Annotated in this window: 106 protein-coding genes and 1 tRNA gene; 43 read left to right on the forward strand and 64 right to left on the reverse strand. The window is 61.9% G+C overall.

Annotated features, from left to right (window positions below; genetic code table 11):
• Positions 1-1560, reverse strand: a 1560-nt coding sequence (locus AC0L2L_RS29280) for a caspase family protein (RefSeq protein WP_473583350.1), incomplete at its 3' end; no start/stop codon positions are given.
• A gap of 350 nt (positions 1561-1910) precedes the next feature.
• On the opposite strand from AC0L2L_RS29280, the gene AC0L2L_RS29285 reads away from it, so the two are divergent.
• Entirely contained in the window at positions 1911-2714 is an 804-nt protein-coding gene (locus AC0L2L_RS29285; protein WP_473583351.1) for a methyltransferase domain-containing protein, read from the forward strand.
• Positions 2715-3021: 307 nt separating this feature from the next.
• Here the strand turns inward: AC0L2L_RS29285 and AC0L2L_RS29290 are convergent, their stop codons facing one another.
• Complete coding sequence (locus AC0L2L_RS29290) at positions 3022-4581, reverse strand: winged helix-turn-helix domain-containing tetratricopeptide repeat protein (protein ID WP_473583352.1); 1560 nt, start codon at positions 4579-4581, stop codon at positions 3022-3024.
• A 365-nt stretch (positions 4582-4946) separates the two neighbouring features.
• Here AC0L2L_RS29290 and AC0L2L_RS29295 point away from each other — a divergent pair, with 365 nt between their 5' ends.
• From AC0L2L_RS29295 to AC0L2L_RS29360, 14 genes are all read left to right on the forward strand, one after another.
• A complete protein-coding gene (locus AC0L2L_RS29295; protein WP_473583353.1) occupies positions 4947-5858 on the forward strand; it encodes a DMT family transporter in 912 nt (303 codons plus the stop codon).
• Entirely contained in the window at positions 5855-6484 is a 630-nt protein-coding gene (locus tag AC0L2L_RS29300; protein ID WP_473583354.1) for a LysE family transporter, read from the forward strand. Before AC0L2L_RS29295 ends, AC0L2L_RS29300 begins: the two co-directional genes overlap by 4 nt.
• Positions 6485-6569: 85 nt before the next feature.
• Complete coding sequence (locus AC0L2L_RS29305) at positions 6570-6842, forward strand: hypothetical protein (protein ID WP_473583355.1); 273 nt, start codon at positions 6570-6572, stop codon at positions 6840-6842.
• 48 nt (positions 6843-6890) lie between these two features.
• Positions 6891-7700: a hypothetical protein gene (locus tag AC0L2L_RS29310; protein ID WP_473583356.1), complete on the forward strand. Its 810-nt coding sequence runs from the start codon at positions 6891-6893 to the stop codon at positions 7698-7700.
• 15 nt (positions 7701-7715) lie between these two features.
• On the forward strand, positions 7716-8444 hold the full coding sequence (locus tag AC0L2L_RS29315) for an LOG family protein (RefSeq protein WP_473583357.1): 729 nt from the start codon (positions 7716-7718) through the stop codon (positions 8442-8444).
• A 60-nt stretch (positions 8445-8504) separates the two neighbouring features.
• Entirely contained in the window at positions 8505-9350 is an 846-nt protein-coding gene (locus tag AC0L2L_RS29320) for a class I SAM-dependent methyltransferase (RefSeq protein WP_473583358.1), read from the forward strand.
• 262 nt (positions 9351-9612) lie between these two features.
• Positions 9613-10347 (forward strand): gamma-glutamylcyclotransferase, encoded by a 735-nt coding sequence (locus tag AC0L2L_RS29325; protein ID WP_473583359.1) that lies wholly within the window; start codon positions 9613-9615, stop codon positions 10345-10347.
• Entirely contained in the window at positions 10331-10576 is a 246-nt protein-coding gene (locus AC0L2L_RS29330; protein WP_473583360.1) for a hypothetical protein, read from the forward strand. Before AC0L2L_RS29325 ends, AC0L2L_RS29330 begins: the two co-directional genes overlap by 17 nt.
• 61 nt (positions 10577-10637) lie before the next feature.
• Positions 10638-12176, forward strand: a complete 1539-nt coding sequence (locus AC0L2L_RS29335) for a winged helix-turn-helix domain-containing tetratricopeptide repeat protein (RefSeq protein WP_473583361.1) — start codon at positions 10638-10640, stop codon at positions 12174-12176.
• 126 nt (positions 12177-12302) lie between these two features.
• A complete protein-coding gene (locus AC0L2L_RS29340; protein WP_473583362.1) occupies positions 12303-13484 on the forward strand; it encodes a hypothetical protein in 1182 nt (393 codons plus the stop codon).
• Between the two features lie 816 nt (positions 13485-14300).
• A complete protein-coding gene (locus AC0L2L_RS29345; protein ID WP_473583363.1) occupies positions 14301-14543 on the forward strand; it encodes a hypothetical protein in 243 nt (80 codons plus the stop codon).
• 75 nt (positions 14544-14618) lie between these two features.
• Positions 14619-15095: a hypothetical protein gene (locus AC0L2L_RS29350; RefSeq protein ID WP_473583364.1), complete on the forward strand. Its 477-nt coding sequence runs from the start codon at positions 14619-14621 to the stop codon at positions 15093-15095.
• Positions 15092-15628, forward strand: a complete 537-nt coding sequence (locus tag AC0L2L_RS29355) for a hypothetical protein (protein ID WP_473583365.1) — start codon at positions 15092-15094, stop codon at positions 15626-15628. The genes AC0L2L_RS29350 and AC0L2L_RS29355 overlap by 4 nt, the downstream gene beginning before the upstream one ends.
• A gap of 394 nt (positions 15629-16022) precedes the next feature.
• The gene (locus AC0L2L_RS29360) at positions 16023-16304 is read left to right on the forward strand and encodes a hypothetical protein (protein WP_473583366.1); all 282 of its coding nucleotides are present in this window, start codon (positions 16023-16025) and stop codon (positions 16302-16304) included.
• A gap of 464 nt (positions 16305-16768) precedes the next feature.
• Here AC0L2L_RS29360 and AC0L2L_RS29365 read toward each other — a convergent pair whose 3' ends face one another.
• From AC0L2L_RS29365 to AC0L2L_RS29375, 3 genes are all read right to left on the reverse strand, one after another.
• Entirely contained in the window at positions 16769-17029 is a 261-nt protein-coding gene (locus tag AC0L2L_RS29365; RefSeq protein ID WP_473583367.1) for a hypothetical protein, read from the reverse strand.
• Positions 17029-17544, reverse strand: a complete 516-nt coding sequence (locus tag AC0L2L_RS29370) for a hypothetical protein (protein ID WP_473583368.1) — start codon at positions 17542-17544, stop codon at positions 17029-17031. Before AC0L2L_RS29370 ends, AC0L2L_RS29365 begins: the two co-directional genes overlap by 1 nt.
• A 132-nt stretch (positions 17545-17676) precedes the next feature.
• Complete coding sequence (locus tag AC0L2L_RS29375; protein WP_473583369.1) at positions 17677-18102, reverse strand: hypothetical protein; 426 nt, start codon at positions 18100-18102, stop codon at positions 17677-17679.
• 405 nt (positions 18103-18507) lie between these two features.
• On the opposite strand from AC0L2L_RS29375, the gene AC0L2L_RS29380 reads away from it, so the two are divergent.
• Positions 18508-19749: a hypothetical protein gene (locus AC0L2L_RS29380; RefSeq protein ID WP_473583370.1), complete on the forward strand. Its 1242-nt coding sequence runs from the start codon at positions 18508-18510 to the stop codon at positions 19747-19749.
• Between the two features lie 197 nt (positions 19750-19946).
• Here the strand turns inward: AC0L2L_RS29380 and AC0L2L_RS29385 are convergent, their stop codons facing one another.
• The 8 genes from AC0L2L_RS29385 to AC0L2L_RS29420 all read right to left on the reverse strand — a co-directional run bounded on the left by AC0L2L_RS29385 (position 19947) and on the right by AC0L2L_RS29420 (position 30136).
• Positions 19947-20744 (reverse strand): CBS domain-containing protein, encoded by a 798-nt coding sequence (locus AC0L2L_RS29385; RefSeq protein WP_473583371.1) that lies wholly within the window; start codon positions 20742-20744, stop codon positions 19947-19949.
• A gap of 341 nt (positions 20745-21085) precedes the next feature.
• Positions 21086-22003, reverse strand: coding sequence for a hypothetical protein (locus AC0L2L_RS29390; protein ID WP_473583372.1), 918 nt, complete (start codon positions 22001-22003; stop codon positions 21086-21088).
• A 45-nt stretch (positions 22004-22048) separates the two neighbouring features.
• Entirely contained in the window at positions 22049-22735 is a 687-nt protein-coding gene (locus AC0L2L_RS29395; protein WP_473583373.1) for a hypothetical protein, read from the reverse strand.
• Positions 22732-24393: a restriction endonuclease subunit S gene (locus AC0L2L_RS29400; RefSeq protein ID WP_473583374.1), complete on the reverse strand. Its 1662-nt coding sequence runs from the start codon at positions 24391-24393 to the stop codon at positions 22732-22734. Before AC0L2L_RS29400 ends, AC0L2L_RS29395 begins: the two co-directional genes overlap by 4 nt.
• Complete coding sequence (locus tag AC0L2L_RS29405; protein WP_473583375.1) at positions 24390-25844, reverse strand: type I restriction-modification system subunit M; 1455 nt, start codon at positions 25842-25844, stop codon at positions 24390-24392. The genes AC0L2L_RS29400 and AC0L2L_RS29405 overlap by 4 nt, the downstream gene beginning before the upstream one ends.
• Positions 25841-26707, reverse strand: coding sequence for an FRG domain-containing protein (locus tag AC0L2L_RS29410; RefSeq protein ID WP_473583376.1), 867 nt, complete (start codon positions 26705-26707; stop codon positions 25841-25843). The genes AC0L2L_RS29405 and AC0L2L_RS29410 overlap by 4 nt, the downstream gene beginning before the upstream one ends.
• A gap of 3 nt (positions 26708-26710) precedes the next feature.
• Entirely contained in the window at positions 26711-29146 is a 2436-nt protein-coding gene (gene hsdR / locus AC0L2L_RS29415; RefSeq protein ID WP_473583377.1) for an EcoAI/FtnUII family type I restriction enzme subunit R, read from the reverse strand.
• Positions 29147-29200: 54 nt separating this feature from the next.
• On the reverse strand, positions 29201-30136 hold the full coding sequence (locus AC0L2L_RS29420; protein ID WP_473583378.1) for an abortive infection family protein: 936 nt from the start codon (positions 30134-30136) through the stop codon (positions 29201-29203).
• A gap of 227 nt (positions 30137-30363) precedes the next feature.
• On the opposite strand from AC0L2L_RS29420, the gene AC0L2L_RS29425 reads away from it, so the two are divergent.
• From AC0L2L_RS29425 to AC0L2L_RS29435, 3 genes are read left to right on the forward strand one after another with little or no spacing between them, the layout of a single operon-like run.
• Positions 30364-31581, forward strand: a complete 1218-nt coding sequence (locus tag AC0L2L_RS29425; RefSeq protein ID WP_473583379.1) for an ABC-three component system protein — start codon at positions 30364-30366, stop codon at positions 31579-31581.
• Positions 31578-32084: a three component ABC system middle component gene (locus AC0L2L_RS29430; RefSeq protein WP_473583380.1), complete on the forward strand. Its 507-nt coding sequence runs from the start codon at positions 31578-31580 to the stop codon at positions 32082-32084. Before AC0L2L_RS29425 ends, AC0L2L_RS29430 begins: the two co-directional genes overlap by 4 nt.
• A 20-nt stretch (positions 32085-32104) precedes the next feature.
• Positions 32105-34015, forward strand: a complete 1911-nt coding sequence (locus AC0L2L_RS29435) for a DUF3732 domain-containing protein (protein ID WP_473583381.1) — start codon at positions 32105-32107, stop codon at positions 34013-34015.
• A gap of 33 nt (positions 34016-34048) precedes the next feature.
• Here the strand turns inward: AC0L2L_RS29435 and AC0L2L_RS29440 are convergent, their stop codons facing one another.
• The 3 genes from AC0L2L_RS29440 to AC0L2L_RS29450 form a co-directional block, all read right to left on the reverse strand.
• Positions 34049-34396, reverse strand: coding sequence for a DUF2293 domain-containing protein (locus AC0L2L_RS29440; RefSeq protein ID WP_473583382.1), 348 nt, complete (start codon positions 34394-34396; stop codon positions 34049-34051).
• A 91-nt stretch (positions 34397-34487) separates the two neighbouring features.
• Positions 34488-34667: a hypothetical protein gene (locus tag AC0L2L_RS29445; protein ID WP_473583383.1), complete on the reverse strand. Its 180-nt coding sequence runs from the start codon at positions 34665-34667 to the stop codon at positions 34488-34490.
• Complete coding sequence (locus AC0L2L_RS29450) at positions 34664-35074, reverse strand: helix-turn-helix domain-containing protein (RefSeq protein WP_473583384.1); 411 nt, start codon at positions 35072-35074, stop codon at positions 34664-34666. The genes AC0L2L_RS29445 and AC0L2L_RS29450 overlap by 4 nt, the downstream gene beginning before the upstream one ends.
• Positions 35075-35400: 326 nt before the next feature.
• Here AC0L2L_RS29450 and AC0L2L_RS29455 point away from each other — a divergent pair.
• Positions 35401-35477: transfer RNA gene (locus AC0L2L_RS29455), tRNA-Pro, on the forward strand.
• Positions 35478-35540: 63 nt separating this feature from the next.
• Here the strand turns inward: AC0L2L_RS29455 and AC0L2L_RS29460 are convergent.
• Positions 35541-36548, reverse strand: coding sequence for a sugar-binding transcriptional regulator (locus AC0L2L_RS29460; protein WP_473583385.1), 1008 nt, complete (start codon positions 36546-36548; stop codon positions 35541-35543).
• 154 nt (positions 36549-36702) lie between these two features.
• On the opposite strand from AC0L2L_RS29460, the gene AC0L2L_RS29465 reads away from it, so the two are divergent.
• Positions 36703-37485, forward strand: coding sequence for a hypothetical protein (locus AC0L2L_RS29465; RefSeq protein WP_473583386.1), 783 nt, complete (start codon positions 36703-36705; stop codon positions 37483-37485).
• Between the two features lie 17 nt (positions 37486-37502).
• Here AC0L2L_RS29465 and ptsP read toward each other — a convergent pair whose 3' ends face one another.
• The 5 genes from ptsP to AC0L2L_RS29490 form a co-directional block, all read right to left on the reverse strand.
• Positions 37503-39488, reverse strand: coding sequence for a phosphoenolpyruvate--protein phosphotransferase (gene ptsP / locus AC0L2L_RS29470; RefSeq protein ID WP_473583387.1), 1986 nt, complete (start codon positions 39486-39488; stop codon positions 37503-37505).
• A gap of 146 nt (positions 39489-39634) precedes the next feature.
• Positions 39635-40015, reverse strand: a complete 381-nt coding sequence (locus AC0L2L_RS29475) for a PTS glucitol/sorbitol transporter subunit IIA (RefSeq protein ID WP_473583388.1) — start codon at positions 40013-40015, stop codon at positions 39635-39637.
• A 27-nt stretch (positions 40016-40042) separates the two neighbouring features.
• A complete protein-coding gene (srlE, locus tag AC0L2L_RS29480) occupies positions 40043-41047 on the reverse strand; it encodes a PTS glucitol/sorbitol transporter subunit IIB (protein WP_473583389.1) in 1005 nt (334 codons plus the stop codon).
• A gap of 16 nt (positions 41048-41063) precedes the next feature.
• Positions 41064-41831 carry a PTS glucitol/sorbitol transporter subunit IIC gene (srlA, locus tag AC0L2L_RS29485; protein ID WP_473583390.1) on the reverse strand — a complete coding sequence of 256 codons (768 nt, stop codon included), beginning with the start codon at positions 41829-41831 and terminating at the stop codon, positions 41064-41066.
• Positions 41832-41885: 54 nt separating this feature from the next.
• The gene (locus tag AC0L2L_RS29490) at positions 41886-42323 is read right to left on the reverse strand and encodes a transcriptional regulator GutM (RefSeq protein WP_473583391.1); all 438 of its coding nucleotides are present in this window, start codon (positions 42321-42323) and stop codon (positions 41886-41888) included.
• Between the two features lie 189 nt (positions 42324-42512).
• Here AC0L2L_RS29490 and AC0L2L_RS29495 point away from each other — a divergent pair, with 189 nt between their 5' ends.
• Together AC0L2L_RS29495 and AC0L2L_RS29500 are read left to right on the forward strand one after the other, a co-directional pair.
• On the forward strand, positions 42513-43154 hold the full coding sequence (locus AC0L2L_RS29495) for a hypothetical protein (RefSeq protein WP_127873787.1): 642 nt from the start codon (positions 42513-42515) through the stop codon (positions 43152-43154).
• Between the two features lie 81 nt (positions 43155-43235).
• Positions 43236-43910 (forward strand): HAD family hydrolase, encoded by a 675-nt coding sequence (locus AC0L2L_RS29500; RefSeq protein ID WP_473583392.1) that lies wholly within the window; start codon positions 43236-43238, stop codon positions 43908-43910.
• A gap of 84 nt (positions 43911-43994) precedes the next feature.
• Here the strand turns inward: AC0L2L_RS29500 and AC0L2L_RS29505 are convergent, their stop codons facing one another.
• The 7 genes from AC0L2L_RS29505 to AC0L2L_RS29535 form a co-directional block, all read right to left on the reverse strand.
• Complete coding sequence (locus AC0L2L_RS29505; RefSeq protein WP_473583442.1) at positions 43995-45149, reverse strand: DUF930 domain-containing protein; 1155 nt, start codon at positions 45147-45149, stop codon at positions 43995-43997.
• Between the two features lie 114 nt (positions 45150-45263).
• Entirely contained in the window at positions 45264-46622 is a 1359-nt protein-coding gene (locus AC0L2L_RS29510; RefSeq protein WP_473583393.1) for a pyruvate dehydrogenase complex dihydrolipoamide acetyltransferase, read from the reverse strand.
• Positions 46623-46625: 3 nt separating this feature from the next.
• Positions 46626-47624 carry an alpha-ketoacid dehydrogenase subunit beta gene (locus AC0L2L_RS29515; protein WP_473583394.1) on the reverse strand — a complete coding sequence of 333 codons (999 nt, stop codon included), beginning with the start codon at positions 47622-47624 and terminating at the stop codon, positions 46626-46628.
• Positions 47624-48652 carry a thiamine pyrophosphate-dependent dehydrogenase E1 component subunit alpha gene (locus AC0L2L_RS29520; protein ID WP_473583395.1) on the reverse strand — a complete coding sequence of 343 codons (1029 nt, stop codon included), beginning with the start codon at positions 48650-48652 and terminating at the stop codon, positions 47624-47626. The genes AC0L2L_RS29515 and AC0L2L_RS29520 overlap by 1 nt, the downstream gene beginning before the upstream one ends.
• Before the next feature lie 2 nt (positions 48653-48654).
• On the reverse strand, positions 48655-49983 hold the full coding sequence (locus tag AC0L2L_RS29525; protein WP_473583396.1) for an NAD(P)H-dependent oxidoreductase: 1329 nt from the start codon (positions 49981-49983) through the stop codon (positions 48655-48657).
• 256 nt (positions 49984-50239) lie between these two features.
• Positions 50240-50698 carry a YbaK/EbsC family protein gene (locus AC0L2L_RS29530; protein ID WP_473583397.1) on the reverse strand — a complete coding sequence of 153 codons (459 nt, stop codon included), beginning with the start codon at positions 50696-50698 and terminating at the stop codon, positions 50240-50242.
• A gap of 152 nt (positions 50699-50850) precedes the next feature.
• Positions 50851-51117, reverse strand: coding sequence for a helix-turn-helix domain-containing protein (locus AC0L2L_RS29535; protein ID WP_473583443.1), 267 nt, complete (start codon positions 51115-51117; stop codon positions 50851-50853).
• Positions 51118-51400: 283 nt separating this feature from the next.
• Between AC0L2L_RS29535 and AC0L2L_RS29540 the strand changes: the two genes are divergently transcribed.
• Both AC0L2L_RS29540 and AC0L2L_RS29545 read left to right on the forward strand, forming a co-directional pair.
• Positions 51401-52009: a hypothetical protein gene (locus tag AC0L2L_RS29540; RefSeq protein ID WP_473583398.1), complete on the forward strand. Its 609-nt coding sequence runs from the start codon at positions 51401-51403 to the stop codon at positions 52007-52009.
• 226 nt (positions 52010-52235) lie between these two features.
• Complete coding sequence (locus AC0L2L_RS29545; protein WP_084508165.1) at positions 52236-52424, forward strand: hypothetical protein; 189 nt, start codon at positions 52236-52238, stop codon at positions 52422-52424.
• Positions 52425-52756: 332 nt separating this feature from the next.
• On the opposite strand, the gene AC0L2L_RS29550 is transcribed toward AC0L2L_RS29545, so the two are convergent.
• The 7 genes from AC0L2L_RS29550 to AC0L2L_RS29580 form a co-directional block, all read right to left on the reverse strand.
• The gene (locus AC0L2L_RS29550) at positions 52757-53059 is read right to left on the reverse strand and encodes an ElaB/YgaM/YqjD family protein (protein WP_473583399.1); all 303 of its coding nucleotides are present in this window, start codon (positions 53057-53059) and stop codon (positions 52757-52759) included.
• 90 nt (positions 53060-53149) lie between these two features.
• Positions 53150-53689, reverse strand: coding sequence for a MerR family transcriptional regulator (locus tag AC0L2L_RS29555; RefSeq protein ID WP_027167944.1), 540 nt, complete (start codon positions 53687-53689; stop codon positions 53150-53152).
• 132 nt (positions 53690-53821) lie between these two features.
• Complete coding sequence (locus AC0L2L_RS29560) at positions 53822-54145, reverse strand: integration host factor subunit alpha (protein ID WP_473583400.1); 324 nt, start codon at positions 54143-54145, stop codon at positions 53822-53824.
• A gap of 107 nt (positions 54146-54252) precedes the next feature.
• A complete protein-coding gene (locus AC0L2L_RS29565; RefSeq protein WP_027167945.1) occupies positions 54253-55224 on the reverse strand; it encodes a beta-ketoacyl-ACP synthase III in 972 nt (323 codons plus the stop codon).
• Between the two features lie 9 nt (positions 55225-55233).
• A complete protein-coding gene (gene plsX / locus AC0L2L_RS29570; protein ID WP_027167946.1) occupies positions 55234-56304 on the reverse strand; it encodes a phosphate acyltransferase PlsX in 1071 nt (356 codons plus the stop codon).
• Positions 56305-56434: 130 nt separating this feature from the next.
• The gene (locus AC0L2L_RS29575) at positions 56435-56983 is read right to left on the reverse strand and encodes a YceD family protein (protein WP_473583401.1); all 549 of its coding nucleotides are present in this window, start codon (positions 56981-56983) and stop codon (positions 56435-56437) included.
• Positions 56984-56994: 11 nt separating this feature from the next.
• Entirely contained in the window at positions 56995-57537 is a 543-nt protein-coding gene (locus AC0L2L_RS29580; protein WP_473583402.1) for a ubiquinol-cytochrome C chaperone family protein, read from the reverse strand.
• A gap of 117 nt (positions 57538-57654) precedes the next feature.
• Here AC0L2L_RS29580 and AC0L2L_RS29585 point away from each other — a divergent pair, with 117 nt between their 5' ends.
• From AC0L2L_RS29585 to AC0L2L_RS29595, 3 genes are all read left to right on the forward strand, one after another.
• On the forward strand, positions 57655-58176 hold the full coding sequence (locus tag AC0L2L_RS29585; RefSeq protein WP_473583403.1) for an outer membrane protein assembly factor BamE: 522 nt from the start codon (positions 57655-57657) through the stop codon (positions 58174-58176).
• Between the two features lie 136 nt (positions 58177-58312).
• The gene (locus tag AC0L2L_RS29590; RefSeq protein ID WP_473583404.1) at positions 58313-58858 is read left to right on the forward strand and encodes a dTDP-4-dehydrorhamnose 3,5-epimerase family protein; all 546 of its coding nucleotides are present in this window, start codon (positions 58313-58315) and stop codon (positions 58856-58858) included.
• Between the two features lies 1 nt (position 58859).
• Positions 58860-59849: a glycosyltransferase family 2 protein gene (locus AC0L2L_RS29595; protein WP_473583405.1), complete on the forward strand. Its 990-nt coding sequence runs from the start codon at positions 58860-58862 to the stop codon at positions 59847-59849.
• Between the two features lie 99 nt (positions 59850-59948).
• On the opposite strand, the gene AC0L2L_RS29600 is transcribed toward AC0L2L_RS29595, so the two are convergent.
• A complete protein-coding gene (locus tag AC0L2L_RS29600) occupies positions 59949-62090 on the reverse strand; it encodes a sodium-translocating pyrophosphatase (protein ID WP_473583406.1) in 2142 nt (713 codons plus the stop codon).
• Positions 62091-62420: 330 nt separating this feature from the next.
• On the opposite strand from AC0L2L_RS29600, the gene AC0L2L_RS29605 reads away from it, so the two are divergent.
• On the forward strand, positions 62421-62624 hold the full coding sequence (locus tag AC0L2L_RS29605; RefSeq protein WP_473583407.1) for a type II toxin-antitoxin system HicB family antitoxin: 204 nt from the start codon (positions 62421-62423) through the stop codon (positions 62622-62624).
• Positions 62621-62794, forward strand: coding sequence for a type II toxin-antitoxin system HicA family toxin (locus AC0L2L_RS29610; RefSeq protein WP_473583408.1), 174 nt, complete (start codon positions 62621-62623; stop codon positions 62792-62794). Before AC0L2L_RS29605 ends, AC0L2L_RS29610 begins: the two co-directional genes overlap by 4 nt.
• A gap of 40 nt (positions 62795-62834) precedes the next feature.
• Here AC0L2L_RS29610 and AC0L2L_RS29615 read toward each other — a convergent pair whose 3' ends face one another.
• The 18 genes from AC0L2L_RS29615 to AC0L2L_RS29700 form a co-directional block, all read right to left on the reverse strand.
• The gene (locus AC0L2L_RS29615) at positions 62835-63584 is read right to left on the reverse strand and encodes an ABC transporter permease (protein WP_473583409.1); all 750 of its coding nucleotides are present in this window, start codon (positions 63582-63584) and stop codon (positions 62835-62837) included.
• A complete protein-coding gene (locus AC0L2L_RS29620; RefSeq protein WP_473583410.1) occupies positions 63581-64519 on the reverse strand; it encodes an ABC transporter ATP-binding protein in 939 nt (312 codons plus the stop codon). The genes AC0L2L_RS29615 and AC0L2L_RS29620 overlap by 4 nt, the downstream gene beginning before the upstream one ends.
• The gene (locus tag AC0L2L_RS29625; protein WP_473583411.1) at positions 64516-65679 is read right to left on the reverse strand and encodes an ABC transporter permease; all 1164 of its coding nucleotides are present in this window, start codon (positions 65677-65679) and stop codon (positions 64516-64518) included. Before AC0L2L_RS29625 ends, AC0L2L_RS29620 begins: the two co-directional genes overlap by 4 nt.
• A gap of 213 nt (positions 65680-65892) precedes the next feature.
• The gene (gene osmF, locus AC0L2L_RS29630; RefSeq protein ID WP_473583412.1) at positions 65893-66804 is read right to left on the reverse strand and encodes a glycine betaine ABC transporter substrate-binding protein OsmF; all 912 of its coding nucleotides are present in this window, start codon (positions 66802-66804) and stop codon (positions 65893-65895) included.
• A gap of 159 nt (positions 66805-66963) precedes the next feature.
• Positions 66964-68187, reverse strand: coding sequence for an MFS transporter (locus AC0L2L_RS29635; RefSeq protein WP_473583413.1), 1224 nt, complete (start codon positions 68185-68187; stop codon positions 66964-66966).
• On the reverse strand, positions 68184-68678 hold the full coding sequence (gene nusB, locus AC0L2L_RS29640) for a transcription antitermination factor NusB (RefSeq protein WP_473583414.1): 495 nt from the start codon (positions 68676-68678) through the stop codon (positions 68184-68186). The genes AC0L2L_RS29635 and nusB overlap by 4 nt, the downstream gene beginning before the upstream one ends.
• Positions 68675-69169 (reverse strand): 6,7-dimethyl-8-ribityllumazine synthase, encoded by a 495-nt coding sequence (gene ribH / locus AC0L2L_RS29645; protein ID WP_473583415.1) that lies wholly within the window; start codon positions 69167-69169, stop codon positions 68675-68677. Before ribH ends, nusB begins: the two co-directional genes overlap by 4 nt.
• 79 nt (positions 69170-69248) lie before the next feature.
• Positions 69249-69524 carry a type II toxin-antitoxin system RelE/ParE family toxin gene (locus tag AC0L2L_RS29650; protein WP_473583416.1) on the reverse strand — a complete coding sequence of 92 codons (276 nt, stop codon included), beginning with the start codon at positions 69522-69524 and terminating at the stop codon, positions 69249-69251.
• Positions 69524-69784, reverse strand: a complete 261-nt coding sequence (locus AC0L2L_RS29655; protein ID WP_084508167.1) for a CopG family ribbon-helix-helix protein — start codon at positions 69782-69784, stop codon at positions 69524-69526. Before AC0L2L_RS29655 ends, AC0L2L_RS29650 begins: the two co-directional genes overlap by 1 nt.
• A gap of 70 nt (positions 69785-69854) precedes the next feature.
• Positions 69855-70472: a riboflavin synthase gene (locus tag AC0L2L_RS29660; protein WP_473583417.1), complete on the reverse strand. Its 618-nt coding sequence runs from the start codon at positions 70470-70472 to the stop codon at positions 69855-69857.
• A 60-nt stretch (positions 70473-70532) separates the two neighbouring features.
• Positions 70533-71663: a bifunctional diaminohydroxyphosphoribosylaminopyrimidine deaminase/5-amino-6-(5-phosphoribosylamino)uracil reductase RibD gene (ribD, locus tag AC0L2L_RS29665; RefSeq protein ID WP_473583418.1), complete on the reverse strand. Its 1131-nt coding sequence runs from the start codon at positions 71661-71663 to the stop codon at positions 70533-70535.
• Between the two features lie 2 nt (positions 71664-71665).
• Complete coding sequence (gene nrdR / locus AC0L2L_RS29670) at positions 71666-72145, reverse strand: transcriptional regulator NrdR (protein ID WP_027167964.1); 480 nt, start codon at positions 72143-72145, stop codon at positions 71666-71668.
• Positions 72146-72281: 136 nt separating this feature from the next.
• Positions 72282-72872, reverse strand: coding sequence for a hypothetical protein (locus AC0L2L_RS29675; protein ID WP_473583444.1), 591 nt, complete (start codon positions 72870-72872; stop codon positions 72282-72284).
• A 109-nt stretch (positions 72873-72981) separates the two neighbouring features.
• A complete protein-coding gene (glyA, locus tag AC0L2L_RS29680) occupies positions 72982-74295 on the reverse strand; it encodes a serine hydroxymethyltransferase (RefSeq protein ID WP_473583419.1) in 1314 nt (437 codons plus the stop codon).
• Between the two features lie 351 nt (positions 74296-74646).
• Entirely contained in the window at positions 74647-75900 is a 1254-nt protein-coding gene (locus AC0L2L_RS29685) for a L,D-transpeptidase family protein (protein WP_473583420.1), read from the reverse strand.
• 453 nt (positions 75901-76353) lie between these two features.
• Positions 76354-76869, reverse strand: coding sequence for a transcriptional regulator LdtR (gene ldtR / locus AC0L2L_RS29690; RefSeq protein WP_013896002.1), 516 nt, complete (start codon positions 76867-76869; stop codon positions 76354-76356).
• Positions 76870-77106: 237 nt separating this feature from the next.
• Entirely contained in the window at positions 77107-77529 is a 423-nt protein-coding gene (locus tag AC0L2L_RS29695) for a DUF6163 family protein (protein WP_473583421.1), read from the reverse strand.
• A complete protein-coding gene (locus AC0L2L_RS29700; protein WP_473583422.1) occupies positions 77526-78569 on the reverse strand; it encodes an enoyl-CoA hydratase/isomerase family protein in 1044 nt (347 codons plus the stop codon). The genes AC0L2L_RS29695 and AC0L2L_RS29700 overlap by 4 nt, the downstream gene beginning before the upstream one ends.
• A 248-nt stretch (positions 78570-78817) precedes the next feature.
• Between AC0L2L_RS29700 and AC0L2L_RS29705 the strand changes: the two genes are divergently transcribed.
• A complete protein-coding gene (locus AC0L2L_RS29705; protein WP_473583423.1) occupies positions 78818-79552 on the forward strand; it encodes a DUF2066 domain-containing protein in 735 nt (244 codons plus the stop codon).
• 133 nt (positions 79553-79685) lie between these two features.
• Complete coding sequence (gene hemB, locus AC0L2L_RS29710; RefSeq protein ID WP_473583424.1) at positions 79686-80717, forward strand: porphobilinogen synthase; 1032 nt, start codon at positions 79686-79688, stop codon at positions 80715-80717.
• 9 nt (positions 80718-80726) lie between these two features.
• Here the strand turns inward: hemB and AC0L2L_RS29715 are convergent, their stop codons facing one another.
• The gene (locus AC0L2L_RS29715) at positions 80727-81383 is read right to left on the reverse strand and encodes a glutathione S-transferase family protein (RefSeq protein ID WP_473583425.1); all 657 of its coding nucleotides are present in this window, start codon (positions 81381-81383) and stop codon (positions 80727-80729) included.
• A gap of 112 nt (positions 81384-81495) precedes the next feature.
• Between AC0L2L_RS29715 and AC0L2L_RS29720 the strand changes: the two genes are divergently transcribed.
• From AC0L2L_RS29720 to AC0L2L_RS29730, 3 genes are all read left to right on the forward strand, one after another.
• On the forward strand, positions 81496-82704 hold the full coding sequence (locus tag AC0L2L_RS29720) for a polyhydroxyalkanoate depolymerase (protein ID WP_473583426.1): 1209 nt from the start codon (positions 81496-81498) through the stop codon (positions 82702-82704).
• A gap of 132 nt (positions 82705-82836) precedes the next feature.
• Positions 82837-83484: a dihydrofolate reductase family protein gene (locus AC0L2L_RS29725; protein WP_473583427.1), complete on the forward strand. Its 648-nt coding sequence runs from the start codon at positions 82837-82839 to the stop codon at positions 83482-83484.
• Between the two features lie 245 nt (positions 83485-83729).
• A complete protein-coding gene (locus AC0L2L_RS29730; protein WP_473583428.1) occupies positions 83730-84962 on the forward strand; it encodes an IS4 family transposase in 1233 nt (410 codons plus the stop codon).
• 193 nt (positions 84963-85155) lie between these two features.
• Here AC0L2L_RS29730 and ppk2 read toward each other — a convergent pair whose 3' ends face one another.
• On the reverse strand, positions 85156-86076 hold the full coding sequence (gene ppk2, locus AC0L2L_RS29735) for a polyphosphate kinase 2 (RefSeq protein ID WP_473583429.1): 921 nt from the start codon (positions 86074-86076) through the stop codon (positions 85156-85158).
• A gap of 262 nt (positions 86077-86338) precedes the next feature.
• On the opposite strand from ppk2, the gene AC0L2L_RS29740 reads away from it, so the two are divergent.
• Entirely contained in the window at positions 86339-87382 is a 1044-nt protein-coding gene (locus AC0L2L_RS29740) for an aldo/keto reductase (RefSeq protein ID WP_473583430.1), read from the forward strand.
• An 87-nt stretch (positions 87383-87469) separates the two neighbouring features.
• On the opposite strand, the gene AC0L2L_RS29745 is transcribed toward AC0L2L_RS29740, so the two are convergent.
• Together AC0L2L_RS29745 and AC0L2L_RS29750 are read right to left on the reverse strand one after the other, a co-directional pair.
• On the reverse strand, positions 87470-88441 hold the full coding sequence (locus AC0L2L_RS29745; RefSeq protein ID WP_473583431.1) for a glycosyl transferase family 90: 972 nt from the start codon (positions 88439-88441) through the stop codon (positions 87470-87472).
• Positions 88442-88555: 114 nt separating this feature from the next.
• Positions 88556-89221 carry a GntR family transcriptional regulator gene (locus tag AC0L2L_RS29750; RefSeq protein WP_027167976.1) on the reverse strand — a complete coding sequence of 222 codons (666 nt, stop codon included), beginning with the start codon at positions 89219-89221 and terminating at the stop codon, positions 88556-88558.
• Positions 89222-89337: 116 nt separating this feature from the next.
• Between AC0L2L_RS29750 and AC0L2L_RS29755 the strand changes: the two genes are divergently transcribed.
• Positions 89338-90585 (forward strand): MFS transporter, encoded by a 1248-nt coding sequence (locus AC0L2L_RS29755; protein WP_473583432.1) that lies wholly within the window; start codon positions 89338-89340, stop codon positions 90583-90585.
• A gap of 37 nt (positions 90586-90622) precedes the next feature.
• Complete coding sequence (locus AC0L2L_RS29760) at positions 90623-90997, forward strand: DUF423 domain-containing protein (protein ID WP_473583433.1); 375 nt, start codon at positions 90623-90625, stop codon at positions 90995-90997.
• A gap of 1 nt (position 90998) precedes the next feature.
• On the opposite strand, the gene AC0L2L_RS29765 is transcribed toward AC0L2L_RS29760, so the two are convergent.
• Both AC0L2L_RS29765 and AC0L2L_RS29770 read right to left on the reverse strand, forming a co-directional pair.
• Positions 90999-91136: a hypothetical protein gene (locus tag AC0L2L_RS29765; RefSeq protein WP_473583434.1), complete on the reverse strand. Its 138-nt coding sequence runs from the start codon at positions 91134-91136 to the stop codon at positions 90999-91001.
• A 59-nt stretch (positions 91137-91195) separates the two neighbouring features.
• Positions 91196-91339 (reverse strand): hypothetical protein, encoded by a 144-nt coding sequence (locus AC0L2L_RS29770; protein WP_473583435.1) that lies wholly within the window; start codon positions 91337-91339, stop codon positions 91196-91198.
• Positions 91340-91520: 181 nt separating this feature from the next.
• On the opposite strand from AC0L2L_RS29770, the gene AC0L2L_RS29775 reads away from it, so the two are divergent.
• Positions 91521-92600: a LacI family DNA-binding transcriptional regulator gene (locus AC0L2L_RS29775; protein ID WP_473583436.1), complete on the forward strand. Its 1080-nt coding sequence runs from the start codon at positions 91521-91523 to the stop codon at positions 92598-92600.
• 58 nt (positions 92601-92658) lie between these two features.
• Here AC0L2L_RS29775 and AC0L2L_RS29780 read toward each other — a convergent pair whose 3' ends face one another.
• Complete coding sequence (locus tag AC0L2L_RS29780; RefSeq protein WP_473583437.1) at positions 92659-93834, reverse strand: OpgC family protein; 1176 nt, start codon at positions 93832-93834, stop codon at positions 92659-92661.
• Between the two features lie 205 nt (positions 93835-94039).
• On the opposite strand from AC0L2L_RS29780, the gene AC0L2L_RS29785 reads away from it, so the two are divergent.
• Positions 94040-94699, forward strand: coding sequence for an alpha/beta hydrolase (locus tag AC0L2L_RS29785; RefSeq protein WP_473583445.1), 660 nt, complete (start codon positions 94040-94042; stop codon positions 94697-94699).
• Between the two features lie 114 nt (positions 94700-94813).
• On the opposite strand, the gene sthA is transcribed toward AC0L2L_RS29785, so the two are convergent.
• A complete protein-coding gene (gene sthA / locus AC0L2L_RS29790; RefSeq protein ID WP_473583438.1) occupies positions 94814-96202 on the reverse strand; it encodes a Si-specific NAD(P)(+) transhydrogenase in 1389 nt (462 codons plus the stop codon).
• Positions 96203-96505: 303 nt separating this feature from the next.
• Here sthA and AC0L2L_RS29795 point away from each other — a divergent pair, with 303 nt between their 5' ends.
• The 3 genes from AC0L2L_RS29795 (at position 96506) to AC0L2L_RS29805 (ending at position 98912) form a co-directional block, all read left to right on the forward strand.
• Positions 96506-96976 carry an RDD family protein gene (locus AC0L2L_RS29795; protein WP_473583439.1) on the forward strand — a complete coding sequence of 157 codons (471 nt, stop codon included), beginning with the start codon at positions 96506-96508 and terminating at the stop codon, positions 96974-96976.
• 148 nt (positions 96977-97124) lie between these two features.
• Entirely contained in the window at positions 97125-97889 is a 765-nt protein-coding gene (locus AC0L2L_RS29800) for an arginyltransferase (RefSeq protein ID WP_027167987.1), read from the forward strand.
• Positions 97890-98015: 126 nt separating this feature from the next.
• On the forward strand, positions 98016-98912 hold the full coding sequence (locus AC0L2L_RS29805) for a DMT family transporter (RefSeq protein WP_473583440.1): 897 nt from the start codon (positions 98016-98018) through the stop codon (positions 98910-98912).
• Here the strand turns inward: AC0L2L_RS29805 and AC0L2L_RS29810 are convergent.
• Positions 98900-100099, reverse strand: coding sequence for an AI-2E family transporter (locus tag AC0L2L_RS29810; RefSeq protein WP_473583441.1), 1200 nt, complete (start codon positions 100097-100099; stop codon positions 98900-98902). The two genes, AC0L2L_RS29805 and AC0L2L_RS29810, sit on opposite strands and share 13 nt — an antisense overlap.
• Positions 100100-100402 lie beyond the last annotated feature (303 nt).

Genomic DNA, 100402 nt, shown 5'->3' on the forward strand with positions numbered 1-100402 from the left:
GCCGCCGCCTCCGCCGCCTCCGCCACCACTACCATTTCCTCCGCCCGCGGTGGGAAAGAGCGGCGTCGCTTTGCGACCAGTTTTCGCAGGGTCGCTCTCGTTCGTCGCGGTAGTTTTCCTTTCAGTAAGCATCCTTAGCGGAGCCGCAGCGCGGACAATCTTTCGTGGTAACTTGGCACTTGGTCGCGCTGCCCGTGCTTTATCGGCAATGTGCTTGGCGCGCACCGCATCCATCAGCGGATCAGTCTGAATCACGAGGAATGCGAGTTGCTCGCGTGTCAGATAGCCAGTTTGCGGCAGTCCGTTCTTCTCCTGCCAAACGCTAAGCGCCTGTCGTGTCTTGGGACCGATGTTGCCGTCAACCTGGCCGAGTTCGTTGCCTAATGCTTCAATGCGAAGTTGAAGGTCAATACGAGCGTCACGATCGAGCCCGATAGCGTTTTCCGTTGTTCCATTGCCTGAGGTCTTCCTCATGTCGTCTGTGATACCGACAGAAGAGCGAACACCCGGACCGACAGTTGCGCCATTCGTGTCGAGTGCGGCAATCCTCTGGTCTTGCGAATTGGGCTCCTTCAGTCGCGCTATGTTGAGCCGCGCCACTGTGGCAAAGCGACCTTTAGGAAACTGTTCGAGATAGGCCTCGTAGAAAGAAATGGAGTTTCTCCTCGACGCCTCATCCCACAGTCGCGGTTCAATTTCCCGGGACATCGGGTCAGCTGTCGCGGCCATAGTTGCACTAGGTGCTTCGCCCACCGGTTGGATCGGTGGCTCCGCCGATTTGCCTAGGAAAACTTCGCGTCCGAGAGACGCGTTGTGCCAAGGCCTCTGCCGGCCTTGCGTGGCTTCCGTCACCTCGCCACGCACGCGCGTGAGCGCACTCTGGATTTCGACTCCAGGTTCGGTCAGGTGTTTAGCGAGAGCCAGCGAGTATGGGCTGTCGACGCCGTCACCGTCAAAGGCGATGGCACCGGGATCCGTTGCATAGGCGATGAGCACGCCGCCCGTGCCGATGCCGTCCGCTTTCGCCTCGACCGGCGCTAGGCCTGCTCCAAGCGAGCGGCTCTTCGGCAGTGAGGCGGCTAGCGTCCTTGCCAGCGGATTGTCGCGGCAGGCATCGAGAATGATAACGCCGACGGCAGGATCAGGCGGCAGCGACGCCATGAATTCGTCAATCTGGACGGTGCGGGTCTTGAGATAGATTGGCGAGGTCAGTTCGGCATCAACCGGGATCAGGTAGTTCTTGCCGTCAACCTGCATGCCGTGGCCGGCATAAAAGATCACGGCGAGCTCGGCATTGTAAGATTTCTCGGTGAACTGGGTGATCAGAGTATGCATACCGGCATTGTCCTGATCGACCCCCTCGATCACATCGAACCCGGCGTTGCGCAGGGTGGATGCGATTAGATGCGCGTCATTGGCTGGATTGGAAAGAGCGACCGCGTTGACGTATTTGCTGTTCCCGATGACCAGCGCAACGCGGTTGGCCGCAAGGGCACCCGCCTGCAGCAAATCTGCTGCAGCGAGAAAGAACAATCCAATGGCGCTTGCCCAGATTCTCATTGCCCTGACTTAGTGAAGTCTCGGCTTAGCTACATTTACCGCAAGGGGCAGGCTTCGTATATGAAATTTCCCGCATTCGCGCGTCGCTTGCCAGTCCATACGCAGACGCTACTCGGCCAAGCAAAAGAGAATTCGGCAAAAGATCGACAAGGGTTGCGGCAACCAGCTTGATGTCGTCATCTAGCGAAGCTCGGGCTGCTGCGGTGATCTGGCGACGCGCAATGTTCTCGAATATCGTGGTCCTTCGAACGATAGTCGCGCATCAGGACGCTGCGCTTGTCGGCAATAATGCGGTTGATTGAAATCCGCTGGCAGCAAGCACTTCAAGGGGGGGCATAGGCATGTCAGAAATGGAATATGCACTCGGTCACACCGAGGACGAGTTGAGTCGGCTCGCAACTCAGGCACGACTGATCGACCCTATTACGCGACGCTTTTTTCAGGCTGCGGGTGTCACCGAGGGTATGAGCGTTCTTGACGTCGGCAGCGGGGCTGGCGATGTGGCAATACTCTGCGCCGACCTTGTTGGACCAAAGGGAAGGGTGATTGGCACTGACCTTGCGCAGAGCGCGATCAAGACGGCCAGAAAGCGTGCCGCGGGACTCTCGCACGTTTCGTTCAGGCACGGTGACCCGGCCGCGATGAGCTTTGACGTTCCGTTTGATGCAGTGGTGGGACGCTATGTCCTGCAGTTCATTTCCAGTCCGACCGAAGCGCTACAGCGAATTGTGCGCCATGTGCGAGTTGGAGGCATCGTTGCCTTCCATGAACTCGACTGGGATGGCGCCAGATCTTGGCCAATCTCAGCCACCTACGATCGACTCTGTAGCTGGCTCAGCCGAACGATCGAGGCATCCGGCGCACAGGTGCATCTGGGAGCCGAACTGGCGACGATTTTCAAAACCGCCGGCCTTGCTTCCACAACAGCGCGCCTTGAATCTGTAATTGCGTCAGGGTCGGCGGCGCTAGACACTGTGAATCTCGTGGTGGACCTCGCAAAGACCTTAATGCCGAGGATGGAAAGCCTTGGAATTGCCTCGGCTTCACAGCTTGGCTTGGAGACCCTGGCCACTCGGATTCTATCTGAAGTTGGCAGCGCAGGCACCTTGATAGGACGAGCCGAGGTCGGCTGTTGGGGCACCAACCCTGACTAAGACGCCACGCCTTTGCCCGGCTCCGGAATGACGCCGATCACCCTTCGGGAAGGCCGGCGAGGCGTAACCCATCAGGATAGCGGCCATGCGGCTCAATCGTCTTGAGCTTTCCGAGAGCGGTGCGCGTCCTCCATCCGGCCCGAGATGGGCGTTTGCCGCGATCAATATCCAGAAGGTGGCATCAAAGTTCGGATTTACGGCGAGCGAGCAGCCCAGGCAAACGCCGTCTCATCCGGCGGTCTCAGTTTCGCATGACCGCGGTTTATACAATAGATCTCGATACGTGCCGTTTATGGACGGAAACCAGCTAATCCTTCAGTCCCGCTTGGCGTAGCAACTTAATGAGGTGATCGACGTCGCGACGGCGACGAAATCGCGATCTTGTCTGATAGACCGCGATGCTCACAAGCGCAGGGTCGGACTTTGCCAGCGTCTCGAACTTCTGCCGCGCCTCTGTAAGCTGGCCGAAACGCACGAGGCAGAGAATTTCGGCTTCATGAGTCGCCAGAAAGGTTGGAGCGAGCCGCCTTGCCCGCTGCACCCAGACCCATGCCTCATCGTGCTTCTCCAGCATGATCAACGTCCAACCGATTCCGAGCGGCGCTAGAAAGTCATAAGGCTCGTATGGATTAAGTCGAATGGACCGCTCAAAACACAGCTTAGCTGTAGCGTGCTCGCCAGCCCAGAGGTTAGCGAAGGCAGACCAAAGCCAGGCGCGCGAATTGTTCGGATTGATCCGAACTGCTTGGTCGATCAACGAGGCGCCACGTTCAAATTGCCCAGCGAGATGCATAAGCACAAATCCGGCGCAACCGAGCGTGTGCGCATCGAACCTGTTGAGTTCGACGGATCTGGTCGCCAATTCGACAGCGCACGCGACATCCTGCTCCGCCAATTGCCATCCTGAGGCCCGCCGCACCGCATAGCACATTGCTGCCATGGCGTAGGCGTAAGCAAAGTTAGGGTCGAGGCCGATGGCTCTCTGGAAGAATTCAACTGCTTGGCTATTGGTCTCGTCCGTCCCCGTGTTGAAACGATCGAGCCCGCGCAGGTAGTAGTCATAGGCCAGGAGGTTTTCTGTCTTGCGCATGGACTGGGCGATCTCGGCCTGTTCGAGCTTCGGCGCGATCACACCTACGACCTGTTCGGTGACCTTGTCCTGTAACTCGAAGACATCTTCCATCGCCCCTTCGAAGCGATCGGCCCACAAATGCGCATGGGTCGAGGCTTCGATCAGCTGCCCGGTGATGCGCAGGCGACCGCCCGCCTTTCGAACGCTTCCCTCAAGCAGGTAGCGCACGCCAAGTTCTTGTCCGACCTGCTTCATGTCAACGGCACGGCCTTTATATGTGAAGCAGGAATTCCGTGCGATCACCAGAAGCGAAGGCCACTTCGACAGCGCGGTGATGATTTCCTCGGTGATCCCATCGACAAGATACTCCTGCTCAGGGTCGTCGCTCATGTTCGTAAAAGGCAACACCGCGATAGACGGCCTATCGGACGCCTCGTGTTCCAAATCAGGCTCCGAACTTCTCGAATAGGAGGTGCGCGCTCCGGTAGCGACTGGGCCGACAAAGCGATAACCACGGCGGGGCATGGTCTCGATCCACTCCGCCGAACCCGGCTCGCAGGCCAAGGCGCGGCGAAGCGCGGCGATTTGCACGGTCAGGTTGTTGTCTGCGATCGCAAGTCCGGGCCATGCTGCTTCGATTAGTGCTTCCTTGGAAACTGGTATTCCCGGATGCTCCAATAGGAGCTTGAGCAGTGCGACCGCACGCTGCCCCAGCATTGTGGGCTGGGCGCCGTGAAACAAAACCCTCGCCTCCGCATCGAGGCTGAATTCACCGAAGTTATACTTAGTGGCCATGAGTTAGGCAGCGTTGGCTAGGGACTATTTAGCAACATTTTAGCAACGGTTTCACGACTTTACGGGACGGACACCTCATCCTCCCACCCTTCAAAGATACGGCCCGCAATAATGCGCCGCACCATGGAAGTCCAGGAATGACCGCGAGAACGATTATCTGGATGCCGGGTCAAGGCAAGGAAGTCAGATTGTCGGGTCATCCCCTTGCTTGCCCTGTGACCGGAGACGATACCAAGCACACGTCTATGTTCGAGTGGACCATTCCGTCCCACTCTTCTACCGGACCTCATCTTCGCCGCGTTCTGGGAAAGAAGCAACTGCTGCTTTCACTTGGCCATAGCAGTTCTAGTCCAGGCGAACGGTAGATGTCAAAGCTCAATGCCAATCTTCTGCTTCTGTTCGCTGCCGCCCTGTGGGGCTTCGGCAACGTCCCGCAGAAGACGGTGCTCGATCATCTCGATCCGCTGAGCGCAGTCGGCATGCGTTGTCTGATTGGCGGGCTGCTGGTGCTGCCGCTGATGTTTCGTGAAGGACGGATGGCGACGGCCCGCATGCCAGCCGACGGGTTTCGCGCTAGCCTGGCAAGGGTCGTCGCGCTGTTTACGGTTTCGATCACGCTGCAGCAGATCGGCTATATCGGCACTTCGGTAACCAACGCCAGTTTCCTGATCGCCACGGCGACGGTGATGACGCCGATGGCCGCCTGGTTGCTCATCGGCGAACGCGCGACGGCAGCCGTCGGGCTTGCTGCATGCCTCAGCTTGGCCGGCGCGCTGCTTCTGGCCGGCGGCATCACAAACTTCGGCCATGGAGACATGGCGTTATTGCTGTCGGCCGCCTGCTACGCACTGTGGACAGCCGAGCTAGGCCGTCATGTGCAAACTCACGGCTGCCCGTTCACCACCATGGCGGCACAGTTTCTTGGCGCAGCCGTGATCGCGCTGCCGCTCGGTATGCTGCACGGCAATCTGTCGGCCGCCACGGCAGTTGGCGCCTGGCCGCAATTGCTGATGTTGGGCGTATTTTCGACCGCCGCCCCCTTCGGCATCCAGACTGTCGCCCAGCGCTTCACCTCGGCCAGTCATGTCGCGGTGATCGTCAGCGCTGAAAGCATTTTCGGCGCGCTTGGCGCCGCGCTTTTCCTCGGCGAACGCATTTCGTCCATCGGCGCGTTCGGCGCGACGATGATGCTCGGCGCCATTCTCTTTCTCACGCTGTCCGCCGGGGCGGGCAAGTCGGCCGAGACGGCCGTCACACCTCTGGAGGACACGCCATGAGCATTGTCGCCGCGAGCGGATTCCAAGCCGGCCTTGCGCTCGGCATGGCCTCGATGGCCTCGGTCGGGCCGAATAACCTGATGATGATCAGGGAAGGCCTGTTGCGCGGACGCGTGATGTTCGTCGCCAGCCTGGTCTGGGGAACCTATGTCGCCTTGATCGCGGCCTCCTATCTGCTCGGCGGATCGATCGCCGGCGTCGACCCGGCATTCAGGACAGCCCTTTCCTGGCTCGGACTGACGGCCGTCGCGTGGTTTGCGCTGCAATCCTTTCGTGCCGCATCGGTCGCCTGCCGCATCGAGGATCGCTCCAGCAAGGACGAGACCGACCGCTCGTGCCTCGCCCGCGTCATGGGCGTGGTGTGGATGAACCCGTTGACCTATGTCGAATTGTTGCTCGTCCCGGCCGCGCTCGGCCAGTCCTTCGCGGCCGGTGGCGCACGGCTGGAATTCGTCATGGCGCTGATTTTGATGGCGGCGCTGTGCTGCTACGGCTACGCGCTCGGCGGCGGCATGCTGGCCTCGCTCCTGCGCAGCCGCACGAATCTGCGCATTTTCGATCTGATCTCCGGCGTGATCCTTACCGGCGTTGCGCTGACGATGGCGGCTGGGCTCGCCGCGCAATGACGTCGCGAGCACTTCGGCGACTGCAAAAACAATCCGTAAGCCCGCCTCCGCCAAACCTTCGTTCCAACCTTCAAGGAGATCCGGCATGAAGCGGTTCACCGAGTTCAGGGGCGCCATCACCCGCATCGACTATGACGCCGAGCACTGCACCTTCGTCAGCGTCGTAGAACTCCATCCATTCCTCGCCGGCGCGCCAACGGGCGACGACCCCGACGGCCACACCCGGCAGGCCAGGATTCCCGCGCCAGCCCAACCAGCCGGAAGCCGAGAGGCCGAGCCCCATGACGGCCGGGCGTGCACCCAACATGGATCAGCGGGAGCACCCGAGCAATCGCCTGAGGTGGCGCTTATCACCTGAGACCGCCGGTTGATGCAGGCCTGACGCCCGAAAAGGAGGAACGCAGCCATGACCACGCTATTGTCGCCTGTCTCGAGGCAGGACCGCCTTGATCGCCCGAGCCTCGCGGATCGTGTGTCCTTCGAGCCCTCCATGCCCGGCCTGACGCATGTGCGCATGAAGCCTGCGCGCTCGGGTCGGGCAGCCGCCGCGCTCGCAAAACTGGCGACCGCGATCCGAGGGCGCATGGCCGGCCCGGGTGGCTACTACAACCTCGGCAACGCGCTCGGGCTGGTGATCGGCATCGCAATCCAGCTCGCCGACGCTCAGGGAGCTGGCATGCGCGGCGGCGCCGCGTTGTTCGACTATCTCGCTGGCAGCAGCGGTGCCATGGCGCTGACGCTAGCGACGCTCGTCTTCTTCTGCAGCGGCGAAGCCTATCACCGCGCCTGGGCCGGCCCCGATGGCCCCGACCCGGCGCTCAATCGTATCGGCGATCTCCTGTCGGGCATCGGGGCAATCGGCCTCGGCGTCGCTTTGTTTCTTTTCGGCCAGCCATTGCTGGCGGCGACCGCCGGGCTGCTACATGCGCTGGGCAAGTTCGGCAGCGCCGCGCACCGGCCCGGCGCTGTCTTCTCCGGTTGGCCGGCCAGTTGGCCAGACCCGTTCCGCAGCGTGGTGCTGGGCAGTCGCCTGCCAGCGATGATGGCGGCCACGCTTTCCGCCATCACCGCTCTGCCGCTGGTGTGGTCAGGCAGTTCCCTTGCTCTTGTCGTAACGCCGCTGACGCTGCTCGCCTGTTACCTGCTCTGGGCCTGGGCCGATCTGCTCCTGTTCGCGAATAACGCCGCGGAAATCGGAAATACATCGACGAAGTGAGTGGAGACAGTAGCCATGTTCGGAAGTTTCAACGACGACGACAGCGCCCCTTCCCTCGAAAGGCTGCTTTATCCCACCCAGACCCGCATCGGCACCATCTACGCGTTCGCCGGCGCCAGGACCGGCAATGATCCTCGCCTTGCACAAGCCGCCACGGCGCTCGGCAGTTGCATAGGAACGGCCGGCATCCGCCTTGTCTATGGTGGCGGAAGCGAAGGCTTGATGGGCGCGGTCGCTGCAGCAGCCGCCGATGCCGGCGGCGAGGTGATCGCAGTCGCGCCGCAGTTTCTTCTGGAGCGAATGCGCATGCCGAATGGCATTACTCAGATCATTGCCGTTCCCGACATGCATATGCGCAAGCGGCTGATGTTCGACTATGCGGATGCCTTTGTCGCGATGCCGGGCGGGATCGGGACAATCGAGGAACTGGCTGAAGTTATGACGTGGCGCAAGCTCGACCGGCACCAGAAGCCGATCCTGATCGCCAATTTCCACGACTTCTGGTCGCCTTGGCTGGACCTTCTCGACCACCTGGAGGAAGCAGGGTTCCTGAGCGGCCAAGTTTCGACGGCGTGCCTTGTCGCCGACATGCCAGACGTCATCCTGCCGATGCTGCAGCGTGGCGTATGCTTCACGCAGGTGTCGCCGTGGCAACGGGGACGTCCTTCCGGCGATCCAGCCGAGGCGCCTATCCCGGCACGCGTCACTGTGCATAGAAACCAAGCGGCTGGACCATCGACATGAAAGCCCGATACAAAGCGTAGCGGACCAAGTCACCGTTCGGATCCGGGAGCCGGAGGGAAAATGAACAATGCCTCGAACCTGGAACAAATAACGTCAGCTGGGCACAAACTTAGTGCCGGTCGACATCTCGATGTTCACTATATGGCGCTAAAGGATGAGTATGATGCCACTCTTCGCGCCGCCGGCATGCAACCCGGCTGGTCAGTGCTTGACGCAGGCGCAGGCAATGGGGTCTTCCTGCCTCTGATGGCGGAAATGCTGGGTGTCGAGGGACATATCGAGGCTCTGGATCTGGCGCGGGAAAATGTCGAGGCGATCGAAAGCTTGGTTGCAAGCCAGCAGTTTGCCTGCCCGATAAGCGCGCGAACCGGCAACATCACCAAGCTGCCGTATGAGACGGGCACGTTCGATGCGGTTTGGAGCGCGAATGTCAGCCAGTATCTGACTGACGAAGTGCTCGCCCAAACAATCAAGGAGTTCTGCCGCGTCGTGAAACCGGGCGGGCTTGTTGCCGTGAAGGAGGTCGACATCTCGGTTTGGCAGTTTCAGCCGCTGGATCCCAAACTGACGTGGCGTCTGCTAGATGCACTATCAGGTGATACACAGATCTCCGGCGCCATGAGGGCAACACGGTTGTCAGCCTGGTTTCGAGCGGCGGGCCTTGAGAACGTCTCTGCCGTGACCACGCTGGCAGAGCGCCGTCAGCCGCTCAGACCTGTGGAGTGCGAATACATCCGCAACAATCTCGAATTCTTGTCCGGGCTCTCCCGATCGTGCGACCTGCCAGAGGCGGATCATCAACAATGGAACGCGATCGGTCAGGATCCGGAGCGCCTAATCTCTAACCCCAACTTCTGCTATCGGGAAATGTGGGTGCTCAGCTTGGGTATTGTGCCGAAATGCTAAAAGTCTTCCGGGACATTTTGCAGGACGATCATAGCGGCTGGGAAGGCGATGTGCCTTCCTTAGTCGCCTTCCAGCCGGCGAATGCGTCATGCTCCCGAAACGTGGCAATCCGCGGGGCTAGGCCGCTCTCGACGCTACAACGGCGTTGACCGCCCAAGAGTGCCTGCTGAGCTGGATCGGTTTTCAGCATAATATCAGCGTCCGTTCAGGACGCAGCTGGCAAGCGCTGCGATGCTCTCTGGAGACAACCCGATGAGCAGCCATGAACATCGCCCTTACCGAAGACCTCCTCGCCAAAATCGATCGCACGATCGAGGACGCCGGCCCCGCGCCCGAATTGCGGAACCTGGAGGATCGTGACTATCTCGAGATCCGGATGCGGCTGCTTGCCGGCCGATCTTGCGGCGCCGACATCTGGGTGTTCGCCTATGGCTCGCTGCTGTGGAACCCTTGCTTCCAATTCATCGAGGAACGGCCAGCGACCGTTTACGGGTGGCATCGGCGATTTTCATTGTGGCTGACCCGGTGGCGCGGCACACGCGAGCGGCCAGGCCTGATGCTCGCACTCGACCGTGGCGGCAGTTGCCGCGGTGTCGCTTACCGCATCTCCGACCACGATGCCGGAACTGCGATCGACCGACTGCTGCGTCGTGAGATGTCGGCCAACCCGCCTACCAACGTTCCGCGCTGGGTTTCAGTGCGAAGCGCGGGCGGAAATTTGCCGGCCATTGCCTTCGTAGCCGACCGGAGTGGTCCCGGCTATGCGGCAGCCCTGCCGGAGCAGACCACGGTCGAAATCCTGTCGCTAGCCGTCGGCCATATCGGCAGTTGTGCCGACTATCTGCGCAAGACGGTCCTTCAACTCGAAGCCCGCAACATCCGCGATGCAACATTGTGGCGGCTACAGGGCAAGGTCGCCGCCTACCTGGCGTCTCTGCAATCCAACACGCCCTTGCCACCACCGACCCAGGAGATCCATCATGCTTGCGAAGGTTGAAGCCCCGTTCCTTCCCTCAATCCTGGCCCAGGAAGCGGTGCATCGAATTCTCTCGACGGGGAGTGCCGAATTCTGCGGCAGCGAAACGGCGCAGATGCTGCACTATCTCGACGCCCTGACGCCCCGCTGCCCGACAATGCCCTCCGGCGGAGCGTCACCGGGTCTCTGGCAGCGGCTTAGCAGGCGCTTTCAGGCCAGCTTCTCTCGAGCCGCCTTCTTCCGGACTTGACCTTTATCGGCTTCTGCGGCTCCGATGATCACTGCGCAATCAGGCGCAGCGGTGCAGGGGCTTGGCACAACAGATCGGCAGCGCGGTTCTCGATCTTGAGCGCGGCACGTTGCGGCGTGACGGGGAAATCGTGCCGGTCAGGCCAAAGACCTTCGACCTGTTGGCCTTTCTTGTCCGCAACCCCGGCCGCGTTCTGAGCAAGGACGAACTGTTCGAGGCGGTCTGGCCGCGCACCACGGTCACCGAGGATTCGCTCACCCAGTGTATTCGCGACGTGCGCAAATGCATCGGCGACGAGACGCAAGCGCTGGTTCGAACCGTCCCCCGGCGCGGTTACCTGTTCCAGCCTGCGGACGACACCGAGGCTGTTCCGCTGGCGTCGGCGGCTGTGGTTGGTCCGGCCGGACGAACTCCCGAACCAATGGTCGCCATCCTGCCGTTTCGCGTCAGCATTGAAGATGCAACGGCAAAGTCGCTGTTCGATGGCGCGGTCGAGGAGATCATCAACGCGCTCTCCTACTTCAAGACCATCGCAGTGTTGGCGCGCCATTCTGCTTTCGCGCTTGCCCAGCACTCCGAGCAGGACGTCTGGGCGACGGCTCAGCGTCTGGGAGTCGACTACGTGGCGGAAGGCACAGTTGAAAACGCTGCCGATGGCTACAGCGCGCGCGTTGCCCTGTCCGAAACCGCATCCGGCCGGAGAATCTGGGCGCAGACATTCTCATTCAAGACGAGCGAGATCTTCGATTTTCAAAAAACGGTGGCACAACGGATCGCGATGGCGGTGGTCGCCAAGATCGAGATCGCGGCTATGCGGCGCATGTCGCCCGCGCCCGCCGCCAATATAGAGGCCTATGTTCACATCCTGCGCGGCATGGCGCTTTTGCGCAGCTATGGCGAGGGCGTAAACCATCAAGCACGTGCACATCTCCTCAAAGCGCTGGAACTCGACCCCGATTCGGGGCTAGCCCACGCCTATCTCGCTCTCGCGGACACGATCATCGGTGGATATACCAGCGCGCCGCGGTCCGTGCTCGACCAGGCTCGCGACCGCGCTCTTCACGCCATGGCCCTCAGTCCCGACGAGGCACGATGCCACCGGATTTTGGCTTTGATCCTGCTTTACCAGAATGATTTCGAGGCTGCGGGTCGGCATTTCGCCCAGGCGTTGGACCTCAATCCTTATGACGCGGACACATTGGCACAAACCGGCTTTTTCCATGCACTGCGTGGCGATGCCGAGGCCGGTCTAATGCTTCTCGATCAGGCGATCCAACTCAATCCAATGCACCCGGCTTGGTATTATTTCGATAGGGGCGAGGCGCTGCTTGGCCTCGGTCGACATCGAGAAGCGGCTGCATCCTTCTCCTGTCTGCCACTCAAAAGCGCATGGCATTGGGCTCGGCTCGCGGCATGTTATGCCCTCGACGGCGACATCGACCGGGCGCGCTCCTGCGTCACGGAGGGACGGCACATCGATCCCGGCTTGACCATCCAGGCGATTGTTGAAGACCTTCGCCTGGAGCGCCTCGAGGATCGGGAGCGAATACGGACCGGGCTCAGTCTTGCCGGCTGGGACGCCAACGAGATAATCAAGTGACCTTTGCTTGAGAGTTCTTACCGACAGCGGCGCACAATACCCATTGCCGACTGATCGACTTTGCCAGTGAAACGACTCGCTTTTTGTCCCGTTCTCGGCTTCACTGAAGAGGGAGGGGCTAGAAAGATGAAACCAACATATAATCACCCTTTTTTAAAGCAATTTTGCGCATCCATCTTCTGGGTTGTGCTGTTGATTTCTGGCTGCGCAACCCCTTACATCCCCCCGAAGGTTGAAGAGCCTGGCTTGGCGAATGCATCCAGCTTTGGTGGCATTATGAGCTTTGCCAAGCAAGAAGACCTGCGGGTCGTTTGGGTGCATGGGATGTGCACTCACGAAGAAGACTGGGCAGATAATCGTCATGCCCTTCTCCAACAAGCAATCCCAATTGGGTCGTCTAGCCAAAATACTGTGTATGGCCCAGAGCGCGCCGCGCGCGTCACCTTCAACCACAGCGTGAACGGCCATGCACTCGAACTCCGTTTTCTCGTCTGGTCACCCCTCGCCGCCGGTGCAAAAATCGCCATCGGGCTGGATCACAACGATGAACTAAAGCGCGCCAGCCTGAACAGGGATCTCAAAAAAGGGCTGATCGACGACTGTTTCTCCGACGCCGTGATCTACACGGGCACAGCGGGCAACCCGACCAGGTCCTGGATGCGTTCCGAAGTTTGTGACGCTCTGGGTGGCAATATTTCAGCCGCGGGCCGCTGCCTGATCGATGACAGCAAGCCGCGGCGAAAGACCATCTTGGTCGCTGAAAGCTTGGGCAGCAAGATCCTCTCCGATGCGGTTGTCTCGATATGGCAAACCGCGCCGGCATCGGAACAGTGGCGGATTGCCCAGCGCCTTGGCGATGTCCAAATGGTCTTCCTACTGGCAAACCAGATTCCTCTCCTGAACGCCGCAACCTACTCTCCAGGCGCAGCCGGGATTGCAGCTGGCACATCGGCGGATCGAGCCCGCGGATCGCTCCTTGACGTGTTCGCTAGCACACGAGCTCGAAAGACTATGGCGTTTACCGCAGAGCCATCCGGGCCAATCCGCTTTGTCGCTTTCACTGATCCGAATGACCTACTGAGCTATCGACTGTTTCCGAAAGCCTACCTGCCGGCGGACATGAAGATTACCAACGTGATTGTCTCAAACGATCAGACATACCTCGGGCTGTTGGAGCGTCCGGACACGGCTCACTGCGGTTACGGGTGGAACCCTGCGGTGATAGCGACGGTCGCCCAGGGCTATGACGGCAGGCACCTGGGATCGACCCCGGTGAATGTCCCGCACTCTTGCGGGCTCGGGGGATAGCGCGCTGCGTAGCAATTTGAGGAACTCGGAAGGGGCGCTAACTGCGTCTCGCCAGTCGTGTCCACGGCTGACAATCCGCGTGGCTCAGGAGGCGAATTATCTGCTTTTCCTCATTTACCCTTCGTGCCTTTAGCCAGCTTGTGAGAAATTCCCATTCCGGCCGGCCTGTCAGCGCCACGGGCGCGAACCGGGTCCGTGCGGCCTAACGGTGATGAGATTGTGCCCTTGAGGCTTTCCTTTTCGAGTCGATCCCAGTCCCGGCGCGTGAGACTCTTCAGAACGGATTTTGGAAATCGCTTTGGCATCGTCCCGACTCTTGACACGAAAATCCTGCCCATAGAAGTTGCAGCCGGCCAATTCATTTGGGGAATAATCTTGAAAAAGCTGATTATCGCTGCGACGGCGCTCGCGCTCACCGGGTGACCGAGCGGACGCCCTCACTGCAGCTAACTGAGTGGGAGTGAGGCGGCCAGTCACACCGGCAATATACCGGCGTAAAGGCATTCCCGAACGCCCCTTTGAAAAGACCGCGCCGGAGCACGAGAAGTGGTGGATGGCTTCGGCGATCGCATGAGGCAATTGGAGGCAGCCATGACACCATCATCGGTGAGGAAGGCGGTCATTGCCTGGAACGAGAAGAGTTACCCGAAGATTACCATCCGTGGAGGGGACGCTCTACGACACGCCTGGCGACCATGAGACGGCGGTGAGCATGTCCTTCAGTCAGACCGGCCCGCTGATGAGGCGAATGCGCAAGGCGGCCCAGAAGACACCCATTCGTAAGTCGGTGGTGAAGACCAAGAGAAGGAAGTCCAAATGACCAGCCGCAACGAATTGCTTACCCTCGTCGCCAGCATGCTGGCCGATCGCCTCGCCGGCGACTATACATATCAGGTCGGCTCCAGCCCGTTGGGCTATTACGTCCGCACCGGTGATATGGTCTACATGCTTGATGCCACCGAGATCGAGCTGATCTCTAAAGCCGACACTCCAGAGAAGGCAGCGGACGATTTCATGGCGACACTTGTGCCAGTCGAGCCCAGAGTCGGGCGCGAATGAGAATCCTGCTCGTCGCCGCAGCCATGCTATTGATCATGGCGGCCGGCTGAGGAGCGCACCGTATCGCCTGGATGTATGGCGCAGGCAGTCCGCGATCAAAAAAGGGGTGTTGGGGTGGAGAACGAAGGGGAAAGAGGAAAGTCGGCGTCGGAGGATCAGGAGAGCGGCCCAGAATCACCAGAAGACTGGGATCTCTTGCTCGCAGGGCTTGAAACCGAGCAGTCGGACAACAACGATGAACACCCCGATGATGAGGCAGCCGCCCTGGCTGCAGAAGAAGCGGCAATCGGGCAGGACGCCGTGGCTCTGCAGAAACAGCGGGATCTTGATCGCGAGCTGGCGAAATTCACCGCGAATGCCCTGGATCGCGCGTCCACATCCCTTCTGACATTGGGCCTCATTGGGCCGGGGGTCGGTTTTCTCTATCACACAAGCATCTTGGCTGCCCTAACGAATCCAGAGCTCGTTGTAGCCACCATAAGTTGCCTGGGGCTGGCGTTCGTCCTACATTCTATAGGTAGAGCTGTCCTCAACGAGGTATTCCTACGATGAGCACGCCTTTCTGGATCTTCATGGCCGCCCTGGGAGCGATCTGCGTGTGGGCCGTCGCAAGTAGGCTCCTACTCTCCCGACGCATTGCGAGCCATGACAAGGCGGAGGAGGCTCTCAACATCCGGACACTGGAGTTCAGAGAGCGGGTTAGAAACCGTAACGCTCGCATCCTGGCCGAAGAGGCTGCCGCTCGCCAGGAGAACCCGCCGACCAGCGAGCCGAGTTCACATGGTCAACGCTTGTTCTATCGGGAGGACAAGAGAGGGACCGGCCTGATGGCGGGTGCCTCTGCCCTTGGCGGTTTTACCGGCGGCGATAGGGAATTTCGTTTCATTGAGGGCGCGGGCAATCTCTATATGCCGGTTCTCCGCTCATTTGGACCATATTGGATCGATCCCGACGAAGAATACGAGGTGGCATATTTTGCCAAAAAGGTCGGGCTTACTCCCCGACAGGTAAGAAGGATGATCGAGCGACATCGCGCGGCGGATCTCGAAACCGCCGAGCCGGGACAAAGGCAGAAAACCCGGTAAAGTGTTCCCTACCGACCTCCTCCGGTTGACTAGCCACAGAGCCACTAAGCTAATAGCTGCAGCTTAATGTGAACCGTTTTGATAGCTACTTTCGGTTGCGCCCGAAATAGGATTAGGCGCGCACCAGGAGGACAGTTTTAACGAAAACTCGCCATCATAACCATGGCACCTTTCGCTGCGCGCGCTGATAGTAATTGCTCGTCGTTCTCGCGTCCACAAAAGCGAAGGCAACGCGGAAATGCAAAGACCAGCGCTGCATCGCAGCAATCCGAATCGGGGAGCTGGCTCGAGAAAAGTCGGGGAATGGCTCGATATTGGTCCCCAGGAGCAGGTGAAAAGCATCTCCCACGGAAATCCATCGATGTCCTAGGGTGAACGAGCAGATGCGATGGGGATGCCTTTTGCAACCACCGCAATTCCTGGTCCCAAACCTCCTCTAGTTTCGGGCTGCATCGGGCTTGCCGACCAATCGCATGTTGTCATCGAACTCGATGGCGACAACTTTTATGTTGACGGTGCCAACATCCACCCGCGCGAGGCCACCACAATGTTTACGTTACCGGCTCAGCCGACAACATGCTTGTTGTCCAAACACCCTGAAATCGGGCGCTATGTTGACATTTGTTTCCCTTATCTTGTCGCTTTTGACCCCGAAATCAGTTTTTGCGCTCCGTGACAACATGTCAGGTCTCTAATGGACCGAGCACAGAACGCACTGGCAAGCTCATAGAGCGACCGGGAACGCGCTCAGCGCACAAAGCAGCGCACAACTATCGGGACGCGCTGCTGACGTTGCCCTGCGAGGAGGCTGAACGCCTTACCCCACAAGGCCGAATATGTATTTTTCTTGACTGCAGCCCTAGTGAAACCGTCAGCAGTCATGGCTGCAAAGGAGCGCTCCCAGCAGGTGGTGTTCTGTCGCTATGGCGGCCATGTCTCGACACCAACGATCTATTTGACTGAGCGCGCCAAAAGAACAAAGGAGGCATTTCGGCCTGCCGTCGTTGTGTGCGCCGTAGAAGGAGGGCCGGTTGTCCTCCTTTTCGTCGCCGCTAGGATCGACCTTGTCGTAATCCATCTATCGATTTCGGTTGGAGGACGCCTGCATTTCTGGCGCCCTCCCGTAGGAAGGTTGGTTGCTTACATGTCAAACTCCAGCTCGACCAAGCCTACAATTTCTGCAGAAAGGTCACGGACGCCCACGGCGGGGCCGGCAAGTGCGTCACTGATCAGCCAGGCGATCTGATAAATCAGATTTTCGCGCGGGCTGTCACCGGGGAGCGGACCAAACCCGACGATGCCACGGGGAGGTTCAGGAGCCTCGCAGCCTCCCTCAGGAGCTTCCTTATACCTGGACATTGCCATCATGATCTGACTGCGGAGTTCAGGGTTGAGAGCCACTATGCTGCCTCCTGCTCAAGCAGACTGACCCCAAGCTGCGAAATCGTGATCCAGTAAAGGGTCCCGAAGTCCATCGCGGAGCGCACGTTGCGACTCCTCAGGAAAGGCGCGAGCTTCCTCTTCAGCGCTCGAGACATCGGAATCGGGTGGCTGGCCAATGCATAGCTGGCCGTCTCCAGTGCGCGGTGGTTCGGTCCGGTAGGTGCAGCTGCGAACGCTTCCACAGCGTTCGTAACCTGATCGATCGTGCCCCGGTGTCGGAAATAGTCGGCAATCATTCTTCGCAACACCGTCACCGTCTCGCACAACTTCTCGGCAAGCTCTTCGGCTTCAGAAAGCAGGTCGGCGTCTGACTGGTTAGGGCCGAGGGCGCTGATCAGTTCATCGGCATCGGAAGGGAAAAGGATGCCGCTATCTCCAAGAGACCAATGCATGTGCATGAGGTCCCCCACGTGGTCAGGGTCTGCCAGGAATTCGGCAAAGGTTGAGGCCTGTGCCTGCGACGTGATAGGCATGTGGTATCTCCACTGGTTTGAATGCTGGTGTGAGTGTTCGGAAACGACGTGGTGCAGTCGCCAAACTCAGCCACGTCGTTTTCGTTTTGATGAAGTCGTATGAGTGTGTCAGGCGTTCTCTGGCCGGAGGGTCTAGTCCTTCGTGACCTTCCACTGGGCGAAGGGCCAGCGGACTGATCTATTAAGCTGATAGAGCATTCGCTTTAGCCCATCGACCTCACCGAAGTTTGCCGGATTTTTTTCGTCGATTTCTTGTAGGCGGCCGTTAATCTCCCTCCGTTTGTATTCGTTAATTGCAGTAGAAAGCTCACCCGCCGCGTCGATCAGCGTGCTCAGAATTACTTCTGCACGACCCAATGAGTCCGACGCATTGGCTAGATCCTCTTCAACTAAGGCCTGATCTGTTAAAGGCCGCAGACCTCTGTCGTCCGTAAAGTCCCACCATTTCTCGCCCAACACATCGCCGCACCACTCGAGCGACCCACCTCCCCAATCATCAAAGAATTCGAAGAACGGCTTTTTGACCAATTCGCGGAAGGCATCGGGCTGAGATTTCATCCTCTCGCGAGCCCTTTGCCGCTGCAGCCGTTTGCCGCTGCAGTCGCTTGTATTCTGTCCATGAATTTTTCTTAGTCGTGCGCTGCATTGCCCTGCTCCGATATGAAATCGGTTTGTCCAAACTCGTTGGACAATTCAAGTCCAATTTGCTGTCCAAGGTTAGGCCCACTCGCAGAGCGACGTAGGAGCGAACCGTTGATCGACGGGAAGGTTGGGATGGCCGTTGCATATGGATGGACCAATAGGGTGCAAGGCATCTGTCGGGCCATAGCGGCTCACCAGCGCGTTCACTGTTAACGAAGCAGTTTGGTGCGCCGGACAGCATGTCAGCCTCCTAGGGCCCTGTAAGAGTCAGCAAACGGCACCGCAATGCTGTTGCCGCGACTCATCGCACCCGATAGGTCGATGGCCTCGCATGGCATGGCGCGGATGAAAGCAGCGGTCCCCCTCTACGCAATCAAGACGAAGGCTCACCTCGGTGAGCTCACCTTCCGGCACCGAGCCATGGCCAATTCGCAGGCTCGCCTGGCTGGGCGCTATGCGTTGGAGCCTGAGACCGACTTGGATGCTTTCAACTGCCGAGCGGTCGTTGATTGGATGACGATCTGCTTTTGGCTTGGCCGGAAGACGCAATTTCGGTGGTTGCAGGACGACATCGAAGCGGTGCTGGGGAGAAAACCGTTCGTGCAGCCACTCAGCGAAGAGCCGGGAGGTGTAGCGGATACCTTCGATGTGACGATCCAAGAGCCTGATCTACGAAAGATCCGAATTGTCTGCGATATGATCGAGGCCAAGTATGGCCAGGAGATGCTTCCGTTCATTCGTGCCATGGAGATCAGCGTCGATTTCACGCCAAAGCAGCCTGACGACGGCATGCGCGCGAAGCTGTTCACGGCTCTCACCCGCCACTTCTGGACCGACCGGGATGTCATCTCCGGCCACTTCGACCGCCCTCGCTTCACATGGGGAAAGAACAAAGAAGAGACTGGACACGTTCTCAGGCACATCGAGGGCGGGCCGGAAGACGTCAATGAAAACCTCCTGATCTCGACGGTGCGAGACCGCTCACCGTTCATCGACAGCAACTATTATGTCGGCGCCAAGGGCTCGGACACCTGCTGGCGTATCATGGACAAGGTAATCGACACGCAGAACCATCGGGCCGGAACGGCTATCGAGCTCGACGAAGCTGACAAGCGAGTGCGGATCGAGGTCACGCTCGATCGGCCGGCAGTCTCAGCGCTCGGAGTAACCTACCTTCAAGACCTCGGCCGAATGCGCTTCGCCAGGCTCCAGGGAAGCTTCTTTACGTTCATGCTGCCGACGTTCGTGGACGTCGGGAAGGCTGGCCGGTCCGTCAGTTCGGCCATAAAGGCCTGGCATGATCAGCAACGGATACAGAAATTCCTCAAGACCGGCGTGATCGGCCTCAAGGCCATGGATGATGCCCGAGAGCGGCAAGCCACCCGGTTGCGAAAGCAGGAGCGAGGGCTGATGGTGGCGAAACGATTAAAGATGAAGCGGCCGCCGCGCGTTGGAACCCAGAAAGCCGGAACCTTCCTTGCTTACGACGAACTGAACGGGCGCGTCAGCGATGCACTGCGTTACCTAGGGGTGCGCGTCGCGGCTGCCTTCTCCGAGGAGTGAATGTGCAGAGGGATGCTGTGGGAAGATGGGCGGTGTATCATGCTTTATGAAGGAAGTTATTAGGTTCGGCGGAGCCGGTATCGAGCTGAGGCTTGGCACTTAAGGGGCTGCACAACCACGTCTTCCCGAAACGTTGCGGAAAAAACCTGCACACTTGGGCCGCCAAATCGTAAATCTGACGATCGCCGCACCATTCTTCAGGCTCCCGATGACACTGCGAGAACATCCCACGGCGTGATGAGTCGTTGGAGCGTCTCGGTCTCTTTGCCCGAAGCAGTCACAAAGGCAGCACCAACCCGCGCCAAGGGCGATTGGACGGAAAGGAACATCTCGACGAGATCGTCGATTGGAGTTGTCGGGCCAACAAATCTGAAGGTCTCCATGCGTCTCGCATCAAGACGGCAACTGGGGAGGATGTCCGAGATATTCATTTGCCGAGAGACGATCGTTTCCGGTTCTGCCCAAAGGTGATCGAACATAGCCGCCTCGTTGAAAACCCCGATGACGGCATCGTGCTCATCCAGGATTGGGACATGGCTGAAACCACGTTTTTTCATTTCGTCGGCCAAGTCGCCTAGGTGGTCGGCAAGACCGGCGGTCCGAATCTCCCTGCGCGAAACACCGACCGAATTCGCTGTTGGTGGGTTCCGCAGATGGTTGAGCAAATCCTGCACCTCCCTGAGAAACGGCTCGGAAATCCGGATCGCATCTCCGGTGGAACGATGCTTCGGATGCTGAAGAGCGTTTCGCACGTCGCGCACGTATACGAGCAATGTCCTGTTCTTTTTGACGAAACCGTCGCGTTCCGAAGCCCGTTCGATCTCTAGCGAATGCAACTTCGGCGTGCCTGCACGCCGATTTACCTCGCGTGCAATTTCCTCGAAAAGGCGGATGAAACTCTCGTTGGGGCTATTCATTGGTCGCCTTTCATTGGCAGACTTTGCACGCACGAGCATCCCTGCGAGCGCCTGCCGCGCGGGTGGCCGCTTCGGCATGCGGCGCTTCGAAGATTCCCTGCGACCACCGCTTAACTACAAATCGGCTCGTCGTTTTGGATATGGCACATGTAGATTAATCCACTGCGATGCTTTGGCTTTTGAACCCTTCGTATCGCGGGTTCAGGCGGCATTGCAAGAACGCCTCGAGCAAAGTCAGCAGTCGCATTCCAATCTTCTCATCAATCATGAAGTTAACGCGATCGACATTCTGCCTAATCCATTGTCCAGCGAGCGCGCACCAGAGTTCAATTCGACACGAGCGAGCCTAGCTACCGCGACAACGAGTTGATCGGCAATCTGAATCAATGGAGCTATTTCGATTCGAACAATCATCAGTCTCATCCGCGCTTAACGAACGGTCTTGACCATGTTTCACCAGCAACCACGCGCAGTCCATCTGACTGATATCCTGCGGCTACGAACTCGTCTCTCAGTCCCCTTGCCGCTTCCCGGGCTTGTAGCCACAGACCTTGATCGAGCAAGTGACGAATTTTCGGATGAATGTCCACCGTAACGTCGGCGCTCTCACGTTCCATTGCCAAAGCAGACTCCCCGAACAGCGCTGCTACACTGAGTGGAGGTTCGTAGTAGTATCGCCATTCCTCATCTGGTTGTGGGAGCTCAATTGGTTCCTTCGCATCCGCATCCGGATCTTTCCAAAAAAACTCGAGCAAATCAGTTTTGAAATAAGCGAAAGATCCGATGTGCAGTGCGCAGGGAATGTTCCTGACCGAGACCAGACGTTGCGCCTGCAATTTCGCCTTCTGTTTATCGTCCGCGGATGGCTGGAAGGAGCGGCCCTTGCTCTCAAAGGCGTGCCAGTCACCGCCATTGTTTTCTCCGACTAGATCCGGGCGAGACCGCCCAAGAAGACCAGGGTTGAGAAAGGGGCGAAAAACATCGAGGTGCAACAGCCAAGGCGTATGCAGCAAGCGTGATGCGAACAGCTTGCAGAGCGTCATGCCCAGAAAATAGCTGACCATACCCTTCTCTGTAGGGTCGAGTGCCGCGAAAGCATCAGTTCGTCTTAGGCGGCCACCCCTAGCCTGCTCAACCGCCATGCGGACCAGCGACAGGCGAAATATCGCCTCATAGAAGGAGGCTGGTCCATGTTGGAAAACATGAAGCGTGCTTGGGCGTCCAATAGTGATTGCAGCCCACAATAATTCGTCCCACGTCGTGTTCAGAGTTCCAATGCGTTGCACGTTAAAAACACCGGGAAAGGACTGGCTCCGATAGTCGATGCGCAGCGTCATACTGATGTCTCGCATCTACTATTGCCAAGCAGTATTTGGCCAGATCTAGCCATAGTGCAGACCGATGAGGTGCCAGGCGCATTCGATGAAGTCCGCAGCTTCGGCGGACTGATCGGCCAGCCGTTTGAGCTTGCGGCCGTCGGCGTCCCACTGGTCCACTTGGGTCTTCTGCTGCCGATAACGGTGGAACCGCTCCCAGATAAAGGCCAGCATTTCTGCCCAGAGCAGTTGGGTCACCTCGGGATATGCCGCCGCGACGTCGTCGCTTCGGTCACGCCCCACCGCTACCAGGCGGATGCGAAGGGTGTCGCTGCGGTGGAAACCCACCCGATAAATGTCCGCCGCCGCCGCTTCGATCCGGTCAACTGGAAGGCACCCAATCGCTGCAAGCACGCGATGGACATTCCGGCGATCTTCTCGTGTCCAGGGCCCGTTCAAGGTGCAAGGCTGATTTGTCTTAACCTCGCCAATTGCGATGTCGATCAGATCGTCGGACAGCGCGAGCCGCGCCACGTCGTCAGCCATGGTATCGTTCGGGTCATCGAACAGGCGCTCAGCACGAAACGGAAACCGAACTGCGAGCAGGTCGGCGTCCGTTCTCTGGCCGCCGCGCCTTTCCGAATGAACGACGAAGTTTTCGATCTGGAAGAAGCCATTCAAGCGAAAATACCAGTAAGCTACCTTCTCGGGATCAAGTTTCTCCGCCACGCGCCTTTCCGGCGCGCGGCTCATTCCGCCGCCTCCAGGTCAAGATCCTCGGCCGGCGCCAACGCCTCGGCAAGCAGCGCGTCGAGAAGGCGGCGGCGGGTGGCGTTGGTGGCGGCGAGGCTCGCCTCCAACCGGTCGCAGAGCATCATCAGTTCATCGACTTTGGCAACGATGCGGTGCTGCTCAGCGAGCGGTGGGAGGGGAATCAGGAGTGCTTCCAGTTTTCCCTTCGTAATGTGCTGAAGGCCAACCCCGCCGTGCGCTTTGGCAATCATTTCATCAAGGCGACCGTTGATGGCGAGACGCAAAAACGATGCAGTGAAAGCCTTCGTTTTGAAATCGCAGCGGAAGATGTGCTGGTTGAGAACCGCTGGTCCGCGATTCCAAATGAACGCACCAAACGACGTGCCGGGCGTGCCCGACCAGCTTATCAAGAACGAGCCGTCATCAATCAGCGACCGCTCATGGGTCATGTCGGGATCGCAAAAGTTGAAGGGTGCATCCAGATTGTTGAGGTTCTGAATGCGCACAATGCGCAAACCTGATTTTCTCCAATCAGTCGGCTTGAACGCCATGCCGTTTAAAAGATGCAGCGAGTTGCCTATTCGAATCCATTTCCAGCTGGCAGGCAGATCAAACGGGGCGGCCGGATCATTGGGTTTCTCGAAGCCTTTGGCGGGTTCGTCGTTCGGGTCTTGCGAAACGAGTTTGCCATGCACGGCGAGGTTGAGGATGGTCTGGCGCAATTGTCTGATCTGGTCGGGCCGTGCGGTCAGCGCCGGCAACGTGTCGAGGACGAAGCGGGAGTCAGCCTCAAAGGTTTCGGTATTAGGCGCGTCGAGGCGGGCCAGACTCGCCGTCGCCAACCGGTCGCGAACGATCTCGCGGTTGACCCTGGCCGCCTCCAACCGGTCGCAGAGCACCATCAGCTCATCGACTTTGGCGACGATGCGGTGCTGTTCGGCGAGGGGTGGGAGGCCGAAAGACAATCTCAGCAGAATTGTCTGATTCAAATTCTGCATTGTCGTGCCGACAGCTGAACCGCTGAGATAATCCCGACCAAATGGCGAGCCTATCAAAAGGACAAGAAAATTCGCAGAAATGAGCTTGGAGGGCCGAAGGATGAGGCTCCCGGTTCCACAAAGCCAACCCGCTTCGCGCTCCCCTACGATGGCACATCGGCCCATTTCACCGCGGCGCGCCACGATAACGTCGCCGGAGCGCAATTTGAACGAAGCAAGCTTCTCCAAGGTGAGCGCACCGACCGCCATTTTGTCGATCGGGACGATCTGTCCATCTTGAATCGACGCAGGATTGATCACGGGCGTTCCGCCAACACGATAGTCGCTTTGGTGCAGAGAACTTCCAAATGGGCCGGTTTGAAGCTCATTCAGAACTTGTCCGATCTTGGCCGGATGCCACTGTGCCGGGATACCAAACGCTAGATCACCTCGAACGGCGGGCTTCGCATCATTGAACTTTGAGATCTCCCCGGCCTTCACCAGACGGTCCTTCTCCTTCGCGATCCGCTTCAGCAATTCCGTTGCCGGTTCGTCATTCGGGTCCTGCGACACAAGTGTGCCACGCACGGCCAGATCGAGAATGAAGCGGCGCAAGCGGGCGATTGCGTCAGGCGCGTTGGCAATCGCCTCGTAATGCGCCAGCAGGCGTTCCGCTTTCATCGGGTCAGCGCCTCGGCGAGGATCGCCTTCAACTGGTCGCGATAGCTCACTGTCTCGGCCTCGGCGCGTGCGAGGTCGGTCAGCAGCGTGTGCGGGTCGCCGTGATCATCGGCGACAGTGTGCGGGTTCTTGATGTCGAGATTGTAGCCGCGCGCCTTTACCTCCTCGGCGGTGACACACCATGCCTGTGGCGTTTCCTCGCGGCCCTTGCGATCTTTGGCGCCCCACCAGTTGATGCAGCCCTGAAAATGCTCTAGCCGGATCGGCTTGGTCATTGAATAGGCTTTTTGGCCTTCCGGCACGCGGTGCTCGTAGAACCAGATTTCCTTGGTCGACGTTCCCTTCTCGAAGAACAGCAAGTTGGTGCCGATCGAGGCATAGGGCTTAAACACGGAATTGGGCAGGCGAACGATGGTGTGGAGGTTGCACTCCTCCATCAGATGTTCCTTAAGCCGCGTCTTGACGCCCTCGCCGAACAGCGTGCCATCCGGCAGCACCACGGCCGCGCGCCCGTCCGGTTTCAGCAGGCGCACAATTAGCGCGAGGAACAGATCGGCCGTTTCCTTAGTGCGGAAAGTCGGGAAGTTGTTCTCGATGCCATCTTCCTCGCGCCCGCCGAAGGGCGGATTGGTCACAACGATATCGACGCGTTCGTCCCTGCTCCACGAAATCAGCGGCCGGGCCAGCGTGTTGTCGTGGAGCACGAAGCTCGGATCCTCGATGCCGTGCAGCAGCATGTTGGTGACGCACAGCATGTGCGGCAGCTGCTTCTTCTCCACCGCGCGCAAGGCGCCCTGCATCGTCTCTCGCTGCTTGGGTGTGCGGACGTAGTTCTTTTCCATGTGATTGATGGCACAGGACAGGAAGCCGCCAGTGCCGCAGGCGGGATCAAACAGGATTTCGCCCAGATGCGGGTCGATGCGATCGACCATGAAGGCGGTAACGGCGCGCGGCGTGTAATATTCGCCAGCATTGCCTGCAGATTGCAGGTCGTTGAGGAGCTGCTCATAAAATTCGCCGAAGTGCCGCCTCTCGTCGAGATTGTTGAAATCGACCTGATTGATCTTGTTGACCACTTGGCGCAACAACTGGCCGGATTTCATATAGTTGTAGGCGTCTTCGAATACGTCGCGCACTACGCGGCGGCGGTCACCTTGCTTGACCGAAACCTGAAGACCTTTTAGCGCCGGAAATAGCTCGTCGTTGATGAAATCGAGCAGTGCCTGCCCTGTGATGCCCTCCGGGTCCGCTGCCCAGCTCCGCCACCTGAATTTCTCGGGTATCGGCGATTGGTAGCCGTCCCTGGTTAGTTCGAGTTCCTGATCCTGATCGTCGACGATCTTGAGGAAGAACATCCAGCAGAGCTGGCTGATGCGCTGCGCATCGCCATCGACGCCGACATCCTGGCGCATGATATCTTGAATGGATTTGACAGTGGTGCGGACGATCAAATCAGGTTCTCCTCAAGTTCCGCTTTTAGTTCGTGCATTATCCGCTCTAGCGGATCTCTGCTACCTGTCGGATACAGGGCCTTGTCCGCCAGTTTCGGAAATGTGTCGCTTCTCCAAAACTTTTTCGGTTCGAACCTAAATTTTGCGACCAGCCTTCGGCCAAAATCCATTTCCGAGTGCTGATATCGCCCTGGTGGTGAAACATCTGCAATCTCGGGGTATTCCCCGAGCAGGTAGCCTTCCTGAAAGTGTGGCCGCATAGCCGACGGTGGGCATGCGCTTGAGAGCCGGACGATCTGCATCGACGCTTCCGAACTCGCGGTGACTGCACCGCTAAAGTTTGGCGCACCGATCACCAAGACGAACGCATCCTCCGGCGAGTTGGATGTCGCAAATGACGCCGCGACTCTCAAGGACTGTGATACATCAAGCAACGGGGTCGCGCATACGTCGTAGTGCTGCAAGATTGACCAGCGCAGAAGTCGGTGTCGAGCTAGTCGATCTGCACCCAAAAGACCCTCTTCGGCATAGCGAGACGAGAGCTTCCCCTCGGCTATCCTTAAGGTTGCAAATCGGGCTCGAAGCGTATCACGCGATGGCACCTTTCCGGGACCATGCGACCGGAAGATTGTCGGTTTCATCGTCGACAGGCCAGCACTGGTCAGATGGTCGGCGCTCTGTCCTCTAAAAAGCAAAACGTGTTCTCGGTTTAGAAACTGCAGCGCTGCGACCTTCTGGGCCAGATCAACGTAGGAACTCACTTTGTGTCCGGGACTACGTCGAACGAGCGTATTTGAGGCTATTTCCGGTTCAGAGTTCCGATCAAACAAGCCCCAGACCGTCTGGCTACCAATTGTGTCCATCTGCTAGCTCACGGCCTCGTAGAGCGCGTCCTGCATATCGTTGACGGCCTTCTCGAAGCCCGCCTTACCTCCGAACGCCTTGATAAGTTGCACAACACTGCCCATAGCGTTGAAAGGTGTCACCTTCAGCACATTTGCGTCGTCGAGATTGAGCACGCCCTCGTCGCAATACTTTTCGAGCAAAGCATCGAGCACCGCGCGGGCCTGTGGCCCATATTTGGTGAACACGTCGCGCTTCTTCACATTCTCGGCCCGCTCACGGCGGGTTAGCGGCTTTTTGTCAAATGCGACGTGGCAGATTAGATCGAAGGGATCGAGGTTCTTGCCAAGCTCGTCAGCTACGGTGTCGAGCGGCAGCCCCTCGGCTTCCAGTTCCTCGATGATCGCCTGCTTACGCTCAGCCGATTTCCATCGCTTTAGGAAATCGTCCAGACTAGCGAAGCGCTTCTTCAGCGCCGTCTTGGTGAAGTCGCGCAGGGACTCGGTGACGAGCTTGCCGTTCTCGTCGAGATATTCAATTCGCTCCGCGAGGATGCGGGCGCCGACGCCATCGACATAAATCTTGCGGATCTGGCCACTGGCCGGCGGCGGCAGGCCCAGCTGATCGAGCACCGTTTCATCCGCGCCTGGTGTTGTTGGGCTTGTGTCGTCACCCTGCGGCGCGTCGTAGGGCGGCGTGATCGGATCGCCGTCGCCCGGCTCGTAAATTTGCACAGGATCGCCGTCGAAATCGGGATCGGCGAAATGGCTAGTCGCGCCGCGAAAGTCGATCAGCGTGAAGAAGAACTTCTTGGTGTCCTCATGGACGCGCGTGCCGCGCCCGACGATCTGCTTGAACTCGGTCATCGAACCGACCGCGCGATCGAGCACGATCAGCCGGCAGGTCTGCGCATCTACGCCAGTGGACAGAAGCCGAGAGGTTGTCACCAGCACGGGAAATTTCGATTCCGGGTCGATGAAGTTTCCGAGCTGGTCCTGGCCTTCCTTGTCACTGCCGGTGATGCGCATTACGTAGCGCAGGTTCTCGGCGACCAGATCGGGGTTCTCGTTGACGAGCGCCTGCCGCATCCGTGCCGCGTGCTCCTCATCGACGCAGAACACGATGGTCTTCTGGAAGCGGTCGCCGCTTCCCTTCAGAAACTCGGTGACCTTTTTCGCGGTCAGCACCGTGCGTTCGTCGAGCACGATGTGCCGGTCGAAATCCTTGGCGTTGTAGATGCGGTCGTCGACCTCGTTGCCGTCGCGGTCGAGCTGGCCCTTTTCCGGACGATAGCCTTCCACATCGCGGTCGATATGAACCTTGATGACCTTATAGGGCGCGAGGAAGCCGTCGCTGATGCCCTGCTTCAGCGAATAGGTGAAAACCGGCTCGCCGAAGTAGTCTGTGTTGGATGCGTATTCGGTTTCCTTCGGCGTAGCAGTGAGGCCGATCTGCGTCGCGCCCGAGAAATGGTCAAGGATTTCCCGCCACGTCGAGTCTTCTGCCGCGCTGCCGCGATGGCATTCGTCGATCACGATCAGATCGAAGAAGCTGGGCGAGAACTCGCGGTAGAGCTTCTGCCGCTCCTCCGGACCGGTGATCGCCTGATAGAGGCCGAGATAGACCTCGAAGGCGGTGTCGATCCGTCGCTTCCTGTCAAGCGCCAGCGTCAGATCGACCGTCGTGCCGTCCTGCCGTTCGATCGTATTGGCATTGGTGGAGAGTTTCGCCATCGCCGCCCCAAACGGGCGGAAATCATTCACCATCGTCTGGTTGATCAGCACGTTACGATCGGCGAGGAAAAGGATGCGCTTCTTGCGGCCCGCCTTCCACAGCCGCCAGATAATTTGAAACGCCGTGTATGTCTTGCCCGTGCCGGTCGCCATAACCAGCAGAACTCGGTCACGGCCCTTGGCAATGGCCTCGACCGCGGCGTTGACGGCGTTAACCTGATAATAGCGCGGGGACTTGCCGCTGCCGTCGTCGAAATAGTCCTGAAGCAGGATCTCTTCGGCCTCAGCGTCGAGGCCCTTCCAAGCGCGATAGCGCGCCCACAGATCAGCTGGCGACGGGAAATTGTCGAGGCCGAGATTCGTTTCGATCGGAACGCTGAGGCCGGTGCGGTCGTGAAAGACGAAGCCGTCGCCATTTGAAGAAAACACGAAAGGAATATCCAACGTCGCTGCATAGTCGAGGCCCTGCTGGATACCGTCGCCGACGTTATGATTGTTATCCTTGGCCTCGATCAGCGCGATTGGAATATTCGGCTTGTAGCAGAGAACGAAATCAGCCTTCTTCGCCTTGCCGCGCGTCACTAGCTTGCCGCGCACGATAATCCGGCCTTTGGTGAAATAGACTTCCTCTCGAACCTGCACCATCTCGTTCCATCCGGCGCGCTTGACGGCAGGCAGGATGAACTTCGTGCAGATATCGCGCTCGGTAAGACTACCCTTGTCCACTAGCTGCGCCCCCCTTTGGTCGGTCTAGGGGGTTAATACAAACGAATCAACAGTTTATTGCCGGTCCGCATGTTGAGGCAAAGATCGATGCTCTTTCCGTTCCCAACTCTCGATAAGAAACAAGGCAAGTGAACTAGCCGCATTGATAGCAAGGCGTGCGATCCGCCCGTCGATACGGCGGAAGCCTTTCTCTCGCCCATGGGCATCACCAGCGTGCGTTCGCAGCGCGCCGATCCCTTTGGCAACAGAAGTTAAGCCACTGAGCGTTTGCCTGATATCGGCTTCGATCTCCTGCGGGAGGTCTGAGCGACCTGGAGACAGCCCCAACGGCTCCTGCACAGCGCGGATCAGGCCATCGATGTCCTTTTTCTGGGGGAGCGGCAATCTGAGTTCTATGAGAATCGATCGGCATACGGCTTCAATAAGTGAACACGCGGCCGTCACTGCATCCTCTGGATCGTCTTCCAGATTCGGAAGAGCGCGTGCAATCTCCATCTGAACGGTGTCGAAGTCTAACGTCGCCACTTTCTGAATGAATGGTTCGACGATCCCGCCGGCACCCTGGCGCTCTGTCAGAAGCGCCTTTCCGCCAACAATGACAACGGACAACCCATCCGAGACAAGCGCCTTATTGATGTGCTCGCGGACTGAAATTGCCTTGGTGGGTTCCGCAATATAATCGCGAGGATCACAAACCCTCTCGATCACGCGGGTGATATACATTCCACCGTTGCCGTCGAAATGATTGGCGATCCGACGCAGAAAGTCCGTCGTCGCCGGCACCCGCGAACTGACGCCAATGCGCATATCCAGGCCGCAGTCTAGGAAAAACTGCTCAATCTTCGGCCCTGAGCGATAGATCCCGATTGCGGGCGTGGTGTCGTTGCCGGCGCCGCCCGTGATGGTGTCGACCAGTGCTTTGATGACAAAAGGTGAAAATTTTTCGGTCATGGCTTGGCCGCGGTTAGAGAAGGGAAGGTCATTTTTCAAGCAGTCGCCGCGTGGATTGCCGTAGGATCTTTTCTTCTATCCTAATCGCCATAGCGATACGAATATCCCCCGCCATCGCCTGCCCCGTAGCTAGATTCAAGAAAGGGCGTCACCACTCCTTAGGCAACACTAGAACGACTCGTATACCGCCTGATACCTCGGTGCTTTACAGTGCACCAATGGGCCAATAGCTTTGAAACCAATGCTCATGAGGCAGGGAATGCTTTATGGCACTAACAGGGGAAGGTGCTGCCATCGCCTCAAACTACAGCGCTACCGGGCCCATGCTCGGCTATCTCTATCAGTGCCGTGAGGCGCTGCTGCTTGCGATCATTAAAACCAAATCGCAGCCTAGCCTTTCGGTTTCTGTCGAGCGTTTCGATGACGTGGCTTTCGAACAGGATGGCACCGCATTGCAGCAACTGCAGCTGAAGCATCATGTCGAGGCAGCTAGCCTCACGGACATGAGCGTTGCTCTATGGAAAACGCTTAGAATTTGGAGCGAACAGACCTCGGAAAATCTCAACCTGCCGTTCGAGCGTCAGTTTACAATCATTACGACCGCGCAGGCGCCTGTGGGATCCGCCGCAGAGCTGCTTCGCTCGGTGCGCCCATATGAAGATGCCGAGAGCAAGGCGCTGGCGCTTCTTTGCGCCGCCGCAGCCAACTCGACCAACCAGGAGTCAGCCGCCGGCCGAAAAGCTTTTCTTGCGCTGTCGGAGAAAGACCAGCGCAATCTTATCGCTGCGATTCAGATCCACGACGACGCGCCGAACATCATCGATTCACGGTCCGAGATCGAGGAGATGCTGATTTTCGCAGCACCCGATGGCAAGATTACCCATCTCGTCGATCATCTCGAAGGCTGGTGGTTCGCACAGGTCGTGAACTGCCTCAGCAGTTCGGAGTCGCAAGCGATCTCGTTACTTGCGCTGCGCACAAAGATCGACGAAATCGCCAGCGCATTTCGCGCAAGCGAGCTTCTGATCAGTCCTGACGCGCTGACGGTCTCGACAGAGGATCTTTCCGCCTCGGATAACCGCATCTTCGTCAATCAAATGCGGTGCGTCGATGTGGCGGAAGAATCGGTGAAGCTGGCGAAGCTTGACTTTTATCGAGCCACCGCCCAGCGCTCGACCTGGGCGCGCGAGAACGCTTTGCTCGACGGGGAAGCGGCACGCTACGATGCCGATCTGGTCGAGCGGTGGACGCGCGAGCGATTGGCGCGCGAAAGTAGTGCAAAGCCGCTCAGCGACGACGACAAAAAGGCGTTCGGGCGCGGCCTCTTCCATTGGGCGAGCCGCACGCAGCTCCCGTTTCGGAACCGCCATGAACAATGGTTGTGCTCGGGCTCCTACCAGATTCTCGCAGACGGCGTGACAGTGGGATGGCATCCTGATCACAGCACGATGTTCGGCATGCCAGCTAAGGTCAAAGCCGCATGAGCCTGCCCGTCTGGGACCAGCGGCCGCGAGAGGAGGCGAATCTTTTCAATCCCGCCTTCTGTGCGGTAGTCCTAAGCGAATTCGTAAAGGAATTTCAGAAGGCGAAGGGAAGCGCGTGTCCATATGCTCTGCTGTTCTGCGCACTGCCAGTCTCCTTACATGGCAAAACCAGACGGGCTCTGCCGAGCACGACCCTCACGTCACTGTATTCGTGGCGAGAGCGCAACCCGGAGGTGCTCGTGGGGTTTGCCGAGCGCACGCGGTCGTTGCGCCCGATCGTCCAGGAGGCGCTGCGCTTTGCCATCGACCGGACGGCGCTTGCGTTTGCTGATGATGGCGGCGTTGTCCTCGGAGCAAAGCCGCTAGCCGTCGGTAGGAAGTTCGAAGACGGGATTACCGAGGACTTTCGCGACTGCGTGACTACGGCCCGCATGCTCGGCCGATGGCTGGCCAAGGCGGGGACGACTTCGACCATTATGGCAGCTTGGGGCGTCAAACCGTGAGTATTAGCATAGGCGCGATTGTGCTCTATTCGCATAGTGGGGAGCAGCGCGAACTCGCGTTCAAGAGCGGCGGTCTCAACGTCATCACGGGTGATTCCAAGACCGGCAAATCAGCGATTATCGACATAATCGACTATTGCCTTGGTCGTAGCAGCTGCAATGTAGCGGAGGGAGTCATCCGCCGCAGCGTGTCGTGGTTCGCCGTGCGCCTGCTAAGCGGCGGCGACGAGCTGTTCATCGCGCGCCGCAATCCTGGTCCAGGAACCGATACCGGCGGTGAGATCTATGTCCGGCGTGGGCGGTTCGATGCGCCGCCCGGTTTCGAAGAGCTTGACCGCAACATGGTTGAACCCGAGCTGATCTCACTCCTGTCGCGATACCTCGGTATCTCGGAGAACGAGCACCGCCCGCAGACTGGGACGCGGCTGCCGCTCCAGGCATCGATTCGCCACGCGCTGTTTCTGTGCTTTCAGAAGCAGGACGAAATCGACAACCGCGACCGTCTTTTCCATCGACAGGGCGACCAATTTATCCCGCAGGCGATTAAGGACACGATCCCCTATTTCATTGGCGCGGTCGACGAGAATCACTTTTTGCGGCAGCATGAGCTCGACACGGCTCGGGACGCGTTGCGCGAACTGGAGCTACGCGCGCAACGTCAGAACGAACAACGCACTGTCGACATTGGCCGAATCCGGCGGCTGGTGACGGACAGCAAGCGTGTGGGTCTGATTGCTGCGGACTATGAACCGGTCGAGACTGACGTCGCCCTGGATGTTCTTGATCGCACGGCCCGCACCGATCTCACCACGAACGCTCCGTTGCCAGACTTCGGAGAATCTATAAACCGGCTGCGGGGCGAGCAGGCATCGCTACGGAACGGACTGGAACGCGTAAACGAAGAGATGCGCGCCTCGCGGCTCATGCTGTCTGAGCAGAGCGCCTATTCCCGAGAAGGTCACGAACAGCGAGCACGGCTGAGTTCGATTGGCCTGTTCAAGGTTGATGCAGACGGGCATCACTGTCCGCTTTGCGATTCCGCCCTCGCCATTCCGACGCCGGCAGTAGAGCAAGTCGCCGACGCGCTACGGGCGGTAACTGATCAGCTCGCCGCCGTTGAAACCGAGCAGCCGCATCTTCAACGCCACATCGAAGCTCTCGAACAACGTCGCGGCACGCTTGAACGCGATCTCGTGGAGGCACAAAACGCTCTATCCCGCCTGATTTCAGATGATGCTCGCGCGAAAGCTCAACAGGATCTACTCGTAGATCAAGCCCGTGTAGTAGGCCGGATCGGCGCCTTTCTTGAAGCGGTTCGTCCGAGTCACAGCGAGGCCGACTTCGCGCCGACGATTGAGGCAGCCAAGCGGCGGGTGGAAACGCTCGAGGCGGCGGTGAATGCCGAGGACGTGGCGCAGCGGCTCGATACTTATCTGAACATCATCAGCAAGCAGATGTCGCGGTTCGCGGATTCTCTGGATCTAGAGCATAGTGGCAGCGAGCTGCGCCTTGACCTCAAGAAGCTCACGGTGGTCGCAGACACGCTGGATGGCCCAATCCCGCTTAACCGTATGGGCAGTGGCGAGAACTGGGTCGGCTACCACGTTCTCACCTACCTGGCGCTTCACTGGTGGTTTCGCAAGCGGGAGCGGCCAGTGCCCGCGACACTCATCTTCGACCAACCATCACAGGCGCATTATCCCGCTGAGAGAGACCAGGATGGGAGTCTTGATCCGCTAGATGACAAGGACCGACACGCGGTCCAGGCACTCTTCGAGTTGATGCACCGGGCCTGCCAAGAGATCGAGGGACTACAACTGATTGTTCTCGATCATGCCCATCTTGCGGACGACTGGTTCGACGCCTCGATCGTCGAGGAATGGCGACGCGGGGCTGCTCTCATTCCTCCTGACTGGGATATCCGCCGCTAATGTTGGATGGCATTGTGGCTGAGCAGGTTTCCCTCAGGCTTCCCCCTCTTGTCTCGCCAAGCGAAGCCTTATTCTGGGTTTACGCCAAGAGCGAAGAACCTCCGCGACTTGCGGCGCAATGAAAGCCCGCGCCTCCTCACGCGTCATCATTTTGGCCCACAGGAGCTCGTCGTAGTCGGTCATAGCGTGCCGGATATATTTCTGCAGTTCGATACCGACTGCGGCACCTAATTTGCGTCCTTTCCAATGGCGGGCGCTTACCCGCGCCGCTATGGTGAGACACGTCTTCTTCGGACAACCTGGATGATGAATACGCATATGTCGCATCACATCATCGAAAGAGAAGATGCCGGGGGAATTTGGCTTTTGCGGGTCTGACATTGTCGATCACTTGCAAATTCATTGACCGCGTCGGCGGGGGCGCCGGCAGGTGCGATGGGCCGAATAGCGGTGGCTGGGGCGGAGATTTGAGCTAGGTCTGGAATATCTGCCTTAGCTTCTGCACCCTTTCGAGCGTGGGGGCCGGATCGGAATCCCACGACGCGAGTCTGATCACGTCGAGCCAAAAACGTTCGTTAGAGGTGATGTCGCGGTCGCGGATGTGGGCCACTTGGCGCCAGCCTTCGGCGGAGAAGTCTTGCTCGCTGCTCATTTGCCGAAGACCCCACGAATGGCGGACCGCGCCTTCGAGGTAAGGCTCGGATTCGTGTGATCTGACGCGCGGCGGATCTCCTCGAGCCAGGCCACTTCGTTTTCGGTAACCAGCGTCCCGAATATCTGCCTGACGGCAAGATCGGTGGTGTCTCCACCGAGTTGTTCGATCGCCAGCATAAATAGCATCACTGGATCGCACTCGAGGGCCTTTGCCAGAGCGGCGACCCTGTCGAGCGGCAGCTTGGCCGTTCCAGCTTTAATCATGGCGAGCATATTGGGGTTCACGAATCCGGCTTCACTCGCGATCGCGATCTGGGTCTTCTTCGGGCGCAGCTCCAGGACGCGCTTCTCAAGATACTTGGCGAGCCTGGTGCCCGCATACGGTTTCCCCTGATGGCTACTCATCGTCACTTCCTCTGAAATCGCAGCTTCGATGTGCTGCTAATTTCTTTATAGCGACGGCCTGATGGGGATTTCTTGGGAACTACAGACGCTCGAGAGCCGCCTTGAGATCAGTGCGTTGGAGTTCGACAGAAGCTGCCAAAACCGAACAATGGAGCGCGTAGGCTGGCGCCCGCGAACGAGAACACAGCCGGAACATCTGGTGTGATTTTCGGTGTGACTTTCGGCCACCAAAGGCACACCGAGACACCATTTGTTCCCATTTCGCCGATTTCGGCGAATTCGCCTCTTGCTTCTGAACCCTTGAGAATATAGGGCTTTCCGCGGTCCGGAGTGTAGCGCAGCCCGGTAGCGCACTTGACTGGGGGTCAAGGGGTCGTCGGTTCGAATCCGGCCACTCCGACCATTTAAATCCTTGAAATCCCCCGCGAAGGCGGCACGAACCGTGCGGCGAGTTTATGACCGCTGCCTAGGCCGCATGCGCCGCCAACATGCGGCGCGCGCTTTCCTCGTCGGTGATCAGGATGGTCGGCGCAATCAGATGCATGGCGCCGAGCAGCGCTTGCGTCTTCTCCGCGCCGCCGGAGGTGAGGATGCGGATCGGCGCCTTGCGCAGGCGGTCGACATCCACCGACATCACATGGCTGTTGACGGGATGGTCGACCAGGTCGCCGTTGCGGTTGAAGAAATGGAACAGAAGATCGCCGACCGCGCCGCGCGCCAGCAGGGCCTCGCGGTCCGCTTCCTTGAGGAAGCCGCCGCGCGAGAAGGTGGTGGCCGAAGCGATGCCGCCAACGCTCAGCAAAACGGCATCGAGCGCATCGGCCATTTCAAAAATCTCCTGCAGGCCGCAGCGCTCGACCAGAGCGATCTTGGTCTCGACGCTGTCGACGACGGCCGGCGTCGGCATCAGATAGCCGTCGCCCTGGAAGATCTGGGCGAAGCGCCAGGCGAATTCGGCCGGGTTGACCCGGCGCGCGACGCCGACACCGCCAAGCAGCGAAATCACCTTGAAATCGGACAGCGACTTGGCGCTGATGAACGGCAAGGTGTTGAACAGCGTCACGCCCCAGCCGACACCGACCTGCATGCCGGATTTCATCGCGTCGGACAGGAACATGCCGGTCTTGGCGGCGATCGCCGGGATCGGATCGGCGTTGGGGTCGCTCAGAGGCGCCACCAGCGCCTGCTGCAGGCCGAAGGTCCTTTCCAGCGCGCGTTCCAGCCGCACGATCTCCAGAAGCTCGCTCTCGATGGTGATCTTCACCTCGTTGCGCGCCCTCGCCTCCGCCAGCATGCGCACGATGGTGACGCGGCCGACGCCCAACACGTCGGCGATCTCGTTCTGCGTCATCTGCTCGACGAAATACATCCAGGCGGCGCGGATCCTGAGGCGGTCGGTCCGGCTCTCATTGACGATCTGCTCGGATGCCTCCGCCCTGCCGTTTTCAGGTTCGCCCTGCCGTCGCCTGCCCAACTTCCCCTCCCAACCCGGCGATGACGCTGCCCTCGCCGATTCTGCATGCTGGTTAAATATCGCCTATTGATCTACCAATCGATACGAACAATCTAGAGAGGGCGACTGGCGCCCCCGAGCCGTGATCGGCTTCAGCATTTCGAGGCGATTGGCGATGCTGCGACAAATATCCGAAGATGTCCGCGCCAACCTGAAGGACCGGCTTCGGGAGCTGCGCGACGCCATCCGCCAGAGCCGCCACGACAGCGCCGGCGAGCCACCGCCCGAAATAGCCAATCTGCCGCCGTTTCCGGGCAAGAGCCTGCTCGGCCACGCCGCAAGCGCCGTCGACGAAGCGCTGACGATCGCGGAATCCTTCATTCCGCATTCCCGGCCGCTCAAGGTCGACGGCACGATGGTCAAAAGCCTGCGAACCTATTTCCCGGAAGGCGACGAAGACCGGCAGATCGGCGGCGAACGACAGTTCAGGCGCGACATGTATTATCTGACCCGTGCGGTCCTCGCCGGCTACGGCGTCGACAATCCGCGCGTTCACGAGGCAAGTTTTTCCGCCGTCCACACGGCGATGCGCAAGCGCCACGCCGATCTTCTGGCCGGCGCGACGGCCGATGGGGCATCCACCGATCAGGTCGCCGCGGCTTGCGCGGCTCTCCTCGTCGAATGCCTCAACCACCGCCCGGTTCAGCCCGGCGAGACCGGGACGGGCCCGGCGATAGCCGGCGACCGGTCTCTCGACATCAGATGCCTGGCGCCCGTGGTGCTTGCCTGCGGACTGGCGACGAAGGCCGATGGCGGCACGCCAGAGCCCGACATTCTCGAGATCGCGGTGCTGGCGGCCGAGGTGCGGGAGGATCGCATCCGGCAGGCCTGTGCCCAGGCGAACGCGGTGCAGGAACTGACGCCGGTTCTCGCCACCCTGCTTGCGCATCTGACGTAACCGCCGCGAGGGATCCGCTATCGCTCGGCCGTCATGGCCGCGATGGTCTTCTTGGCTCGCTGGATCGAGGCAGGGCTCATGCTGAGCTCGGTCAGGCCCATATTGATGAAGGCCGGGATCAGATCCGGACGACCGGCGGCCTCGCCGCACATGCCCACCATGATGCCGGCGGCGACGCCTGCCCTGGCTGTCAGCTCGATCGCCGACATCACCGCCGGATTGGTGACGTCATTGAGCTTGGCGACCGTCGGATTGAGGCGGTCTGCGGCCATGATGTACTGCGTCAGATCGTTTGTGCCGATCGAGAAGAAGGCCACTTCCTTCGCAAGCGTCGGCGCGATCAGCACGGCGGCCGGCGTCTCGATCATCACGCCGAGATCGAAGCCCGCGTGCGGCACGCCTTCGGCCTTCAATTCGGCCGCGCATTCATTGACCAGCGCGCGGGTGCGCGTGACCTCGGCAATCTCCGAGACCATCGGCAGCATGACCTTGATGTTGCCATGGACGGCGGCCCGGAGCAGGGCACGCAGTTGCTTTTTGAAGATGTCGGGACGGTCGAGGCACATGCGGATGCCGCGCCAGCCGAGGAAGGGATTTTCCTCGTCAGGAAAATCGATGCCGGCGATCGGCTTGTCGCCGCCGATGTCGAGCGTGCGCACGATCACCGGATGCGGCGCAAAGGCCTTGGCCAAAGCGCTATAGGTCTCGGCCTGCATGTCTTCCGACGGCAGGTGCATATGGCGCATGAAGAGCAGCTCGGTGCGGAACAGCCCGACGCCCATGGCGCCGGCTTCCTGCGCCGCCTCGATCTCCTCCAGCGACCCGATATTGGCCGCGACCTCTATCACGGTGCCGTCGGCGCGGGTCGGGGTCACGCTCTTGAACACCTTGAGGCCCGCGCGCTCTTGCGCCGCCGCCTCGACCCGCCGGGTGAAATCCGCCCGCGCGGCCTCATCCGGATCGACGATCACATGGCCGGCATTGCCGTCGATCGCCACCTCCCTGGCGGTGCGCAGTTCGTTGACCCTATCGCCGAGACCCAGCACCGCCGGGATGCCGTGCGAGCGGGCGATGATGGCGATGTGCGAAGTGGCACCGCCATGACCGCAGACCACGCCGCCGATGCGCTTCAGCGGCGCGCGCGCCAGGTCCCAGGCGCCGATGTCGTCGGCAATCAGGATCGCGCCTTGTGGAATGGTCTCCAGGCTGACCTCGTCCTGGCCGAGCAGCATCAGGCAGATCTGCCTGCCGACGGCATGGACATCGTCGGCCCGCGCGTTGAGATAATGGTCGTCGACGGCGCTGAAATCGGCGGCGATCGTAGAGGCTGCGCCGATAACGGCCGACACGGCGTCGTCGCCCTCCTTGATGAGCTTTTCGACTTCGTCGGTCAGGCTGTCGTCGGCGGCGATGTCGCGCAGCGCCGCGACGATGCCACGGTCACCGGCAGAGAGATTGCTCTCGGCCAGCGTGCGATCCATGCGCGCCTGGACGGCGGCGACAGCGCCTCGGAAGCGCTTGAGCTCGCCCTCGATCTCATCGGCCTGCAGGCGCCTTCCCGGCCCCGCGATCTCCGGTGGAAAATGGGCAAAAGCCGGCCCGATGGCGACGCCCTCACTGGCGGCGACGCCCTGGAGTTTCAGTGTCCCATCCGCCGGTACGACAACCGGCGGGGCGGCACCCGAAGCGGGCGCGGCGGCTGCGGCCTCCGGGCCAGCTTCGTCCGCCTCGTTCCCATCGTCGAGGCCGGCACGCGGGTTCTCCAGATAGCCGATCAGCGCCTCGATCGCCTCGATGGCGTCGGCGCCGTTGGCGCGCACGGTGACTTCCTGGTTTTCCTTGACCGCCAGCAACATCAGCTTGACCGAGCTCTTGGCGCTGACCGCCTTGCCGTCCTTGACCAGCTCGACATCGGATTCGAAACCCTTGGCGAGTTTCACGAACCGCGTTGCGGGACGGGCGTGCAAACCTTCATGCACTCTGACGATGGTCGAGCGTTCCATGGCGATACTCTAGAGCTTTTCGCCGTTTCACAGAAACGGCAAACCGCTCTATCCCTTTGTTTTGACGCAATTCCAGACGGAAAACCGCTTCACATTTTTCCTGGAATTGTTCCTGCTTATGACGCCGTCTCTGGACGGCAAATCTATCAGGCGACGATAGTGATGACGGCGCCCGGAGTCAGGGCAGCCACGAGCGCACCGGTATCGACCTCGGATGCGCAGACCTCACCGGGCCTCTCGGCCTCGGCGGCGCCATTGAAAGAGATGACGACATGGCCCATTTCGCGGACCTTGCTCCAGGCCGTCTCGCCTACCGCCGTTATCGTCGCCGAAAGCGGTCCGAGTGTGATCGACGCACCCTTGCGTGGCCCGTCGTCGCTTGGGCCCACTTCCGTCTGGTGCAGCACGGAGACTTCGGCGAGTTCGGGAGGCGAGCCATCCGCGAACAGGATGACCACGCCGCCCTCGGCGAGGTCCGCCACTTCGGGTCCTATTGCCGTGACCCGTGTCTTGAGAAGAACCGACATATGGCGAACCTCGTTGTTACGCGTTCTTTAGAAAACGATCAGGGAGACGACCCATGCGATCAGCACGGAGACCGGGCCCATGATCTGGCGGCTGATGAGCACCGCCGGCACGCCGATTTCGATCGTCTTCGGCTTGGCCTCACCGAGCGCCAGACCGACGGGGACGAAATCGCAGCCCACCTGGGTGTTGTAGGCAAACAGCGCCGGCAGAGCCATTGCGGGCGAGATGGTGCCGTTGGCGATCTGCGGGCCGATGATGGCAACGCCAATGACCTGCGCGATGACCGCGCCTGGCCCCAGGATGGGCGACAGGAACGGCAGGCCGCAGATGGCCGAGATCACCAGCAGGCCGACGATGTTGTTGGCCAGCGGACCCATCGGCTGCGCCAGCACGTCGCCGATGCCGGTATAGAGGATCAGACCGATGAGCATGGTCACGAAGGCCATGAAGGGCAGCACGTTGCGGATCACCTGATCGATGGTGCGGCGGCCGGCATTGAAGAAGATACCGACGACACGGCCCATGACGCGGCCGATCGAGCTGATCAGGCCGATAAGGCCGCCTTCGCTCGGCAGCGGCTGTGGCGCCGCGGCTGCAGTGTTGTTGCTTGAATTCATCGATGCTGCTCCCCCCGCAGTGGTGACCGCTTCGGATCCGTCCGCCATTGTGACGTTGGCCGGCTTCACGCCCGAAACGTAGATGTCTTCCGTGATGAACTGGGCGAGCGGACCCGCCTGGCCGACCGGCGTCAGGTTGACGGTCGGGATACGCTTGCGCGGATAGACGCCGCAGCGCGCGGTGCCGCCGCAATCGACGACGACGACCGCCATCTCGCTTTCGATCGGCGGCGCCTTGAAGCCATCGACGGCCTCGGCGCCGGTCATGTCGGCGATCAACTTCGCCACCGGATGAATGCCGCCGCCGGTCACCGACACGACCTTGCTGCGCTGTTCGGTCGGCTCGATGACCAATGGGCCACCCCAACCGGTGGAACCCCTGGAGATCTTTACTGCCTTGTATGTCTTGGCCATGGTGTCCTCCCCGCCCCTAGAGCTCGACGCCCTGGCGGCGTGCCATGATTGCCGTGATGCGCTCGGTCAGCATGCCCTTCAGCAGGATGACGACAAGGCCGACGATGGCGTACCAGATGGCCACCTTGACGTGATAGCCGCCGGCGACGACGCCGCGCTTTTCGAGGTCGAGCAGCGCGACCAGCATGCCGCCCCAGACGAAGTATTCACCTGGGTTGATATGCGGGAAGAGGCCGAGCGGCGGATGCACGTAGGACACGGCCGCGTCGTAGAAGGCCGGCTTGTGCTTTTCTTCCAGGAACGAGCCAAAGGTGTAAGCCATCGGGTTGGTCAGGAAGAACACCGCCAGCACAGGCAGCACGGTGTAGCGGGTGAGCGCGATACGCCCGGCGCCTCGCGCCAAACCATGGACGCGCTCCTCGCCGACCAGCTCGGTGATGGCGTAGAAGGCGGTCATCAGCACGACCAATGTCGGGATGATGCCGGTGACGAAGCCGGCGAACACTTCGCCGCCCTTCTGGAAGATGCCGATGAAGTATTTGCCGATGGCGGTCAGCCAGCCAAGCTGCTCTTCCTGCTGCACGTTTTTCAGCTGTTCCTTCAGCTGGTCGGCGGTGACCGGCGCGTTGTCGGTCGTGGCCTGCGCCAGGACCACGAGATGGTCGGTGGCGTGCTCGACGCCGAGCTTGCCGTGCCAGGCAGCATCGGAGACCATGGTGCCAGCGACATGCAAATTATGCACCGCCAAGTCGGCATGCTGCGCCAATAACGAAATTACAGACATTTCTCCTCCTTATGACCCCTGCCGGTCACATTCCCAGCCGGCTGCCGGCGTCGTTTAAGCCCTTGCTGCGTTCAAGCCGGACAGGCCCGGCTTCTTCCCCGGCTCCGACCGCGCGCGGTCGATCTGCTCGATCGCGCGTTTCACGGCCTCGGCCACACCGGGTTCCCCCTCCCCCATGATCGCAGGGTTGGACCGGAGTCGATCGAGGGGGATGCCCTCGAATTCTTCATGTCGTTTGAACTTGGTCAGCACCGAGCGGCCGCTCATGACCATCATGCGGCGCACGATCAGATCTGGGGTGACCACGACCAGCGCGATGGTGCCTTTGGCCAGCCGGCCGCGAAAATTGCCGGCGCCGACGAAGCCGTCCTTGTACTGGCTGGTGACACCTTTGAAGACGTCCGAATAATGCCGCATCTGCAGCCAGACGCCGAGCGATTGCAACGCCCAGACAACAAACAGCAGAAGCAGCGCCCACTGCCAGATCGCCATTTCGGTTTCCTCCCGAGTCTCTTCCTCCGGCGCATATTGAACGGAGACGAGATGACCCGAAAGTGAGAACATTTGTTTCCTGGAATGTCAACATGTATTATATTAGCCGCCATAACGCTCCACAGGCGCCTGGCCGATTTCGGCATCGGCAGTGCCTGTGCTAGCCTGTCGTCAAACGGGAAATGAGACATGGACCTGCCTTTCAGGCACGAATTGGCGCTTATGCCGGACCTGCGACACCGGCTGCGGCAGCTGCGCTGGTTTCGCGCCACTTTCCGCAGCAGCGCCAAGGTGGTGTCGGAAACATTCGGCGTGCGCTTCGAGATCGACGAGGCCAAGCTGACGCGCGCCTTTCTCGACTGGATCGAGGTGATGGAAGCGCAGAAACGATTCGCCGATGTCGACCGCGCCGACTTCATCGTCTTCGCCGCCGGGCTGGTGCTGCGCGAGTTGATCCGGCAGGCGCCGGCCCGCGAAATCTCCGGCCTCACCGAAATGATCGAGACGGAGGCCAATGCCGGCACAGCCGAAATCGTGCGCTTCTGGCCGGAGGGTTTTCTCTATACCAACTACTGCGTGTCGGCGATCCTGGCGGTGCACGAGCAGGAGTTCGGCACGGCGCCCAGCATCGACAAATGCGCCGACGACCTGCGCACCTGGTGGTCCTATCGCGAGAACGCGACGGAAATGCCCGCTTATGCCGTGGCGTTTCTCGATCGCTTCCTTGGCGCCGAGCCCAACTGGATCACGCCAGACCGCGCCCAGTCGCGCCAGGCCATGCAACGCGCGCTTGGATCCTCGCCGGTCAGCGAGGCGCTGCGTCAGCTTTGATGGTTGGCCGCCTTACTATTGAACATCTGACTTTTTATCGATAGCGATGTGCAACATTGATATCGAAGCCAGGAGAGGCGTGTGGCGCGATCCAGACTGATGATTTTCGACTGCGACGGCGTCCTCGTCGACAGCGAGCCGCTGGCCGCCAGGGCTTATGAGCGCGTCTACGAGAAGCATGGCATGCCCGGCGTGCATGGCGGCATCATCGCGCAATGCATCGGCATGAAGCAGTCCGACATCATCGTCAAGATCAGGGAGCTCACCGGCCATCAGTTCCCGTCCGCCGCCGATGGCGACATCTGGGCCGAGACCAAGCTGCTCTTTTCCGAGGAGCTGAAGCCGACGCAGGGGATCGTGCCATTCCTCGACGCGCTTGCCGGCGACCGCTGCGTTGCCTCGTCATCCTCGGTCGAGCGTATCAACCACAGCCTGTCGGTGACTGGCCTGTCGCGCTTCTTCGGCGAAGCGATCTTCTCCTCCTCGATGGTAAAGAACGGCAAGCCGGCGCCCGACATCTTCCTGTTCGCCGCCGAAAAGATGGGCGCAAAGCCGGCCGACTGCATCGTCGTTGAGGATTCGCCTTTTGGCGTCCAAGGCGCGGTCGCGGCGGGCATGATCGCCATCGGCTATACCGGCGGCGACCACACCTATCCCGAACATGGCGCGCGGCTGAAGGCTGCCGGCGCGGATTTCGTCTGCGCCGACTGGCATGAGATCAGCCGGCAGTTGTCCGGGCTCGGCGTGCCGGCCTGAGCCAACTCTTTGTTGGAGCATGATCTTCTCCGAAAACCGGTTCCCACTTTTCGCTAACGCGGTCCTCCGGTTCGGGATCATGCTCTAGCGGAGACTGGGGAATCGACGCCGGGTCCACTCACCGGGCGGGACCAATCCCCCCACACGGAAGTTGAAGGACAGGACCCTCGTCGCATCGGTGTCGACCTCGCACCGGAAGCTCAGGTCGAACCATTGGGTTGTCGTGCTGAAGGCGGCCTGCGGAGGGTTAAGAACATTGCCCTGCTTCAGCGGAATAGTCGGCAGCCATTTGGGAGAATAATCGGCGCTTTGCAATTCCTGGTTCAGAACGTTGGCGCAGAGATTGGCAACACGCTGATCGCGCGGCACGCTCTCCATTGAGCTCGCGGCGAACGCGTTGCCGGTTGCGCCTTGCGAGTAGAGTTTCCTGACGCCCGGAAGGCCGGAATAGATCGGCGATCCCGCAACCTCGGCGCCGTTGGGACTTGACCTTCCCGCGTTGCTGCTCGGCGCTCTCAGGGCTCTTGCGGATTTGAACTTCATCGGCTTTGCAGGTCTGGGCTTTGCTTTTTCCGCCGAGGATGGAGGCGCGGGCTTATCACCGGCCTCGGCCGCCAATGGCTTCGGCGCGTCGGCCGCCTGCTTTTCGGCGGCTTGAGGTGCGGGCTCCTGTTTGTCCGGCTGCTGTTTGTCAGTGTCCTCGGCCGCCTGCTTCTCCTCGCTTTGCGCGGGTTTCGCGTCCGGTGCGGCGGTTGCCTGCTTCTCATCGGCCTTGCCGGAATCCGCCGGCTCGGGAGTTGCAGGCGGGTTTGGCGCGGGCTTCGGTGCGACAGGCGGCTTCGCGGCCGCGTCCTTGGCCGGCGACGGCGCATTGGGTTGAGCGCTGCCCCCGTCGAGAGATTTCTCCGGCCCGGTATCCTTCTCGCCATACTGGAACACGCGCTTCAGAACCGGGATATCCGGCGGTTTCGGTGGCTGCGGTGGCGGCTTTTGTGCCTGTTCGGGCGGCTTTTCAGCCTTCTGCTCCGGCGGCTTTTCGGCTTTGGGCGGCGCCGGTTTCGGCTTTGGCTGATCGGGCGGCGGCACGATCGCGACATTGACCGGTTGCTGATCGTCCGCTTGTTGCTCGGGCCTCGACAGGCCAAAGAACAGGAACGCCGCGACCAGGACATGCAGGAATAGCGATGCGGCCAGGGCCCATCGCCAATTCCGACACCATTCCCGCATCTTGCCGTTCATGCCGCCCGATGTGGAACGAAATAGCGACGGCTTCAAGCACCGGGAATAGTCGACGCGAGCCATCTGCCTGACAACTCGGTGATCGAGCCGGGTTCAGGCCCTGCCGGGATTGGCCTACACCAGCATGCCCATCGGGTTTTCGATCATGCGCTTGAAGGCGCCGAGGAGTTCGGCGCCAAGCGCGCCGTCGACGGCGCGGTGGTCGGTCGACAAGGTCACCGACATCACTGTCGCGATTCTGATCTCGCCCTTCTTGACCACCGCGCGCTCCTCGCCGGCGCCGACCGCCAGGATCGTCGCATGCGGCGGGTTGATGACGGCGGCAAAGTCCTTGACGCCGAACATGCCCAGATTGGACACCGCCGTCGTGCCGCCCTGGTATTCTTCCGGCTTCAGCTTGCGGCTTCTGGCGCGGCTTGCCAGGTCCTTCATCTCGTTGGAGATGACCGACAGCGTCTTTTCATCGGCATGGCGGATGATCGGCGTGATCAGGCCGCCGGGGATCGAGACCGCGACCCCGACATCGGCATGCTTGTGCTTGACCATGGCGCTTTCGGTCCACGAGGCGTTGGCATCCGGCACCGCCATCAGCGCCATGGCCATCGCCTTGATCACCATGTCGTTGACCGAGAGCTTGTAGGCGGGAACCTCGCCCTTCTCCGTCTTCTTCATCGGGGCGGCGGCATTGAGCTGCGTGCGCAGTGCCAGCAACGCGTCGAGCTCGCAGTCCAGCGTCAGGTAGAAATGCGGGATGGTGGATTTCGCCTCGACCAGGCGGCGCGCGATGGTCTTGCGCATATTGTCGTGCGGCACGAGCTCATAGGAGCCTTCGGCGAACAGTTTCAGCACCTGGTCGTCCGACATCGGCTTAGGCGCCTGGGCCGGGGGCTCGACTGACGTTTGCGTTTCGGCCCGTACGGGCGCGACAGCGGTTTTCGCAGCAATGGCAGCTTCTATATCGGCACGCACAACACGGCCGCGTGGACCGCTGCCTTTTACCTCGGCAATCTTGAGACCGGCCTCACGGGCCAAGCGGCGCGCCAGTGGCGTCGCGCGTCCGGCGGTCGGCGATTGGCTGATCTCCTCCTGTGTGGGGGAGATGGCCGGCAGGCCAGAGGGGGGCGCGAAGGGATGAGGCGCTGGAGGGACAGCGCCCCCCTCTGTCGACTTTGTCGACATCTCCCCCACTTGGGGGGAGATTGGAGCCCCGTTCTGCGTAGCCTCATAGACCTCGTCGTCGGCATAGATCCACGCAACCGGCTCACCGACGGGGATGTCGACGCGCTCCTTGCCGGTGACGTTGCGCAGCGTGCCGCTGGCCGGAGCGTCGATCTCCATCGCCGCCTTGTCGGTCTCGATCTCGAACAGCACATCGCCCTTTTTGACGTGCGCGCCCTCCTCGGCGAACCAGCGCGAGATCTGGCCGGTCGCCATGTCCATGTCGACCTTGGGAAGAATGACTTCGGTCGGCATCGCTCAGCGGACCCCTTTCACGAGGTCGCGGGCGGCGGCGATGATGTCGGGGACCTGTGGCACCGTCGCCTTTTCCAGATCCGGATTGTAGGGGATCGGCGTCTCGGCGCCACCGAGGCGCACGATCGGCGCATCGAGATAATCGAACGCCTCGCTCTCGGCGACCAGCGCGCTCACTTCCGCGCCGATGCCGAGCGTCTTCACCGCTTCGTAGACGCAGAGCAGGCGCGAGGTCTTCTTCACGCTGTCGATGACGGTTTGCCTGTCGAGCGGCCGGATCGTTCTGAGATCGACCACCTCGATGTCGATGCCTTCGCCTTCCAGCGTGGCCGCGGCATCGAGCGCCCTCTGGACCATGATCGAGGTCGCGACGATGGTCAGGTCGCGGCCTTCGCGGCGGATGTCGGCCTTGCCGATCGGCACTGTGTAATGGCCTTCCGGGACAGGGCCCTTCATCTTGTAGAGCAGCTTGTGCTCGAAAATCATGACCGGGTCCGGATCGGCGATCGCGGCAAGCAGCATGCCCTTGGCATCGTGCGGCGTCGCCGGCTGGATGACCTTGAGGCCAGGCACGTGGCCGAGCCAGGCTTCGAGGCTCTGGCTGTGCTGGGCGGCCGCGCCCGTGCCGGAGCCGGCCGGGAAACGCATCACCAACGGCACCGAGACCTCGCCGCCAAGCATGAAGCGCATCTTGGCCGCTTGGTTGACGATCTGCTCCATGCCGAGCGTGGCGAAATCCGAAAACTGGAATTCGAAGATCGGCCGCATGCCGGTGACGGCCGCGCCCACCGCGACGCCCGCGCCGCCCAGTTCGGAGATCGGCGTGTCGATCACCCGGTCGGTGCCGTAGCGCTCGACCAGGTCGCCTGTCACCTGGAACGCGCCGCCATAGACGCCGATATCCTCGCCCATCAGGAAGACGCGCTCGTCCATGTCCATGGCGATCGCCATGGCTTCCTGGATCGCCTGGGCGTAGCTCAGTTCACGCACCGCGGCGTCCATCACGCGTGCTCCGTGTAGACATAGTCCTGAAGGCTGGCGATCTCGGGTGCAGGGCTCGCCTTGGCGAATTCGATGCCGTCGGCGATCTCTCGGGCAACCGCGTCGCGGATCGCCTGGATGCCCTGGTCGTCGATGAAGCCGAAATCGCGCAACTCAGTCTCGAAGAGTGCGATCGGATCGCGGTTAGCCATCCAGTCTTCGATCTCTTCCTTGGTGCGGTAGCGGTTGCGGTCGCTCTTGGAATGACCGCGATGGCGGTAGGTCTTCGATTCGATCAGCGTCGGCCCCTCGCCTGCGCGCGCCCGCTCGACCGCCTTGAAGGACGCCTCGGCCACCTCGGAGAAGATATTGCCGTTGACGATGACGCCGGGCATCGCATACGCCGCCGCGCGGTCGGCGATGTTCTTCACCGCGGTCGAGCGCGCCGTCGAGGTCGACATGCCGTAGCCGTTGTTCTCGCACACGAAGATCACCGGCAGCTTCCAGACCGCCGCCATGTTCAGCGCCTCGTGGAAGGCACCTTCGTTGTTGGCGCCGTCGCCAAAGAAGGAGACCACGACCTTGCCCGTCTTCATTCTCTTTGAGGAAAGGGCAGCGCCGACCGCGATCGGGATGCCGCCGGCAACGATGCCGTTGGCGCCGAGATTGCCCTTGGCGACATCGGCGATATGCATGGAGCCGCCGCGGCCCTTGCAGTAGCCGGTGGTCTTGCCGAAGAACTCCGCGAACATGCGGCTGACCTCGGCGCCCTTGGCGATGCAGTGGCCATGGCCGCGATGCGTCGAGGTGATCTGGTCGTCTTCGGCCAGCGGCATGCAGACCCCCATGGCGCTCGCTTCCTGGCCGATCGACAGGTGCATGGTGCCGTGGATGAGGCCGCGCGTGTAGCACTCTTCCGCGCCCTCTTCGAAGCGGCGGATGAGGTACATCTTGTGGAGCACCCCTCTGAGCTGCTCCGGGCTGTACTGGCGATAGACGAAAGGCAGGTTGGCTCGGCTGTCCACGACGGCTTTGCTGGCTCCAGCCATGATCACGCCTCCACGGTGCCGTAGACGAGCTTGTCCTGGCGGGCGCGCAGCTCGGCGATCTTCGAGCCTGGCGCTGGCGCCGCATTGGCATAGGTGATGAGCTCGCCCTTCCTGATCGGCTGGGTGACCGAACCGCCCTGCAGCAGGCCGCAGGGAATGGCCCGCGCCGCATGAGCTTCCGGCGCCGTCATGACCCAGGCGCGATAACAATACTCGCCGATGGCATCGAGCTTGTCGCCCGGCTTCATATCCTTCTTGGCGACGGCGCAGACCTCGGCCACCGGCTTAGCCAGCGGCACCATGTCGGCTTTGCCATAGAGCACCACGCGCGCGCAGGTGAGCGGCACTTCGAGCGAGGTCAGGTGATAGGGGCGATGGAAGGTGAAGTACGGGCCCTTGCCCATCTTCAAGTCCTCCATGCGTTCGGAAATGCGCGGATGCGACATGTCGGCGACGACGAAGACGCCGGGCGCCACACCCTTGCCAATCGAATAGTCGACGACGCCGACCTTCGACAGCACGCCGCCATCCTTCTGAGGCACAAGCACCTTCGACAATTCGCCAAGTGTCGCCGACGGGCCGTGCATGCCCGGCTTGTCGGGAACGAGCCCGGTCGCGTTGGCGATCGCCGCCATCTCGACCATGGTCTTCGAACCGTCGACGAATTCGACAAGCATGCGCACATTCATGTGCCGGCGCTTCGCCTCCTCCTCGTAGTCCGGAGGCGTGGCATCGATGTTGAGCGGGTTGTTCTTGCCCTTGCCGGCGGCAACGATCGGATGGCCCATGGCGGAGACGAACTCGATCAGCTCCATGCAGGAAGACGGCTCGTCGCCGGCGCCCAGCGAATAGGTGACGCCGAGGCGATCGGCCTCACTCTTGAGATAGGCGCCGATGGTGACGTCGGCCTCGACATTCATCATCACCAGATGCTTGCCGTGCTCCATAGCGCGCAGGCCGATCTCGGCGCCGACGGCGGGTACCCCGGTCGCGTCGATGACGACGTCGATGAGGTTGTTGCCGATGACGAGGCTGGAATCATTGGTGACGGCGATCTTGCCCGCCTCCATCGCCGACGTCATCGCCGAGGCGTTCGAAACCTCGCGCGCGTGGCCGGTCTCCTGGAAAGCGATGTCGACGGCCTTGCTGGCCGCCGGCAGGTTCAGTTCCGAAATGGCGCCGATCTCGATGCCGGACATATGGGCAACGCGAGTGACGATGTCGGTTCCCATTTCGCCTGAGCCGATCAGGCCGATGCGGATAGGTTTGCCGGACTTGGCGCGTTCTTCGAGGTCACGGGCAAGGCCCGTCAACGAAATATTGGAAGCCATGCCGCTTATTCCTCCCATATCGCATGCTGTGTGGTTGATTGACGGGTATTGAACATCTGTATTTCTGTCAAGACTAATGTCCAATCTTTGGCCAATAGTCGGTGCTTTTCGAATTGGTCGAGGCTCAATCGCGGAAGGCGCGGACAGCGGGTGCCTGTGGCCAAACCAAATGGAAGCCGGACGCCCACAGCCGAACGCCGTCAAAGCCGCGCAACGGCCTTTCGCAGACCATAAAGAGATATCTAGGCGGCAATTGTTACTGGCAAACGTCGACCCATACGGCGCCGGTCAGATCGGCCATGCGCTGCGGCGCGATATGCACCGCGGCGTTGGTCGCGCCCGCGGCGGGAACGACTTCGTCGAAAGGCTTGAGTGACAGATCGCAATAGATGGGCAGCGGCGACGGCAGACCGAACGGGCAGACACCGCCCGGCGGATGGCTGGTGGCCGCAAGCACTTCCTCGCCGCCAAGCATGCGCGGCTTGCCGCCCATCCTGTCCTTGAACTTGCGGTTGTCGAGCCTGGCGATGCCACTCGTCACGACCAGCATGGTCTCGTCGCCGACGCGCAGGCAGATCGTCTTGGCGATCTGCGCCGGCGTGACGCCATGGGCCTCGGCCGCCAGTGCGACGGTGGCCGAGCTCGCCTCGGTGACGATGACCGCTACGTCCGGCGCATGCTCGGCAAAAAAGGCTCGGACCGATTCCAGGCTCATGGCGACCTCTCGTCAAACGTGTCGAACAACGGCTGGCGGCGAATGGCATGACGGGACGATCATTGGCAAGGGCCGTGGGTTTGGCTTCGCGCGCATTAAAAAGCCCGCCTGGCAGGCGCCGGCGGGCTTTCGAACGACGCTTTCTGGCGCCTCTACTGCTGCACGGGCCTGTTCTCTGCCGCCGGCACAGTGATCAATTCCTCTTCCGGCATCTGCAATGCCGTAGCAATGCGCCGGAGCTTGGCGGGATCGGCGTCCTTGCCGTCCTCGATATCGGTGATCTCGCCAACGGCCAAGCCGCAGGTCAAAGAGAGTTCCTCAATCGTATATCCCCTCGTTTCGCGAGCGGCTTTCAACGGGTTGAGGCCGGACGCGGCAATGATGTCGTTGGAAACAGCGTTTCGTGCGGTGTTGGGCATGGCAACTCCTTTGGATGAAACAGGGTCTGATGAAATGTGGCGTTGCCTGAGATTGGCGGGAGAATGCTCGTTAACAAATGATTTGCCAAGAGCTTCGGCCGTCACGCCATCGTGAAGCGGCATTTGGCCGGGTATCCCAAGCCTCTCACATGTAAGGTCGCGCGGTGCTCAATCAAGTTCTTTTGAAGGCCGGCGACCGGATTCGCCGGCATTTTCGACGCCTCGATTCGTTAGCTTGCTGTCGACAGACGGGCGCCGGGCATTTCTCGGAAGGATCGAAGCCATGAATTTGAAATCATTCGCGATTGTGCTGGGCATAGTTTCAGGCGCGATCGGCGCGACGGACGTGCAGGCAGCGGATGCCGTACGTGTTCGAGGCACCGTCGTCAGCGTTGCCGGGCCGACACTCACGGTGAAGGACCGCGACGGCAAAACCGATGCGATCACCCTCGCCGCCGGTTGGAAGATCTCGGGCGTCGCCAAGGCATCGGCAGCCGATATCAAGCAGGGTGATTTCCTCGGCATCGCCTCGGTGTCCAAGGCCGATGGCGGCAGTGGCGCGCTGGAAGTCGTGATCTTCCCGGCCGCGCTGAAAGGCACGGGAGAAGGCGACCGCGACTGGGATTTGCAGCCCAACAGCCGCATGACCAACGGCACCGTCGCCGACGTGACCGAGATCCAGGGCCGCACGGTCACGCTCACCTATGACAACGGCCAGAAGAAACAGATCGCCATCCCGCAGACCACGCCGATCGTGACATTCGCCACCGCCAAGCCGGCGGATCTCGCGCCGGGCGTCGCGGTGTTCGTCAACGCCGTGCGCGGCAGCGACGGCAAGCTCGTCGCGAATCGGGTCGTGGTCGGGAATCACGGCATCGCGCCGCCGATGTGAGTTTGGCCTGCTCACGCTCTCAGATTTTCAGAGACCGACGCAACTTTGGCGTGTTCAGGCGGGCACGCTGCGGCAGATGGCTTGTCAGAAACAATCCAGAAACAAAAATCTACATTTGGGAAAAATTGTCGAAAAAAACCAGGAGGATAGTCCCCTATCGCGGGGCTTGGGTCGCCGATTTGGTCCGGTGAAACTCGGAACGCCCGCGTAAAAAGGAAACGAAGTCATGAAGAAGTCCCTCCTCTCTGCGCTCGGGCTGGCTCTGGCCCTGGCGTTTACCATGCCGATCCTCGGCGCCACCAGCGCTGACGCGGCTCCGATGAAGAAGCACCATCATCATCGTCATCATCACAGGCATCATCACCACCACCATCGTCATCACCACCACCACAAGATGGCTCCGAAGAAGGCCTGATCCTTCCCTCTTGCCGATGGGAAGGCAGGCCTTCGCCGCTAAAGCGGACCGGCCTTCCCATTGGAGTTTTTCCGCTTAAGCCGCATTCCAGACTCTATCTGATGGGAACCAGCGCCGACCCGCCGGCCAGATACCCGCCTGGTGCTGATGGCCGCCCGCATCGCCCTGAAGCTCGGCTATCGACCGAATCCCGCCGCCCCGACGCTCTATAACGAACTGATGCCGTGGTGGATCCGAAGAGCAAGATCAAGCTCGCTCGCTGACCGCAGCCGCCGGCAAGGAAATGGCGGTCGCAACATGCCGCCGCTATTTCTATATCGAATCCACAAAGATCAGCGCCGGCTGATGAGAAGGCCGGCAAGCAGCCCGACCACGACCAGCCCGACGGCGGCGGCCGTTGCCGGATGATCGCGCGCGGTCCGCTCGATCGCCCTGCCCCTGCGCCTTATCGCCGGCAGCGCCTCGTGCAGGCGATCGGCAAGCTGCGAATAGTAGTCGGACGCGGCCTCGCGGCCATCCTCGTAATAGGCATCCCCGCGCTTGGCCAAAACCTTCTTGAGGTCGTTCAATTGTCGCGAGAGCGCCGCGACCTGCTTGTCGAGGTCAAGATCGGAGAGGGTCGAAAACGATGCCATGCCTGTTGTCCTTCTCTTCGAGAGAAGGCCTAACGCGTGGACGCAGCGCCAGTTCCGGCGGGCTGACGGAGCGCCGGCAGTGACGACCGTTCAACGAACCTGATCGAGCAGGCGCTTGCATTCCAAGAGGTCGAACAGCGCCTCCTGCAGCAAGGCACGATTGTCACGCGACAATTTTGAAGCGTCTGGTTGTACCGGACCTTCGTCGTCGCTTTTGCCGAGACCGAAGAAGCGGCGGCTGGGCTTCACCTTCGGCTGGCCGACGAGCGCATCGTCATCGCCGCGCGGCTGCGCGGCCGCGGTCAGAGGCACCTGCTCGGCCTGGCGGCGCTGGGCGATCGCCTCTACGGCGGCCATGTCGCCATTGCCGATGGCGACCAGGAAATGGTTGCCGTTCTCGCGCAACAGCTTCTGCACGCCTTTGATCGTATAGCCCTGATCATAGAGCATATGCCGGATGCCCTTGATCAGTTCGACGTCCTGCGGCCGATAGTAGCGACGGCCGCCACCGCGTTTCATCGGCTTGATCTGGGTGAAACGCGTCTCCCAGAAACGCAGCACGTGCTGCGGCAGATCGAGGTCTTCCGCGACTTCGCTGATGGTGCGGAAAGCATCGGGGCTCTTGTCCATGGGCCAATCCTCCACACTGGACCGCGATCCGGTGCATGATGCCGAATCGCGCCTTATTTCAGCGGTTTATGAAACGATATTCAAGCCCAACGTCAAAACCGCCGACGGTTTTCAACCGCATTCGCCAGCAAACTACTTGCCGGCCTTGCCCTTGCTGTTCTGATGCGAACGCAGGATCCTGCTCTTGAGCACATTCGACGATTTGAACGTCATCACCCGGCGCGGCAGGATCGGAACTTCTTCGCCGGTCTTCGGATTGCGGCCGATGCGCTCGTTCTTGGAGCGGACATGGAAGGTGGCGAAGGACGACAGCTTGACCGTCTCACCGCGAACGATGGCTTCGCAGATTTCGTCCAGGACAGCCTCGACGAGTTCCGCCGATTCAGTTCGCGACAAGCCGACCTTCCGATAAACGGCTTCAGCAAGGTCGGCACGCGTAAGTGTCTTTCCCCCCATGCGACCGTCCCATCTGCTCGCAAAAAAACGTAAATCGATACAGGTAAAGGCAGAGCGTAAGTAATTGATCCGGCAAGGTCAAGAACCGAAACCGGACCGTTCGGCACTTACCAGCGGAGCAGCACCGCGCCCCAGGTGAAACCTCCACCCATCGCCTCGAGAAGCACCAGGTCGCCCTTCTTGATGCGGCCGTCGGCGACGGCCACCGAGAGGGCCAGTGGTACCGAGGCAGCCGAGGTGTTACCGTGTAAATCGACGGTGACCACCACTTTCTGCTCGGCAATCCCAAGCTTCTTGGCGGAAGCGTCAATAATCCGTTTATTGGCCTGATGCGGCACGAACCAGTCGAGGTCCTCAGCCGTTATGCCGGCCTCACCGAAGGTCGCCTCGATGACATCGGTGATCATGCCGACGGCATGCTTGAAGACTTCCCGGCCTTCCATCCTGAGATGGCCGACTGTTCCCGTGGTGGAAGGGCCGCCGTCGACGAAGAGCTTGTCCTTGTGCGCGCCGTCGGAGCGCAGGCTCGCCGCTAGCACGCCGCGATCGGTGATCGCGCCGGCCCCCTCTTCGGCTTCGAGGACCAGCGCGCCGGCGCCGTCGCCGAACAGCACACAGGTCGAGCGGTCGTTCCAGTCGAGGATGCGCGAGAATGTTTCCGAGCCGATCACCAGAACGCGTCTGGCCAACCCGCCACGGATGTAAAGGTCGGCGGTGGCGACGGCATAGACAAAGCCCGAGCACACGGCCTGCAGGTCGAAGGCAAAGCCGTGATGCATGCCGAGCCGGTTCTGGATATCGACAGCGGTCGCGGGAAAAGTGTTGTTGGGCGTCGAGGTCGCCAGGATGATGAGGTCGATGTCGGCAGGCGTCATACCGGCGCTGTCGAGCGCGGCGCGCGCCGCGGCCTCGCCCAGCGAGGCCGTCGTCTCGTCGTCGGCCGCGACGTGGCGCTGGCGAATACCGGTGCGCTGGACGATCCACTCGTCGGAGGTCTCGACCATGCCTTCGAAGTCGGCATTCTTCATGATGCGGCGGGGCAGCGCGGCACCGTTGCCGCGCACGACTGATCTGATCAAAGCTCTTTCCTATTCCTCGGCGTCGGCGGCGACGCCGGATTTCCTGTTTGCCTGCGCAGTCGGGTTGCGCGCATGGAACAGATCGAGGTCGGCCTCGATCCGGTCAAGCAGATTATTGCGCACCATGTCATAGCCGAGCTCGATGGCTGCCGCGAAGCCGTCCGAATCGGCGCCGCCATGGCTCTTGACCACGATGCCGTTCAACCCCAGGAAGACGCCGCCATTGGAGCGACCGACATCCATCTTCTCGCGTAGTCTGTCGAAAGCGCCCTTGGCGAAGACGTAGCCGATCTTGGCCATGAGCGTGCGGCTCATGGCGGCGCGCAGATAGCCGGCGATCTGCCTTGCGGTGCCCTCCGCGGTCTTGAGCGCGATGTTGCCGGCAAAGCCCTCTGTGACCACCACGTCGACCGTACCCTTGCCGATATCGTCGCCTTCGACGAAGCCGCGATAATTCATCGAGGCCATGTTGGCCTCGCGCAGCATGCGGCCGGCCTCCTTGACCTCTTCCTGACCCTTGATCTCCTCGACGCCGACATTGAGCAAGCCGACGCTCGGCCGCTCGATACCGAACACCGAGCGCGCCATGCCGGTGCCCAGAATGGCGAAATCGATGAGCTGATGCGCGTCCGCGCCGATGGTGGCGCCGACGTCGAGCACCACGCTTTCGCCGCGCGTCGTCGGCCAGAGCGCGGCGATCGCCGGACGGTCGATGGTGGCCATGGTGCGGAGGCAGAATTTCGACATCGCCATCAGCGCGCCGGTGTTGCCGGCCGAGATGCAGGCCTGCGCGCCGCCGTTCTTCACCGCCTCGACGGCCTTCCACATCGACGACTTCCAGCGGCCGTGGCGCAGCGCCTGGCTCGGCTTGTCGTCCATGCGCACGGCGATCTCGCAATGGACGAACTCGCTTGCTTCGGCGAGTTTCGGGAACTTGGCGAGTTCGGGGCGCACCACGTCCTCGCGGCCGTAGATGACGAAGCGGATGTCAGGGCGGCGGATGGCGACCGTCATCAGCGCCGGGATGACCACGCTCGGTCCGTGATCGCCGCCCATGGCATCGATGGAAATTCTGATCACGTAGTGCTTTTCTCACGGTTTGCCTGGCATGCGGAGGGCGCCTGCCAAGGTAAGGGGGCTCGCGAAGGTTCGGCGAAAATAGCGGTTTTGGGCTGCCGCACAACCAACTTTTCCAAAATCCGGAGCACTCTCAGGATTTTCCAAGCAGCGAACGCAGCTTTTTCTGGAATTCGCTTTCCTCGGGCGGATCATCGCCGGCAACGTCGACGGAGGCGCCCGGCTTGCGCGGATAGGGGTCGATCGCCAGGCCGAAGAACTGTTCCGCCAGCGCACCGACGTCGATGCTGTCGCCGGAAAATGTCTCCGGACTATCCGGTCCGTCGGCGTCGAGGACGATCTCGCCGCCGCCCTCGAAACCCTCGCGCCCAAGCTTCGACCGCTCGGGCAAGAACAGCGCCTCGACCGGCTCGTCGATATGCGCGGTTACCGGCTCCAGCGTGACGATGCAGGCCTGCGTGATGTCGGCCTCGACGCGGCCGGTGACCTTGACGCCATTGCGCTTCCACGCGGCTACAAGCAGCTCGGCGCGATAGCGTTCGATCGAGAGCAGGTCATATTCGCCGGCAAGCGCTTGGCGCTGGCGCTCATCGGCCTCGACCACGACCGACAGGCCCTTTTGCGGCAGCCGCGCGACATTGGCGACAAAGGATACCGGGCTGCGCAATTCGGCGTCTTTCATGCTGGCCTCCTTCACGCGGCCCCGGCGACCGGGAACAGGGCCGTGCCGGCGACGATCGATTCGGTCGGCTGCGCGACAAGCTTTTGCGAGGCCCCGCAAACATAGGCCGCCAGCAGCGGTGCCTGCGGCCAGGGGCCGGCGTCCGGCCTGACGTTGCGGGCGAGCGCCGCCGCGAGCGCCACCCGATCATCTTCCTCAAGAGCGTGGTCATATGCGGCCGTGCGGCCGTAAAACATCTTTGCCAGCTTCTTCATGCGTTTGGGCACGCCGACATCGCTGATGCCAAGTTCGCGCAGCGAATGCTCGACATCGAGGAAGAACTCGTCGATCAGCACCTGCGCGACCTCGGCCGCCACGCCTTGCTCGCCACGCAGCCGGTGCTGGACGAGGTACATATGCAGCGACAGCATCTCGAAGCGGCCGAGCGGCGTATCCGGCACATTCCAGTCGGAATAAAACACCGTTTGCCGCGCCGCCGCCACGATTTGTGCGTAGAGCGCGTCGGTGATGGCGCGGTTGGCATTGCGTTCGCGGCCAAAAAGGCGCTGGAACATTGAGGGTGGTCTCCCGGGGACCTGTTGTTTGATTTGGCCTTGTTGCATCGGCATGCAAGCTGGTTTACCGGTTTTGCGGCCCAGCGCAAGTTGCGGGGATGTGATGGAGAATTGTTGTTGGGTGCGCTGAAATTCAAGTCTTTCTTTGCGCCCGCCCCGGTGGGCGTGGCTTCGCTGCTGCTGGTGGTATCAGCGCTTTCCGCTTGCAATTCGTCCAAGATGTTCGGTGATCTCCATCCAAGCGAGACGCTGACGAAAGGCTACGTCATCGACCAGCAGGCGATCGATTCGGTGCCGGTCGGATCGAGCCGCGAACAGGTGCTTCTGGCGCTGGGCACGCCGTCGACGACGGCGACATTCGACAACGAGGCCTTCTACTACATCTCGCAAACGCGCAAGCGCTACGTCGCCTTCGACAACCCTCGTATCATCGACCAGCATGTGCTGGCGGTCTATTTCGGCGCCGACGGCCGCGTAACCCAGATCGCCAATTACGGCCTGAAGGACGGCAAGGTCTTCGACTTCATCTCGAGGACGACGCCGACCGGCGGCAAGGACCAGAACTTCCTCAGCCAGATCATCAGCGGCGCCAGCAAGCTGGCGCCCGGCATTCCGGGTGGCGGCGGCGGTACGCCTTAAGTCCCCCCGACGGCTTGCAAAACAATCAGGACCCGCTGCTCGCCCGGCGGGTCTTTTGTTTGCGCCTAGTCAGGGCGCATACTTGCTTATGTTCGGGCGCCCCCCTATCAATTTGCTCGGAATTTGGGGGCCGGGCATGAGCAACAACGATCGTACAATACCGCAGGGCTGGATGGCGACAGGCACGCCTGACCGGCAGACCGTGACACCTGACTGGCTTGTCGTCGACGCGCCGACGATCGACGGCGTCACGTTCAAGGAAATCCGGCCTGTCGCGACTTCGACAGGTTATCTCACTGAAGTCTTTCGCGAAGAATGGGGTCTGGACGGGCTTCCCGTGGGGCAGATCTTTCAGCGCACTCTTTATTCAGGCGCGGTGACGGGATGGCATGCCCATGGCGTCACCACCGACCGGCTTTTTTGCTCGGTGGGAAGCGTTCGGATTTCACTGTTCGACGGCCGCAAGGCCTCGCCGACATTCGGCGCCGTCTGGCACAAGATAGCCGGAGCGGTCAGGCCTGCCATCGTCATCATTCCGCCCGGCGTCTGGCACGGCGTCACCTCCCTGGGGCCTGAGACGGCCTTGGTCCTGAACCTCGTCGACAAGGCCTACGCCTATGACGCGCCCGATCACTGGCGATTGCCCCCCGATACCGAACAGATCCCCTATAAGCTGGTGTAGCGTGGAACGGGCTGGCCAGCGCGCGCCAACTGGATCGATCGAACCGCTTGTCTCGGTCGTCATAGCGACGCACAATCGTCCGGCAGTGCTGCAGCAAGCGCTGAAGAGCCTTGTTGGTCAGACTCTGCAGGACTGGGAGGCCATAGTTATCGGCGACGCGTGCCGGTCGGACACCGCGACCACAGTCGCCGCTTTCGACGACTCCCGCATCTCCTACATCGATCTTCCCGTGAACTTCGGCGAGCAGTCGGGGCCGAACAATATCGGGTTTGCCAGAGCCCGCGGCCGTTTCGTTGCCATATTGAACCATGACGACCTCTGGTTTCCCGACCATCTGACATGCATGAGCGGCTGGATGGACGCCACCGGTGCCGATGTGGCAATAGCCCGAGGTGCGGTCATCGAGTCGGCCGCGAGCAACGGTTCCAGGCACATGATCCTCGGGATGGGGCGGGACGGCTTCTATGACCCCGTCATCACAGTCGGATTCGGCTCTGCACAAATGATCCGGCGGACGTCACTGCCAAGGCTTGGGCCATGGCGCCCGGCCAGCCAGTGCGTTTGCGAGAGTTCCCAGGACTGGCTATTCCGTGCCTGGCGCAAGGGGGCGGTGATCGCAACGATGCCCCATCTGACCGTGCTCATGCTGCATTCGGGCAAGCGCGAAGGCAGCTATGCGCGAGACATGGCGCGAGAGCAGGAAGAACTGATGGACGCAATGAACGCGCCAGACGCGTTGCGTGTCAGGATTCTTGGCAACGCCGAGGAACCTACTCCCCTCAAGCGCTCCCGCTACCTCAAACGCAGGCTTCTGGCCATGCTTGGCATACATCCGCGGGCGCGTTCCTTCCGCCGCCAATATCGCCGCGGCGCGTTCATTGCCATGCTGCGCCAGAAACGCGGCTTATCGCCAATGCCCGAGCGAGAACCAGACGCCGACGAGTTGCTGGCCCGCTATCGCCATCGCAGCGAAAAGCCAGAAGCCAGCTGAGTGCCCCGCCGGGGCATAGAATGCGTGAAGGATATCTTGCCGAAAATGAGAGCCCGCGGGATCGCTCCCGCGGACTCTGTCGTGGAATAGTCGCCGCGATCAGCCGTGCGCGAGCACGGCGAGCAGCAACAGCGCGACGATGTTGGTGATCTTGATCGCCGGGTTGACGGCCGGGCCGGCGGTGTCCTTGTAGGGATCGCCGACGGTATCGCCGGTCACCGAGGCCTTGTGCGCCTCGGAGCCCTTCAGGTGCTTGACGCCGTCCTTATCGGTGAAGCCGTCCTCGAACGACTTCTTGGCGTTGTCCCAGGCGCCGCCGCCGGAGGTCATCGAGATGGCGACGAAGAGGCCATTGACGATGACGCCGAGCAGCGAGGCACCGAGCGCCGCGAAGGCCGAGGCCTTCGAGCCCGAAATCAGGAGCACGCCGAAATAGACGACGAGCGGCGCCAACACCGGCAGCAGCGACGGGATGATCATCTCGCGGATCGCAGCCTTGGTCAGCAGATCGACGGCGCGCGCGTAGTTCGGTTTCGAGGTGCCGGCCATAATGCCGGGATCCTCGCGGAACTGTTTGCGCACTTCCTGGACGATGGCGCCCGCCGCGCGGCCAACGGCAGTCATGGCGATGCCGCCGAACAGATACGGGATGAGCCCGCCGAAGATCAGGCCGGCGACGACGTAAGGATTGGAGAGGTCGAAGGAGATCTCGCCCATGCCCTGGAAATAAGGGTACTTGTCGCCATTGGCGGCAAAGAACCTGAGGTCGTTCGAGTAAGCCGCAAACAGCACCAGCGCGCCGAGGCCAGCGGAGCCGATGGCATAGCCCTTGGTGACCGCCTTGGTGGTGTTGCCGACAGCGTCGAGCGCGTCGGTGGAGTGACGCACTTCCTTGGGCAGGCCAGCCATTTCGGCAATGCCGCCAGCATTGTCGGTGACCGGGCCGAAGGCGTCGAGCGCCACGATCATTCCGGCAAGGCCGAGCATGGTGGTGACGGCGATCGCCGTGCCGAAGAGGCCGCCGAGCTGGTAGGTCGAGATGATGCCGCCGACGATGACGATGGCGGGCAGCGCCGTCGATTCCAGCGAGACCGCGAGACCCTGGATGACATTGGTGCCGTGGCCGGTCACCGACGCCTGGGCGATCGAGTTCACCGGGCGCTTGTTAGTGCCGGTGTAGTATTCGGTGATCACCACGATCAGGCCGGTCACAACCAAGCCGATCAGGCCGCAGATGAACAGGTTCTTGCCGATGATGGCGATGCCGGCGACGGTGCCAACTTCACCCCAGCCGACAGTGGCCGAGGTTGCGACCGCGAGGCCGACGATCGACAAGAGGCCGGTGACGATCAGGCCCTTGTAGAGCGCGCCCATGATCGAGCCGTTGGAACCCAGCTTGACGAAGAAGGTGCCGACGATCGAGGTCAGGATGCAGGCGCCACAGATGGCCAGCGGATAGAGCATCGCAGCACCAAGCACGGCCGTGCCGCCGAAGAAGATGGCGGCCAGAACCATGGTGGCGACGACCGTCACCGCATAGGTCTCGAACAGGTCGGCGGCCATGCCGGCGCAGTCGCCGACATTGTCACCGACATTGTCGGCGATGGTGGCTGGGTTGCGCGGATCGTCTTCCGGGATACCGGCCTCGACCTTGCCGACGAGGTCGCCGCCGACGTCCGCACCCTTGGTGAAGATGCCGCCGCCGAGACGGGCGAAGATCGAGATCAGCGAAGCGCCGAAGCCGAGCGAAACCAGCGAGTCGATGACGACGCGGTCATTCGGCTGCAGGCCCATCGGGCCGGTCAATATGGCGTAGTAGATCGAGACGCCGAGTAGCGCCAGACCCGCCACCAGCATGCCGGTGATGGCGCCGGACTTGAAGGCGATATCGAGGCCGGCGGCAAGGCTGTTGGAGGCGGCTTGGGCGGTCCGCACATTGGCGCGCACAGAGACATGCATGCCGATGAAGCCGGCGGCGCCCGAGAGCACGGCGCCGATCAGGAAGCCGATAGCGGCGGTGATCGAAAGCAGCCACCAGGCAAGCAGGAGCACGACGATGCCGACGACTGCGATGGTCGTGTACTGGCGCGCCAGGTAAGCCTGGGCGCCTTCGCGGATGGCGGCGGAGATTTCCTGCATGCGCTGATTGCCTTGATCGGACGCAAGGACCGAACGTGTCGCCCAGATGGCGTACAGAACTGACAGCAAGCCGCAGGCGATGACGGCGGTAATGATGGTCATTGCCGGATTTTCCTCGATTGATGGCCCAAAAGAACCCCTCCCTGGGCCGTTGGAACGGGGACGAATGCCGCGCGCGGAATCCACCCCTTGGCTGGGGTGTATGCGAAACAAGGCTCGGAACGTCAAGATATTGTTCGGTTTTTGCCCCGCTTTCGCCCAAAAGAAGAAAACGGCGATATCTGTGCCGGCGCAGGCCCGGAATTAGATCGATTGAAATGACATCGCGGTTCGCAAGTGGGCTCACACGCGAAAACCGCGAGGGGCCAGCCAGCAGTCCGTTTTGCAAATGCTTTTGGCCTAGCATATCTGTAGGCGGACAGGAGTTGATCGATGAAATTTAAGGCTATCGTTCATGAAGCCGAGGAAGGTGGATTCTGGGCTGAGGTCCCCGCCATCCCCGGGTGCGCCACTCAGGGAGAAACCCTGGACGAACTTTTGGCAAATCTGAGGGAGGCCATAGAGGGCTGTCTTTCGGTCGATCTGCCATCTTCCATTACTTCGGTGCCTGGTAGGGTGGTGGAAGTCGCAGTTTGAAATCCATTTCAGGCAAGGACCTTGCAAGAGCTGTCGAGCGACGAGGATGGCAACTCCTTCGCATAGCTGGCAGCCATCACATCTATGGGAAGGAGGGAAGCATTGTTCGTCTCTCCATTCCCATACATGGCAACAAGCACTCAAAACGGGCTTGCTGCGCCATTTTCTGAAAATGGCGGGGATTGCTGAAGACGAAGTGTGAAGCAGCCCCTATTCCGCCCCCTGCCCCATCCGACGCGCGGCGAAGCGCTCGATCGCCGACAGGCCGTCATAGATCAGCACCGCAAGCGCGGCGACGATCAGGCCGCCCTGCAAAACGAAGGCAAGGTTGCTCGAGATAAGGCCAGCGATGATCACCTCGCCCAGCGTCTTGGCGGCAACCGTCGAGCCGATGGTCGCCGTGGCGAGGCTGATAACGACCGAAAGCCGAATGCCGCCGAGGATCACCGGGGCGCTCAACGGCAGTTCGACCTTCATCAATCTTTGCAAGCCGGTCATGCCGGCTCCGCGCGCCGCCTCCATCACGTTGCCCGGCAGCGTGGTAAGCGCGGTCAGCGCGTTCTCGAAGATCGGCAGCAGGCCGTAGAGGAAGAGCGCGATCAGCGTCGGCTTCTCGCCGAAACCGACAGCAGGTACGGCAAGGGCCAGCACAGCAACCGGCGGGAAGGTCTGGCCGATATTGACCAGGCTGCGCGACAAAGGCAGGAACTCGGCGCCGGCCGGCCTGGTGACCAGTATGGCCAGCGCCACCGCGATGATCGTCGCCGCGACCGTTGCGATCAGAACTATCCGCAGATGCTGCAAGGTCAGCGTCAGCAGGCTGCCCTGGTTGTAGATTGCCGGCGCGCCATTCTCGGTCAGGGGTTTCAGCAGCGGCTCGAACCAGCTGGGGCTGGTGATGAAGACCACCAGCAGCGCCAGGACGGCCAGCCTCAGCAGCGCGGGCAACCAGGCTTTCATTGCGGCCTCGCGGCGCGCTTCACCAAGCCTTCGACGGTGACGCGGCCAAGCAGCTTGCCGTCGGCGTCATTCACCGGCAGCGCGGGGCGGCCCGACCACAAGAGCTCGGCCAGCGCGTCGCGCTGCGTGGCGTCGCCTGGGATCGCCTCGCCTTCCGCGCCGCCCGGCTCCACAGCATCGCGCACGTGGCCAAGCGACAGCAGCCGGAACGGCCTTTCGCTGGCACCGACCAATGTCTCGACGAAGCCGCTCGCCGGTCTGGCCAGAATCTCCGCGGGCCTTGCGTATTGCACCAGCTTGCCGGCATCCATGACGGCGATCTTGTCGCCCAGATGGACAGCCTCTTCCATGTCGTGGGTGACGAGAATGATGGTGGTGCCGAAACGCTTCTGGATCGCCAGCAGATCCTCCTGCGCCTTGGTGCGGATGATCGGGTCGAGAGCGCCGAAGGGCTCATCCATCAAAAGCACGTTCGGCTCGGCGGCTAAAGCCCGGGCAACGCCGACGCGCTGCTGCTGGCCGCCGGAAAGCTCATGCGGATAGCGCGGGCCGTAGGCTTGCGGGTCGAGTTGGTAGAGCGTCATCAACTCGTCGACGCGCGCCTTGATGCGATCCCTGCCCCAGCCGAGCAGCAACGGTACGGTCGCGATGTTTTGCGCCACCGTGCGATGCGGAAACAGGCCGTGACCCTGGATGGCGTAGCCGATGCTGCGGCGCAGCTGGTAGCCGGGCACCGAACGGTTGTCGGCGCCGTCGAGCTTGATGACGCCGGAACTCGGCTCGACCAACCGATTGATCATCCTGAGCAGCGTCGTCTTGCCAGATCCAGATGTGCCGACGATGGTGGCGATGGTCCGCGGTTCGATGAGCATCGAAACATTGTCGACCACCGTCGTCTCATCGTAGCGCTTGGTGATGCCTTCGATCTCGATCATGCCGTTTCAACCCTGCGCTTGCTGGCGGTCATCTCGATGACCGCGTCGAGGATGATCGCCGCCGTAAAAGCGAGCGCCACGGTGGGCAGCGCGCCGAGCAGCACGAGATCCATCGCCGTCTGGCCGACGCCCTGGAAAACAAACACGCCGAAGCCGCCGCCGCCGATCAGCGCGGCAATGGTGGCCAGGCCGATATTCTGCACCAGCACGATACGGATGCCGGTCAGGATCACCGGAAAGGCGAGTGGGAACTCGACATCGAGCAGGCGCTGGCGATCCGTCATGCCCATGCCGCGCGCGGCGTCGTTGGCAGCGCGTGGCACGCCGGCCAGGCCGACCACGGTGTTGGCCACCACCGGCAGCAGCGAATAGAGGAAGAGCGCGACAAAGGCCGGCGCGGTACCGATGCCCCTGATGCCGATCGCGGCTGCACCCGGCACGTGGACGGCCACCCAGCCGAGCGGCGCGATCAGCAGGCCGAAAAGCGCGATCGACGGGACGGTCTGGATGATGTTGAGCACGTTCAGCACCCCCGCCCGCAACGGCTCGACGCGATGACAAAGGATGCCGAGCGGCAGGCCAACCACCACCGCAGCCGCCAGCGAGCCCAGCGCCAACGTGATGTGCTTGGAGCCCTCCGCCCAGAAACTGTCGGCCCGGCTGGCGTATTCCTTGAGGATGGATAGGCTGTCCCAGCTCCCGGAGAAGAGCAACGCGCCGACGGCGAGCACGGCGACGACGAGAGCGCCGACGCGTGCCGATGGCGAGAGGTTCAGCCTCGTCAGCACATCGGCCAAAAGCAGCGTGAAGGCGAAGATCAGCAACCAAAAACCGGAGGCCGGCGCGACGCGGGCGAAGGTGTTGCCGGCGGGGGTCAGGAAGCCGCCGGCCGTGCCGATCAGGATGGCAAGTGCAACGAGCGCGATTACGCTGACGGCCAGCCTGAGGGTGAGCGGCGTCTTCAAGAGTGCGACCATGCCACCAACAATGACGATCGCCAGCAGCAGCATGCCAAGCGCCGGTGGCAAGGCCTCGAGGATCGGACGCGCCTGTCCAGGCACGATGCGGTTGACGCGGAACGTTGCAAAGGGGGCCAGGAACGCCGCATAGGCGACGATCGCGGCGATCACGACGCCGAGCTTGTCGAAGCGCGGGGTCATGACGCACGTTTGCGCGAGGCGCCCCCCTCTGGCCTGCCGGCCATCTCCCCCTCTAGGGGGGAGATCAGACGTCGCGAGCGCTTTCGCCAATCCCCAATGCTTGAGAAAGAAGCGGGGCGTAACAGCCGCCAATCTCCCCCCCTGAGGGGGGGATGTCCGGCAGGACAGAGGGGGGTGCCTCGCACCGGCGTCGCGCTTTTCAAGGCCAGCTTGCTACTTCAAGAAGCCGTTCTTCTTGAGGAAATCCTCTGCCACGCCCTTGGCAGGCTCGCCTCCCAGTTGGACGCGGCCGTTGAGCTCCTGCAGGGTGACGAGGTCGAGCTTGGCGAAGACCGGCTTCAGCAGCGCCTCGATTTCAGGATGCTGCTTCAGAACCTCTTCGCGGATGATCGGCGCGGGCTGGTAGACCGGCTGCACGCCCTTGTCGTCCTGGAGCACGACGAGGCCGGAGGGCTGGATGCCGCCATCGGTGCCATATACCATGGCGGCGTTGGCGCCGTTGGTCTGGTTGGCCGCGGCGGCGATGGTCGCCGCGGTATCGCCGCCGGAAAGCGTGATCAACTGGTCAGGCTTCAGCGTGAAGCCATAGGTCGTCTGGAAGGCCGGAAGCGCTGCCGCCGAATTGACGAACTCGGCGGAAGCCGCGAGCACCACCTTGCCGCCGCCCGCGACATACTTGCCGAAGTCGGTGAGGGTGACGAGCTTGTTCTCGTCGGCCACTTCCTTGCGCAGCGCGATCGCCCAGGTGTTGTTGGCCGGCGACGGCGACAGCCAGACGATCTTATTGGCGTCGTAGTCGAGCTTCTTGGCGGTTTCGTAGGCCTTGGCGGCATCCTTCCAGACCGGATCGTCGGCCTTTTGGAAGAAGAAGGCGGCATTGCCGGTGTATTCGGGATAGATGTCGATCTCGCCGGCGGTGATCGCCTTGCGCACGACGGGCGTCGCGCCAAGCTGGATGCGGTCCGTCGTCTTGATGTTGTTGGCGTTAAGCACGAGCTGGATGATGTTGCCCAGCACGCCGCCCTCGGTGTCGATCTTCGAGGAGACGACCACCTGGGCGCTGGCCGAGGCGGCGGTGATGCCGAGCACGATCGCCGTCAGAGCGAGCTTTCTGATTGAAAACATCGTGAAAATCCCTTGCTATGAACCGAGAGTGGGGTGGCTGTATATGAGCACGCCTATAACGGCCAGTCGGGGTATACGGTTTCATAACTAGGGGGATCAGCGCAATATTTTTGTTCCCCGGGCGAGGCACGTGCCGAGCCTGGTCCCGACAGCGTAATGTCAGTTGGCGGTGCGCAAGCCCGGCAGCTTCAGGGCGCCAAGCGCCAGGAAGCAGAGCACGACGACCGGGAACACGATCCAGTTCAGCATGGTCCAGCCCCAGGCATTGTAGATCGCGCCGGACATCAGCGAGGCGAAGGCGACCGAGCCGAACAGCGCGAAGTCGTGGAAGCCCTGGACCTTGCTCTTCTCGGAAGGCCTGTAGCTGGCCGCGACCATGGCGGTGGCGCCGATGAAACTGAAATTCCAGCCGAGCCCGAGCAGGATCAGCGCCGTCCAGAACTGCCATAGCGCCAGGCCCGAAAGCGCCACGGCGGCGCAGCCGATAAGCAGGACGAGGCCGGTGGCTACGATGCGTTCGGCGCCGAAGCGATGGATCAGCGAACCGGTGAAGAAGCTAGGGCCGAACATGGCCATGACATGCCAGGAGATGCCAAGCGTCGCATTGTCTTCCGACAGGCCGCAGCCGACCATGGCGAGTGGCGCGCCGGTCATGACGAAGCTCATCAGCGCGTAGCTGCCGACGGTGCAGAACAGTGCTGCGACGAAGCGCGGCTGGGTGACGATTTCAATCAGCGGGCGGGCATCGCTTGCAGCGGTTTCCGTGACGGCGTTGGCCCTCGAAGGCACACGCAGGAACGACAGGATGAGCGCGCCAGCCACTGCCAGGGGCAGGATCGAGGCGAAGGACCCGGCAAACATCACCGGGGCCAGCAATTCGCGCGTATAGATGACGATCTGCGGCCCGAGGATGGCGGTGATGATGCCGCCGGCCAGCACGAAGGAGATAGCACGTGCCTTGAACTCGGGCGGCGCGTTGTCGGCGGCGGCAAAACGGAACTGCTGGACGAAAGCGCCGCCGGCGCCGATCACGCAGAGGCCGAAGGCGAAAAGCCAGAAGCTCGCCTGATAGAGCGCAAGCGTGGCGATCAGGCCGCCAAGCGCGGTGACGATCGTGCCGGTCATGAAGCCGCCGCGGTGGCCGAACCGGCGGATGAGGGCGGCGGCCGGCAGGGCGCCGAGCGCCACGCCGAGATTGAAACCGGTGACCGGCGCGGTCGCCAGCGACTTGTCCGGACCGAGCAGGTATTGACCGGCAAGCGCGCCGAGCGAAATGGCGATCGGAGCGGCCGAACCGACGATCGCCTGCGCGGCGGCGAGCAGCACCGCCGTGCGGCGCCCCTCCCTGCCGGTCTCGGCGAGCGTGGCTGTTGCAGTCGTCACGAAGCGTCCTTGCCACGCCCCTCGCCGCGAACCCTACGCGAAACGCGATCGAGAACGGCGTTCACCAGCTTCGGCTCGTCTTCCTCGTAAAACGCCTTTGCGATGTCGACATATTCGGAGACGATCACGGCCACCGGCACGTACTCGCGCTTCATCAATTCATAGACGCCGGCGCGCAGGATGGCGCGCAACGTCGAGTCCAGCCGCGACAGCGGCCAATCCTCGGTCAGCGCCTGGCGGATGACGGGGTCGATGGTCTTCTGGTTTTCGACGACACCGGTCAGGATGGCGCGGAACCATTGCGCGTCGGCCTCGCGATAGAGCGCGCCATCGACTTCCTTGCCGAGGCGGAAGGTCTCGTATTCGGCCGTGATCTCGAAGACGCCGCTGCCGGCCACATCCATCTGGTAGAGCGCCTGGACGGCGGCAAGACGGGCGGCACCGCGCTTGTTGGCGTGGCGCACCGCTCCGGTCGGGGCAGGCTCGGTCACGATTGGGCTCCGAGTTTCTCTTTGAGCGCGATCATGGTCAACGCCGCGCGCGCCGCGAAGCCGCCCTTGTCGCCTTCCGCCTTCCGCGCCCGCGCCCATGCCTGCGCGTCGTTCTCGGTCGTCAGGATACCGTTGCCGATCGCGATCGCCTCCTGCACCGAAAGGTCCATCAGAGCGCGGCTCGATTCATTGGCGACGATGTCGAAATGATAGGTATCGCCGCGGATGATGGCGCCAAGCGCGACGAAGCCGTCATAATGCGTGCCGCCTTCGGCGGCGCCGTCGAGCGCGAAGCATATCACGGCCGGGATTTCCAGCGAACCGGGAACCGTGACGACGTCATAGGAAGCGCCGGCCTCGTCGAGCGCGCCAGTCGCGCCTTCGAGCAGAGCGTCGGCGAGATCATCGTGAAAACGCGCTTCTACAATGAGCAGATGCGCCTTCGCCTTCGGACGAATGAACGCTTTGCCGTGTTGGGATATGCCTGCCATAAAAGTCTCCGGGGGGTTGCCGGTGACTTAGGCCGAAGCCGGGTTGATCGCAAGCGGAAGATTGGCCGAACCGGCCATCCTATCGATCCTCTCGGGTGTGCCACAGACGCAGCACCGAAATCGTGGTGTTCTGGATTTCGTACCGAATTTCGTAGTTGCCTACCAAGATTCGACGCACTTCGCGCGGTTCGTACTCCTCCAGTTTCTCACCGATGCGCGGATATTCGATTAGCCTTTTCGGTGCGGCAGCGAGTGACTGCACCACCCGTGCAGCGGCCTGGCTATTTGCTGGTGCGAGAAAATCATGAAGCCTGACCAGATCGGACAATGCCTTGCTGGTCCACTTCAATTCCATCAACGCGGCACCGGCAATGGCTTTTCGGTTCCAAGGCTGTCAGCCCAGGCTTGGACCGCTTGGTGCTCTATAACCCGACCAGCATCCACGTCAGCCAGTGCCTCAAGAGTGAGCTTGTGGCGCTCTTCCTCCAGATCGACCCAGGCAGAAAGGGCCTGTTTGACAATCCAGCCGCGCGGACGCTCCAGACGCGCGGCAAGTTGGTCCACTTTCTCAGCAAGTGGCAAAGGAACGTGAGCGGTGATGACTTTGGTGTCCATACAACCTCGCAATCAGGTTTAATCATAACGATTAAAGCTGATTAAGTCGAGGAAAGCTTTGAGCCTTGCCTCACAACCCTTCCTTCGCCGCCTCCGCCAGGCGCGCCGCGTAACGCGCCATGGTGTCGATCTCGACGTTCACGCGGTCGCCGGCCTGGCGCTCGCCCCAGGTGGTGACGCTCAGCGAGTGATGGATCAAAAGAACGTCGAAGCGGGTGCCTTCGACCTTGTTGACGGTGAGCGAGGTGCCGTCGAGCGCTACCGAGCCTTTCGGTGCGATGAACTTCGCCAGATGGCGCGGCGCTTCCAGCGTGAAGCGCACGGCATCGCCCTCCTCCTTGCGCTCGACGATCTCGGCCGTGCCGTCGACATGGCCGGAGACGATGTGGCCGCCGAGCTCGTCGCCGATCTTCAGGGCGCGCTCGAGATTGATCCTGGTGCCGGATTTCCAGCTTGAAGCGGTGGTCAGCCTGAGCGCTTCCTCCCAGGCTTCGACCTCGAACCAGTGCGCGTTGGAGCCATGTTCGGGCAAAGCCGTGACGGTGAGGCAGACGCCGCCGCAGGAAATCGAGGCGCCAATGGCAATGGTCTCGGGATCGTAGGCCGTGTCGATGCGCAGGCCGATGCCTTCGCTCAAAGGCTTTACAGCGACCACGGTGCCAACGTCGGTGACAATACCAGTAAACATCAGAGAGTGTCTTTCATCTTGACCATGATCTGATCCAAAACCGGTCTCCACTTTTTGGCATCATGGTCTTACCCACTCGGCGTAACTGTCCTCGCCGAAGCGCATGTCACGCAGTTTGCGGAACCCGGCCGGGATATGGTCGGCGTCGACGGGCGATGCGATGCCGTCCTCGCCGATCGCTTCCGGTCCCTGGAACAGAACGATGCGGTCAACCAGGTCTTCCTCCAGGAAAGCCTTGGCCACCTTGGCGCCGCCTTCGACCAAGACGCTTGCCATGCCAAGCGCGGCAAGGTCCTCGAGCAATTCCGGCAGGGCCACTTCGCCTGAATATGTTTCGGTGCCGATGAAGCGCACGCCGGCGCGTTCGAGCGCCGCCCGCCGCTGCGGGTCAGCGTCGAGGCAAGAGGCTATGTAGAGCGGCACGCGGTCGACGCCGGACACCAGCTTGGACGTTTCCGGCAGCCGGATCTGCCGGTCGAGGATGATGCGCGCCGGCGAGCGGTTCTCCAGTCCCGGCAAGCGCACGGTCAGGGCCGGGTCGTCTTCAAGCGCCGTGCCGATGCCGACCAATATGGCGTCGGCCTCGGCGCGCATCAGATAGACATCGCGCCGCGCCATCTCGCCGGTGATCGCGACCTGGCCGGCGCCCTTGCGGCCGATCTTGCCGTCGCTCGAAAGCGCAAGCTTCAGAGTTACTTCCGGGCGCTTCTTCAGAGAACGAGTCAGATAACCGGCCATTTGCTCGACGGCCTCGGTGGCAAGCACCTTCTCGACCACCTCCACGCCGGCGGCGCGCAGGATGGCGTAGCCCTTGCCGGAGACGCGCGGATCGGGATCGCTCGCCGCCCCGACGACGCGCGCGACACCGGCATTGACCAGCGCGTTGGCGCAAGGCGGCGTGCGGCCGTGATGGGCGCAAGGCTCCAAAGTGACGTAAGCCGTGGCACCACGCGCGAGTTCGCCGGCCTCGGCCAGCGCCTCGGTCTCGGCATGCGGGCGGCCGCCGACGGCCGTGACGCCGGTGCCGACGATCATCGGTGGCCCCATGCCATCGTCGCGCACGATGATGGTGCCGACGGAAGGGTTGGTCGACGTGCGGCCGGCATTGCGGCGCGACAGCCTGATGGCCGCTGCCATGAAACGGCGATCAAGAGCCGCCTGCGCGGCCTCGTTCAGTCGCGGTCCCGCCATGATCAGCCGGCGTCCTCTTCGGTCTTTTCCTCGTCGCCCTTCAGTTCACCCAGCAACTCGTGAAAATCCTTGGCCTCGCGGAAATTGCGATAGACCGAGGCGAAGCGGACATAGGCGACGTCATCCAGCGATTTCAGCGCGTCCATGACCAGCCGGCCGACCTCGCCGGAAGCCACCTCCGTTTCGCCCGAGCTTTCGAGCTGGCGCACGATGCCGGTCACCGCCCGGTCGATGCGCTCGGGATCGACATTGCGCTTGCGCACGGCGATTTCGACGGAGCGCAGCAGCTTGTCACGATCGAAAGGCACTTTTCGGCCGGACTTCTTGACGACGACGAGGTCGCGCAACTGGACGCGCTCAAAGGTCGTGAAACGGCCGCCGCAGTCGGGGCACACCCGCCGCCGGCGGATCGCGGCGCCATCTTCGGCGGGACGCGAATCCTTCACCTGCGTATCTTCAGACTGGCAATAGGGGCAGCGCATAGGGACCCTTGGGTTCGCGATTCTCAGATGGCGGAAAGGCTTAGTGCCTTTTGCCGGGATGGCAAAGCACGGAGACTTTCATGCCTCAGAGATAGCGAGACGCGGGCACAATTGCCAGCGCCCTGCCCCGAATGCCTCAGGGGGCCACGTCCTTGGTCGCAAAGCCGCAGGACGTGCCGAGATTGCGATAGGCCTTGGTGAAGCCGTCCATCGGAATGCTGGCGACGGTCTGCTTGCCGAAGACGACATCGAGCGAGGTGACTTTGCGCATGGCGCGCAGCAGGGCCAGACTGGTCTTGGGCTGGTTGTCGACCATCCAGCTGGGGCGACCGCCGGCGGCTGCGTTGGAGGTCACGGTCGCGGCAACCTTCACGCCAGGATCACCGAAGGTCGCAGCGATCTTGTTGCCGGTTGGCAGGGTCTTGTTGTCGACGATGAACATGATGGCCGGATACGCATCCGGCGGCAGCGCGTCGCCGGTCGAGATCGACAGCGTCAGAGAGCCCACATTGCCGGCACCGTCCAGGAAAGCCGTCGAGGCGGCACAGGTCTTATGCGCATCCTGGCCGGTATCGAGCGTGTCGATGATGGTGGTCCAACGCCCGAAAGTTTTGGTGGCGGGCAAATCAGCGCTCGGCTTGGTTTCGTCCTGTGCGACCGCGCCGGAGGTGGCGAAAGCGGTCAGTGAACAAAGCAAAGCCGCGGCGGCGAGACGGGAAATGCGCATCATCGGTTCTCCAGTAAACCGCGCCGCCCGGAAGAGCGGCGCAAGCGCAGGATAAAAGATGACGCGCAGCGCCCGGTCAATCGAAACAGGGATCAACCCAGACAGGCGGTCAACCGAGATAGGGATAGAGCGGGAAGCGATCGGTCAGCGCCGTGACCTTGGCCTTCACCGCGGCCTCGACTGCCGCGTTGCCTTCGTCGGAATTCGCCACCTTCAGCCCGTCCAGAACCTCGGCGATCAGCTTGCCGATCTCGCGGAATTCCGCCTGGCCGAAGCCGCGCGTGGTGCCGGCAGGCGTGCCGAGACGCACGCCCGAGGTGACGAACGGCTTTTCCGGATCGAACGGGATGCCGTTCTTGTTGCAGGTGATGTTGGCACGGCCAAGCGCTGCTTCGGCGCGTTTGCCAGTGGCGTTCTTCGGCCTGAGGTCGACCAGCATCAAATGGTTGTCGGTGCCGCCGGAGACGATGTCGAGGCCGGTTTCCTGCAGGCTGGAGGCCAGCGCCTTGGCATTGGCGACGATGCTTTCGGCATAAGCCTTGAAGCTCGGCTTCAACGCTTCGCCGAGTGCCACCGCCTTGGCGGCGATGACATGCATCAGCGGACCGCCCTGCAGGCCGGGGAACACCGCCGAGTTCATCTTCTTGGCGATCTCCTCGTCGTTGCACAGGATCATGCCGCCGCGCGGGCCGCGCAGCGACTTGTGCGTGGTCGTGGTCACGACATGGGCATGGGGCAGCGGCGATGGATGCATGCCGCCGGCGACGAGGCCCGCGATATGCGCCATGTCGACCATCAGATACGCGCCGATCGAGTCGGCGATCTCGCGGAAACGCTTCCAATCCCAGATGCGCGAATAGGCGGTGCCGCCGGCCAGGATCAGCTTCGGCCTGGTCTCATGCGCGGTCTTCTCGATCGCGTCCATGTCGAGCAGATGGTCGTCCTTGCGCACGCCATAGGAGACGACCTTGAACCACTTGCCGCTCATGTTGACCGGCGAGCCGTGGGTGAGATGGCCGCCCGAATTCAGGTCGAGGCCCATGAAGGTGTCGCCGGGCTGCAGCAGCGCCAGGAACACCGCCTGGTTCATCTGGCTGCCCGAATTCGGCTGGACGTTGGCGAAATTGCAGCCGAACAGCTTTTTCGCGCGCTCGATGGCCAGTTCCTCGGCCACGTCGACGAACTGGCAGCCGCCATAGTAGCGCTTGCCCGGGTAGCCCTCGGCATATTTGTTGGTCATGATCGAGCCTTGCGCCTCGAGCACGGCGCGCGACACGATGTTTTCGGAAGCGATCAGCTCGATCTCATGGCGCTGGCGGCCGAGCTCGTTGCGGATGGCGCCGAAGATTTCCGGATCGGCGTCGGCAAGCATGGTCTCGAAGAAGGATTCGAATTTGTTGGAGGCTGCCGCTGCATTTGACATGGCTTGCTTTCCCTTGGGGCCGGAGGTCTGCGAGGTCGCCGCGCCATTAACACAGTTGTTTTCCGCCCGCCACGTTTGCGGCGCGAAATTTGCTAGCCGTTTTGCGGCAACATAGGCTCCGCAACGCTATTCGCGCGGCTCACGGCCTTTGAGGATCGCTTGAATTCCGGATCGATCTCGACATGCAGCCGTTTCGCTAGAGCAATTCCCGGAAAGGGCGCTGCGGTTTTTCGTCCGGAATTGCGCAAAGATACGACTAAGAGCGGCTCGGCGATTTAGCGAGTCGCTGATCCGATCCAAACAAAAAAAGGCCGCTGCGAGAGCGGCCTTTTTCTTTTTAAGATCGGATGGTTACAGCGCGGAGCTGATCTGCAGTTCGCTGGCGCCGTCGAGCCCGTAGATGTCGTCGCGGAACTGCACGACGCCCGGAGCGGTCGACCAGGCCGACAGATAGAGGAAGTGCACCGGCACGGGATTGACCACATTGATCGGCGTGTTCTCGCCGGTCTTGATCGCCGCCTCGAAATGCTGACGGTCCCAGCCGGGCGTGTCGCGCAGGATCCAGGTGACGAGGTCGCGCACGTTCTGGACGCGCACGCAGCCGGAGGAATCAAAGCGCATCAGCTTGCCGAACAGACTCTGCTGGGGCGTATCGTGCATGTAGACGCCGTCCGGGCTCGGGAAATTGATCTTGACCGAGGCCATGGCGTTGTTGTTGCCCGGATCCTGGCGGAAACGGTATTTCGCGGCATCGTCGGTCGACCAGTCGACCGACATGGGATCGACCTCGCTGCCGTCCGGCGCGAACAGCCGGATGTGGCTCTCCTTGAGGTAGTTGGGGTCCTTCCGCATCAGCGGAATGATGTCCTTGCGCACGATCGAGACCGGCGCGTTCCAGTACGGATTGACGATGATCTCGTTGATCTTCGAGTTCACGATCGGCGTCTGGCGGTCGATCTTGCCGACGATCGCGGTGTGGCGCAGCACGACGCGGTCGTTCTCGACCGCTTCGACCTGGGCGCCGGGAATGTCGACCAGCACGTAACGGCTGCCGAGCGTGCCGGCCTTCTCCTTCAGGCGCTGCAGATTGGTCTGCAGCTGGCCGAGCCGGATCTGCGCCGAGACGTTCATTGCCGTATAGGTGTACTTGCCCATGGCGCCGTCGGCCGGCAGGCCATGGCGGAGCTGGAAGCGCTTGACCGCCGAGTCGACATAGGAATCGAAGGCCGTCGAAATACCGGCGCTTTGCGGCAGGTCACCCGAGGCCATCAGGCGCTTGCGCAGCGGAACGACATCCGGATCGTCGACGCCGAGCTGCAATTTCTTGGTCGCAGGAACCTGTTCCCAGCCGCCCTGGGAGACGATGTTCTGGTACTGCGCCACCGCCTGCTCGGTGAAGGCGACCGTCTGCTGGCTGAAGATCGGCAGCGTCGAGGCGACCTTGTTGGTGTCGGTGCCGCGGGCGTCGAACTGGTCGTCCCAATTGCCGCGCGTCGAGGATTTCAAGATGTCCCCGATCACGTCCTGCGCGCTGGCATGGCCGGCGGCAATAGCGGCGGCAAGCGCGGAGGCACCGGTGAGGAAGAAACGGCGGCTGGTTCTCATGGCAGACATTCTTAGCTGATCGCTCTCGTTCAATTCGCTTGCCGGGCGGCTTGTCCGCACTCTAGGGGTGGCGAACTTAACAATTCGCCAACCATGACCCGCATTGCCGGCTGCCAGAAATGCGCTGCCGCCGCGCAGGTTCCAAGGAGCGCGAGGCATAGGCCCGCAGCATCACCCACAATCCGCATCCACCGCGAATATGGCGGCAACGTGGCCTTGGCTCGCGATTTGCTTATGGCGGGGAGATGAAACGAAAGGCAGCGATGCTTTTTTGCATCGCGAGGACATAGCGCATGGAGCTCTCCCCTTTGGCCGGAGCTCCACGCGCGCTGCTTGGCGGTCAAGCTCGCTTCGCAAAAGAAAAGGACCGGCGCGCTTCGGCACCAGCCCCATGTTCTTTCCCCCGAGGCCGCGCTTCTTCGGCGCGGCTTTCCCGTCCCAATTCCGAAGCACTCACATCCGGTAAGCGATGGTGTCGTTCCAGAAGCGATCCAGGCGCTGCAGCGCGCGGTTCATCTGCTTGAACTCGTCGGTGTTGATGCCGCCGACCTGCTCGATCGAGCCGACATGGCGCTCGTAGAGACCGGCGACGACGTCGGCCACCTCGTTGCCCTTCGGCGTCAGGGAGACGCGGACCGAACGGCGGTCGATGCGCGAGCGCTGGTGGTTGATGAAGCCGAGGTCGACCAGCTTCTTCAGATTGTAGGACACGTTCGAGCCGAGATAGTAGCCACGCGAACGCAGCTCGCCGGCGGTCAGCTCCGAATTGCCGATGTTGAAGAGCAGCAGCGCCTGGATGGCGTTGATGTCGGAGCGGCCGTTGCGGTCGAACTCGTCCTTGATCACGTCAAGCAGGCGGCGGTGCAGGCGCTCCACCAGCTGCAGCGATTCCATGTACAGCGAACGGATAGCCTCGCGGCGATCGTCGGATACGTTAGCGGTCTTCGCCGCCGGACGCGAATTGATCATTGTCTTTGCCTCTCGTTTGTCGCCTTGGTGATTTTTTGTTTTTCACCTTGATCGCGACACTATCGAATACTCATAAAATTCGACTTAAACGCCAGGGCTAACAAGAGCTTACCGGTAAGAGGTTTCGAAAGAGGCTTAACGTTCGGTCACCCGAGCAAGAACAATTAACCTAAAGATTTAGCCAATGGATTTTGGAGCAGAATGAGCCGCGAAATCGGCCCTGGAGCGGCCCTGGGCCTATTGGCGGACCTGGCGCTTCTGCAGCCAGATGATGACGCGAAAGACGATGTAGAGCAAGGCCACGCAGGCATGCGAGACGACGATCAACAGCCGATGGCCGAAGAGGTCGGGGAAGCCGGCATACATCACCGTCTCGGTCGCCGCGCAGATGAACCAGATCACCGGGCCCCAGGACGCCAGCATCCAGAGGCCGGCGGCAGCGAAGGGGAAGAACACGGCGAGCATGGCCGCCGCCACCTGCCAGTGCACCGGCATCAGGTCGAAGCGCCACAGCTCGCCCGGGTAGATGCCGATCAGGCGGATCCAGTAGAGGATGCCGAACAAAAGGCAGTAGCCGGCGATGACGCGCTGGAACCAGGCGAAGATGACCTCGGTGGCCGAGGGCTGCAGCACCACGCGCCTGGAGGTGACCTCGCTCACAGGGCGAGCTCCTTATCCCCGAGCGGCGCGAAATAGGCGTCGATGTCGGCCACGCTGACGTCCTCGAGGCTTGCCGGCCGCCAATGCGGCGTCGAACCCTTGTCGATGATGGCGGCGCGGATGCCTTCGTAGAAATCATGGCCGGCAAGCATGCGGTTCAGGATGCGGAACTCCATCTTCATGCATTCGTCCATCGACAGCGTCTGCCCGGCGCTGATCTGGCGCCAGGCGACGTTGAGGCTGGTCGGCGAGCGGGTTTTCAACGCCGCCAGCGTCTTTGCGGCAAAAGCATCTTCGGCCCCTGCCCGCCCCAGACTGTCGATGATGCCGGCGAGCGAGTTCTTCGAAAAATGACGCGCGATCGCCTCCACGTCCTGGCGCTCGGTCTCGCGTTTCGCAGGCACGAAGAAATCGCGCAATTCCGCATTGGCGTCGCCGCTTGTCGCCAGTTCGTCGAGCAGGCCGGCCTGATCCTCGGCCTTGATGGTGTGGGTGGCGAGCCCCGACCACAGCGCGTCGCCATAGCGGATGCGATTTCCGGTCAGCCCGAGATACATGCCGAAGCACCCGCCCAGATCCGGCAGCAAGTGGCTGGCGCCGACATCGGGGAAGAAGCCGATGCCGACCTCGGGCATGGCGAACTGCGCGTTCTCGGTCAGCACCCGATGCGAGCCGTGGAAGGAGATGCCGACACCGCCGCCCATCACGATGCCGTCGATCAGAGCGACGTAAGGTTTTTTGAAGCGGGCAATGCGGGCATTGAGCCGATACTCGTCGGCGAAGAAGTCGACAGGCGGCTTGCCAGCGCGGCCGGCCTCATAGATGTGCAGGATGTCGCCGCCGGCGGAAAACGCCCTGCCCTCGGCCTTGACGACGACGACACCGACCCCAGCGTCCTGCTCCCATGCGTCGAGCGCCTTGCCGAGCGCCTTGACCATATTGTGCGTGACGGCGTTGAGCGCCTTCGGCCGGGTCAACGTGACCACGCCCGCCTTGCCCAGCCGCTCGAAGCGGATCTCATCGGCTCCGCCAAAATCCATCACCAGAGAATCCTTCTCTCGGCCCTTCCAGGGGGATTGAAGTGCTAAAGGCGGCATAGGGATGCGTCAATGGCGGCATTGCCGCGCTGGCGGCCAGCCGCGTCCGGTGTTAGGTAACCGGCAAAGTGTCGCGCCCGCGCGGCCCGACAGATTTCGAGTAAATCGACATGGCCGGATTTTCTCGTTTCGTGGCTGGATTGGCAGGTCTCCTTTGCCTGGGAGCTCCGCCGGCTGTCGCTGCGGCAGGTTTGGAACTTTACCAGGCGCAGACGATCGTCACCGGCACCGGCGAGCCGAACCGCGAGATCGGCTTCAAGGACTGCCTGGACAAGGTGCTGGTCAAGGTTTCCGGCGATCAGCGGCTGACGCAGAAGCCGGAGATGCTGGCGCTGCGCGACAAGGCAGCCGACTTTGTCCAATCCTTCCGCTACCGCGACCGGCTGGAAGGCATTCCGATCCATGACGAGCAAGGCACGCATGACCGGCCGCATGATCTGACCTGTCTGTACAAGCCAGCGGTCGTCGACAAGCTCCTGGCGCAGCTCGGCAGCAAACCCTGGCACGGCGAGCGGCCGACGATCGCCGTCTTCCTGACGACGGAGCAAGGCGCGAGGCATTTCGTGCTGACACAAGACGAGGATCGCGGCGAAACGATGCGCGAATCCTTCGCCAATGCCGCCCGTCCGTTGCTGATGCGCGTCACCTTTCCAAAAGCCGCGCAGCTTGGCGGCCTCGATGAGAAAGCGCTCTCCGGTGCCGATATGGCAAGGCTCGACAAACTCGCGAAGAAAGTTGGAGCGGCTCGAGCGCTCGCCGGCAGCATCGTATGGAGCGACAAGGAACTTGGCTGGATCGCCGACTGGCGTCTGGCCGATCGCGGCAGGACTTATCGTTGGCAAGCGCGGGGTGTAAGCTTCGACGAGGCTTTCCGCGTGGCGATAAAGGGCGCGGCGCAGATTTTGTCGGGGAGTGGACGGCCTTGAAGGTCGGCGCCGCCCCTCATCCGCCCTTCGGGCACCTCCCGTGAACAGGCAGAAGGCAGGCTGGCACAATCGTGTCGCATTGGTCAGCGGCAAAGGTGCGTGGTAAAAGCCGGTCCAAAAGAGAGTTTCGGCCATGAACAGATTCACCCCCGCAAAGCCGGCCGGCGCGCGCAGCGTCGATGAGATCACCGGCGGCCGGCGGCTGCGGCGCATGCGCAAGGCCGACTGGTCGCGCCGGCTGGTGCAGGAAAACCAGCTTTCGGTGAACGACCTGATCTGGCCGATCTTCGTCATCGACGGCAAGAACACGCGCCAGCCGATCGCCGCCATGCCGGACGTCTATCGCCTGACCATCGACCTCGCTGTCAAGGAAGCCGAGCGCGCGGCCAAGCTCGGCATTCCGGCGATCGCCACCTTCCCCAATGTCGAGCTTGCGCTGCGCGACCAGACCGGCTCGCACATCCTCGACCCGGACAATGTCATCAACCGCGCCACGCGCGCCATCAAGGACGCGGTGCCGGAGATCGGCATCATCACCGACGCCGCGCTCGACCCGTTCACCAGCCACGGCCATGACGGCATCCTGCGCGACGGCATCATCGTCAATGACGAGACGGTGGAGCAGGTCACCGCCGCGGCCGTCATCCAGGCGGCGGCCGGCGCCGACATCATCGCGCCGTCCGACATGATGGACGGCCGCATCGGCGCCATCCGCGACGCGCTCGACGCCAACGGTTTCCAGGACGTGGCAATCATGTCCTACGCGACGAAGTTCGCTTCGGCCTTCTATGGCCCGTACCGCGAGGCCGTCGGCACCGCCGGCCTGCTCAAGGGCGACAAGAAGACCTATTACATCGACCACGCCAATTCGGACGAGGCGGTGCGCGAGGCCGAGCAAGACCTGGCGGAAGGCGCCGACATGCTGATGGTGAAGCCGGGGCTGCCTTATCTCGACATCATCCGCCGGCTGAAGGACGAGCTACAGATGCCGACCTTCGCCTATCAGGTGTCAGGCGAATATTCGATGATCAAGGCAGCCGCCGCCAATGGCTGGATCGACGGCGAAAAGGCGATGCTGGAATCGCTGCTTGCGCTGAAGCGCGCCGGCTGCGACGGCATCCTGACCTATTTCGCGCCAACGGTGGCGGAGATGCTGAGGGGATAATCGTTCCTCTCAAAACTCCACGTCGAGCTCGATGATCTCCTCGGGCTCAGCCAGCGCACCTTGCGTCCAGTCCTGCATCAGCGGCCAATTGAACATCGTTTCGCAATAAGCGGCCAGCGGCGCGTCAAGTTCGACAGCATAGGTGCGGAAGCGGGTACAGACCGGCGCGTACATTGCGTCGGCAACCGTGGGCGAGGCGCCGAACAGCCACGGCCCGCCATAGGTCGCCAGGCATTCCGACCAGATCGTCCTGATCCGCTCCACATCCGGCCGCGCGCCGGAGAAGAGCTTGAAGCTCTTGTGCCTGGCTTTCAGGCTCATCGGCAGCGCCGAGCGCAGATTGTGGAACCCCGAATGCATCTCGCCAGACACCGCGCGGCAATGCGCGCGCACCACGCGATCGGCCGGCAACAGGCCTGAGCCGGGCACGGTCTCGGCCAGATATTCGGCGATCGCCAGCGTGTCCCAAACCGTTACCCCGTCATGGGTCAGCCGCGGCACCAGCACCGAAGGCGACAGAAGCAGCAGTTCCTGCCGCTGCTCGGGGTCGTCGATGTCGACGCGCTGCTCCTCGAATTCCAGGCCGGCCATGCGGCAGAGCAGCCAGCCGCGCAGCGACCAGGATGAATAGTTCTTCGACGAGATCGTCAACGTCGCCTTTGTCATGCCGTTCGGGCCTCCAAGCCTTTCGCCGGCAACAATCCTCTCGCAATGCACAAAAATTTGCACTAGCTTTTTTGCACTGCCGAAATCACTGCCCGGAACGGGGTGCCTTGCGATGCTGTACCAGGCTTACCAGTTGCAGGACGACCTGACCGCCCCGGCGCGTTTTTTCGCCGATCTCATGCGCTCGGCGATGGCCGGCATGGTCTCGGGCGATGGCCTGAAACGGCGCTTGGCTGCCGGGCTGGAGATGATCGCCCGCTTCAAGCTCAGCCATGCGCGGCCGGATTTCGACATACAATCCGTCAGGGTCGGCAATCGCGACGTGCCGGTCATCATGGAGACGGCACTCGACCTGCCGTTCGGCAAGCTTCTGCGCTTCGCCAAGGACATGGATACGCGCCAGCCGCGGGTGATGGTGATCGCGCCTTTGTCGGGCCATTTCTCGACGCTGCTGCGCGGCACGGTGGAGACGCTTCTGGCCGACCACGAGGTCTACATCACCGACTGGGTCAATGCGCGCGACGTGCCGCTTGCGGCCGGCAGCTTCGGAGTCGACGACTATGTCGACTACATCATCCGCTTCCTGGAAACGATCGGCCCGGGCGCGCACATCCTGGCGGTCTGCCAGCCCTGCGTCCAAGCGCTTGCAGCCGTCGCCGTCATGTCCGAGGACAGGCATCCGTCGACACCGCGCTCGATGACGCTGATGGCGGGGCCGATCGATCCGCGCGAGAGCCCGACCGAGGTCAACGAATTCGCGGTCAGCAAGTCGCTGGCCTGGTTCCAGAGTTCCGTCATCTCCCGCGTGCCCTGGCGCCATGCAGGCCGTGGACGCCGGGTCTATCCGGGCTTTCTCCAGCTTGCCGCGTTCCTGGCCATGAACATGGACCGTCACACCACGGCCCACGGCAAACTGCGTGACCATCTGGCAGCCGGCGAGACGGCCGAGGCCGACAAGATCAAGACCTTCTACGACGAGTATTTCGCGGTGCTCGACCTCACCGAGGAATTCTATCTCGAAACCATAGACCGCGTGTTCCAGAAGGCCGAACTCGCTACCGGCACCTTTACGTTCCGTGGCAGCCTGGTCGACCCGGGCGCGATCCGCAACACGGCGCTGCTTACCGTCGAGGGCGGGCGTGACGATATCTGCGCACTCGGCCAGACCTCGGCAGCCCATGATCTGTGCCGTTCGCTGCGTCCGCATTTGAAGCGCCACCACCTGCAGGCCAATGTCGGCCACTACGGCGTCTTCAACGGCAAGCGCTGGGAGCGCGAAATCTATCCGGTCGTGCGCAACCTCATCCTGGCGATGGAGTAGCGTTTCGCCGCCGGCAGTTCGGGCCTGCAGGAATTGCGTTGCACATTGCCGCGGTCAAAAACCGCTTGCAACCCACAATCAGTTTGGTTAAAACAAACTGCTTGCAAAAAACAACTGGTTTAGGAGGCAGTCATGTCCAAGCTGCGTGTCAATGCTTTCACCCTGTCGCTCGACGGTTTTGGCGCCGGGCCTGATCAGGATCTCGCCAATCCGCTCGGTGTCGGCGGCGAAAATCTGCACAAATGGATGATCGGCACCCGCACCTTCCGCCAGATGGTGATCGGCAAGGACGGCGGCACCACCGACATCGATGACGGCTTCGCCGTGCGCAGCTTCGAGAATCTCGGCGCGTGGATCCTCGGCCGCAACATGTTCGGGCCGGTCCGCGGCGAATGGCCGGACGAGACGTGGAAAGGCTGGTGGGGCGACAACCCGCCCTACCACGTGCCGGTCTTCGTGCTGACGCATTACAAGCGAGCGCCGATCACCATGGAAGGCGGCACGACCTTTTACTTCGTGACCGACGGCATCCATTCGGCGCTCGAACAGGCAAAGGCAGCGGCCGGCGATAAGGATGTGCGGGTCGGCGGCGGCGTCTCGACCGTCAGGCAATATCTCGAGGAGCGGCTGATCGACGAGATGCATCTGGCGATTTCGCCGGGACTGCTCGGCTCCGGCGAGCACCTCTTCGCCGGGCTCGACATGCTGAAGCTCGGCTACCGCTGCACCGAACAGGTGGCGACGGCCGATGCGACCCATGTGATGATCGGGCGGGCTTAGGCGAAGAAGCCCTTTCTCCCCGTATAGTGACCTATCGCATTCACACATCTCGGTTGCGCTTTGCAGCGAAGCGCGATTCTTTGTCTGAGCTAGGAATGTGGGAGATGTGGCATGACAGGGATCGAGTACGGACTGGGGCGATTTGGTGATCGCTTCCTGCAAAAAGGGGGGCCTGCCTGCATGCTGCGCTGGTTGCGCGGCCTGGATCGTGCATTCGCCGCCTTGGCGCAGGTCGGGCAGGCGAGATGCGGTTCCGACGCTTTTTGCACAACAGTTCGGTAACGGCGGTGGAGATGGCGCAGCACGCCGGCGCGCTGACCGGGCAGCGTGCAGCCGGCCGGCACGTCGTTGCGGTGCAGGACACCTCGGAGTTGGTGCTGAAGGGTCGCCGCGCATCGGACCGCTACGGCTCGGTTGGCAATGGCAAGGCGGCAGGCTTGCTGCTGCACCCGGTTCTTGCGATGGAGGCCGGCACAGGAGCGCTGCTGGGTCTTGTGGCGATGCAGGTCTGGAACCGCAATGGACAAGAGCAGGCGCCACGACGCCAGCGGACGACGACGCTCAAGGAATCGCAGCGCTGGATCGATGCGACACGGCAGGCCGGCGAGGTTCTGGATGAAGCAGCCAGCATCACCATGGTGTCGGATCGCGAGAGCGACTTCTATGAGCTGTTTGCGACACGGCCGCACAACGTCGATCTGGTCGTGCGGGCCTGCCAAAACCGACGCGTCGACACACAACAGGACGAACCGGGCTTGCTGTTTGCCTTCATCGACGCGCAGCCCGAGCAAGCCCGGTTCGCGGTGACCATTCCCGCCGCCCCTGGGCGCAGGGCACGAGATGCCGAGTTGGCGATGCGCTTCGCGCCGGTGAGGCTGCGGCGGCCGCTCAACGGAGCCGATCCAGCGTTGCCCGACATGGTTGGCTTGACCCTGGTCGACGTTCGCGAGACCTCGCAACCGGATGATGGCAATGAACCCGTGCACTGGCGGTTGCTGACCACCCACGCTGTCGCCACCGTTGCCGAGGCGCGTCGCGTCATCGATCTCTACCGTATGCGCTGGACCATCGAGGAGTTCTTCCGCACGCTCAAGACAGCCGGCTTCGACATCGAGGGGGCCGATATTGGCGAGCCGCAAGCCATGACCAACTTCGTTGCCGCGGCCACGATTGCCGCCGTTACCATCAAGCAACTCGTGCAGGCCCGCGACGGCAACACCGATCAGTGTCTAGGCGATGCTTTCGATCCTGACGACCGTCCCATCCTTGAAGCCGTCTGCGCCAAGCTTGAGGGCAAGACCGAGCGACAACGCAATCCTCACCCGAAAGGCTCCATGGCCTTTGCCGCCTGGGTCATCGCCCGCCTGGGCGGCTGGACCGGTTACTACGGCAAGCCAGGCCCCAAGGTCATGCGCATCGGCTTGGCCGAGTTCAACGCCATTAAATACGGCGTTCGTCTCGAGCTTCCAAATGTGTGAATCCGATAGGTATAGTGACGGGGAGAAATGCCCGGCAGGGCAATGAGGGGCAGCGCTGCCGGTGGAGATTAGCGACAGGTTCCCGATGCCATTTGACCTTTGCGGCGAATTGGGGCTCAACCACCGACGTCGGCGCCGCCCCTCATCCGCCCTTCGGGCACCTTCTCCGTGAACGGGGAGAAGGAAATAACCCTCAATACTTCTCCGGCACGTAGAGGTCGCGCGGCAGGACCTGGCGCTCGTATTGCGGGTTGAAGACGCGCTCCGGCAGCGTGATTTCCTCGTGCGGAACCTCCTCATACGGCAATTGCTGCAGCAGGTGGTCGATGCAGTTCAGCCGCGCCCGCTTCTTGTCGTTGCCCTCGACGATGAACCAGGGCGCTTCCGTGATGTTGGTGCGGGCGAAGGTCTCTTCCTTGGCCTTGGTGTATTGCTCCCAGCGCACGCGCGACTGCAGGTCCATGGGCGACAGTTTCCACTGCTTCATGGGATCGTGGATGCGCATCAGGAAGCGCATCTGCTGTTCCTCGTCGGTGATCGAGAACCAGTATTTCACCAGGGTGATGCCGGAACGGACCAGCATGCGCTCGAATTCCGGCACGTCGCGGAAAAACTCCTCGACCTGGTCCCCGTTGGCGAAGCCCATCACCCGCTCGACGCCGGAGCGGTTGTACCAGGAGCGGTCGAACAGCACGATTTCGCCACCGGCCGGCAGATGCGGCACGTAGCGCTGGAAATACCATTGCGACTTTTCACGCTCGGTCGGCGCCGGCAATGCCACGACACGGGCGATGCGAGGGTTGAGGCGCTGCGTGATGCGCTTGATGACGCCACCCTTGCCGGCGGAGTCACGGCCCTCGAAGATCACCACAAGCTTCTTCTTGTGGTAGGCGACCCATGACTGCAGCTTGATCAGTTCGGACTGCAGCCTGAGCAGCTCGCGGAAATAGGTCATGCGCTCCATGGAAGGCGGATGCGACTTCTTGTAGATCTTGGCGATCTCGAGCGAGAGCGCCGGTTCGGAAATCTCCAGCTCATAGTCCTCGTCGAGCGTGTCTTCGAGTTCGGCTTCGAGCCAGTCCTTCGCCCCGGAATTCGGCTTCACTTCATTCATCGCGCAGCTCCGTCTGTCTGTCAGCCATATCGCTTCGGAATGCGCTGCGGCTCCGGCCGAACACGACACTCCGTAAGCCGACTGAGATACAGAGGCGCAATGACGGTTTTATTGCAAGCGCGGGACGACAGCATCGAAATAGCCGATATGTGATCGGCGCGTATCGGCAGCGGGGCGACAAGCCACCTGAATTGTCCTACAAATCCCCTTGCCTCTTCCCGGCGCTCGCCACGGCGCTTCTTCAACAATTGCGAGGACTGACATGGAATACCGCACGCTGGGCCGTTCCGGCTTGAAAGTCTCGACATTGACGCTTGGCACCATGACCTTCGGCGGCTCGGGCCCATTCGCCGCCGTCGGCAATTCCGATCTGGCGGAAGCCAGGCGCATCATCGACACCTGCATCGATGCCGGCATCAACCTCATCGACACCGCGAATGTCTATTCCAACGGCCTCTCGGAAGAGATCATCGGCGAGGCGCTTGGCGGCAAGCGCAAGAACGATGTGCTGATCGCCTCGAAGGCGCGCATGCGCATCGGCAGCGGCCCCAATGACGAAGGCCTGTCGCGCCACCATCTGATCCGCGAATGCGAAAGGAGCCTGAATCGGCTCAAGACGGACGTCATAGACATCTATTTCGTCCACCAGTGGGACGGGCTGACGCCGCTGGATGAGACGGTCTCGGCGCTCGACACCTTGGTCAACCAGGGCAAGGTCCGCTATATCGGCTGTTCCAATTACTCGGGCTGGCAGGTGATGAAGGCGCTGGCTGTCAGCGACAGCCGCCATCAGGCCCGTTTCGTCACCCAGCAGATCCACTACACGCTGGAAGCGCGCGAGGCCGAATACGAATTGCTGCCGATCTCGGTCGACCAGGGCCTCGGCGTGCTGGTCTGGAGCCCGCTGGCCGGCGGCCTGCTGTCCGGCAAATATCATCGCGACAGCCCAACCGCGCGCCAGATCGGCGGCTGGAAGGAACCGCCGATCCGCGACGAGGATCGCCTGTGGCGCATCGTCGATGTGCTGGTCGATATCGGCAAGGCACGCGGCGTCTCAGGCGCGCAGGTGGCGCTTGCCTGGCTGCTCGGCCGTCCTGCAATAAGCTCGCTGGTGATCGGCGCCCGCAATGAGGCGCAGCTCGAGGACAATCTCGCCGCGGCCAGCCTTTCGCTCACCGAAGAAGAGCGCCAGCGCCTCGATGCCGTCAGCCGGCCACCGGTGCTTTACCCCTACTGGCACCAGCAGTACACGGCAAGGGACCGTTTCGGACCGGCCGATCGGGTGCTCGACCGCTCTCATGCCTAGGGCGCAGCGAGGGTGTTTTACGCAATTCCGGACGGAAGGCTACGGCGAAGCCGAGCCTGACCGCTACGCACTTTTCCTGGAATTGCCTTAGCCGGCGATAAAGCGCCAGACTTCCGCGTCGGGCTTTATCTGCCCGCTCAGCACGAAATATTTATAGAGGACGAGCAGCGAGATCGCCTGCTCGTCCGGCTCGTTGCCAAATTTGCGGCAATAGGCGTTGGCGGCGGCGGTGATCCGTCCCGCCTCGTTGGGATGTTTTTCGAAATAAGCCACCTTGTCGGCCAGGTCGGAGAAATCCTGCTCCAGCGGCACGTAGTGGACATTGGGCTCGACCTGGGCTTCGGCGAACCAGGTTTCGTAAGTCGGTTCCGGCATCAGGCAGAGCGAATTGGAGCTCATGATCCATTTCAGGTTTGTCGCGACATCATTGCCTTCGAGCGAGACGATATAGCGATAACGCCGTTGTTCCTCGATGTTCAGAAACGGCTTGCGGTATCCGTCCGGCGCATCGGCCCTGTGGGAGCCCGCATCGCAGATCGGCAGGTCGGCGGCCATTTCCACGAAGCGGGTGCGAATCGGGTTGTTGAGATGCCCGCGCCAGACCACCATCGGACGCTTGGCCGCGAAAGGCAGGCTGTCGGGCGGCATGTAGAAGTGGCGGAACTTGTTGAGCTTCATCAGCACGCCGTTCGCGTTGTCGTCGCCGATGGGCCGGTCCTTGACGATCCTCGGAAACTCCGGAACGCCGACGACGTCGCCGTATTCGAAATCGATCAGCAGGCCGGGATCGAAGTAGCGGGCGAATTCCTTGAGGTCGTAATAATACATGCTGGAAGAGGACGGCAGCTTGCCGACGGCTATGGCGTCCGGACTGGGCACGAACGGGTGCTCCAGCTTGTTGTAGTAGTTCAGTCGCTCGCGGACCGTCTTGCCCGAAAGCCTGGCCTGCTCAAGCCTGCTGGCCAGGCGATCGCGAAACAGTGATTGCGGTGCGCGGTCACGCGCGAAATTGCGCGCGTAATAGAACAGCTTTGCGGCGGTTCGTGAAATTGTGGCCATGCGTCCGCGAGTTCAGCAAGATAGTCAACGGTAGTCAGCCTTCATCCCCCTAGTCTCCTACAGCATTCTCCCGGTCATGTTGCAAGCCCGCTAATGCGAATGGCCGCGCGATACCTACGCTGCGACGACGGCGAATCCCCTGGCGCGCAAGCCGCGCCGGTCGTCATGCAGCGAGGTGACCAGCCGATCGCGACTGCCGGCGATGTGATCGGAAAGCAGCCGCGCCGCTGCGTCGGCATGACCGGCCCCGACGGCGGCCAGGATGGCGTGATGTTCGGCCCAGGCGCGGTCGAGCGCCTTTTCATCGCGCACCTCCAGCCAGCGCGCCCGCGACAGCCTGGTCATCGCGTCGCGAACCCCCCTGAGCAGAAACTCGTTGCCCGAAAGCCTTGCCAGTTCGATGTGGAAATCCATGCCGACGCGGTGCCACTCCTCGCGCGGTGTCTCGGCATCGCAGGAATCAAGCATCGCGGCGATCACGTCGATCCCGCCGCGGTCTTCGAGCGCCGCCGTCAGGCGGACCGCCGCGACCTCGACCGCCTCGCGGTAGACGGCGATCTGCCCGAGTTCCGCAAGGTTGATCGGCGCCACCGTCCAGCCGCGGCCGTCACGGCCGATCAGCCCTTCCGTCTCCAGGCGCAGCAGCGCCGCCCGCACCGGTGTGCGCGAGGCGCCGAAACGGCTCTCGATCCAGCGCTCGGTCAACCTTTCGCCCGGGCCGATCTCCAGCCCGAGGATCATTTCGCGAAGCTGCCTTTCGACGTTCTGCATCTGCGACATTGTCGTCCCGCTTTCCAAAGCCGCATTGACAAGCGGCACGTGCCAGGTCCATGACGGATACCGGATTGGTATCCCAAATTGGTATCCGCAACAACCCCAGCATTGGCACGCGTGACATGACGCCCAACGGATCCGAACAGAGCGGCTTCAACATCCATTGGCGCCGCAACCTTGCCGTCTGCTTCGCCGGCTCATTCAGCACGCTTATCGCCATGACGCTGCTGCTGCCGTTCCTGCCCCTCTATGTCGAGCAGCTCGGCGCCGTTGGTCACGCGGCGATCGTGCAGTGGTCGGGCGTCGCCTATGGCGCGACCTTCTTCGCGGCCGCGCTGGTCGCGCCCTTGTGGGGTCGGTTGGGCGACCGCTACGGCCGCAAGCTGATGCTGGTGCGCGCTTCCTTCGGCATGGCGATCTGCATGTCGCTGACCGGCATGGTTCAGAGCGTCTGGCAGTTGGTGCTGCTTCGGCTGCTGATCGGCTTTGCCGGCGGATATTCGTCGGGTTCCACGATCCTGGTGGCGATGCAGACGCCGAAAGAGCGCTCAGGCTGGGCGCTGGGCGTGCTGGCGGCTGGCATAACGGCGGGTTCGCTGGTCGGACCGCTGCTCGGCGGCCTGCTGCCGCCGCTGATCGGCATCCGCGCGACCTTCCTGCTTTCGGGCGCCGTCATCTTCCTGGCGTTCCTGGCGACGACTTTCCTGATCAAGGAGAATCCGCTGGCGCCAAAGCCCGCCTCGACGGCGAAACCGAAAAGCGGCTGGTCGCAGATCCCCGACAAGCGGCCGATCGTCGCCATGCTGGCCACCGGCATGCTGCTCGCCTTCGCCACCATGTCGATCGAGCCGATCATCACCGTCTATGTGCAGCAGCTTATCGAGGACCAGAGCAAGGTGACCATGGTCGCCGGCGTGGTCATGTCGGCGGCGGCGCTCGGCACCATCCTGTCCTCATCCTGGCTGGGAAAACTCGCCGACCGCGTCGGCCATTGGAACGTCGTGGTCGGCGCGCTCGCGGTCTCGGCGCTGCTGCTAATCCCGCAGGCTTTCGTCACCAACGGCTGGCAGCTGATCGGCCTGCGCTTCCTGATGGGCCTGGCGCTGGGCGGCCTGTTGCCCTGCATCACCAGCGTCATCCGCCACAACATCCCTGACGGGATCGGCGGCAACGTGCTTGGACTGGCGATCTCGGCGCAATATGTCGGCCAGGTCGCGGGGCCGTTGTCCGGCGGCTTCGTCGGCGGGCATTTCGGCATGCGCTCGGTGTTTTTGGGCACGTCGGTGCTGATGGCGCTCGGCGCCGTCTACAACTGGATTGTCCAGTCGCGCCGGGCACGGCATATGCTGCTGGAAACCGGCGAGTCCTGACGGGGTCGCTTCCCGGCCAACCAGGACGGAGTGCACCATGACGAACCCTTCTGAGAAGGCTGCGAACAGCAACCGACTGTTTGTGCTGGCGGGCGGGCTTATCGGTGCAGCCGGCGTGGCGTTATCGGCGGCGGCCGCGCATCGCGGCGGCGCCTTTACCGGCACGGCGGCCAACTTCCTCCTGATGCATGCACCGGTATTCCTGGCCGTCGGCCTTGCCGGCGCCAACCGCTGCCTCAGGATCGCCAGCCTCGTGCTGCTTGCGGGCCTGCTCCTGTTCTGCGGCGATCTGCTCGCCCGCGACTTTCTCGGCTCGCGGCTGTTTCCGATGTCGGCGCCGATCGGCGGCACCCTGCTGATCGCCGGCTGGGTGGCGATCGCCGTCTCGGCGCTCTGGCGCCGTGGCCCGTAGACTATTTTCGGTCCGCACGCCGCTTGCGCTTGCGCACGGGCTGCTCGCCGACGCGGCGCCGCTCCGGCTGCTCGGTTCCGGGGGTGATGCCCCAATAGTTGCGGTAGATGTCCTGAAACAGACGACCAATCGGATGCATGACTGCTTCTCCTCAAGATTGAATCGATCCAATTTACTGGCACAAAAAAGGCTGGTCGATCAGCCGCGCTTGCGCTCCACGATGAAGCGCGCCTCACGCTTCCATGGGCTTGCCTTGCCGCGGCGCTTCTCACTCGTAGCGGCCGAGGCGATGCCCCAATCGTTGCTGTAGACGTCCTCGAACAAAAAGTTGACCGGATGCATGGCACCCTCCCTTTTGAAACCTGCTCCAAGCCGGCGGGATTGCAAACTTGGATCGATTCAAAAATAAGCCTTCCGCATTCGGAGTCAAGCAGAATTTTGAATCGATCCAACAAAAATGATAGGTGGACCGGAGATCGATCCCCGTTCATGTATTGCAGTGGGCGGTTCCGGGAGAACAGACATGGCATCACAGATCGAAGGCCAGGCTCGACCGATCCGGCTGGCGGATATCGCCAAGGCCGCGGGCGTCTCGCATGGCACGGCCTCCAACGTCTTCAGCCGCCCGGAGATCGTGCGCGCCGAGGTGCGCGAGCGGGTCAAGGCGGTGGCGGAGCAAATGGGCTATGCCGGCCCCGATCCGAAAGGCCGCCTGCTGCGCGCCGGCAAGGTCAACGCCATTGGCGTCGGCACGACCGAGCCCCTCTCCTATTTCTTCGAGGATCCCTTTGCCCGCGTCATGATGGCCGGCATCTCGGAAGCCTGCGACGCTACGGGGGCGGGAATCGCGCTTGTGTCAGCCGCCAACCAGGAGAAGCTCGCCTGGAACATCCAGAGCGCGCTTGTCGACGGCTTCATCCTGTTCTGTATCGAAGGCGGCTCGCGCCTGGTCGAACTGACACGCGAGCGCAGGCTGCCTTTCGTGGCGCTGGAGCTCGGCTTCCACGATGAGACCATCTCGGCGATCGGTGTCGACAACATCGCCGGCGGACGGCTCGCGGCGCGCCATCTTGCCGAACTCGGACATCGCCGTTTCGCCGTGCTGTCGCTGACCCTCGGCGAGGACCGCACCGGTCTCGTTACGCCGGAAATGGTCCGCTCGGCGGTCTACACGGGAACGCGCGATCGTCTCGCCGGCTATTTCGAGGAACTGTCCAGCTTCGGTATCGATACGACGAGGATCCCGATCTTCGAAACCGAGAACGAGGAAAAGAGCACCAGGGCTGGCCTGGAGGCGATCTTCGCCGGCGGCGAGCCGCCGAGCGCCATCCTGGCGATGTCGGACAGGATGGCCATGATCGCCATCGACTGGCTGACCGCGCGAGGTCTGAAAGTGCCGCAAGACGTTTCCGTCGTCGGCTTCGATGGCGTGCCGGACGGCGCGCTTTGCGATCCGCCGCTGACCACGATCGCCCAGCCGATCACCGAGATCGGCCGCCGCGCCGCGCGCATGATCCTCGACCATGACGGCGCCGTGCGGCGCGAGACGATGGGCGTCGAGCTCGTCGTCAGGGCCTCGACCGGCCCGGCCCCGAAAGCCTGAGCAAGCCCAGAGCGTTTTTCCTGGAAGGAAACCGCCAGGCAGTTTCCTTTCCATTACATCAGTAGCCGCCTGCCCTCGCCGGCACCGGCCGCGCGCTGAAAGACCCGCGTGCGGGCTCCTCGCGCACCGGCTTGGCGCGGGACGGGCCGAGGCTGGCAAGCCATTCGAGATAGAGCGCAAGCGCGAGCTGCATGGCGATGCCGGCCGCGATCAGCAGCGTATCGTAGGCCAGCCCCCCTGGGTTGATCAGCTTCAGCACCTGCGCCGCCATGGCAAGCAGCGTGCCGGCGACGAACACCGGGAGTGAGCGCTTGCCCATGATCGCCAGCGGATTGTCGGGCCGCACGCGGAAGAGGTTCGAGACCGCCGGCAGCGCGACGATCAGATAGCTGATGGCGAGAATGTGCAGCAGCCGCGGCAGCGACAGGAAGGTCTTGTCGAAGCCGCCGATCACCACCGGCAGATTGAACCAGGTGATCTGGCCCCATAGCGGGCTGTGCACCCAGATCGCCGCGCCGGCCACATAGATGCCGGCGGCGCCCAGCAGCCACGGATTGACCGGGATCCGCCCGCCCCGCTTCACATGCAGCATGGCGGCAAGGCCGATGTTGAACAGGAACTGCCAGGACAGCGGATTGAGGAACCAGAGGCCAGGCTCGGGATAGTTCGGCGGCGCGATCTGCCAGATGCCGGCAACGAGCCAGAGCAGACCCGACACGATCAGCGCCGGCACCGGCCGATAGCTGACAAACAGCACGAAAGCGGGCGCCGCCAGAAGCAGCGCCGCATAGACCGGCAGGATGTTGTTGTAACCGAGCTGGTGGCCGAGCGTGACGATGCCGAGCAGCACCTGCGGCGTGTTCTTCATCAGCGGCTCGATGTTGATCATCGTCAGCATCTCGGGCCTGTGCGCGAACACCGCGGCGGCGCAAAACAGCGCGATTACCACCATCGTGATGACGATGTGGCAGATATAGAGCACGCCGGCGCGCCGCCACATCTTCAGTGTCGCGAGCAGTCGGCCGCCCGGCTTGAATTTCGTCCCATAGGCAAGCGCCACCGAGATGCCGGAAATCAGCACGAAGGCTTCGGCGGCATCGGAAAAGCCGAAATTCTTGTAGGTCCAGTTCTCGAAGACCGTGCCTGGCACATGGTCTACGAAAATGGTGAGCAGCGCGAGCGCGCGCAGGACGTCGATGCGCGTATCGCGCTCTGAAGGAACAGGCGTGGTCATCGACAAAAGGCCTCAAAGCTGGTTGTTCATTGCCAGCAAATGCGACCCCCGGGGCGCACCGCTTCGATTCCTCCCACCGGGAGTGTATCTGCGCAGAAACGGACTGAAATGCGCCGGGTTCAATCAACTTTCGCGGAGCGCGAAAATATTCCGTTTTGAAGCCGGCAAATCAACGAATCTCTCATGGAATCAAATAGATATGAGCATGTCCGAATATAGCGGCGAAAACAGCATTCTTCGCCGCGATCTCGCTTTCGCCTACCGCCTGTTGAAACCTGCAAACGCCAGCAGCGAATGCCTGTTCGTGTTGCACGGGTCGGGCGTCGACGAGACGACAATGCTGCCGCTCGCAATGCAGATCGCGCCACGCGCGGTAATCGTCGCGGCGCGCGGCCGCATTCCACAGGAGGACGGGTTTCGCTGGTTCGAGCGGATCACGCCGACCAGTTTCGAACAGGCCTCCATCCATGCCGAGACGGCCGCCTATGCCCAGTTCGCGGCGGAAGCCGCACGGCAACACGGGCTCGACCTGCAGCGTGCGACCTTCCTTGGCTATTCGAACGGGGCCAATGTCGTCTCCAGCCTGATGCTGCTCCATCCCGGCGTGGCCCGGCAGGCGGCGCTTTTGCGGGCGATGCCAGTGCTCGACACGTCGCCGATGACCGATCTCGGCGGAACACGTGTGCTGATCGTCGCGGGCGCCGCCGACCAGAACTACGGCCCTTTCGCGCCCGCGCTGGTGACGCTGTTCAGCCAGCGGCGCGCCGAAATCGACGCGCGCATTGTTCCCTCGGGCCACGAATTCGGCGATGCGGACGCGGCGATCGTGCGGCAGTGGCTGGCAGGGCCTATGCCGATCGCCTGACCGCGCCGGCGATCAGAAGGTTAAAGCCGGCCCTCGCAAACGTCCCGCAGCCATCCGCCGGTGCCAGCGAGCGCTTCGACGAGCGAGGGAGCAGCTAAACGCTTCGCCGATCCCTTAACCCTGCCCCATCCGGTTCCACGCATCGAGCCCGGCGATCTTGTAAGCCTCGGCCAGTGTCGGATAGTTGAAGGTGTTGTTGACGAAGAAGTCGACCGTGCCGCCGAGATTGATTACCGCCTGGCCGATATGGATGAGTTCGGTCGCGCCTTCGCCGACGATGTGGGCGCCGAGCAGGCGGCGGCTCTCGACCGAGAACAACAGTTTCAGGAAGCCGCTGCTGACGCCCATGATGTGGCCGCGCGAGGTCTCGCGGAAGCGCGCCAGGCCAACTTCGTAGGCGGCGCCACTTTCGCGCACCTGCTCCTCGGACTGACCGACGGTCGAGATTTCCGGCACCGCGTAGATGCCATAGGGAAAGCTCTCAGGCGGCGGCGGTAGGTGGACGCCGAAGGCATGGCATGCCGCCACCCGGCCCTGCTCCATCGACGTCGAGGCAAGGCTCGGGAAGCCGATGACATCGCCGGAAGCGTAGATGTTCGGCACGCTGGTCTGGAAGGTATGCGGATCGACCTTGATGCGGCCTCGGGCGTCGGCCTCGATGCCGACCGTATCGAGGCCGAGGCTGGCGACGTTGCCGGTGCGGCCGGCGGCGTAGAGCACCATCTCGGAGCGGATGGTGCGGCCGTCGGCCAGCGTCACCTCGGCGTGGTCGGGCTTCGAAGCGATCTCCTTGACCATGCTGCCGAGGCGGATTGTCATGCCCCGGTCGCGCATCTGGTGGATGAAGTCGTCGACGATCTCGCGGTCGATGAAATCGAGGATGGTGTTGCGCGGCTCGACCAAGGTCACCGGTACGTCGAGCGCCGAAAAGATAGTGGCGTATTCGACGCCGATGACGCCGGCGCCGATCACCGTGAGCGTACGCGGCAAATGATGAAGCTCCAGCATCTCGTCGCTGTCGAAGACGCGCTTCCTGTCGAAGGGCACGTCGGCCGGACGATGCGGCCGGGTGCCGACGGCAATCAGCGCGTTGGCAAAGCCGACCTCGCTGTAATCGCCATTATCCGCGGTCAGGCTTACCTTGTTCGGCGTGAGGAACTTCACCGCGGCGCGCGCGCTCCTCACCGTGTTGCGCATGAACTGGTGCTGCAGCACCTCGACCTCATGGTCGAGGGTCTTGTGCAGCCGGTCGACCAGATCTGAGATCGAAATGTCCTGCTTGACCCGGTAGCCGCGCCCGTAGAAGCCGCGCTCACGCCAGCCCGAGAGGTTGAGCACCGTCTCGCGCAGGGTCTTCGACGGGATGGTGCCGGTATGCACCGAGACACCGCCCAGGCGCCTGCCCCTGTCGACCACCAGCACCGACTTGCCGAGCTTGGCCGATTGCACCGCGGCGCGGCGTCCCGAAGGGCCGCTGCCGATGACCAGCATGTCGTAGTCCATGTCCCCGTCCCCTTTGTGCGCCGCAGCAAGCTAGACCGGGAAGAATGTCATGTTCAACTGGCAACGCGCCATTCCGGCGGTAAACGAACCCGCCAATGCGACCAAAAGCGCGCGAGGAGCGCATCCTGGCGCTGACACAGGAATATCGCGATTATCTTGGGCGGGTTCGCTACAGGCTTTTCCCCGGCATTTCTGATGTCGCGCCGGTCCGCCGGCCAACGCCTTCCTTGAATTCCAGGCCGCCTTCACCATTTGACAGGGCGGCAGGCATCCTCATGCGGATGCCGGGATCGAGGAACGGACATGAACGCACGCGTATTGGACGGCGAGATCATCGCGACCAGGTTCGACGACACCCGCGCCTATCGTGGGGTGCGGACAAGGCGCATCTTTGCCTTCTTGCTCGACTATTTCTTCGTCGCGCTGCTGACCATTCCTTTCGCCATCCTGGTCGCCATTCTCGGGCTTTTGACGTTCGGCCTCGGCTGGGCGCTGTTTTCCGTCCTGGTGCCGATGGTCGCCATCCTCTACATCTGGAACACGCTTGGCAGCCGCGACCAGGCAACGACCGGCATGAAGATCATGGGAATCCGCCTGGAGAAGCTCGACGGCAGCCGCATCGACGGCATGACGGCGGTGGTGCACTCCGTGCTGTTCTGGGCCGGCAACGTCATCCTGACGCCGCTGGTGCTGCTGGTCACGCTGTTCTCCGACCGCAAGCGCACGCTGCACGACCTGCTGCTCGGCACCGTGGTCACGCGCACCGACATCTGACGGTGTCCACGGCCGCGTCCATCAAGCCACTGCGCCGCCTACGCCTAATTATGAACAGCTCAAGGCCGCCGCGGCAGCATAATCCTGTTGAATTTTTCGCCGACCGGGCCAAAGGTAGGGCGATTCGCAGGAGCGTTTCCAAGATTAGATGACGCAGCATCCGACCCAGTCGCCGCAGTTCTTCCTGACAGCGCCGTCACCGTGCCCCTATCTGGAGGGACAGTTCGAGCGCAAGGTGTTCACGCACCTTGTCGGCGACAAGGCGCCGGAGATGAACGACCTGCTGACGCAAGGCGGCTTCCGGCGTTCGCAGAACATCGCCTACCGCCCGGCTTGCGAGTCCTGCCGCGCCTGCGTTTCGGTGCGCATCCTGGCGCAGGAATTCGAGCCCAGCCGCAACATGCGCCGCGTCCTCCAGCACAATGCCGATCTCGTCGGCGCCATGCATGACGCGCAGCCCTCGACCGAGCAATACTCGCTCTTCCGCAGCTATCTCGACGCCCGTCATCGCCGAGGCGGCATGTCGGACATGACCGTGCTCGACTATGCGATGATGGTGGAAGACACGCATGTCGACACCAAGATCATCGAATACCGGCGTCGCGGCCCTGACACTTTCATCACTGGCAAAGGCCAGGGCGAACTGATCGCCGTGGCGCTGACCGACAAGATGGCCGACGGCCTGTCGATGGTCTATTCCTACTTCAATCCCGACTTCGAGGACCGCTCGCTCGGCACTTTCATGATCCTCGACCACATCGCCCGCGCCAAGGCGATGGGCCTGCCCCACGTCTATCTCGGCTACTGGGTCAACGGCTCGCGCAAGATGAGCTATAAGATGCGCTTCATGCCGCAGGAGCATCTCGGTCCGAAAGGCTGGGAACGCTACGACCACGAAGCGGTCAGTCGCTGATCCGCCCCACGCTTCATCCTTAAACTGTTCCAAAGGAGGAGGACGCTGGTCCGTCGGCCGTCAGGCTGGAAGGACCGCGGCATGGCCGCTACGCGCCTCCTCAAGATTGCTTTGCGAGATTGCCAAGTGTCCACCCATACCGATCACCAAAAAGGTCTGCTGATCACCGCCATTGGCGGCTTGACGCTGACCGTCGATATACCGCTGATCCGGCTCGCCGATGGCACCCCCTGGACGATCATGATGCTGCGCACCGGCACCACCTTGCTGGCGGGGCTGGTGATGTGGGCCATCTGGCGGTCGTTGGACAGGAACGCACCCCGGCTCATTCCGGGCTGGTCGGGACTTGCAGTGGCATTCTGCTACGGCATGACCGGGATAACTTTCGTCACCGCGGTCTATCACACCTCGACAGCCGACCTTGTCTTCATCCTGGCCTTCAACACCGTGTTCGCGGCGCTGCTGTCGTGGCTCTTCCTCAAGGAACGACCCCGGCCTGCAACCGTGATCGCCATGCTGGTCATGATCGTCGGCGTGCTGATCATTGTCGGCGGCTCGGTCGGAACCGGGCATCTGTTCGGCGATTTCATGGCGCTGTGCTCGACCCTGTTCGTGGCGATCGCCATCACCATTTCCCGCGCCAGCGGCAAGGACATGGGCTTTACAGCCCTGGTCGGCGTCGTCCTGCCGTTGGCGCTCGCGGCCTTCATGGTTTCGGGCGAAGGGCTGCATGTCACGGCGCCCTGGTGGATCATCTTCAACGGCGCCATCATCATGCCGATCTCGTTCTTCTGCCTCGCCAATGGGCCGAAATACATTTCCGGCCCCGAGGTGGCGATGTTCTATCTGTTGGAAACGGTGCTGGCGCCGGTCTGGGTCTGGCTGATCTTTGCCGAGACACCGTCACGCAACAGCTTGATCGGCGGCACGATCCTGATCGTGGCGCTGGTTGCCCATTCGCTTTGGCAATTGCAGGAGGGTCGCAAGCGCCGCGCCGACCTGGTGGTGCATCACCCGGCTTGAATCTTCCTGGTCTCTGCCGCCACCTCGATCTGCGGCCGCCCGCTGCCATCATCAGCGGCGGCCGGAGGCTCATCCATGATCTCGACCTCGCGCAGCCATTCGCGCCAGATGGCGACAAGCAGTGCCATCAACACCGGGCCGATGAACAGGCCAAGAAAACCCATCGTCTTGACGCCGCCGATCAGGCCGAAAAAAGTCGGCAGGAACGGCAGCTTGATCGGCCCGCCGACCAGTTTCGGGCGCAAGGTCTTGTCGACGATAAAGAGCTCGACCGCGCCCCAGATGAACAGCGCCAGCCCTGCCATCGGCGAGCCGCTGGCGGCGAGATAGATCGACACCAGGGTGAAGGAGAGCGGCGCGCCGCCGGGGATCAGCGCCATGATGCCGGTCAGCGCGCCGAGCGTCACCGGCGACGGCACGCCGGCCAGCCAGTAAGCGATGCCGAGCACGAGGCCCTCGCCGATGGCGATGACGGTCATGCCAGTCACGGTCGACGAGATGGTCGCGGGCACGACACGCGAGATGCGCTCCCAGCGCGTCGGCAGGATTCGCTCGCCGAGACGGTCGACCTGCGCCGCAAAGGCCTCGCCGTCGCGATAGGCGAAGAACAGCGCGATCATCATGAACAGGAGCGTCAGCACCAGGCCGAAGGCGCTGCCACCGGCGGCCAAAGCGCCGCGATAAATGCTGCCGATGTTGGAGCCGCTGATCAGCTGGATCAATTCGCCGATGCCGCCAGGGTGGCCGAGATAGCCGGTCCACTGCTCGTTCAGCCACTCGCCGACGACAGGCATGGTGGCGATCCAACCCGGTGTCACCGCGCCGTGCCGGTTGGTCTCGATTGCCCAGGTCACCCACTCGCGCAGTTCGTTGATGGCGTAGGTGCCGGCAAGCGCGATCGGCACCACCAGGAACGTCAGGATGAACAATATGGCCAAGGTCGCGCCGACGGTGCGGTTGCCGCCGACGGCAACGAGTAGCCGGCGGTAGAGCGGCCAGCTGGCAAAGGCGATGACGAGCGCCGCCAGCACCGGGAACAGGAAGCCGTGGAAGAAATAGACGCCGGCGGCGGCGATCAGCACCAGAAGCCAGCGCGCCGCGGAAATTGGCGGAATGACGGCTGCCCGAAGCGGTGTCGAAAGACCGAACAGGCGCTGCCCCGGCTTCTGAATCTCAGCCCGCTTCAACCCTGCGTTTCTCCCCTGCCCGATGGTTCAATGGATGCTTATGCACGATGATAGTGCAGCAATCGTGACGATAGTCCAAATGGCGCCTTTTCCTTCTCCCCTTGTGGGAGAAGGTGGATCGGCGCGCAGCGTCGAGACGGATGAGGGGTGTTCCAGCGGAGTGAGGCGCCGGCGTTCCCTGGAGCACCCCTCATCCGTCCGAGCTTCGCTCGGCCACCTTCTCCCGCAAGATCCTATGAGGGCGTGGATGGCGGCGCGATGTTTCGCCAAGATTGGTTTTCCACCCACGCAACAAGGGAGAAG

This window comes from Mesorhizobium sp. WSM4832, assembly GCF_055811115.1.

What these genes read in the sequence shown, in the direction of transcription:
- AC0L2L_RS29650 (WP_473583416.1), bottom strand. Translation starts at nt 69,524, where the DNA reads ATGGAATTGAAGTGGACCAGCAAGGCATTGTCCGATCTGGTCAGGCTT.
- AC0L2L_RS29445 (WP_473583383.1), bottom strand. Translation starts at nt 34,667, where the DNA reads ATGAGCAGCGAGCAAGACTTCTCCGCCGAAGGCTGGCGCCAAGTGGCC.
- AC0L2L_RS29580 (WP_473583402.1), bottom strand. Translation starts at nt 57,537, where the DNA reads ATGTTCCAGCGCCTTTTTGGCCGCGAACGCAATGCCAACCGCGCCATC.
- AC0L2L_RS29295 (WP_473583353.1), top strand. Translation starts at nt 4,947, where the DNA reads ATGTCAAAGCTCAATGCCAATCTTCTGCTTCTGTTCGCTGCCGCCCTG.
- AC0L2L_RS29360 (WP_473583366.1), top strand. Translation starts at nt 16,023, where the DNA reads ATGCCTTTTGCAACCACCGCAATTCCTGGTCCCAAACCTCCTCTAGTT.
- AC0L2L_RS29545 (WP_084508165.1), top strand. Translation starts at nt 52,236, where the DNA reads ATGAAGAAGTCCCTCCTCTCTGCGCTCGGGCTGGCTCTGGCCCTGGCG.
- AC0L2L_RS29555 (WP_027167944.1), bottom strand. Translation starts at nt 53,689, where the DNA reads ATGGACAAGAGCCCCGATGCTTTCCGCACCATCAGCGAAGTCGCGGAA.
- AC0L2L_RS29655 (WP_084508167.1), bottom strand. Translation starts at nt 69,784, where the DNA reads ATGGACACCAAAGTCATCACCGCTCACGTTCCTTTGCCACTTGCTGAG.
- AC0L2L_RS29715 (WP_473583425.1), bottom strand. Translation starts at nt 81,383, where the DNA reads ATGACAAAGGCGACGTTGACGATCTCGTCGAAGAACTATTCATCCTGG.
- AC0L2L_RS29515 (WP_473583394.1), bottom strand. Translation starts at nt 47,624, where the DNA reads ATGGACGCCGCGGTGCGTGAACTGAGCTACGCCCAGGCGATCCAGGAA.
- AC0L2L_RS29450 (WP_473583384.1), bottom strand. Translation starts at nt 35,074, where the DNA reads ATGAGTAGCCATCAGGGGAAACCGTATGCGGGCACCAGGCTCGCCAAG.
- AC0L2L_RS29380 (WP_473583370.1), top strand. Translation starts at nt 18,508, where the DNA reads ATGGCCTCGCATGGCATGGCGCGGATGAAAGCAGCGGTCCCCCTCTAC.
- AC0L2L_RS29310 (WP_473583356.1), top strand. Translation starts at nt 6,891, where the DNA reads ATGACCACGCTATTGTCGCCTGTCTCGAGGCAGGACCGCCTTGATCGC.
- AC0L2L_RS29305 (WP_473583355.1), top strand. Translation starts at nt 6,570, where the DNA reads ATGAAGCGGTTCACCGAGTTCAGGGGCGCCATCACCCGCATCGACTAT.
- AC0L2L_RS29615 (WP_473583409.1), bottom strand. Translation starts at nt 63,584, where the DNA reads ATGAAAGCCTGGTTGCCCGCGCTGCTGAGGCTGGCCGTCCTGGCGCTG.
- ldtR (WP_013896002.1), bottom strand. Translation starts at nt 76,869, where the DNA reads ATGATCAATTCGCGTCCGGCGGCGAAGACCGCTAACGTATCCGACGAT.
- AC0L2L_RS29755 (WP_473583432.1), top strand. Translation starts at nt 89,338, where the DNA reads ATGACGCCCAACGGATCCGAACAGAGCGGCTTCAACATCCATTGGCGC.
- AC0L2L_RS29330 (WP_473583360.1), top strand. Translation starts at nt 10,331, where the DNA reads ATGCTTGCGAAGGTTGAAGCCCCGTTCCTTCCCTCAATCCTGGCCCAG.
- AC0L2L_RS29400 (WP_473583374.1), bottom strand. Translation starts at nt 24,393, where the DNA reads ATGAAAGCGGAACGCCTGCTGGCGCATTACGAGGCGATTGCCAACGCG.
- AC0L2L_RS29730 (WP_473583428.1), top strand. Translation starts at nt 83,730, where the DNA reads ATGCGGTTCCGACGCTTTTTGCACAACAGTTCGGTAACGGCGGTGGAG.
- AC0L2L_RS29660 (WP_473583417.1), bottom strand. Translation starts at nt 70,472, where the DNA reads ATGTTTACTGGTATTGTCACCGACGTTGGCACCGTGGTCGCTGTAAAG.
- AC0L2L_RS29700 (WP_473583422.1), bottom strand. Translation starts at nt 78,569, where the DNA reads ATGGATTTTGGCGGAGCCGATGAGATCCGCTTCGAGCGGCTGGGCAAG.
- AC0L2L_RS29800 (WP_027167987.1), top strand. Translation starts at nt 97,125, where the DNA reads ATGACGCAGCATCCGACCCAGTCGCCGCAGTTCTTCCTGACAGCGCCG.
- sthA (WP_473583438.1), bottom strand. Translation starts at nt 96,202, where the DNA reads ATGGACTACGACATGCTGGTCATCGGCAGCGGCCCTTCGGGACGCCGC.
- AC0L2L_RS29520 (WP_473583395.1), bottom strand. Translation starts at nt 48,652, where the DNA reads ATGGCTGGAGCCAGCAAAGCCGTCGTGGACAGCCGAGCCAACCTGCCT.
- AC0L2L_RS29300 (WP_473583354.1), top strand. Translation starts at nt 5,855, where the DNA reads ATGAGCATTGTCGCCGCGAGCGGATTCCAAGCCGGCCTTGCGCTCGGC.
- AC0L2L_RS29560 (WP_473583400.1), bottom strand. Translation starts at nt 54,145, where the DNA reads ATGGGGGGAAAGACACTTACGCGTGCCGACCTTGCTGAAGCCGTTTAT.
- AC0L2L_RS29780 (WP_473583437.1), bottom strand. Translation starts at nt 93,834, where the DNA reads ATGACCACGCCTGTTCCTTCAGAGCGCGATACGCGCATCGACGTCCTG.
- AC0L2L_RS29575 (WP_473583401.1), bottom strand. Translation starts at nt 56,983, where the DNA reads ATGAAAGACGCCGAATTGCGCAGCCCGGTATCCTTTGTCGCCAATGTC.
- AC0L2L_RS29320 (WP_473583358.1), top strand. Translation starts at nt 8,505, where the DNA reads ATGAACAATGCCTCGAACCTGGAACAAATAACGTCAGCTGGGCACAAA.
- hemB (WP_473583424.1), top strand. Translation starts at nt 79,686, where the DNA reads ATGAACAGATTCACCCCCGCAAAGCCGGCCGGCGCGCGCAGCGTCGAT.
- ptsP (WP_473583387.1), bottom strand. Translation starts at nt 39,488, where the DNA reads ATGGAACGCTCGACCATCGTCAGAGTGCATGAAGGTTTGCACGCCCGT.
- AC0L2L_RS29720 (WP_473583426.1), top strand. Translation starts at nt 81,496, where the DNA reads ATGCTGTACCAGGCTTACCAGTTGCAGGACGACCTGACCGCCCCGGCG.
- AC0L2L_RS29550 (WP_473583399.1), bottom strand. Translation starts at nt 53,059, where the DNA reads ATGGCATCGTTTTCGACCCTCTCCGATCTTGACCTCGACAAGCAGGTC.
- AC0L2L_RS29625 (WP_473583411.1), bottom strand. Translation starts at nt 65,679, where the DNA reads ATGACCCCGCGCTTCGACAAGCTCGGCGTCGTGATCGCCGCGATCGTC.
- AC0L2L_RS29775 (WP_473583436.1), top strand. Translation starts at nt 91,521, where the DNA reads ATGGCATCACAGATCGAAGGCCAGGCTCGACCGATCCGGCTGGCGGAT.
- nrdR (WP_027167964.1), bottom strand. Translation starts at nt 72,145, where the DNA reads ATGCGCTGCCCCTATTGCCAGTCTGAAGATACGCAGGTGAAGGATTCG.
- AC0L2L_RS29685 (WP_473583420.1), bottom strand. Translation starts at nt 75,900, where the DNA reads ATGAGAACCAGCCGCCGTTTCTTCCTCACCGGTGCCTCCGCGCTTGCC.
- AC0L2L_RS29535 (WP_473583443.1), bottom strand. Translation starts at nt 51,117, where the DNA reads ATGCCCAACACCGCACGAAACGCTGTTTCCAACGACATCATTGCCGCG.
- AC0L2L_RS29425 (WP_473583379.1), top strand. Translation starts at nt 30,364, where the DNA reads ATGGCACTAACAGGGGAAGGTGCTGCCATCGCCTCAAACTACAGCGCT.
- AC0L2L_RS29395 (WP_473583373.1), bottom strand. Translation starts at nt 22,735, where the DNA reads ATGAGCCGCGCGCCGGAAAGGCGCGTGGCGGAGAAACTTGATCCCGAG.
- ribH (WP_473583415.1), bottom strand. Translation starts at nt 69,169, where the DNA reads ATGGCAGGCATATCCCAACACGGCAAAGCGTTCATTCGTCCGAAGGCG.
- AC0L2L_RS29525 (WP_473583396.1), bottom strand. Translation starts at nt 49,983, where the DNA reads ATGGCTTCCAATATTTCGTTGACGGGCCTTGCCCGTGACCTCGAAGAA.
- AC0L2L_RS29795 (WP_473583439.1), top strand. Translation starts at nt 96,506, where the DNA reads ATGAACGCACGCGTATTGGACGGCGAGATCATCGCGACCAGGTTCGAC.
- AC0L2L_RS29750 (WP_027167976.1), bottom strand. Translation starts at nt 89,221, where the DNA reads ATGTCGCAGATGCAGAACGTCGAAAGGCAGCTTCGCGAAATGATCCTC.
- AC0L2L_RS29785 (WP_473583445.1), top strand. Translation starts at nt 94,040, where the DNA reads ATGTCCGAATATAGCGGCGAAAACAGCATTCTTCGCCGCGATCTCGCT.
- AC0L2L_RS29540 (WP_473583398.1), top strand. Translation starts at nt 51,401, where the DNA reads ATGAATTTGAAATCATTCGCGATTGTGCTGGGCATAGTTTCAGGCGCG.
- AC0L2L_RS29315 (WP_473583357.1), top strand. Translation starts at nt 7,716, where the DNA reads ATGTTCGGAAGTTTCAACGACGACGACAGCGCCCCTTCCCTCGAAAGG.
- AC0L2L_RS29465 (WP_473583386.1), top strand. Translation starts at nt 36,703, where the DNA reads ATGCTGCGACAAATATCCGAAGATGTCCGCGCCAACCTGAAGGACCGG.
- AC0L2L_RS29440 (WP_473583382.1), bottom strand. Translation starts at nt 34,396, where the DNA reads ATGTCAGACCCGCAAAAGCCAAATTCCCCCGGCATCTTCTCTTTCGAT.
- AC0L2L_RS29430 (WP_473583380.1), top strand. Translation starts at nt 31,578, where the DNA reads ATGAGCCTGCCCGTCTGGGACCAGCGGCCGCGAGAGGAGGCGAATCTT.
- AC0L2L_RS29745 (WP_473583431.1), bottom strand. Translation starts at nt 88,441, where the DNA reads ATGGCCACAATTTCACGAACCGCCGCAAAGCTGTTCTATTACGCGCGC.
- AC0L2L_RS29725 (WP_473583427.1), top strand. Translation starts at nt 82,837, where the DNA reads ATGTCCAAGCTGCGTGTCAATGCTTTCACCCTGTCGCTCGACGGTTTT.
- AC0L2L_RS29740 (WP_473583430.1), top strand. Translation starts at nt 86,339, where the DNA reads ATGGAATACCGCACGCTGGGCCGTTCCGGCTTGAAAGTCTCGACATTG.
- AC0L2L_RS29340 (WP_473583362.1), top strand. Translation starts at nt 12,303, where the DNA reads ATGAAACCAACATATAATCACCCTTTTTTAAAGCAATTTTGCGCATCC.
- AC0L2L_RS29590 (WP_473583404.1), top strand. Translation starts at nt 58,313, where the DNA reads ATGAGCAACAACGATCGTACAATACCGCAGGGCTGGATGGCGACAGGC.
- AC0L2L_RS29410 (WP_473583376.1), bottom strand. Translation starts at nt 26,707, where the DNA reads ATGGACACAATTGGTAGCCAGACGGTCTGGGGCTTGTTTGATCGGAAC.
- ribD (WP_473583418.1), bottom strand. Translation starts at nt 71,663, where the DNA reads ATGGCGGGACCGCGACTGAACGAGGCCGCGCAGGCGGCTCTTGATCGC.
- AC0L2L_RS29765 (WP_473583434.1), bottom strand. Translation starts at nt 91,136, where the DNA reads ATGCATCCGATTGGTCGTCTGTTTCAGGACATCTACCGCAACTATTGG.
- AC0L2L_RS29760 (WP_473583433.1), top strand. Translation starts at nt 90,623, where the DNA reads ATGACGAACCCTTCTGAGAAGGCTGCGAACAGCAACCGACTGTTTGTG.
- AC0L2L_RS29385 (WP_473583371.1), bottom strand. Translation starts at nt 20,744, where the DNA reads ATGCCGAAGCGGCCACCCGCGCGGCAGGCGCTCGCAGGGATGCTCGTG.
- AC0L2L_RS29325 (WP_473583359.1), top strand. Translation starts at nt 9,613, where the DNA reads ATGAACATCGCCCTTACCGAAGACCTCCTCGCCAAAATCGATCGCACG.
- AC0L2L_RS29370 (WP_473583368.1), bottom strand. Translation starts at nt 17,544, where the DNA reads ATGCCTATCACGTCGCAGGCACAGGCCTCAACCTTTGCCGAATTCCTG.
- AC0L2L_RS29600 (WP_473583406.1), bottom strand. Translation starts at nt 62,090, where the DNA reads ATGACCATCATTACCGCCGTCATCGCCTGCGGCTTGCTGTCAGTTCTG.
- AC0L2L_RS29375 (WP_473583369.1), bottom strand. Translation starts at nt 18,102, where the DNA reads ATGAAATCTCAGCCCGATGCCTTCCGCGAATTGGTCAAAAAGCCGTTC.
- AC0L2L_RS29390 (WP_473583372.1), bottom strand. Translation starts at nt 22,003, where the DNA reads ATGACGCTGCGCATCGACTATCGGAGCCAGTCCTTTCCCGGTGTTTTT.
- AC0L2L_RS29350 (WP_473583364.1), top strand. Translation starts at nt 14,619, where the DNA reads ATGGCGCAGGCAGTCCGCGATCAAAAAAGGGGTGTTGGGGTGGAGAAC.
- srlA (WP_473583390.1), bottom strand. Translation starts at nt 41,831, where the DNA reads ATGTCTGTAATTTCGTTATTGGCGCAGCATGCCGACTTGGCGGTGCAT.
- AC0L2L_RS29355 (WP_473583365.1), top strand. Translation starts at nt 15,092, where the DNA reads ATGAGCACGCCTTTCTGGATCTTCATGGCCGCCCTGGGAGCGATCTGC.
- AC0L2L_RS29675 (WP_473583444.1), bottom strand. Translation starts at nt 72,872, where the DNA reads ATGCGCATTTCCCGTCTCGCCGCCGCGGCTTTGCTTTGTTCACTGACC.
- AC0L2L_RS29285 (WP_473583351.1), top strand. Translation starts at nt 1,911, where the DNA reads ATGGAATATGCACTCGGTCACACCGAGGACGAGTTGAGTCGGCTCGCA.
- AC0L2L_RS29505 (WP_473583442.1), bottom strand. Translation starts at nt 45,149, where the DNA reads ATGAACGGCAAGATGCGGGAATGGTGTCGGAATTGGCGATGGGCCCTG.
- AC0L2L_RS29490 (WP_473583391.1), bottom strand. Translation starts at nt 42,323, where the DNA reads ATGGCGATCTGGCAGTGGGCGCTGCTTCTGCTGTTTGTTGTCTGGGCG.
- AC0L2L_RS29290 (WP_473583352.1), bottom strand. Translation starts at nt 4,581, where the DNA reads ATGGCCACTAAGTATAACTTCGGTGAATTCAGCCTCGATGCGGAGGCG.
- AC0L2L_RS29475 (WP_473583388.1), bottom strand. Translation starts at nt 40,015, where the DNA reads ATGTCGGTTCTTCTCAAGACACGGGTCACGGCAATAGGACCCGAAGTG.
- AC0L2L_RS29530 (WP_473583397.1), bottom strand. Translation starts at nt 50,698, where the DNA reads ATGAGCCTGGAATCGGTCCGAGCCTTTTTTGCCGAGCATGCGCCGGAC.
- osmF (WP_473583412.1), bottom strand. Translation starts at nt 66,804, where the DNA reads ATGTTTTCAATCAGAAAGCTCGCTCTGACGGCGATCGTGCTCGGCATC.
- AC0L2L_RS29770 (WP_473583435.1), bottom strand. Translation starts at nt 91,339, where the DNA reads ATGCATCCGGTCAACTTTTTGTTCGAGGACGTCTACAGCAACGATTGG.
- AC0L2L_RS29605 (WP_473583407.1), top strand. Translation starts at nt 62,421, where the DNA reads ATGAAATTTAAGGCTATCGTTCATGAAGCCGAGGAAGGTGGATTCTGG.
- AC0L2L_RS29510 (WP_473583393.1), bottom strand. Translation starts at nt 46,622, where the DNA reads ATGCCGACCGAAGTCATTCTTCCCAAGGTCGACATGGACATGGCGACC.
- AC0L2L_RS29495 (WP_127873787.1), top strand. Translation starts at nt 42,513, where the DNA reads ATGGACCTGCCTTTCAGGCACGAATTGGCGCTTATGCCGGACCTGCGA.
- ppk2 (WP_473583429.1), bottom strand. Translation starts at nt 86,076, where the DNA reads ATGAATGAAGTGAAGCCGAATTCCGGGGCGAAGGACTGGCTCGAAGCC.
- AC0L2L_RS29620 (WP_473583410.1), bottom strand. Translation starts at nt 64,519, where the DNA reads ATGATCGAGATCGAAGGCATCACCAAGCGCTACGATGAGACGACGGTG.
- AC0L2L_RS29345 (WP_473583363.1), top strand. Translation starts at nt 14,301, where the DNA reads ATGACCAGCCGCAACGAATTGCTTACCCTCGTCGCCAGCATGCTGGCC.
- srlE (WP_473583389.1), bottom strand. Translation starts at nt 41,047, where the DNA reads ATGGCCAAGACATACAAGGCAGTAAAGATCTCCAGGGGTTCCACCGGT.
- glyA (WP_473583419.1), bottom strand. Translation starts at nt 74,295, where the DNA reads ATGTCAAATGCAGCGGCAGCCTCCAACAAATTCGAATCCTTCTTCGAG.